This window comes from Roseovarius sp. THAF9 (assembly GCF_009363715.1).
Taxonomy (GTDB): domain Bacteria; phylum Pseudomonadota; class Alphaproteobacteria; order Rhodobacterales; family Rhodobacteraceae; genus Roseovarius.
Window position 1 is genome coordinate 1,793,075 of sequence record NZ_CP045404.1, and the last position, 111,069, is coordinate 1,904,143.

General features: G+C 63.8%; 112 protein-coding genes and 1 tRNA gene (2 of these 113 only partly in view). 49 read left to right on the top strand and 64 right to left on the bottom strand.

Annotated features, from left to right (window positions below):
- From FIU86_RS08865 to guaA, 3 genes are all read right to left on the bottom strand, one after another.
- On the bottom strand, positions 1–412 hold the beginning of the coding sequence (locus FIU86_RS08865) for an outer membrane protein transport protein (protein ID WP_152474752.1). The gene continues 713 nt to the left of window position 1, outside the view; the window shows 412 of its 1,125 coding nt (coding positions 1–412); it begins with the start codon at positions 410–412; its stop codon lies off the left edge, out of view.
- 141 nt (positions 413–553) lie between these two features.
- A complete protein-coding gene (locus tag FIU86_RS08870; RefSeq protein ID WP_254703980.1) occupies positions 554–1,441 on the bottom strand; it encodes a DMT family transporter in 888 nt (295 codons plus the stop codon).
- Positions 1,432–3,003, bottom strand: coding sequence for a glutamine-hydrolyzing GMP synthase (gene guaA, locus FIU86_RS08875; protein ID WP_152474753.1), 1,572 nt, complete (start codon positions 3,001–3,003; stop codon positions 1,432–1,434). Before guaA ends, FIU86_RS08870 begins: the two co-directional genes overlap by 10 nt.
- Positions 3,004–3,268: 265 nt before the next feature.
- Between guaA and FIU86_RS08880 the strand changes: the two genes are divergently transcribed.
- Complete coding sequence (locus tag FIU86_RS08880) at positions 3,269–4,813, top strand: trimethylamine methyltransferase family protein (RefSeq protein ID WP_152474754.1); 1,545 nt, start codon at positions 3,269–3,271, stop codon at positions 4,811–4,813.
- 4 nt (positions 4,814–4,817) lie between these two features.
- Here FIU86_RS08880 and FIU86_RS08885 read toward each other — a convergent pair whose 3' ends face one another.
- Complete coding sequence (locus FIU86_RS08885; RefSeq protein WP_152474755.1) at positions 4,818–5,153, bottom strand: DUF6477 family protein; 336 nt, start codon at positions 5,151–5,153, stop codon at positions 4,818–4,820.
- A 249-nt stretch (positions 5,154–5,402) separates the two neighbouring features.
- Here FIU86_RS08885 and FIU86_RS08890 point away from each other — a divergent pair, with 249 nt between their 5' ends.
- Entirely contained in the window at positions 5,403–6,524 is a 1,122-nt protein-coding gene (locus tag FIU86_RS08890) for a DUF6456 domain-containing protein (RefSeq protein ID WP_254703981.1), read from the top strand.
- A 12-nt stretch (positions 6,525–6,536) separates the two neighbouring features.
- Here FIU86_RS08890 and FIU86_RS08895 read toward each other — a convergent pair whose 3' ends face one another.
- Positions 6,537–7,262 (bottom strand): VIT1/CCC1 transporter family protein, encoded by a 726-nt coding sequence (locus tag FIU86_RS08895; protein WP_152474756.1) that lies wholly within the window; start codon positions 7,260–7,262, stop codon positions 6,537–6,539.
- A 258-nt stretch (positions 7,263–7,520) separates the two neighbouring features.
- On the opposite strand from FIU86_RS08895, the gene lipA reads away from it, so the two are divergent.
- The gene (lipA, locus tag FIU86_RS08900; protein WP_152474757.1) at positions 7,521–8,468 is read left to right on the top strand and encodes a lipoyl synthase; all 948 of its coding nucleotides are present in this window, start codon (positions 7,521–7,523) and stop codon (positions 8,466–8,468) included.
- 191 nt (positions 8,469–8,659) lie between these two features.
- Here lipA and FIU86_RS08905 read toward each other — a convergent pair whose 3' ends face one another.
- Entirely contained in the window at positions 8,660–9,229 is a 570-nt protein-coding gene (locus tag FIU86_RS08905) for a DUF882 domain-containing protein (RefSeq protein WP_152474758.1), read from the bottom strand.
- 335 nt (positions 9,230–9,564) lie between these two features.
- Between FIU86_RS08905 and FIU86_RS08910 the strand changes: the two genes are divergently transcribed.
- Genes FIU86_RS08910 through FIU86_RS08925 form a run of 4 tightly spaced genes read left to right on the top strand, consistent with a single transcriptional unit; the run spans position 9,565 to position 13,813 of the window.
- Positions 9,565–11,196 carry a murein L,D-transpeptidase gene (locus FIU86_RS08910; RefSeq protein WP_152474759.1) on the top strand — a complete coding sequence of 544 codons (1,632 nt, stop codon included), beginning with the start codon at positions 9,565–9,567 and terminating at the stop codon, positions 11,194–11,196.
- A 27-nt stretch (positions 11,197–11,223) separates the two neighbouring features.
- Positions 11,224–12,315, top strand: coding sequence for a UDP-3-O-(3-hydroxymyristoyl)glucosamine N-acyltransferase (gene lpxD / locus FIU86_RS08915; protein WP_152474760.1), 1,092 nt, complete (start codon positions 11,224–11,226; stop codon positions 12,313–12,315).
- Between the two features lie 29 nt (positions 12,316–12,344).
- Positions 12,345–12,605, top strand: coding sequence for an acyl carrier protein (locus FIU86_RS08920; protein ID WP_057789250.1), 261 nt, complete (start codon positions 12,345–12,347; stop codon positions 12,603–12,605).
- Positions 12,602–13,813: a beta-ketoacyl synthase gene (locus FIU86_RS08925; protein ID WP_152474761.1), complete on the top strand. Its 1,212-nt coding sequence runs from the start codon at positions 12,602–12,604 to the stop codon at positions 13,811–13,813. The genes FIU86_RS08920 and FIU86_RS08925 overlap by 4 nt, the downstream gene beginning before the upstream one ends.
- A 372-nt stretch (positions 13,814–14,185) precedes the next feature.
- Here FIU86_RS08925 and FIU86_RS08930 read toward each other — a convergent pair whose 3' ends face one another.
- Positions 14,186–14,878: an invasion associated locus B family protein gene (locus FIU86_RS08930; RefSeq protein WP_254703982.1), complete on the bottom strand. Its 693-nt coding sequence runs from the start codon at positions 14,876–14,878 to the stop codon at positions 14,186–14,188.
- A 530-nt stretch (positions 14,879–15,408) separates the two neighbouring features.
- Between FIU86_RS08930 and FIU86_RS08935 the strand changes: the two genes are divergently transcribed.
- Positions 15,409–16,950: a helicase HerA-like domain-containing protein gene (locus tag FIU86_RS08935; protein ID WP_152474763.1), complete on the top strand. Its 1,542-nt coding sequence runs from the start codon at positions 15,409–15,411 to the stop codon at positions 16,948–16,950.
- Positions 16,951–17,044: 94 nt separating this feature from the next.
- Positions 17,045–18,376 carry a phage baseplate assembly protein V gene (locus FIU86_RS08940; RefSeq protein ID WP_152474764.1) on the top strand — a complete coding sequence of 444 codons (1,332 nt, stop codon included), beginning with the start codon at positions 17,045–17,047 and terminating at the stop codon, positions 18,374–18,376.
- Positions 18,377–18,547: 171 nt separating this feature from the next.
- Here the strand turns inward: FIU86_RS08940 and FIU86_RS08945 are convergent, their stop codons facing one another.
- The gene (locus FIU86_RS08945) at positions 18,548–19,519 is read right to left on the bottom strand and encodes a phosphotransferase (protein WP_152474765.1); all 972 of its coding nucleotides are present in this window, start codon (positions 19,517–19,519) and stop codon (positions 18,548–18,550) included.
- A gap of 103 nt (positions 19,520–19,622) precedes the next feature.
- On the opposite strand from FIU86_RS08945, the gene FIU86_RS08950 reads away from it, so the two are divergent.
- The 3 genes from FIU86_RS08950 to dxs are packed head-to-tail and all read left to right on the top strand — an operon-like array spanning position 19,623 to position 22,699.
- On the top strand, positions 19,623–19,865 hold the full coding sequence (locus FIU86_RS08950; protein WP_103761844.1) for an exodeoxyribonuclease VII small subunit: 243 nt from the start codon (positions 19,623–19,625) through the stop codon (positions 19,863–19,865).
- Positions 19,865–20,728, top strand: coding sequence for a polyprenyl synthetase family protein (locus FIU86_RS08955; protein ID WP_152474766.1), 864 nt, complete (start codon positions 19,865–19,867; stop codon positions 20,726–20,728). The genes FIU86_RS08950 and FIU86_RS08955 overlap by 1 nt, the downstream gene beginning before the upstream one ends.
- Positions 20,729–20,773: 45 nt before the next feature.
- Complete coding sequence (gene dxs / locus FIU86_RS08960) at positions 20,774–22,699, top strand: 1-deoxy-D-xylulose-5-phosphate synthase (protein ID WP_152474767.1); 1,926 nt, start codon at positions 20,774–20,776, stop codon at positions 22,697–22,699.
- A 54-nt stretch (positions 22,700–22,753) separates the two neighbouring features.
- Here dxs and FIU86_RS08965 read toward each other — a convergent pair whose 3' ends face one another.
- Both FIU86_RS08965 and FIU86_RS08970 read right to left on the bottom strand, forming a co-directional pair.
- Complete coding sequence (locus tag FIU86_RS08965) at positions 22,754–22,939, bottom strand: Flp family type IVb pilin (protein WP_152474768.1); 186 nt, start codon at positions 22,937–22,939, stop codon at positions 22,754–22,756.
- Positions 22,940–23,003: 64 nt separating this feature from the next.
- Positions 23,004–23,195: a hypothetical protein gene (locus FIU86_RS08970; RefSeq protein ID WP_152474769.1), complete on the bottom strand. Its 192-nt coding sequence runs from the start codon at positions 23,193–23,195 to the stop codon at positions 23,004–23,006.
- A gap of 569 nt (positions 23,196–23,764) precedes the next feature.
- On the opposite strand from FIU86_RS08970, the gene FIU86_RS08975 reads away from it, so the two are divergent.
- Entirely contained in the window at positions 23,765–24,193 is a 429-nt protein-coding gene (locus FIU86_RS08975; protein ID WP_152474770.1) for a hypothetical protein, read from the top strand.
- A gap of 35 nt (positions 24,194–24,228) precedes the next feature.
- Here the strand turns inward: FIU86_RS08975 and FIU86_RS08980 are convergent, their stop codons facing one another.
- A complete protein-coding gene (locus tag FIU86_RS08980) occupies positions 24,229–25,200 on the bottom strand; it encodes a GlxA family transcriptional regulator (protein ID WP_254703983.1) in 972 nt (323 codons plus the stop codon).
- 205 nt (positions 25,201–25,405) lie between these two features.
- Here FIU86_RS08980 and FIU86_RS08985 point away from each other — a divergent pair, with 205 nt between their 5' ends.
- The gene (locus FIU86_RS08985; protein ID WP_152474772.1) at positions 25,406–26,776 is read left to right on the top strand and encodes a class II 3-deoxy-7-phosphoheptulonate synthase; all 1,371 of its coding nucleotides are present in this window, start codon (positions 25,406–25,408) and stop codon (positions 26,774–26,776) included.
- A 140-nt stretch (positions 26,777–26,916) separates the two neighbouring features.
- Here the strand turns inward: FIU86_RS08985 and FIU86_RS08990 are convergent, their stop codons facing one another.
- Together FIU86_RS08990 and FIU86_RS08995 are read right to left on the bottom strand one after the other, a co-directional pair.
- Positions 26,917–27,033 carry a lipoprotein gene (locus FIU86_RS08990; RefSeq protein ID WP_057789274.1) on the bottom strand — a complete coding sequence of 39 codons (117 nt, stop codon included), beginning with the start codon at positions 27,031–27,033 and terminating at the stop codon, positions 26,917–26,919.
- A 28-nt stretch (positions 27,034–27,061) separates the two neighbouring features.
- Positions 27,062–28,792: an extracellular solute-binding protein gene (locus FIU86_RS08995; RefSeq protein WP_254704007.1), complete on the bottom strand. Its 1,731-nt coding sequence runs from the start codon at positions 28,790–28,792 to the stop codon at positions 27,062–27,064.
- A gap of 425 nt (positions 28,793–29,217) precedes the next feature.
- On the opposite strand from FIU86_RS08995, the gene FIU86_RS09000 reads away from it, so the two are divergent.
- Together FIU86_RS09000 and FIU86_RS09005 are read left to right on the top strand one after the other, a co-directional pair.
- Positions 29,218–29,991, top strand: coding sequence for a 3-hydroxybutyrate dehydrogenase (locus FIU86_RS09000; RefSeq protein ID WP_152474774.1), 774 nt, complete (start codon positions 29,218–29,220; stop codon positions 29,989–29,991).
- Between the two features lie 45 nt (positions 29,992–30,036).
- Complete coding sequence (locus FIU86_RS09005) at positions 30,037–31,080, top strand: patatin-like phospholipase family protein (protein WP_152474775.1); 1,044 nt, start codon at positions 30,037–30,039, stop codon at positions 31,078–31,080.
- Between the two features lie 147 nt (positions 31,081–31,227).
- On the opposite strand, the gene FIU86_RS09010 is transcribed toward FIU86_RS09005, so the two are convergent.
- The 3 genes from FIU86_RS09010 to FIU86_RS09020 all read right to left on the bottom strand — a co-directional run bounded on the left by FIU86_RS09010 (position 31,228) and on the right by FIU86_RS09020 (position 33,859).
- Positions 31,228–31,971, bottom strand: a complete 744-nt coding sequence (locus FIU86_RS09010) for a DUF502 domain-containing protein (protein WP_152474776.1) — start codon at positions 31,969–31,971, stop codon at positions 31,228–31,230.
- A 62-nt stretch (positions 31,972–32,033) separates the two neighbouring features.
- Positions 32,034–32,969, bottom strand: a complete 936-nt coding sequence (locus FIU86_RS09015) for a pseudouridine-5'-phosphate glycosidase (protein ID WP_152474777.1) — start codon at positions 32,967–32,969, stop codon at positions 32,034–32,036.
- Complete coding sequence (locus FIU86_RS09020) at positions 32,966–33,859, bottom strand: PfkB family carbohydrate kinase (RefSeq protein ID WP_152474778.1); 894 nt, start codon at positions 33,857–33,859, stop codon at positions 32,966–32,968. The genes FIU86_RS09015 and FIU86_RS09020 overlap by 4 nt, the downstream gene beginning before the upstream one ends.
- 75 nt (positions 33,860–33,934) lie before the next feature.
- Between FIU86_RS09020 and FIU86_RS09025 the strand changes: the two genes are divergently transcribed.
- From FIU86_RS09025 to FIU86_RS09055, 7 genes are all read left to right on the top strand, one after another.
- Positions 33,935–34,543, top strand: a complete 609-nt coding sequence (locus FIU86_RS09025) for a hypothetical protein (protein ID WP_152474779.1) — start codon at positions 33,935–33,937, stop codon at positions 34,541–34,543.
- Positions 34,544–34,755: 212 nt separating this feature from the next.
- Positions 34,756–35,829 (top strand): hypothetical protein, encoded by a 1,074-nt coding sequence (locus tag FIU86_RS09030; protein ID WP_152474780.1) that lies wholly within the window; start codon positions 34,756–34,758, stop codon positions 35,827–35,829.
- An 11-nt stretch (positions 35,830–35,840) separates the two neighbouring features.
- Positions 35,841–36,512: a hypothetical protein gene (locus tag FIU86_RS09035; RefSeq protein WP_152474781.1), complete on the top strand. Its 672-nt coding sequence runs from the start codon at positions 35,841–35,843 to the stop codon at positions 36,510–36,512.
- A 10-nt stretch (positions 36,513–36,522) separates the two neighbouring features.
- Complete coding sequence (locus FIU86_RS09040; RefSeq protein WP_172977475.1) at positions 36,523–36,987, top strand: HEAT repeat domain-containing protein; 465 nt, start codon at positions 36,523–36,525, stop codon at positions 36,985–36,987.
- 200 nt (positions 36,988–37,187) lie between these two features.
- The gene (gene rpsB, locus FIU86_RS09045; protein WP_152474783.1) at positions 37,188–38,069 is read left to right on the top strand and encodes a 30S ribosomal protein S2; all 882 of its coding nucleotides are present in this window, start codon (positions 37,188–37,190) and stop codon (positions 38,067–38,069) included.
- A gap of 74 nt (positions 38,070–38,143) precedes the next feature.
- The gene (tsf, locus tag FIU86_RS09050; protein WP_152474784.1) at positions 38,144–39,019 is read left to right on the top strand and encodes a translation elongation factor Ts; all 876 of its coding nucleotides are present in this window, start codon (positions 38,144–38,146) and stop codon (positions 39,017–39,019) included.
- Positions 39,020–39,426: 407 nt separating this feature from the next.
- Positions 39,427–40,545, top strand: coding sequence for a serine/threonine protein kinase (locus FIU86_RS09055; protein WP_152474785.1), 1,119 nt, complete (start codon positions 39,427–39,429; stop codon positions 40,543–40,545).
- A 345-nt stretch (positions 40,546–40,890) separates the two neighbouring features.
- Here the strand turns inward: FIU86_RS09055 and FIU86_RS09060 are convergent, their stop codons facing one another.
- Positions 40,891–41,646 (bottom strand): LuxR family transcriptional regulator, encoded by a 756-nt coding sequence (locus FIU86_RS09060; RefSeq protein WP_152474786.1) that lies wholly within the window; start codon positions 41,644–41,646, stop codon positions 40,891–40,893.
- Positions 41,643–42,086 carry a type II 3-dehydroquinate dehydratase gene (gene aroQ / locus FIU86_RS09065; protein ID WP_152474787.1) on the bottom strand — a complete coding sequence of 148 codons (444 nt, stop codon included), beginning with the start codon at positions 42,084–42,086 and terminating at the stop codon, positions 41,643–41,645. Before aroQ ends, FIU86_RS09060 begins: the two co-directional genes overlap by 4 nt.
- 332 nt (positions 42,087–42,418) lie before the next feature.
- Between aroQ and FIU86_RS09070 the strand changes: the two genes are divergently transcribed.
- A complete protein-coding gene (locus FIU86_RS09070) occupies positions 42,419–42,793 on the top strand; it encodes a DoxX family protein (RefSeq protein ID WP_152474788.1) in 375 nt (124 codons plus the stop codon).
- On the opposite strand, the gene FIU86_RS09075 is transcribed toward FIU86_RS09070, so the two are convergent.
- Both FIU86_RS09075 and FIU86_RS09080 read right to left on the bottom strand, forming a co-directional pair.
- A complete protein-coding gene (locus tag FIU86_RS09075) occupies positions 42,790–44,190 on the bottom strand; it encodes an MATE family efflux transporter (RefSeq protein ID WP_152474789.1) in 1,401 nt (466 codons plus the stop codon). The genes FIU86_RS09070 and FIU86_RS09075 overlap by 4 nt on opposite strands.
- 133 nt (positions 44,191–44,323) lie before the next feature.
- Positions 44,324–45,547 (bottom strand): acyl-CoA dehydrogenase, encoded by a 1,224-nt coding sequence (locus tag FIU86_RS09080; protein ID WP_152474790.1) that lies wholly within the window; start codon positions 45,545–45,547, stop codon positions 44,324–44,326.
- A gap of 105 nt (positions 45,548–45,652) precedes the next feature.
- Here FIU86_RS09080 and FIU86_RS09085 point away from each other — a divergent pair, with 105 nt between their 5' ends.
- A complete protein-coding gene (locus FIU86_RS09085) occupies positions 45,653–46,561 on the top strand; it encodes a LysR substrate-binding domain-containing protein (protein WP_152474791.1) in 909 nt (302 codons plus the stop codon).
- A gap of 142 nt (positions 46,562–46,703) precedes the next feature.
- On the opposite strand, the gene phoB is transcribed toward FIU86_RS09085, so the two are convergent.
- The 10 genes from phoB to FIU86_RS09135 form a co-directional block, all read right to left on the bottom strand.
- Positions 46,704–47,393, bottom strand: coding sequence for a phosphate regulon transcriptional regulator PhoB (gene phoB, locus FIU86_RS09090; protein ID WP_152474792.1), 690 nt, complete (start codon positions 47,391–47,393; stop codon positions 46,704–46,706).
- 18 nt (positions 47,394–47,411) lie between these two features.
- The gene (phoU, locus tag FIU86_RS09095; RefSeq protein WP_152474793.1) at positions 47,412–48,137 is read right to left on the bottom strand and encodes a phosphate signaling complex protein PhoU; all 726 of its coding nucleotides are present in this window, start codon (positions 48,135–48,137) and stop codon (positions 47,412–47,414) included.
- A 13-nt stretch (positions 48,138–48,150) separates the two neighbouring features.
- The gene (gene pstB / locus FIU86_RS09100) at positions 48,151–48,948 is read right to left on the bottom strand and encodes a phosphate ABC transporter ATP-binding protein PstB (RefSeq protein WP_152474794.1); all 798 of its coding nucleotides are present in this window, start codon (positions 48,946–48,948) and stop codon (positions 48,151–48,153) included.
- A 14-nt stretch (positions 48,949–48,962) separates the two neighbouring features.
- The gene (gene pstA, locus FIU86_RS09105) at positions 48,963–50,297 is read right to left on the bottom strand and encodes a phosphate ABC transporter permease PstA (RefSeq protein WP_152474795.1); all 1,335 of its coding nucleotides are present in this window, start codon (positions 50,295–50,297) and stop codon (positions 48,963–48,965) included.
- The gene (gene pstC, locus FIU86_RS09110; protein ID WP_152474796.1) at positions 50,294–51,766 is read right to left on the bottom strand and encodes a phosphate ABC transporter permease subunit PstC; all 1,473 of its coding nucleotides are present in this window, start codon (positions 51,764–51,766) and stop codon (positions 50,294–50,296) included. Before pstC ends, pstA begins: the two co-directional genes overlap by 4 nt.
- An 82-nt stretch (positions 51,767–51,848) precedes the next feature.
- Complete coding sequence (locus FIU86_RS09115) at positions 51,849–52,889, bottom strand: substrate-binding domain-containing protein (RefSeq protein WP_152474797.1); 1,041 nt, start codon at positions 52,887–52,889, stop codon at positions 51,849–51,851.
- 182 nt (positions 52,890–53,071) lie between these two features.
- Positions 53,072–54,130, bottom strand: coding sequence for an ATP-binding protein (locus tag FIU86_RS09120; protein ID WP_152474798.1), 1,059 nt, complete (start codon positions 54,128–54,130; stop codon positions 53,072–53,074).
- Positions 54,127–54,657: a gamma carbonic anhydrase family protein gene (locus FIU86_RS09125; RefSeq protein WP_152474799.1), complete on the bottom strand. Its 531-nt coding sequence runs from the start codon at positions 54,655–54,657 to the stop codon at positions 54,127–54,129. Before FIU86_RS09125 ends, FIU86_RS09120 begins: the two co-directional genes overlap by 4 nt.
- Positions 54,658–55,296, bottom strand: coding sequence for a guanylate kinase (gmk, locus tag FIU86_RS09130; protein WP_152474800.1), 639 nt, complete (start codon positions 55,294–55,296; stop codon positions 54,658–54,660).
- Positions 55,297–55,473: 177 nt separating this feature from the next.
- A complete protein-coding gene (locus FIU86_RS09135; protein WP_368373160.1) occupies positions 55,474–56,382 on the bottom strand; it encodes a YicC/YloC family endoribonuclease in 909 nt (302 codons plus the stop codon).
- Between the two features lie 330 nt (positions 56,383–56,712).
- Between FIU86_RS09135 and FIU86_RS09140 the strand changes: the two genes are divergently transcribed.
- Positions 56,713–57,414, top strand: a complete 702-nt coding sequence (locus tag FIU86_RS09140; protein WP_152474801.1) for a PAS domain-containing protein — start codon at positions 56,713–56,715, stop codon at positions 57,412–57,414.
- Here FIU86_RS09140 and FIU86_RS09145 read toward each other — a convergent pair.
- The 5 genes from FIU86_RS09145 to trkA form a co-directional block, all read right to left on the bottom strand.
- On the bottom strand, positions 57,402–58,028 hold the full coding sequence (locus FIU86_RS09145; RefSeq protein ID WP_152474802.1) for a pyridoxamine 5'-phosphate oxidase family protein: 627 nt from the start codon (positions 58,026–58,028) through the stop codon (positions 57,402–57,404). The genes FIU86_RS09140 and FIU86_RS09145 overlap by 13 nt on opposite strands.
- A gap of 87 nt (positions 58,029–58,115) precedes the next feature.
- Positions 58,116–59,393 (bottom strand): GTPase HflX, encoded by a 1,278-nt coding sequence (hflX, locus tag FIU86_RS09150; protein ID WP_152474803.1) that lies wholly within the window; start codon positions 59,391–59,393, stop codon positions 58,116–58,118.
- Entirely contained in the window at positions 59,390–59,629 is a 240-nt protein-coding gene (gene hfq, locus FIU86_RS09155) for an RNA chaperone Hfq (RefSeq protein ID WP_057789335.1), read from the bottom strand. Before hfq ends, hflX begins: the two co-directional genes overlap by 4 nt.
- 178 nt (positions 59,630–59,807) lie before the next feature.
- Complete coding sequence (locus FIU86_RS09160; RefSeq protein ID WP_152477051.1) at positions 59,808–61,328, bottom strand: TrkH family potassium uptake protein; 1,521 nt, start codon at positions 61,326–61,328, stop codon at positions 59,808–59,810.
- A gap of 16 nt (positions 61,329–61,344) precedes the next feature.
- The gene (gene trkA, locus FIU86_RS09165) at positions 61,345–62,736 is read right to left on the bottom strand and encodes a Trk system potassium transporter TrkA (protein ID WP_368373163.1); all 1,392 of its coding nucleotides are present in this window, start codon (positions 62,734–62,736) and stop codon (positions 61,345–61,347) included.
- Positions 62,737–62,823: 87 nt separating this feature from the next.
- Between trkA and FIU86_RS09170 the strand changes: the two genes are divergently transcribed.
- Positions 62,824–63,297 carry a hypothetical protein gene (locus FIU86_RS09170; RefSeq protein ID WP_172977476.1) on the top strand — a complete coding sequence of 158 codons (474 nt, stop codon included), beginning with the start codon at positions 62,824–62,826 and terminating at the stop codon, positions 63,295–63,297.
- Between the two features lie 128 nt (positions 63,298–63,425).
- Here FIU86_RS09170 and FIU86_RS09175 read toward each other — a convergent pair whose 3' ends face one another.
- The 5 genes from FIU86_RS09175 to dusB form a co-directional block, all read right to left on the bottom strand.
- The gene (locus FIU86_RS09175; RefSeq protein WP_152474806.1) at positions 63,426–64,841 is read right to left on the bottom strand and encodes a sigma-54 dependent transcriptional regulator; all 1,416 of its coding nucleotides are present in this window, start codon (positions 64,839–64,841) and stop codon (positions 63,426–63,428) included.
- Positions 64,842–64,849: 8 nt separating this feature from the next.
- The gene (locus FIU86_RS09180) at positions 64,850–67,084 is read right to left on the bottom strand and encodes a PAS domain-containing sensor histidine kinase (protein ID WP_152474807.1); all 2,235 of its coding nucleotides are present in this window, start codon (positions 67,082–67,084) and stop codon (positions 64,850–64,852) included.
- Positions 67,085–67,237: 153 nt separating this feature from the next.
- Positions 67,238–68,602 (bottom strand): response regulator, encoded by a 1,365-nt coding sequence (locus tag FIU86_RS09185; RefSeq protein WP_152474808.1) that lies wholly within the window; start codon positions 68,600–68,602, stop codon positions 67,238–67,240.
- Entirely contained in the window at positions 68,603–69,682 is a 1,080-nt protein-coding gene (locus tag FIU86_RS09190; protein ID WP_152474809.1) for a nitrogen regulation protein NR(II), read from the bottom strand.
- The gene (gene dusB / locus FIU86_RS09195; protein ID WP_152474810.1) at positions 69,679–70,671 is read right to left on the bottom strand and encodes a tRNA dihydrouridine synthase DusB; all 993 of its coding nucleotides are present in this window, start codon (positions 70,669–70,671) and stop codon (positions 69,679–69,681) included. Before dusB ends, FIU86_RS09190 begins: the two co-directional genes overlap by 4 nt.
- Before the next feature lie 167 nt (positions 70,672–70,838).
- Between dusB and FIU86_RS09200 the strand changes: the two genes are divergently transcribed.
- Genes FIU86_RS09200 through FIU86_RS09215 form a run of 4 tightly spaced genes read left to right on the top strand, consistent with a single transcriptional unit; the run spans position 70,839 to position 73,418 of the window.
- Positions 70,839–71,972 carry a bifunctional 2-C-methyl-D-erythritol 4-phosphate cytidylyltransferase/2-C-methyl-D-erythritol 2,4-cyclodiphosphate synthase gene (locus tag FIU86_RS09200; protein WP_152474811.1) on the top strand — a complete coding sequence of 378 codons (1,134 nt, stop codon included), beginning with the start codon at positions 70,839–70,841 and terminating at the stop codon, positions 71,970–71,972.
- Positions 71,969–72,466, top strand: coding sequence for a phosphatidylglycerophosphatase A (locus FIU86_RS09205; protein WP_152474812.1), 498 nt, complete (start codon positions 71,969–71,971; stop codon positions 72,464–72,466). The genes FIU86_RS09200 and FIU86_RS09205 overlap by 4 nt, the downstream gene beginning before the upstream one ends.
- Entirely contained in the window at positions 72,463–72,930 is a 468-nt protein-coding gene (locus FIU86_RS09210) for a CinA family protein (protein WP_152474813.1), read from the top strand. The genes FIU86_RS09205 and FIU86_RS09210 overlap by 4 nt, the downstream gene beginning before the upstream one ends.
- 56 nt (positions 72,931–72,986) lie before the next feature.
- Positions 72,987–73,418 (top strand): GFA family protein, encoded by a 432-nt coding sequence (locus FIU86_RS09215; RefSeq protein WP_152474814.1) that lies wholly within the window; start codon positions 72,987–72,989, stop codon positions 73,416–73,418.
- Between the two features lie 10 nt (positions 73,419–73,428).
- On the opposite strand, the gene FIU86_RS09220 is transcribed toward FIU86_RS09215, so the two are convergent.
- On the bottom strand, positions 73,429–74,727 hold the full coding sequence (locus FIU86_RS09220) for an MmgE/PrpD family protein (protein WP_152474815.1): 1,299 nt from the start codon (positions 74,725–74,727) through the stop codon (positions 73,429–73,431).
- Positions 74,714–75,169, bottom strand: a complete 456-nt coding sequence (locus FIU86_RS09225; RefSeq protein WP_152474816.1) for a type II toxin-antitoxin system RatA family toxin — start codon at positions 75,167–75,169, stop codon at positions 74,714–74,716. Before FIU86_RS09225 ends, FIU86_RS09220 begins: the two co-directional genes overlap by 14 nt.
- Before the next feature lie 127 nt (positions 75,170–75,296).
- Between FIU86_RS09225 and FIU86_RS09230 the strand changes: the two genes are divergently transcribed.
- Positions 75,297–75,476, top strand: a complete 180-nt coding sequence (locus tag FIU86_RS09230) for a hypothetical protein (protein WP_152474817.1) — start codon at positions 75,297–75,299, stop codon at positions 75,474–75,476.
- A 72-nt stretch (positions 75,477–75,548) separates the two neighbouring features.
- Here the strand turns inward: FIU86_RS09230 and FIU86_RS09235 are convergent.
- The 14 genes from FIU86_RS09235 to FIU86_RS09300 all read right to left on the bottom strand — a co-directional run bounded on the left by FIU86_RS09235 (position 75,549) and on the right by FIU86_RS09300 (position 85,317).
- Positions 75,549–75,625 (bottom strand) — tRNA-Arg (locus FIU86_RS09235).
- A gap of 114 nt (positions 75,626–75,739) precedes the next feature.
- Positions 75,740–76,021 (bottom strand): hypothetical protein, encoded by a 282-nt coding sequence (locus FIU86_RS09240; protein WP_152474818.1) that lies wholly within the window; start codon positions 76,019–76,021, stop codon positions 75,740–75,742.
- Positions 76,022–76,088: 67 nt separating this feature from the next.
- Positions 76,089–77,309, bottom strand: coding sequence for a cysteine desulfurase (locus FIU86_RS09245; RefSeq protein ID WP_152474819.1), 1,221 nt, complete (start codon positions 77,307–77,309; stop codon positions 76,089–76,091).
- Between the two features lies 1 nt (position 77,310).
- Positions 77,311–77,922: a Yip1 family protein gene (locus FIU86_RS09250; protein ID WP_172977477.1), complete on the bottom strand. Its 612-nt coding sequence runs from the start codon at positions 77,920–77,922 to the stop codon at positions 77,311–77,313.
- Positions 77,919–78,404, bottom strand: coding sequence for a YIP1 family protein (locus tag FIU86_RS09255; protein ID WP_152474821.1), 486 nt, complete (start codon positions 78,402–78,404; stop codon positions 77,919–77,921). Before FIU86_RS09255 ends, FIU86_RS09250 begins: the two co-directional genes overlap by 4 nt.
- Positions 78,404–79,690: a Fe-S cluster assembly protein SufD gene (sufD, locus tag FIU86_RS09260; protein WP_152474822.1), complete on the bottom strand. Its 1,287-nt coding sequence runs from the start codon at positions 79,688–79,690 to the stop codon at positions 78,404–78,406. The genes FIU86_RS09255 and sufD overlap by 1 nt, the downstream gene beginning before the upstream one ends.
- Positions 79,690–80,445 carry a Fe-S cluster assembly ATPase SufC gene (gene sufC, locus FIU86_RS09265; RefSeq protein WP_152474823.1) on the bottom strand — a complete coding sequence of 252 codons (756 nt, stop codon included), beginning with the start codon at positions 80,443–80,445 and terminating at the stop codon, positions 79,690–79,692. The genes sufD and sufC overlap by 1 nt, the downstream gene beginning before the upstream one ends.
- A 30-nt stretch (positions 80,446–80,475) precedes the next feature.
- Positions 80,476–81,078 carry a hypothetical protein gene (locus FIU86_RS09270; protein ID WP_152474824.1) on the bottom strand — a complete coding sequence of 201 codons (603 nt, stop codon included), beginning with the start codon at positions 81,076–81,078 and terminating at the stop codon, positions 80,476–80,478.
- A 1-nt stretch (position 81,079) separates the two neighbouring features.
- Positions 81,080–81,394: a heavy metal-binding domain-containing protein gene (locus tag FIU86_RS09275; RefSeq protein ID WP_152474825.1), complete on the bottom strand. Its 315-nt coding sequence runs from the start codon at positions 81,392–81,394 to the stop codon at positions 81,080–81,082.
- Positions 81,391–81,741 carry a hypothetical protein gene (locus tag FIU86_RS09280; RefSeq protein ID WP_152474826.1) on the bottom strand — a complete coding sequence of 117 codons (351 nt, stop codon included), beginning with the start codon at positions 81,739–81,741 and terminating at the stop codon, positions 81,391–81,393. The genes FIU86_RS09275 and FIU86_RS09280 overlap by 4 nt, the downstream gene beginning before the upstream one ends.
- 1 nt (position 81,742) lies before the next feature.
- The gene (gene sufB / locus FIU86_RS09285) at positions 81,743–83,263 is read right to left on the bottom strand and encodes a Fe-S cluster assembly protein SufB (RefSeq protein WP_152474827.1); all 1,521 of its coding nucleotides are present in this window, start codon (positions 83,261–83,263) and stop codon (positions 81,743–81,745) included.
- 23 nt (positions 83,264–83,286) lie between these two features.
- The gene (locus FIU86_RS09290) at positions 83,287–84,312 is read right to left on the bottom strand and encodes a cysteine desulfurase family protein (protein ID WP_152474828.1); all 1,026 of its coding nucleotides are present in this window, start codon (positions 84,310–84,312) and stop codon (positions 83,287–83,289) included.
- Positions 84,309–84,728: a hypothetical protein gene (locus FIU86_RS09295; protein WP_152474829.1), complete on the bottom strand. Its 420-nt coding sequence runs from the start codon at positions 84,726–84,728 to the stop codon at positions 84,309–84,311. The genes FIU86_RS09290 and FIU86_RS09295 overlap by 4 nt, the downstream gene beginning before the upstream one ends.
- A gap of 127 nt (positions 84,729–84,855) precedes the next feature.
- Complete coding sequence (locus FIU86_RS09300; protein WP_152474830.1) at positions 84,856–85,317, bottom strand: Rrf2 family transcriptional regulator; 462 nt, start codon at positions 85,315–85,317, stop codon at positions 84,856–84,858.
- A gap of 182 nt (positions 85,318–85,499) precedes the next feature.
- Here FIU86_RS09300 and FIU86_RS09305 point away from each other — a divergent pair, with 182 nt between their 5' ends.
- From FIU86_RS09305 to FIU86_RS09320, 4 genes are all read left to right on the top strand, one after another.
- Entirely contained in the window at positions 85,500–86,153 is a 654-nt protein-coding gene (locus tag FIU86_RS09305) for an alpha/beta hydrolase (RefSeq protein WP_152474831.1), read from the top strand.
- A 4-nt stretch (positions 86,154–86,157) separates the two neighbouring features.
- Positions 86,158–86,421 carry a hypothetical protein gene (locus FIU86_RS09310; RefSeq protein WP_152474832.1) on the top strand — a complete coding sequence of 88 codons (264 nt, stop codon included), beginning with the start codon at positions 86,158–86,160 and terminating at the stop codon, positions 86,419–86,421.
- Between the two features lie 110 nt (positions 86,422–86,531).
- Positions 86,532–87,506: a quinone oxidoreductase gene (locus FIU86_RS09315; protein ID WP_152474833.1), complete on the top strand. Its 975-nt coding sequence runs from the start codon at positions 86,532–86,534 to the stop codon at positions 87,504–87,506.
- A gap of 214 nt (positions 87,507–87,720) precedes the next feature.
- Positions 87,721–88,896, top strand: a complete 1,176-nt coding sequence (locus FIU86_RS09320; protein WP_152474834.1) for a DUF2254 domain-containing protein — start codon at positions 87,721–87,723, stop codon at positions 88,894–88,896.
- A gap of 225 nt (positions 88,897–89,121) precedes the next feature.
- On the opposite strand, the gene mfd is transcribed toward FIU86_RS09320, so the two are convergent.
- Positions 89,122–92,568, bottom strand: a complete 3,447-nt coding sequence (gene mfd, locus FIU86_RS09325; protein ID WP_152474835.1) for a transcription-repair coupling factor — start codon at positions 92,566–92,568, stop codon at positions 89,122–89,124.
- Positions 92,569–92,578: 10 nt separating this feature from the next.
- On the bottom strand, positions 92,579–93,106 hold the full coding sequence (locus FIU86_RS09330; protein WP_152474836.1) for a component of SufBCD complex: 528 nt from the start codon (positions 93,104–93,106) through the stop codon (positions 92,579–92,581).
- 140 nt (positions 93,107–93,246) lie between these two features.
- Here FIU86_RS09330 and hemB point away from each other — a divergent pair, with 140 nt between their 5' ends.
- From hemB to FIU86_RS09345, 3 genes are all read left to right on the top strand, one after another.
- Positions 93,247–94,245, top strand: a complete 999-nt coding sequence (hemB, locus tag FIU86_RS09335) for a porphobilinogen synthase (RefSeq protein WP_152474837.1) — start codon at positions 93,247–93,249, stop codon at positions 94,243–94,245.
- A gap of 137 nt (positions 94,246–94,382) precedes the next feature.
- The gene (locus FIU86_RS09340) at positions 94,383–94,943 is read left to right on the top strand and encodes a YSC84-related protein (RefSeq protein WP_152474838.1); all 561 of its coding nucleotides are present in this window, start codon (positions 94,383–94,385) and stop codon (positions 94,941–94,943) included.
- Between the two features lie 91 nt (positions 94,944–95,034).
- Positions 95,035–95,490 carry a hypothetical protein gene (locus FIU86_RS09345; RefSeq protein ID WP_152474839.1) on the top strand — a complete coding sequence of 152 codons (456 nt, stop codon included), beginning with the start codon at positions 95,035–95,037 and terminating at the stop codon, positions 95,488–95,490.
- A gap of 21 nt (positions 95,491–95,511) precedes the next feature.
- On the opposite strand, the gene FIU86_RS09350 is transcribed toward FIU86_RS09345, so the two are convergent.
- Both FIU86_RS09350 and FIU86_RS09355 read right to left on the bottom strand, forming a co-directional pair.
- On the bottom strand, positions 95,512–95,958 hold the full coding sequence (locus tag FIU86_RS09350; protein WP_152474840.1) for a BrnA antitoxin family protein: 447 nt from the start codon (positions 95,956–95,958) through the stop codon (positions 95,512–95,514).
- A gap of 167 nt (positions 95,959–96,125) precedes the next feature.
- Positions 96,126–96,395 (bottom strand): usg protein, encoded by a 270-nt coding sequence (locus FIU86_RS09355; protein ID WP_152474841.1) that lies wholly within the window; start codon positions 96,393–96,395, stop codon positions 96,126–96,128.
- Between the two features lie 243 nt (positions 96,396–96,638).
- Between FIU86_RS09355 and gyrA the strand changes: the two genes are divergently transcribed.
- The 3 genes from gyrA to FIU86_RS09370 all read left to right on the top strand — a co-directional run bounded on the left by gyrA (position 96,639) and on the right by FIU86_RS09370 (position 100,560).
- Positions 96,639–99,368, top strand: coding sequence for a DNA gyrase subunit A (gyrA, locus tag FIU86_RS09360; RefSeq protein WP_152477053.1), 2,730 nt, complete (start codon positions 96,639–96,641; stop codon positions 99,366–99,368).
- A gap of 116 nt (positions 99,369–99,484) precedes the next feature.
- Entirely contained in the window at positions 99,485–100,126 is a 642-nt protein-coding gene (locus FIU86_RS09365; RefSeq protein ID WP_152474842.1) for a hypothetical protein, read from the top strand.
- Positions 100,127–100,209: 83 nt separating this feature from the next.
- Positions 100,210–100,560 (top strand): DUF6614 family protein, encoded by a 351-nt coding sequence (locus tag FIU86_RS09370; protein WP_152474843.1) that lies wholly within the window; start codon positions 100,210–100,212, stop codon positions 100,558–100,560.
- A 15-nt stretch (positions 100,561–100,575) separates the two neighbouring features.
- Here FIU86_RS09370 and FIU86_RS09375 read toward each other — a convergent pair whose 3' ends face one another.
- Positions 100,576–101,694 carry a polysaccharide biosynthesis/export family protein gene (locus tag FIU86_RS09375; protein WP_254703984.1) on the bottom strand — a complete coding sequence of 373 codons (1,119 nt, stop codon included), beginning with the start codon at positions 101,692–101,694 and terminating at the stop codon, positions 100,576–100,578.
- A gap of 119 nt (positions 101,695–101,813) precedes the next feature.
- Here FIU86_RS09375 and FIU86_RS09380 point away from each other — a divergent pair, with 119 nt between their 5' ends.
- From FIU86_RS09380 to FIU86_RS09390, 3 genes are all read left to right on the top strand, one after another.
- The gene (locus tag FIU86_RS09380; protein WP_152474844.1) at positions 101,814–102,629 is read left to right on the top strand and encodes an NAD(P)-dependent oxidoreductase; all 816 of its coding nucleotides are present in this window, start codon (positions 101,814–101,816) and stop codon (positions 102,627–102,629) included.
- Positions 102,626–103,240 (top strand): sugar transferase, encoded by a 615-nt coding sequence (locus FIU86_RS09385; protein WP_152474845.1) that lies wholly within the window; start codon positions 102,626–102,628, stop codon positions 103,238–103,240. The genes FIU86_RS09380 and FIU86_RS09385 overlap by 4 nt, the downstream gene beginning before the upstream one ends.
- Before the next feature lie 198 nt (positions 103,241–103,438).
- Complete coding sequence (locus FIU86_RS09390) at positions 103,439–105,319, top strand: nucleoside-diphosphate sugar epimerase/dehydratase (protein ID WP_152474846.1); 1,881 nt, start codon at positions 103,439–103,441, stop codon at positions 105,317–105,319.
- Positions 105,320–105,326: 7 nt separating this feature from the next.
- On the opposite strand, the gene FIU86_RS09395 is transcribed toward FIU86_RS09390, so the two are convergent.
- The 3 genes from FIU86_RS09395 to FIU86_RS09405 form a co-directional block, all read right to left on the bottom strand.
- Positions 105,327–107,159, bottom strand: coding sequence for an ABC-F family ATP-binding cassette domain-containing protein (locus tag FIU86_RS09395; RefSeq protein ID WP_152474847.1), 1,833 nt, complete (start codon positions 107,157–107,159; stop codon positions 105,327–105,329).
- Between the two features lie 46 nt (positions 107,160–107,205).
- Complete coding sequence (locus tag FIU86_RS09400) at positions 107,206–107,943, bottom strand: GNAT family N-acetyltransferase (protein WP_152474848.1); 738 nt, start codon at positions 107,941–107,943, stop codon at positions 107,206–107,208.
- Between the two features lie 88 nt (positions 107,944–108,031).
- The gene (locus tag FIU86_RS09405; RefSeq protein WP_152474849.1) at positions 108,032–108,478 is read right to left on the bottom strand and encodes an outer membrane protein assembly factor BamE; all 447 of its coding nucleotides are present in this window, start codon (positions 108,476–108,478) and stop codon (positions 108,032–108,034) included.
- Positions 108,479–108,575: 97 nt separating this feature from the next.
- Between FIU86_RS09405 and FIU86_RS09410 the strand changes: the two genes are divergently transcribed.
- From FIU86_RS09410 to FIU86_RS09425, 4 genes are all read left to right on the top strand, one after another.
- Positions 108,576–109,130, top strand: a complete 555-nt coding sequence (locus tag FIU86_RS09410; RefSeq protein ID WP_254703985.1) for a DUF177 domain-containing protein — start codon at positions 108,576–108,578, stop codon at positions 109,128–109,130.
- Positions 109,131–109,281: 151 nt separating this feature from the next.
- Positions 109,282–109,488 carry a 50S ribosomal protein L32 gene (rpmF, locus tag FIU86_RS09415; RefSeq protein ID WP_057789461.1) on the top strand — a complete coding sequence of 69 codons (207 nt, stop codon included), beginning with the start codon at positions 109,282–109,284 and terminating at the stop codon, positions 109,486–109,488.
- A 25-nt stretch (positions 109,489–109,513) separates the two neighbouring features.
- Positions 109,514–110,614: a phosphate acyltransferase PlsX gene (plsX, locus tag FIU86_RS09420; protein WP_152474850.1), complete on the top strand. Its 1,101-nt coding sequence runs from the start codon at positions 109,514–109,516 to the stop codon at positions 110,612–110,614.
- Positions 110,611–111,069: the beginning of a beta-ketoacyl-ACP synthase III gene (locus tag FIU86_RS09425; protein WP_152474851.1), read on the top strand. It continues 516 nt past the right edge of the window; the window shows 459 of its 975 coding nt (coding positions 1–459); it begins with the start codon at positions 110,611–110,613; its stop codon lies beyond the right edge, outside the window. The genes plsX and FIU86_RS09425 overlap by 4 nt, the downstream gene beginning before the upstream one ends.

Here is a 111,069-nt window from a genome sequence, read left to right on the forward strand (position 1 = left end):
ACTTGGCCATGGCCGTGAACTGGATCGAAGAGACTTCGGCGTTGGAGGCACCAAAGAAGGCACCGGTGCCCGGTCCGGTGTAAGGCGGCGTCCGATAGTTGACGGATGCACCAACCGGTTCGTCGATGACAAACGCAAGGGCCAGCCTGTCATTGTACTGATGCTTGAAGCCCAAAGCATAGTTTTGATAGCTGTTTTGGATGTTGCCCGTCGGCGTCGCGCCGATGGCCGCAGCTGTTCCGATCGGCGGACCAGACACGTTCGGATGCACGGTCGCCGCCGAGAACTGCAGGTAGTTCCTGCTCTCTTCGAACAGGATTTGCGATGGGTCACCGCGGCGTTCGATTCCGCCTGCTGAGGCGGCAGAGGCAGTTGCGGTGAGCGCGCACGCTGCCAAAGCTAGTTTTTTCATAAGTTCCTCTCCTCCAGAACATTGCGTCACACTACTGTTACGCGTGAAAATCGGTCAATTTTTACGCGACGTCATGAAACGAGGAGCACCGGTCGGGCGTGCAAGAATGTCACAGCCCGAGGCCATTCCGAACCGAACCGTTCACCTCTTGCGGGTCTCCGCCCAGAGGTTGAGGTAATTGGCCCCGAAAATCAGGACCGCGCCGACAAAGACGAAGACGCTCACCGCCTCGTCATAGACCAGCAGGCCCACGATCGCGATCACCGGCAACCGCATGAAATCGATCGGGCTGACCAGCGTGGCCGGCGCCAGCGCCAGCGCCGAGGTGATGCAGAAATGCGCCGTCAGACCGCAGATGCCGATGGCCACCAGCCACGGCAGGCTTTGAGACGAGGGCAGGGCGATATCCCCGTCAAAGCCTGCGCAGATCAGCCCGAACACCGCCTGCATCACGGTCATGTAGAACAGGATGCAGGTCAGCGATTCCGTCCGCGTCAGCCGCTTGGCAAAGATATACGTCCCGGCAAAGCCGATGGCACAGGCCGCCGCCGCCGCCGTTCCGATGTTCAGCGTGTCGGGCGTGGGCCGCGCCACGATCAGGATGCCGATGAACCCAAGCACCGCGGCAGACAACCGGATGCGCGTCATCCGCTCGCCCAGCATCAGCGGCGACAGGATCAGCACCCATAGGGGCGTGGTGAACTCCAGCGCGAAGACCTGCGCCAGCGGGATCATGGTGATCGCGAAGAACCACAGGTTCTGCCCTGTGAAATGAAAAACATTGCGCAACATATGCGTGCCGGTCTTTTGCGTCGGCAATTCATCCAGACGCCCCTGCGCCAGCACGAACGCCATCACCACGACCAGACCCACGATGCTGCGAAACATCATGATTTCAAAGGTATCGAGCTCAAAGCTCACCTGGCGCCCGGCCACCGCCATCAGGGTGAAGGACGCCACCGCCCCCAGCATGAACAGACCCGCTCGCAGGACCTGCGGTGCAGGCTCCGCCGTCTCGGTCACTCCCATTCGATGGTGCCCGGAGGCTTCGAGGTAATGTCGTAGGTGACCCGGTTGATACCCTCAACCTCGTTGATGATCCGCGTCGCGGTCTCGCCCAGGAAATCATGGCTGAACGGGTAGTAATCGGCGGTCATCCCGTCGACACTCGTCACCGCGCGCAGCGCGCAGGCATAATCATAGGTCCGCCCGTCGCCCATCACACCCACGGTGCGCACCGGCATGATCGCAACGAAAGCCTGCCAGATCTCGTCGTAAAGCCCATGCTTGCGGATCTGGTCGATATAGACCGCATCCGCCTTGCGCAGGATCTCCAGCTTGTCGCGGGTGATCTCGCCCGGGCAGCGGATGGCAAGGCCCGGTCCGGGGAAGGGGTGACGCCCGATGAAGCTGTCGGGCAGGCCCAATTCGCGGCCCAGTGCGCGCACTTCGTCCTTGAACAATTCACGCAGCGGTTCGACCAGCTTCAGCCCCATCTTCTCGGGCAGGCCACCGACATTGTGGTGGCTCTTGATCGTCACGCTCGGCCCGCCGGAAAAGCTGACGGATTCAATGACATCCGGGTAAAGCGTGCCTTGGGCGAGGAAGGCCGCACCCTCGATCTCGTCGGCATATTTCTGGAACACGTCGATAAAGAGCTTGCCAATGATCTTGCGCTTGGTCTCGGGGTCCGACACGCCCTCCAACTCGCCTAGGAACAGGTCCTGCTCCTGCGCGTGGATCACCCGAAGGTTCATGTGATCGCGGAACATGCCCACGACCTCCTCGCCCTCATTTAGGCGCAACAGGCCATGATCGACGAAGACGCAAGTGAGGTTCTCGCCGATCGCCTCGTGAATGAGCGCCGCGGCCACCGAACTGTCCACTCCGCCCGACAGGGCGCAGATCACCTTGGAGTCGCCCACCTGCTCGCGGATCGCCTCGACCATTTCCTCGCGGTAGGCGGCCATGGTCCAGTCGCCCTTGAACCCGGCCCGCTTGACAAAATTCTCGTAAAGCGTGCGGCCATTGGGCGTGTGATGCACTTCCGGATGGAACTGCACCGCGTAGAAATCCCGCTCCAGATCGGCGGTAATGGCAAAGGGCGCGTGCGGCGAGGTGCCGTAAACCGCGAACCCGGGCGCCAGTTCGGCCACGTGGTCGCCATGGCTCATCCACACCTGCTCGCGCTCGCCAAGGAACCAGCCCGCCAGAAGCTCGATGCGCTCTTCCGTGGGCGACACCCAGGCGCGGCCGAACTCCGCCGTGCCACCGCCGCCCGAAATCTTGCCGCCTTCCACGCGGCCGCCCAGATCCTGCATCATGACCTGCTGACCATAGCAGATGCCGAGGATCGGCACGCCGAGGTCATAGACCGATTGCGGCGGCCGGGGCGCGCCGTCGCGCGTCACCGTGTCGGGCCCGCCGGAAAAGATCACCGCCTTGGGCGCAAAGTCCTTCAGAAACGCGTCCGTCACGTTCTGGAACGGGTGAATTTCGCAGTAAACGCTCAGCTCGCGCAGGCGGCGCGCGATCAGCTGCGTCACCTGGCTGCCAAAGTCGATGATAAGAAGGCGATCATGCTGGGTCATGCAAAGCCCATATGAAAAGCCCGTGCGCGATGCAACAGGTTTGAGCGCGCCTGACCAGACCGCGCACGGACATGACGCGCCACCACCTCCCATAGGGTGGGCGAAAGCCCACGCGCACTTGCCCGCCGCATCCTAATCATGCCCCGGAATGTCGTTATAGACCGTGAAACGGCGCAAATCTCCCGCGACTCGCACGCATTAGCGGATATTTAAGGCGACAGTCGCACTCTCATCAGGGTGCAAGTCCACGTTGGGGAACCAGAATATGGCCGAAGCAACAGCCCGCAGACGGGCCCGGGGCGGAGGCGGCGCAGCCCGCCGCGCAGAACGCACCGCCGTCAGCGTCGAAACCGCCAAGTATATCGAGCGTAACATCCCGAATTTCGAGATCCTCAACGAAGAGGCGCTCGAGATGATCGAGCATAACGCCGAAACCGTTTTGGAAGAGATCGGCGTCAACTTCGTCGAGAACCCCAAGGCGCTCCAGATGTGGAAAGACGCCGGCGCCGACGTGCAGGGCGAGCGGGTGCACATCCCCCGCGGCCTCGCGCGCGAGCTGATCAAGACCGCGCCGTCGCAATATACCCAGCACGCTCGCAACCCCGAGCGCAGCGTCGTCGTGGGCGGCAATAACCTGGTCTACGCACCGGTCTACGGCCCGCCTTTCGTGCGCGACAGCGCCGGCGGCCGGCGTTACGCGACGATGGCCGACTTCGAGAAATTCGTAAAACTCGGCTACATGTCCAAGTGGCTGCACCACTCGGGCGGCACCGTGTGCGAACCCACCGACATCCCTGTCAACAAGCGTCACCTCGACATGCTGCGCGCGCACATGGTGCTGTCGGACAAGCCCTTCATGGGCTCCGTGACCGAGCCCAGCCGCGCGCAGGACAGCGTCGACATGTGCGGCATCCTCTTCGGCGAGGACTTCGTGCAGCAGAACACGGTGATGACCTCGCTGATCAACATCAACTCGCCACTGACCTTCGACGAGGTGATGATGGGCGCGATGGAAGTCTACGCGAAAAACAACCAGGCCTGCATCGTCTCGCCTTTCATCGTCGGCGGCGCCATGGCGCCGGTGACCGTCGCGGGCACCCTGACACAGGTCATGGCCGAGGCGCTGGCAGGCGTGGCCTTCAACCAGCTCTGCAACCCCGGCGCGCCTGTCATCATGGGTGCCTTCGTGACCTCGATCGACATGAACTCCGGCGCGCCCACTTTCGGCACGCCAGAGGCCGCGCACATCACCTATGGCGCTGGGCAACTGGCGCGCCGCCTTGGCCTTCCGTACCGTTCGGCCGGGTCGTTCAACGGCTCCAAGCTGCCCGATGCGCAGGCCGCTTACGAGACCGCCAACAGCCTCAACATGGGGCTTCTTGCGGGCGTCAACTTCATGCTGCACTCCTGCGGCTGGCTCGAAGGTGGGCTGGTGTCCTCGTTCGAGAAATTCGTCATGGATGCCGACCAGCTGGGCGTCTACCACCACCTCGCCAAGGGCATCTACACCGACGAGAACGGCCAGGCGATGGATGCCATCCGCGAGGTCGGCCCCGGCGGGCACTACCTTGGCTGCGCCCACACCCAGGCCAATTTCAAGACCGCCTTCTGGCGCTCTGAGATGCTCGACTACAAGCCGTTCGAGCAATGGGCCGACGAGGGCGAGCAGGACACGATGGCGCTGGCCGCCGCCCGTGTCGAAAAGCAACTGGCCAATTACCAGCAGCCCGCGCTCGACCCAGGCGTGCTCGAAGCGCTCGACGCCTATGTTGCCGAGAAGAAGGCCTCGATGCCCGACGCCTTCGGCTGATCTGTCACATCACCGGCGCGGGCTCACATGCTTGCGCCGGTGCCTCCGGTCTGGGCGCCATCGCGGCTCGGATCAGCCGCGCCTCTCCCATGATCGCAATCATCACGTCAACGTGCCGCGCCACCGCGCAATCCGCGCGGCGTCCGCACCGGGCCGCGTCAAGCTCCGCCTCGACCGCGATCAATTCCGCCAGCGCCGCGCCGCTGTCGGGCAAGGCGCTCGTGTCCAGGTGCCGCGGCAAATGCAACTCGCGGCGGTACTGCGCGGCGCCCAGCCGGGCCGCACGGATCAGAAGCCGCGGGCGTTTGAGCGTGTCGAGAACACAAAGCAGATCGGTCATGTCAGGTCTCCTTCCTTCGGGAGCCTGATCAGTGCCATACCCGCCCGGGGTGTTGCGTGAGGTACCGTTCCACCGAACGGAACTGTTTCCAATTGTTCACACAATCGAAACCATTGTTTCCAGACTGGCTGTAAATTAACGAACTGGTAACCAAGTCGCCTCTAGGTTGCATTCCGCTTGTGGATAAATCTGTGGGCAAATTGGGGCAACTGATCCTCTTGCAAGAGATCAGGCCAAGGAGGGAAACGGATGAGCAAAGCTGGCTTGGCGGGGACACCCGCCACGAAAGATCTGTCCTGGGTGCCGATGGCAGCCATCACCTATCTGGCCCATACCGAGGGTGGCACGTCGATCAGGGCGCTGGCCCGACGACTTGGCTGTCACGCCTCCACCGTTTCGCGACAGGTCCGTGCGCTCGAAGCCTTGCGCGACGATCACCTCGTCGACGAAGCCCTGCGCCGCCTTGGCCCGCGGGTGATGTCCCATCAGGACGCCGGTTCGTGCATCAAGGAGAAACGCATGACCGCGCTGCCCGAAGACCAGAATGTCCCACAGACACTGACCGAAACCCGCCTCAACCGCGAAGCCCTGCGCGTGCTGCGCCGCTTGTGTGAAAAAGGGGCCGTGCTGGCCGTGGCAACCGAGATGGACAAGGCCGTCGTGGTGCGCGAAACCGAGGCCGGGCAGAACCGCACTGCGGTCGTCGATCGCGATATCGCCGAGGCGATGGCGCTGAAATGCTGGATCAGCTGCGACGCGCCGGGCCGGGTGTCGCGCTATGCGATCACGTCGGCGGGACGCACTGCACTCGGACAGTTGATGGCCCAGGCTGAAAACAGCGTGCAAGGATTTGCCGAGTCGCAGGCCGCATTCCTTGGCCGGGATGCCGTCCTCGACACTGACGACGACGAAGAGGCACAGGCCCGACGCCGCATCCGTTATGGCATCGCCGAGTCGCCTCTGATACTGCTCTCGCGCCGCCGCGACCGCGACGGCAGCCGGTTTCTTGCGGCCGATCTCGTCCGCGCCGGCGAACGCCTACGCGAAGATTTCGAGATGGCGCGTCTGGGCGACACACCGCGCGACGACTGGACCGGCATACTGACCGGCGCGACCCAGCCCAAGCCGGTCGAGCGGCAGAACGTCACAGCCCGGGCCGCTCAGGCTCGCGTGCTCGGCGCCTTGCACGATCTCGGACCCGGGCTCGCGGACGTGGCGCTGCGTTGCTGCTGCTTCCTCGAAGGGTTGGAAACCACCGAGAAAAAGCTCGGCTGGTCCGCGCGCTCGGGCAAGATCGTGCTGCGCATCGCGCTGCAACGGCTCAAACGCCATTACGCCGAATTGGGCGACAGCGCCGGGCTCATGGGGTAGGGGCCGCGCCCCTCAGCCGCCCACCAGCCAGCCTACGCCAAACGCCGCCACGGCGCAGATCGTGCCCACCAGCAGGGTCTCGCCCACGCAGCGGCCCATCCGCTCGCCTGTCGCGTTCCAGCGCAAAAGGCCGAGCGCGATAAGCGCCGCCGCCGTCGCCGCGACCGACAGGACGAACGTTGTCTGCGTGGCCTCGAGGATGAAGTAGGGAAAAAGCGGGATCGCCCCGAAAACGATGAAGGACAGGAAGGTGAACAGCCCGCTTAGAACGGGGCTGTCCTCGTCGGGGTCCTGCATGCCAAACTCGTAGGTCATCATCAGGTCGGCCATGATCTCGGGATGGCGCGACATAATCGTCGCGGCCGTGTCGGCCTCGCCCGCGGGCAGGCCACGCTGGCGCAGGATCTCGAACAGCTCCATCCGCTCGTGTTCGGGGTCCGCCGCAATCTCGCGCAGTTCGCTCACGCGGCGCGCGCGGTAAAGATCGTGCTGCGACCGCAGCGACAGGAATTCGCCCAGCCCCATGCTGATCGCGTCAGCGAAAAGGTTGGCCAGCCCGAAAACCAGGACGGCGACACCGCCGATCTGCGCCACCCCCTCGGCCTGCGCACCCGCAAAGCCCGCCACGATAGCGAAGGTTGTCACGATCCCGTCATTGCCGCCATAGACGATCTGTTTCAGGTATTCCTGCGTCTGGCTCAGTCGATGCGCCTCGCGCCGGTGCCGCTGCCAATCCATCCTGCCCCCCGGAATCCATGCGTGCGGGCACCATAGCCTTGCCGGGACGCGCCGCAACACAGGATCGCACATGGCATCGTGATCAAAAAGCGCCCGCACTGAAAAGCACGGGCGCACACTCGTTACCCTTCCAACAACGGCGGGAGACTCGTAACGGGCGCATCCGCCACATGCATGACGGGTTTGCATCACTGGAACTTCCCACCGCAGTGACTTATAAATAGGATGTCTTACCAAAGGATTTGCGGGGAAAAATTCGTGCGCGATCTCAAGATCCCGGACCAGCGCCACCCTGAAAAGGCGCACCGGCCCAACAATGCCCAACCGAAAAAGCCGGACTGGATCCGCGTCAAGGCGCCCGTCGGCAAGGGCTATCTGGAAACCCACCGGATCATGCGCGAGCACAAGCTGGTCACGGTCTGCGAGGAAGCGGGCTGTCCCAATGCCGGCGAATGCTGGAACCAGGGCCACGCCACCATGATGATCATGGGTGAGGTCTGCACCCGCGCCTGCTCGTTCTGCAACATCGCCACCGGCAAGCCGCCCGAGGAGCTCGACCCGTTCGAGCCGGGCCGCGTGGCCGACGCCGTGCAGAAGCTGGGGCTGAATCACGTGGTCATCACTTCGGTGGACCGCGACGATGTCACCGATGGCGGGGCGGAGCATTTCGCCCAGACCATTCGCGCCATCCGCCACCGTTCCCCCGCCACCACGGTCGAGATCCTGACGCCGGATTTCCTGCATTGCGACCCTGCGGTGCTTGAAGTCGTGGTGGCGGCGCAACCGGACGTCTTCAACCACAACCTCGAAACCGTTCCGGGCCTTTACCCCGAGGTGCGCCCCGGTGCGCGCTATTTCCACAGCTTGCGCCTGCTGCAAAGGGTCAAGGAAATGGATCCGGGCATTTTCACCAAGTCTGGCATCATGGTGGGCCTGGGTGAAGACCGGCAAGCCGTGCACCAGGTTATGGACGACATGCGCGCCGCCGATATCGATTTTCTGACCATCGGCCAGTACCTTCAACCCACGCCCAAACACCACGCCGTGGACCGCTTCGTACATCCCGACGAATTCGCGGCTTACGAAAAGGCCGCCTATGGCAAGGGTTTCCTGATGGTCTCGGCCACGCCGCTGACGCGCTCGTCCTATCATGCGGGTGACGATTTCGCCCGGCTTCGCGATGCGCGGATGGCCAAGCTGGGGTAGGGTCTCGGCCCTTCGAGAACAGTCGGAGATCCCGGATCAAGCCCGGGGTGACGTCTGTGTCAGGTTTGTGCCGGACAACGGCTGCGCCTGACCGTCCCGGACTTGATCCGGAATCTCACCTGCGCAAACAAAAACACCGACCTCGCGGGGCCGGTGCTCAACAGAATAGTCGCGTTTCGCCGCGCGGGGTCTTAGCGACCCCAGCTGCGGACCGGGCCGCAATCCATGTGCACGAAGTTGGAGCCGGAATAACGGCCCACGCCACCACCGCGACAAGCCGAGGCCGCGCGGTACATCTGGTTCACCGAGCGCGAGTGCATCCGCAGGTCTGCGGCTTGGCCGCGCAGGTGGCGCGAATTCTTCGCCACGCCGCTGGAGCGCGAACGCAGCATCGCGTTGGTCTTGGGGCTGCGGTAACCGGAAAGCAACAGGTAGGGCTCGTTCACATCCATCAGGTTGTGGGCCGCTGCCATGATGTCCATCGTGCGCATGTCGATGTTGTGGACGTCGTTGGTGCGCCAGTCGCGCATGAAAAGGTTGATCTCGCGGACCGCGTCTTTGATGTATTCGCCTTCGATCCAGTAGATCGTGTCGATCTTTTCACCGGTGCGGGGCGAGGCCATGGTCAGGCGGCGAATGTCGCCTGCGCCTCGAAGGAACCCTGCTGCGTTGGAAAACGTTGGTGCCGCGACCACTGTCGTAGCTGCAAATGCACCCAGTAACGCACGCCGCGTTACGCTCGTCGAGCTTTGATCGGTCATATAATTAGCGCCTGTCCCGTCGCTTGCCTGTTTGCCGCGTTAAGTAGCGGCTCTGTTCATCTCATCCCCAGATGCGTGATTGTTATTGCATATCAGGATTCGGTTACCAAGGGCTGAAAGCCGAAGGTTCCATAACACAAGAGATTTCGGCAAGAATTTGCGCAAATTCCGTGCAGCCGTGCTTCCTGACCACTAATCGCTTTGCGACCTGGCGGCCACATGTGCCGTTTTTGCCTTTAAAACCAATTGTGATTGGACAGCCCATTCGCGATAGGAACTAATGATTGCGTGTGCTTGTTGCGCACACAGGGGAAATCGTTGATTTGGAGAACGGCATGAGCAGCGCGTTGCGCATCTTTGGGCATACAAGCATTTTCACTACCATCGTCAGTGGCCTGATGGCCGTTGTGTTCTGGATGTCCGCGTCACACCCCGCCGCCGCGCAGGTCACTGCTTTCAAGCAGGCCGTCGCCGAGGCCGCCTCGGACGACCGCGATCTCGCCGCCTTCTATCGCGGCACCGACTTTACCGGTATCTGGACCGATCAGGACGCGCACATGGCCCGCCGGCAGGCGCTGTTTCTCGCGCTGCAAACCGTGTCCGCACACGGCCTGCCCAAATCGCGCTACGACATCGACGCGCTTGAACAGACGCTGCGCGCCGCGCGCACGCCGCGAGACGTAGGCTTTGCCGAGGTCGCGCTCAGCAAGGCGTTCCTGAACCTGGCCGATGACATGCGCACTGGCGTGCTAGACCCGCGCCGCGTGGTGCCCGCGATCAAGCGCGAGCTGCGCGATTATGACCGCACCCGCACGCTCACCGCCTTTGCCGCCAGTAACGAGCCGCGCCAGTTCATCCGCCAGCTGGCGCCCTCGACCAACGAGTACAAACGCCTGATGAAGGAAAAGATGCGGCTCGAAACTCTCGTCGCCCAGGGCGGCTGGGGGCCGACAGTGCCGGGCCGCAAGCTCGAACCGGGCGCGTCCGGTGCGGCCGTGACGGCGCTGCGCAACCGGCTGATGGCCAAGGGCTACCTCGGGCGCACCGCCACGCAAAGCTATGACGCCAGGATTCAGAAGGCCGTGCGGGAGTTTCAGCGCGACCACGGTCTGGAGCCCGACGGCGTCGCCGGCGAAAGCACCCTGCGCGAGGTCAATGCCACCGCCGAGGACCGCCTGCAGTCGGTGATCGTCGCGATGGAGCGCGAGCGCTGGCTGAACCTGCCCGAAGGACGGGGCAAGCGCCATGTTCTGGTGAACCTCACCGATTTCTCTGCCCGCATCATGGATGAAGATATCGAGACCTTCCGCACCCGGGCCGTGATCGGCGCCAAGGCCGCCGATCGGCAAAGCCCCGAGTTCTCGGACGAAATGGAACACATGATCATCAATCCGACGTGGCACGTGCCACGCTCAATCGCCGTCAAGGAATACCTGCCGAAGATGAAGCGCAACCGCAACGCCGCCGGCCACCTGCGCCTCGTCGACAGTCGCGGCCGCACGGTCAGCCGCTCCCGCATCAATTTCGGCGCCTACAACGCCCGCAATTTTCCGTTTGCCATCAAACAGCCGCCCTCCAGCCGCAATGCGCTTGGCCTGGTGAAGTTCATGTTCCCCAACAAGTACAACATCTACCTGCACGATACCCCGCAGAAGCATTTGTTCGACCATGAAACCCGCGCCTACAGCCACGGCTGCATCCGCTTGCACCAACCGTTCGATTTCGCCTACGCCCTGCTGGCCGCGCAAGAGGCCGACCCCAAGGGCAAGTTCCACGGAATCCTGAACACGGGGCGTGAAACCAAGGTCGATTTGGAAAATCACGTTCCGGTGCACATAATCTATCGTACCGCCGTGACCTCTCCCAAGGGGCATGTGAACTATCGCCCCGACGTTTATGGCCGCGATGCGCGGATTTGGTCGGCGCTGGAGCGGGCAGGGGTTTCGCTGCCCGGCGTTCGGGGATAAACCGGCCCCGAACGAAGGGGTTGTCACATGTCATATACCATAGACCAGATCGCGCGCGCGCTCGGGGCGAATGCCATGGGCGCGACCGACATTGCCATTGATGGCGTGTCCGAACCCGCCGACGCCGGGCGGACCCACCTCGCGCTGGCCATGAAACCGGAATATGCCGAAACCCTCGCGCAGGGCCGTGCGCGCGCCGCGCTGGTCTGGGACGGGGCCGACTGGCAGGCGCTGGGGCTGGAGGCGGCGATCGTCGCACCGCGCCCGCGCTACGTCATGTCCGGGCTGAGCACGCTGTTCGACCCCGGGCAGGGCTGGGACGACGGCATTCACCCCTCGGCCGTCATTCATGAAAGCGCCACGCTGGGGGACAACGTCACGGTCGGCCCGCTGGCAGTGATCTGTGCCGGTGCCCGGATCGGCGCGAACAGCGTGATCGGCCCCCAAAGCTTTGTCGGCACGGACGCGGTTCTGGGCGAACAGGCCTTCCTGCGCGAAGGCGCACGCATCGGCGCGCGGGTGGTGATCGGCGACCGTTTCATCGCGCAGCCCAACGCGGTGGTGGGCTCGGACGGGTTTTCCTATGTCACCCCGGACGTCTCGGGCGTCGAACGCGCCCGCCAGACCCTGGGCGATCAGGGCGAGATCGCGGCACAATCCTATGTCCGCATCAACAGCCTCGGCGCGGTCCGCATCGGCGACGATGTCGAGGTCGGCGCACATGCATCGCTCGACCGGGGCACTATCCGGGACACCGTGATCGGCGACCGCACGAAAATCGACAATCTCGTGCAAGTGGGCCACAACTGCGTTATCGGCACCGACTGCCTGCTTTGCGGCTTGGTCGGGCTGGCCGGGTCGGTCAAGGTCGGCAACAATGTCGTGCTGGCCGGACAGGTGGGTGTGGCCGACAATATCTTCATCGGCGACAACGTCATCGCCGGCGGCGGCACCAAGCTTTTGTCGAACGTGCCAGCGGGTCGTGTCATGCTGGGCTACCCGGCGATGAAAATGGACACCCAGATGGAGGTCTATAAATACCTGCGCCGGATCAAGCGGCTCTTTGCCGACGTGGCTGACCTCAAGAAAGCTGTTTCAAAACCGGATCAGAGTGACTAAAGCGGTTCGCGGAAAGAACGGGGTGCTGCATGGATACCAAGGACAAGGTCATCGAAATAATCGCCGAACAGGCCGTGCTTGAACCATCCGACGTCACGATGGACAGCACGCTGGAGGAACTGGGCATCGACAGCCTCGGCCTCGTGGAAAGCATTTTCGCCATCGAGGAAGCCTTCGACATCTCGGTGCCTTTCAACGCCAATGCCCCCGAGGAAAGCGATTTCGACATCTCGTCCGTCGCTTCCATCGTGGCGGGAATCGAGAAGCTGGTGGCGGAACAGAAAGCGTGAAGCGGGTCGTCATAACAGGCGCGGGCACGATCAACGCGCTCGGGGCCAACGTGCCCGAAACGCTACAGGCGATGCGCGAGGGCTGCTCCGGCATTTCCGAACTGGATATCCGCGACGTCGATCGGCTGGCCATCAAGATCGGCGGCCAGGTCAAGGGCTACGAGCCCGAGGAACGTTTCAATCGTCAGCAACTAGCACTTTACGACAGGTTCACGCAGTTCACCCTAGTGGCCGCCCGCGAGGCCATCGCGCAGGCCGGCCTGAAATTCGAGGGCGAACTGGCCGCCCGCGCCGGCGTGGTGCTGGGCAATTCGGGCGGCGGGATGACCACGCTCGATGAGAATTACCGCTCGGTTTATGAGGAGGGCAAGAACCGCGTCCATCCCTTCGTGGTGCCCAAGCTGATGAACAACGCCGCGGCCAGCCACGTGTCGATGGAATTCAATCTCAAGGGCCCGTCCTTTACCGTTTCTACCGCCTGCGCGTCCTCGAACCACGCCATGGCGCAGGCGTTCCAGATGGTGCACGGGGGTCTCACGCCGGTGATGATCGCGGGTGGCTCGGAATCCATGCTCTGCTTCGGCGGCGTGAAGGCGTGGGAAGGCCTGCGCGTCATGTCCAAGGACGGCTGCCGCCCGTTCTCGGCCAACCGCAACGGCATGGTCCAGGGCGAGGGCGCAGGTATATTTGTATTCGAGGAACTGGAACACGCCAAGGCCCGTGGCGCCGAAATCCATGCCGAGGTCGCGGGCTTCGCCATGTCCTCGGATGCCGCCGACATTGTCATGCCGTCCAAGAATGGCGCCTCGCGCGCCATTTCCGGCGCCATGCTGGACGCCAAGATCAATCCCACCGACGTGGGCTACATCAACGCCCACGGCACCGGCACCGCCGCCAATGACAAGACCGAAAGCGCCGCGGTCGCGGATGTTTTCGGCGCCCATGCCGACCGGCTGATGATCTCGTCTACCAAGTCGATGCACGGCCACCTGATCGGCGGCACCGGCGCGGTCGAGCTCTTGGCCTGTATCATGGCCCTGCGCGACGGCGTCATCGCGCCCACCATCAACTATGACGAGCCAGACCCCGAATGTGCGCTCGACGTGGTCCCGAACGAGGCGCGCGAGGCAAAGGTCGACGTGGCGCTGTCGAACGCTTTCGCCTTTGGCGGTCTCAACGCGGTGCTGGCGCTCAAGCGCTTCGCCTGACGGTCACGGTTGGCGTGCAGGGTCAGTTTGCGGACTTTGCTGCCGTTCAGAACGGAGGCAAGCGTCAGCCCCTGGGATGGCGACCCAACGGCAATTCGGAAGGCCTTTATGCCTGCCAGATACATTCTAGGAATGATCGGTGCGCCCAGCCTCAGCCAAATCACCAGCCCAAGGGAGGGGCTGACGATGGCCGGGCCGCTTCGCGGCTGTTAACCGGCTAAGTGCTATGCACCGATGTCCCGCAGGGGCACTAAGCGGATACTTCGCCCCGCGCTTGCCCAACGTCATCGTCTAGCTGTCACAAGCAGAAATAAAAAAGCGCCGCCCCTAGTCAGGAGCGGCGCATCGCAATCTCGTTTGTGACCCGGGCGCTTACTGCTCCAGCACCGACACCTCGTTATAGGCCGCGGTAAAGCCCGCCAGCGAGGCCTCGATTTCGACCACTTGGTCGGGGGCCTGTGCCGGCACCAGCGTCAGCCGCGCAGCGGCACCTGCCTGAAACGCGTTGATGTCGGCCTGGGTGAACCCGATACGGGCAAAACAGCCGCCCATCGAGCAGAACGAGTAGTTGTAGCTCTTGGCCTTGCCGCCATCGACCGAGATCTTCAGGCCCTGCGGCAACAGCGTGCCCAGCGGCACCGCGATCGTGGCACCCGCCACGGCCTGGCCTTCGCTGGGCAGCTTGAACAGGCTGAACTCGGCAACGGGGTTCCCGCCTTCCTCGCGCAGCAGCTGATACATCTGGCAGGGGTCCTCGCCCGCCTCGCTGCGGAAACACTGAAGCTGCCAGTCGTCGAAGGTCTCCTTGATATAGGAAGGATCTTCCTGCTCCTCGCGGCCCAGGTCCAGGCCGCTGGCCGCATCGGTCTGTCCGGCGGTATCCGCCGCATCGTCCGTTTCCGCCTGCGCTTCGGTTTCCGCTTCAGTCTCCGATCCGGTGGCGTCCGTCTCGGTCGCTTCGGCACCGTCCGCGGTGCCTTCGGTCTCTTCCGTTTCCTGTGCGCTCAACGCCGAGCCGAGGCCCAGCAGAACGAGAAAGGGAAGGGTGTGCAAAAGTCTGGTCATGTGGATCCCGTTATCTTGTCTGAAATCAAGCTGCGTGCGCTCTAACATGGGTGTTTGCAGGTGTCAGGATAAAACCGTAACGCCCGTGCCAGTGCAAGGCGGTTTTTCGCTGCCTTTGCACCGGGGCCGGGCGCGGCTATCCATTTGAAATAACAGCGGAACCTACCCCACGAAAAAGGAAAAGAGACCCAAAAGGTCTCTTTCCCAATTCTCCCTGCCGGACTGGCCGACTTATCTATTGCGCCGACGCTAGGACAGTTCCGACGAGCCGTCAACAGGCAATCATCAAAAAAACTTATCGAGCCATTTCAAGAACATGCCCGCTAAGGTTGTGCCTGCGCCAACAGCCGAAACCGTGCCGTACCAAGCGCAGAAAAAAAGGGCCGCACCCGAGGGCGCGGCCAGTCTGACAGGGAGGAAGTCACCCCGGACCAAGAGGACATGAGGCCCGGGGTGAGATAAACACTGGCAGACAATCCTTAATTTTGTATGTTCACATCGTGAAAAAACTTGGACGAGGGGGCAGGGGCTTGGAAAACAGGGTGTTCGTGGGAGGCGGCGGCGTCGATTACGCCGAGAAACAGGGGCTCAGCCTCAAATACGCGAACCGCCACGGGCTTATCGCCGGGGCCACGGGCACCGGTAAGACCGTCACGCTCCAAATCCTGGCCGAAGGCTTCTCCGCCGCCGGTGTCCCGGTCTTCCTGTCGGACGTCAAGGGCGACCTTTCCGGCCTCGCCGCCGCAGGATCGGCGGATTTCAAGCTGCACGAGGCCTTCATGAGCCGCGCCGAAACCATCGGCTTTGACGGTTACACCTATGACAGTTTCCCGGTCACCTTCTGGGATCTTTTCGGCGAACAGGGTCACCCCGTCCGCGCCACCGTGGCCGAGATGGGCCCGCTTCTGCTCAGCCGCCTGATGCAACTGACCGAGGCACAGGAAGGGGTGATGAACATCGCCTTCCGCGTCGCCGACGAACAGGGCCTGCCACTTCTGGATCTCAAGGACCTTCAGGCCCTTCTGGTCTGGGTCGGCGAGAACAGCAGCGAGCTTTCCCTGCGCTACGGCAACGTCTCGCGCCAATCCGTCGGCGCGATCCAGCGCTCGCTGCTTGTGCTGGAAAACCAGGGCGGCGCCCGGTTCTTTGCCGAGCCCGCGCTGGAGCTTTCCGACCTGATGACCACCTCCCCGGACGGGCGCGGCCAGGTCAACATCCTCGCCGCCGACAAGCTGATGGGCGCCCCGCGCCTCTACGCCACTTTCCTTCTGTGGCTTCTCAGCGAGTTGTTCGAGACGCTCCCCGAGGTCGGTGACCCCGACAAGCCCAAGCTGGTCTTCTTCTTCGACGAGGCGCACCTTCTGTTCGAGGACGCGCCCAAGGCGCTCATCGACAAGGTCGAGCAGGTCGCCCGCCTGATCCGCTCCAAGGGGGTGGGCGTCTATTTCATCACTCAGAACCCCGATGACGTGCCCGAGGATATCCTGGGCCAGCTCGGCAACCGGGTGCAGCACGCCCTGCGCGCCTTCACCGCCCGCGACCGCAAGGCGCTGGAACGCGCCGCCGAGACCTATCGCCCCAATGACCGCTTCGACACCGCCGACGCCATCCGCGACGTGGGCACCGGCGAGGCGGTGACCTCGATGCTGCAGGACAAGGGCGTGCCCGGCATCGTCGAACGCACGCTCATCCGCCCGCCATCCTCGCGCCTGGGACCGATTGATGCCGCTGCCCGCGCGGGTGTCATCGCCGCCTCGCCCGTGGCGGGCAAGTACGAAACTCTCCTGGACCGCGACTCCGCCTACGAGATCCTTGCAAAACGCGCCAAGACGGCCGCGCAAGAGGCCGAAGAGGCCGAGACCGCCGCCGAGGAGAAGTCCGCCGCCGAACGCGAGTTCAATGCTGGCCGCCGCTATTCCGGCTCCCGCGTCGATCGCTCGTCGTCACGCAGTCGCAGGAAAAGCGACAGTATCGGCGGTGCCGTGATGAACGCGGTCGTCAAGGAACTGGGCGGCACCACCGGCCGCCGGATCGTGCGCGGCATTCTCGGCGGGCTCTTCAAGGGTCGCTGACGACAGCTGGGCGAAAGTCCACGCGCGGCGCAGCGAAATCCCTTGATGTAATCTGGCCGCCACCTGTTAACCTAGCGTCAACAGGAGAGCCGCCATGCCCCAGTCCGTTTGGTCCCCCAACGCTGATCTTGTCACTTTCGAGGTTCTCGTCGACGGCGCCGCGATCCCCGACCGCTTGCTGGTTCGCACCCTGCGGACCGACCATGCGGTCGAGGCGATCCCCACGGCCACCCTTGTGATTGCCGATGGGGACCCGGCCGAAGAGACGTTCGAGGTCAGCGAAAGCGCCACCTTCGCGCCGGGCAGGCGGATCGAGCTGAAGGCGGGCTATCACGACACGAACAAGACGATCTTCACCGGCGTCATCCTGCGCCACGCGATCAGCGTCGATGAAAGCGGCGAAAACGCCCTCACGCTGACCTGCCATGACCCGGCGTTCAAGCTTACCCGCACCCGCAGCGCCTCCATGTCCTTTGAGAAGACGGACGCTGACGTGATGCAGGACTTGGCCGCCGCGGCAGGCCATTCCGCCGATGTCACCCATACCGGGACCGTCAAAGAGCATCACGCACAAGGGTCTGCCTCCGACTGGGACTACCTGCTGCGTCTGGCGCGCAACAACGGACATATCCTGACAGTAAAAGATGGCACCCTGCGCAGCGCCCCGCCCACGCTTGATGGCGCGGATCTGGAAATCCTATTCGGCGACACCCTCATGGAGGCAGATCTGAATCTGGACGCCACCGCGCAATGGGCGGGCGTCACACTCTCTGCCTGGGACGCGGTCAGCGGCACGGTTCTTACCGCCACCGCCGATGAACCGCAGGCCAGCAAACAGGGCAATATCACCGGCACGAAACTCGCCGACGCGGCCGGGCTGCGTGATTGGACATCCACAGTGACAGAGACGCAGGATCTGGCCCCTCGCGCCACAGCGCTGCTGCAACGGATCCGGCTGTCACGCATCACCGGCACGGTCAAATGCACGGGAAATGCCGGCCTTGGTCCCGACACGGTGATCGCGCTAGCGGGTCTCGGGGCCCGGTTCAACGGCGACGCGTACGTGTCGCGCGTGGTTCACGATCTTTCCGGTGGTGGATGGACCAGCACGGTCACGATCGGCCTGCCGTCCCTGACAGACGCGCCCCGGGCGCACACCGCTTTGTGGCACGGGTTGCAAATCGGCAAGTTGGTCCAAACCCATAGCGACCCGACCGGTTCGTTCCATGTGAAGGTGACCCTGCCGCTGGTCCCCGATAGCGCCGACGGCCTCTGGGTTCGCATTGCCCGACCTTCCGCCACACTTTCCGAGAGCGACGGCCTGTTGCCAGAGGAAGGCGACGAGGTGGTGCTGGGTTTCCTGCACGGTGATGTAAGCGCGGCCATAGTGCTCGGCGTTATGCAACCCGGTGGCGCCACCCCCTGAAGCTGCCACGGCCTGCGGCCCGTTTAGAGCGGTGGACAGTCGGTCTGAACCAAGACCGCGCGGTGAAATAATCTGGGCTTCCGACCCACGGCACCGTCGCGATACCGTAGGAATACCGACGCTTTACCGACGCGGTTTTCGCGCTTTCGCCGCCGTTAACCTTCGAGTCGCCTAGCGCCCGATCCGCTCTAGGTCGGCAAGTAGCGCTTCCGACATTTGCCGCGCCCGCCGCACCCGGCTTTGCGACAGGTTCCGGGTCTCGGCCCGCAACAAAGCCTCCACCGCGATGAAGAAAGGCAGGGTCACTTCCCGCTCTTCCGCCGACAGCCGGAACGCGTCGCAAAAGGCGATAAAGCCCTGCCGGTCCACACCGAGGCAGGTCTCGCCCGACGGGATCATCGCGCGACGGCCCATATGCATCAGGAACCGCGCCATATCCTTGTATATGGGCGCCGGACGCGATCCGCCGCAGTCAATCCCGGTCACCATATTTTCGTTCACGATCAGGTTGTTGGGGTGAAAATCCCCATGCGACACGGCAAACCGCCACTGGCTGTCGTCCATTAGCGGCACCAGGCGCTGTATCTCCTTCAGGATCGGCTTTTCCACCCGTTTCAGCCGGTTGAACGCCTGTGTCTGTGCCGCCCGCTCGGCCCGCTTGGCCCATCCCGCGGGCTGGGCCGCAGCCTCGGTTTCGGTGCATTCCGTATAAGCCCGCAACCACCGCGCCGCAGGCTCCAGATACCGCGCCCGCTCAGCCTCCGGCGCGCCGTAGATCCATTGCAGCAAGGGCGTTCCCTCGATCTCCGACACCGCCAGAAGTCCGGCTTCGGGTGCAAATCCCAGCGGCGCGCAGACCCGCAACTCGCCTTCACGCATCTTTGGCCATATCCGGCACAGCTCGTTCCAGTCCCGTGTGCAGTCCTCGACCCGGTCGAGATAGAGCCGGAACACCGCCCTGTGCCCCCCGATCCGGCCACGCAGCACGACCCGCTTGCCTGCGACCTCGCGGATGAGCTCCGTCACCTGAGCCGTTGAAAACGCGGCATCTTCCGCCGTCGCAGCATCCAGTCGCCGGGCCACGCGGCCGGACAAGTCGGGGTCGGCCACAGGCGCGGCATCGGACGTGGAAAAAGGCTTCATGGCCGGTATCCTTTCCCATGCCTCACAGCGCGTCAACCGAATTGAAGCCCGCGCCGCGCACCGCTATGGTGGCTGTCGAAAACCCATGCAAGAGGCCGCTGAAATGGACGACGACGCGATCAACACCATGTCTTTCGAACAGGCGATGAAGGCGCTTGAGGACGTCGTCACCCGGCTAGAACGCGGCGACGTTCCGCTGGACGAATCCATCGCCCTGTACGAGCAGGGGGCCAAGCTGAAAAAACGCTGCGAAACCAAGCTGAAAGAAGCCGAAGAGAAAGTTGCGGCGATCACGCTCGACGGCGAGGGCACCCCCAAGGGCACCACCCCGGTCGAGGGGCTCTGATGCTTCAGTCCGCGCTCGCGGCGGACGCGACGGCCATCCGAAGCTGCCTCGAGGCGCAAATCACCGGCGATCTGCCTCTGCACGCCGCCATGCGCCACGCGCTCTTCGGTGGCAAGGCCCTGCGCGGCTTTCTGGTGATGGAAACGGCCCGTTTGCATGATGTTAACCCTTCGCGGGCAGTCTTTCCCGCGGCAGGGATCGAGGCGATGCACGCCTACAGCCTGGTGCATGACGATCTGCCCTGCATGGATGATGACGATCTGCGTCGGGGTCAGCCCACGGTGCACGTGAAATGGGACGAAGGCACCGCCGTTCTTGTGGGCGATGCGTTGCAATCGCTGGCGTTCGAGCTTGCGGCTCATCCCGACGGCGCCGCCACGGCGGAGGCCCGCGCCGAGCTTGCGCTGACGCTGGCGCGCGCTGCGGGGCAGGACGGCATGGTCTTGGGGCAGGCCCTTGATATCGCTGCGGAAACAGCGGCGGACCCATTGACGCTGGACCAAATCATCGCGCTGCAGGATGGCAAGACCGGCGCGCTTTTCGGCTGGGCCGCCAGCGCAGGCGCGGTCATGGCCCGCGCCGACATCGCGCCACTCGCCGCTTATGCAAAGGCGCTTGGCCTGGCGTTCCAAATCCAAGACGACGTCATTGACGAGACAGGTGATGCCGCCGCCGTGGGCAAGGCTGTGGGCAAGGACGCCGCCGCCGGCAAGGCCACGTTCGTGTCGCTTCTCGGGCTCGAAGGCGCGCGACGGCGCGCCGCTGCCCTTGTTGACACCGCCTGTGACAGCTTATCTGCTTACGGAGAAGGGGCCGACCGCTTGCGCGACCTGGCCCGCTTCGTTATCTCGCGGCAGAGCTAGTCGCCCGGGTATGGGCCGGCAGCCAAATTCAAGGAGCGGCGACGCGTGACACGCCCCCAGACCCCCTTGCTGGACACGGTATCCAGCCCCGCCGAGCTCAAGCGTTTCTCCGATCAGGAGCTGCGTCAGCTGGCCGACGAACTGCGCACCGAGACCATTTCGGCCGTGTCGGAAACCGGTGGGCATCTGGGCGCGGGCCTCGGTGTGATCGAATTGACCGTCGCGCTGCACCACGTTTTCGACGCGCCGCGGGACAAGATCATCTGGGACGTGAGCCACCAGTGCTATCCGCACAAGATCCTGACCGGTCGCCGTGACCGTATCCGCACCATACGGCAGGAGGGGGGCCTCAGCGGCTTTACCAAGCGCTCTGAAAGCCCCTATGACCCGTTCGGCGCCGCCCACAGCTCTACCTCGATCTCCGCCGCCCTCGGCTTTGCCGCGGCGCGCGACCTTGGCGGCGCAAGTGATACCGGCCATGGCGATGCCATCGCGGTGATCGGCGACGGGGCGATGTCTGCGGGCATGGCCTTTGAGGCGATGAACCACGCGGGCCACCTCAACAAGCGCCTGATCGTGATTCTGAACGACAATGAGATGTCCATCGCACCCCCCGTGGGAGCGCTGTCATCCTATCTGTCGCGCCTCTATGCGGGCGAGCCGTTCCAGGAGTTCAAGGCCGCCGCAAAAGGCGCGGTATCGCTGCTGCCCGAGCCGTTCCAGATGGGCGCGAAGCGGGCCAAGGAGGTGCTCAAGGGCATGGCCGTGGGCGGGACGCTGTTCGAACAACTGGGGTTCAGCTATCTCGGTCCGATCGACGGGCATGACATGGACCAGTTGCTGCCGGTGTTGCGCACGGTCAAGGCGCGGGCGCACGGTCCGATCCTGATCCACATGATCACCAAGAAGGGCAAGGGCTATGCCCCCGCCGAAGGCCGGCGCGACGGGGGACACGCGACCGCGAAATTCGACGTGGTCACGGGCGAGCAGAAGAAATCGCCCTCGAACGCGCCCAGCTATACCAAGGTCTTTGCCGAGGCGCTGCTGAAGCACGCCGCCGAGGATGACCGAATTTGCGGCGTTACCGCCGCCATGCCGGACGGTACCGGGCTGGACCTGCTTGAAAAACGCTACCCGTCGCGCTGCTTCGACGTCGGCATCGCCGAGCAGCACGCCGTCACCTTCTCTGCCGGGCTTGCAGCGGGTGGCATGCGGCCCTTCTGCGCGATCTATTCCACTTTCCTGCAACGCGGGTTCGACCAGGTCGTGCACGATGTCGCCATCCAACGCCTTCCGGTGCGCTTCGCGATTGACCGCGCGGGGCTGGTAGGGGCCGACGGCGCCACCCATGCGGGCAGCTTCGACGTGGCCTATCTTTCGAACCTGCCGGGCTTTACTGTCATGGCCGCCGCCGACGAGGCCGAGCTGGTGCACATGGTTGCGACCGCCGCCGCGCATGATAGCGGGCCTATCGCGTTCCGTTATCCCCGTGGTGAGGGCGAGGGCATCACGATGCCTGAACGTGGCGAGGTGCTGGAGATCGGCAAGGGCCGCATGATCCGCGAAGGCTCTCGCGTGGCGATCCTGTCCTTCGGCACCCGCCTTGGCGAGGTGATGAAGGCCTGCGAGGGGCTGGGCGCGCGGGGTATCACGCCGACCGTGGCCGATGCACGATTCTCAAAGCCTCTGGACACCGACCTGATCGACCGGCTGGCCGCCGAGCACGAAGCGCTGATCACCATCGAGGAGGGCGCCATCGGTGGGTTTGGCAGCCACGTGGCGCACCACCTGGCCGAGCAGGGTGCTTTCGACGAAGGCTTGCGCTTTCGCTCTATGGTCTTGCCGGATGTCTTTATCGACCAGGCAAGCCCCGCGGCCATGTATGCGGTGGCCGGGCTGGATGCGGCGCAGATCGAGGCGAAGGTGCTGGATGTGCTGGGGGTCGGGCAGATCGCGGGGAAACGGGCCTGAACGGCCTGACCGCAATCGACATGTCCGTTTGAGGCCCGCCAAAGCGGGCGCCAGTCATTTGTCTTCTTTGTACTTGAGGGAAATGCCTTGCTCTAGCCCCGACGCCAGATTGTCGACGCCACTCTGGGCGGATTGCAGCGCGCCCAGGCAAAGCCAGGTGATGGCCGCGGCCATCACGACCCAGTCCACGGTCACGGCGCCGTCTTCTTCGGCAATGAATTTCTGAAATGCGGAAAACATGGCAGTGTCTTTCCTAGTTGGTTGCGGGGCCGGCGCCCTTGGCGTTGCCGGCGGAAATTAAGCTTCAGGGGTCAACACCCTCGACCGTCTTGGATTCGACCGATGTCTTGATCGAGTCGGCCAGACCAAAGGTTCCATCCCGGGCCGTGCCGACCGTCAGGCATCCAAGGCAGATCAGGCTGAATCCCAGAACGATCCAGTCAACGCTCACCACGCCGGTGTCGTCGGTCAGAAAGTTTCTCAGGTGGTCCAGCATTCGTCTTCGGGCCCTTGGTCTTGTCTCGGTCTTTCGGTGTTGCCGCGTTTCGAAAGCAGCTTCGGCACGCATTAACGAGGGTGAAGGTGGGTCTGAAATAGGGCGGAAATGTGGCAAATGGGGCAAAAGCGGGACGTTAACCTTTTTCGAGGCCGGATTTATGCCTCGATCTGCAATGTAAAGAATTCAATGAAGGCGTATTTCTAAAACCGTTGAATGGAACGAAACAGTCAGACCGGGTCGGACAACGAAAATGCCCTTTGATTGCCGCATTGCACGAATCAATTTTAACAAATTTTGCGTTGTCCGCGGATATGCTCTATCGGCACGACCAGGCTTACCGCCTTTTTAAAAAAGCCCTTGCGCCGAACGACGCTGTGAAGCACCGCGACGCAAACGCCGAAAATGAGCAGAAATCTGACCACCCGCGCCTCATTTTGACCCAGTTTCGAAGCGCAGCATTCACCGAAGACCTCAAGGGAGGGCGCCAGCCGGCAGGAACTGCGCCCTCTAGGCATTGCAGGTCGATCATGGCAACTTGAACGCGATATCATTTTGGGATTTGAAGCATGTCCAGATATTTCGTCGCCCTTCTTGCCATTGTGACCATGACCTTGGCGGCTCCCTCTGCCGCACAAGAGACACCCGAGTCGATCTTTCGAGACTATGACCACATGCGCAGCATCATGGATGACGGCATGATGAACCAGAAGATCGTCATGGTGATGCGCGCCTTCGGTGCGTCGGACGAAATGACCGCCGAAGAATTACAAAGCTTGGAGGCACGGGTGAAAGCGCTCTTTCCCAAGCCGCTGGATTCGGTCGAAGTCATGAAATCCGAAAAGCTGGGCGATCATTGGACGCGCGAGATGTACGTCTACTATAGCGGGATCGATTATATCTACGCGTTCGTACTGTTTCACACGCGGCCAGAAGCCTTGGTCGCCGTCAACTTCAAGTTTAACACAGATCCCATTGTTTTGCTGAAGGAATTCTGAGGCGCCGCGGTAGAGCGGTACACTCAAGACGCGTGCTAGACCGACAGCCGTGCCGCCTGACTGCCACGCTCACGGTAGGGCGTTGTATTGTAATGCGAGCGGTAGCATTTCGAGAAATGCGATGGCGAGGCAAAGCCACAGGCCAGTGCCACGTTGATCACGGTCATGTCGGTCTGCATCAGGAGGTTGCGGGCCTTTTGCAGGCGCAATTCCATGTAATAGCGCTTGGGGGACCGGTTCAGATAACGGCGGAACAGCCGCTCAAGCTGCCGCGTGGACATGGCCACCTGCTTGGCCAATATCGCGGGGCTTATCGGCTCCTCGATATTGCTCTCCATCATCTGGATGACCTGGCTGAGCTTGGGATGGCGCACGCCAATCCGTGTGGGCACCGACAGGCGCTGCGTGTCCTGGTCGGTGCGGATCGAGGAATAGATCATCTGGTCGGCCACCGCGTTGGCCAACTGCTCGCCATGGTCATCGGCGATGAGTTTCAGCATCAGGTCGATGGACGAGGTGCCACCGGCCGTCGACATGCGGTTTCCGTCGACCACGAAGACGGACTTCGTCAGTTCCACCTCGTCGAATTCCTCGGTAAAGCTGTCGTGATTTTCCCAGTGGATCGTCGCCCGCTTGCCATCCAGCAGCCCGGCCTTGGCCATGATATAGGACGCCGTGCAAAGCCCGCCGATCCGCGGTCCCCGGCGCGCTTCGCGACGCAGCCAGTTCAGCAGTTTCTTCGTTCCCGCGTTCTGGATGTCGGCACCGCCACACAAAAGGACGACGTCCTCGCGGCGCAACTCCTCGAGCCCCATGTCGACCTTGAACCGCGACCCGGCCGAGCAGGAGACGGTTTCCTCGTCGTCGGAGTCGCCCGACATGACCCATTCGTACAGGGTCTCGCCGGCCATACGATTGGCGATACGCAAACAATCAAGCGCCGAGGCAAAGCTCAGCAGCGAGAAGTTCTCCAGCAATACGAAAACGAAACGTTTTGGCCCTGACATGGGGCCAGCGCTTGTTTTGTTCGCTTCCGTGCGCATGTTCTCTACTCCCTGCGCAATGGCCTATCGGATAGCTGTTCCACGAAAACCGGGAGGTTGGCAAGGGCACCAGCGGTCAATTTCCGACATATTCTGTCGAACTCGTATGGCGTCGCCGGGCCTGCTTTAGTATAGACGGGTCTCGACATTCGATGAGCGGAGAAGAACGATGAGCGATTGGCAGAAATCTGACTGGCGCAGCAAGCCGCGGATCCAAATGCCCGATTACACCGATGCAGAGGCGCTGCAAGCGGTGGAGTCGAAGCTGTCCAAATATCCGCCTCTGGTGTTTGCCGGCGAGGCACGGCGCCTGAAGAAAGAGCTCGGCGCAGCATCGCGGGGCGAAGCCTTCCTGTTGCAGGGCGGTGATTGTGCAGAAGCGTTCGATCAGTTCTCGGCCGACGCGATCCGCGACACGTTCAAGGTGATGCTGCAGATGGCGATGGTCCTGACCTATGGTGCCAAGGTGCCGGTGATCAAGGTCGGGCGCATGGCCGGTCAGTTCGCCAAGCCGCGTTCGGCTCCGACCGAGGTGGTCGATGGCATGGAATTGCCCAGCTACCGCGGCGACATCATCAACGAACTGGCCTTTACGCCTGAGGCGCGGATCCCAGACCCCAACAAGATGCTGCAAGCCTATACGCAGGCGGCCGCCACGCTGAATCTGTTGCGGGCGTTCTCGACCGGGGGCTATGCCGACGTGAACCAGGTGCATGCCTGGACGCTGGGCTTTACCGATGGGGAAAAGGCCGAACGCTACCGTGAGATGGCGTCTCGCATTTCCGACACGCTGGATTTCATGCGCGCCGCGGGCGTCGACAGCTCGAGCGCGCACACGCTGCACACCGTGGAGTTCTACACGTCGCACGAAAGCCTGCTTCTGGAATACGAAGAGGCGCTGGCGCGCGTCGACTCGACCTCGGGCAACTGGCTGGCGGGGTCCGGGCACATGCTGTGGATCGGCGACCGCACGCGGCAGCCAGACGGCGCGCATGTTGAATTCCTGCGCGGCGTGCTGAACCCGATCGGCCTGAAATGCGGTCCTACGATGGAAGCGGACGACCTGAAAAAGCTGATGGCGACGCTGAACCCGGAAAACGAGGCCGGGCGTTTGACGCTGATCGCGCGCTTCGGTGCAGGCAAGGCGGGCGAACACCTGCCACGTCTTATCAAGACGGTTCGCGAAGAGGGGGCCAACGTGACCTGGGTCTGTGATCCGATGCATGGCAATACGATCAAGTCGGCCTCGGGCTACAAGACGCGGCCCTTCGACAGCGTGCTGCGCGAGGTACAGGAGTTCTTTGGCGTGCACAGGGCCGAGGGCACCATCCCCGGCGGCGTGCATTTCGAGATGACCGGTCAGGACGTGACCGAATGCACCGGTGGCGTACGGGCGGTGACCGAAGAGGACCTGTCGGACCGTTACCACACGGCCTGCGATCCGCGGCTGAACGCCTCGCAGGCGCTTGAGCTGGCCTTCCTCGTGGCGCAGGAACTGTCGGACCTGCGCGAAAGCCGGGCGGCCCAGAAAGTCGGCTGAAACGACTGAATAGACAGGGAAAAGGCCGACGCAATCGCGTCGGCCTTTTTCGTGGATCACCGTGAATGCGCGCGCAAGAACACGTTCGCCTTCGCGATCGAAGACGTCAAAAGGCTCTGCCTGGCAGCGTTAGCGCCGCGTCAGAACCAGCTTTGCACACCGCGCGATGCGCCGGAAATGTCCCGACCGACACCCTCTATCGTTGCGCAGCCCGACAGGGCCGCGGCGATCAGCGCGAAAACAGCGATTTTCCTCATGATACCTGCTCGATTGTTACTGTCGTTTTTATTGTTCACTTGCCTCGGACCACCAGACCTCGGGGAGGAACCAGACCCCGTCCCCGTAGACCGGCAATCGGTCGGAAGGGTATTTCAAGTGGCTGAGATGCGCAATCCTGCCAACGGCATACTCGTGAATCGGGATGACATAGCGACCTGAAATCAACACTCTGTCCAGCGCCCGCACCGCCGCGACGAAATCTTCGCGGCTGGTGGCGTTCAGCATCGTGTCGATCATCGCCTCGGCGGCGGGGGATTTCATGCCCATCACGTTCCGGCTGCCGGGAATGTCGGCATACTCGGCGCCCCAGTAATAAATCTGCTCGTTGCCGGGGCTGAGCGAGAAGGCGCGGCGAAAGAAGGTGAGATCGAAGTCGAAATTCTGCTCGCGCTCGTTGTACTGCGCGGGATCGGTGGTCTCAACGGTCAGGTCGATGCCGAGACGCTCCAGCGCCTGGGCGTAGATCTCCATGTAGGTCACGGCCTGCTGCAAAAGCCCGTCCTGCCGCAAGAGCACGGTCAGCTTTAATGGCTCGCCCTCGGCGTTGCGCAACTCGCCTTCTTCGACGGTCCACCCAGCTTCGTTCAGTAGGTTCATCGCCTTGCGGATATTGCCACGGTTGCGCTTGGTGCCGTCGCCCTCGGGCACGGTGTAGCCTTCCAAAGCGCCGGGCATAAGCGTATCCGAGTAAGGTTCCAGCAACTCGCGGACGCGTCCCTCGGCGGGGCCGTCGCGCATGCCCAGTTCGGAGCCCGAAAAGTAGGAGGTGATACGCGGCTGCCGCCCGCCGGTCAGCGTGTCGTTGATAAATTCGAAATTGAAGGCGAGGATCAGCGCCTCGCGCACGCGCCAGTCGTCCAGCGGCGCGCGGCGGGTGTTGAACACGAAGCCGGTCATGCCCGAGGGCTTGCCATGCGGGATTTTCGACAAGGTGACATCGCCGGACTGCACGGCGGGAAAGTCGTATTGTGTGGCCCATTTCTCGGCGTTCAACTCGCGCACGTAAGAGATCGCCTGCGCCTTGAACGCCTCTTTCAGAACGGCATCGTCGCCGTAGAATTCGATGCGTATCTCGTCGAAATTGTTGGTGCCGCGCCGGAAAGACAGGTCGTTGCCCCAGTAATCCGGGTTGCGCCGCAGGGTTACGTGACGTCCGACCTCGTAATTCTCGACCACGTAGGGCGCCGAGCCGATGGGCACATCGGCCAGCGCGGCCTCGGAAAAATCCTTGCCCTCCCATTGCGACTTTTTCAGGATCGGGCGCAGGCCGGCAATGAGGGCCAGCTCGCGGTCCTCGGTGTTGAAGGTCAGCCGGACGCTGCGCGGGCCAGTGGCCTCGATCTTTTCGATCTTCTGCCAGAAGCCGCGATAGCGACCGTGCCCTTCGGTGCCGATGGTCTGATACGACCAGATCACGTCGTCGACCGTGACGGGGGTGCCGTCGGAAAACGCGGCCTCTTCGCGCAGGGTGAATTCAACCCACTCACGGTCCGGACCCGTTTCGACCGATTCGGCCAGAAGGCCGTAAAGCGAGAACGGCTCGTCATAGGAGCGGCCCATCAGCGACTCGTGCGTGAGGTGACGCAACTGCCAGGGAGGCTCGCCTTTCTGGACGAATGGATTGAGGCTGTCGAAGCTGCCGACGTTGCCGCTGACCAGCCGGCCACCTTTGGGCGCATCTGGGTTGGCGTAGGGTAGGGACACGAAATCTGGGGGCAGGGCGGGATCGCCGTACATAGCTATGCCATGCGACGGCTCTGCCATGCCGGGCGCGGCCGCAAAGCCGACGCCAAGAATCGCGATTGCGCGCAGCGCGCGGTGGAAAAAATTTGATCCCATTTGGGCAACAATCCTGCTCGGGCCTTGTTTGTCTGAGCATGGAGGTTAAAGGCGGATTTACGTCTTTTCAAACTTTTAGCTTGGATCATCACGGTGAATTGCGTATAACAGTGTCACTGCTCGATAGGTTTCTTGCCTGTATGAAACCTGCCTCAATAACTTAACGCCGGCCTTGTGCCGGCGTTTTTTTTACGCAAACGGCAGTTCCCTGCAACATATCCGCCATGCGTCCCATATGCGCCAGAACCCGTGTATGGCATGTTTTCAACGGCCCACGAAACGCGCTAGGTCTGGCGCGAAAGTTAACGAAAGGGTGCTGCCTCATGTCTCTCGCAGGAAAAACCGCAATCGTCACCGGATCGACCTCGGGAATCGGTCTTGGAATCGCCACTTCGCTGGCCGAGGCCGGAGCGCGTGTCGTGTTAAATGGACGCGCCGCGCGGGACGAGAATTACGACATCGCGGAAAGAATTCGTAAAGACACCGGCGCGGAGGTGGAATTCATCGCCGCGGACATGAGCGACCCGGAGGCCTGCCGGAGGCTGATCGAGGAGGCCGGAGGCTGTGACATCCTGGTGAACAATGCGGGCGTGCAGCACGTGGCGGGCATCCCCGACTTCCCGCTCGAGAAGTGGGACCAAATCATCGCGGTGAACCTAAGCTCGGCCTTTCACACCACCGCCGCCGCGCTGCCGGTGATGCGCGAGCGGGGCTGGGGCCGGGTGATCAACATCGCCAGCGCCCATGGTCTGACCGCGAGCCCGTTCAAATCGGCCTATGTGGCGGCAAAGCACGGGATCGTGGGGTTGACCAAGGTGACGGCGCTTGAGACGGCGGAAGAACCGATCACCTGCAACGCGATCTGCCCCGGCTACGTGATGACGCCGCTTGTGGAAAAGCAGATCCCGGACACGATGGAAAAATACGGCATGGGCCGCGACGAGGTGATCCGCGAGGTGATCCTGGAACGCCAGCCGTCCAAGCAGATGGCTACGGTAGAGCAGATGGGCGGAACGACGGTTTTCCTGTGTTCCTCTTCCGCAGAGCAGATCACCGGCACCACGATCAGTGTCGATGGCGGCTGGACGGCGCTGTGACGGGACGGGCCGAGGGGCCAGCCCCTCGGGCTCCCCGGGATATTTATGGCCAGAAGAAGAGCGGGTGACGTGAGCGGCAAACGGATCAACCTGGCATTGCAGGGCGGGGGCGCTCACGGGGCGTTTACGTGGGGTGTTCTGGACCGGCTGCTGGAGGAGGAAGCGGTTGAAATCGCCGGCATTTCCGGCACATCGGCCGGGGCGCTGAACGGGGCGGCGCTGAAGGCCGGGCTGTTGGCCGGGGGCCGAGACGGCGCGCGCGAGAACCTTGATTGGCTTTGGGCGCAGATGGGCGCGGTGGAGGATTTTCGCCTGCCCGGGTGGATGGCGGGCCGGTTGCCGGGGATCGGCACGTTCAGCGACGTGCTGGAGCTGTCGCCGGTCTATACGCTGGCCGATGCGGCCAGCCGGGCGATCTCGCCCTATGCCTATGGTCCGTTCTACGTGAACCCGTTGCGGCGGGTGGTGGACAGGTTCGCCTATGACAAGGTCTGCAAGATCTGCGAGCCGCAATTCTTTGTCGGCGCCACCAACGTGCATACCGGCAAGATCCGGGTGTTCGAGGGCGATGCGATCACCTCGGACAGCCTGCTGGCCTCGGCCTGCCTGCCGACGCTGTTCCAGGCGGTCGAGATTGATGGCGCGCATTATTGGGACGGGGGATACAGCGGGAATCCTGCGCTTTTTCCGTTATACCGCAAGGAGTTGCCGGACGACATCGTGGTCGTCAACATCAATCCGCTGCTGCGGGAAGAGGTGCCGAAATCGCCGCAGGAGATTCAAAACCGGATCAACGAGATCAGCTTTAACGCCGCGCTTCTGCGGGAGTTGCGGGCGGTTCATTTCGTGCAGGGGCTGATTGATGCCGGTACCATCGCGGAAGGTGCGATGAAACGTGTCAGGGTGCACATGATCGCCGATGACGACCTGATGCGGGAATTGTCGGTGGCCACGAAACTGGTGCCGAGCCCGCTGGTGCTGGACCGGTTGAAACGCGCCGGTATGGCGGCGGCAGAGCGGTTCCTGGAGACGGATTTCGAGGCCGTCGGGACGCGCGATACTGTAGATCTGAAGGCGATGTTCGGCTGAGTCGCCGCCGCATGGTTGACGGTGCCGGACAGGCCAAAAGCGGATGTCGGTATCGCGTCGGTATTTCGGTGGTATCGCAACGGTGCGAAAATCGCGTTCGGCGCGGATCAAGAGACCGGTTGCCGCATTTACCCGCCGGTAACCCTTTCAGTGCTCACTGTCGTGCGGGATCGCCTTGCCGTTCTGCCCCGGATAAACCAGCCCGGCGGAGATCACCAGCTTGGCCGCGTCCTCGATCGACATGTCGAGCTCGATCACGTCGGAGCGCGGAAAGAACAATAGGAAGCCCGAGGTCGGGTTCGGCGTCGTGGGCACGAAGACGCTGAGCAGGTCGCCCGACATCTCGGCCTTTTCGACAACCTCGCCCTTGGCCTGGGTCGAGATGAAGCCGATGGCCCAGATGCCCTTGCGGGGGTACTGGATCAGGCAGGCTTTCTCGAAGCTGCGTTCGGTCTGAGCAAAGACAGTTTCGGCGATCTGCTTGACCCCGGAATAGATCGAGCGGACCACCGGCATCCGGTCGACAAGGCTTTCGCCATAGCGGATGAGCGAGCGGCCGATCAGGCCCTTGGCGATCCAGCCGACAATGAGCGTGAAGAGCAGGAAGACGATCACGCCCACGCCGCGGATGTTGAAGCTGACCCAATCGGCATCGTCGGGGCGGGTGTTGCCCAGAACGAAGCGGTTGATCAGGTATTCCGGCTGATAGGTGTCCGGGACGAAGGGCAGAACGAACCCGTCGACCCAGCCGACCAGCGTCCAAATCAGCCAGATGGTCAGAACGACCGGCGCAATCACCACGATGCCGGTCAGAAAGCTGGCGCGCAGCCCAGCGAACCGTCCGGGTTTCTTGGGCGGCGGCGGGGGGTCTTCGTCGAAAGGGGTGTTCATTGGCGCCTTCGGGGTTCTGTCTGGCGATATCTAGGCGCTAAAAGGGGGCGCTACAACGGATTTCAGCGCCGAGCGCCGCTTTGACGCTCATTGGTGAGGCAGATGGCGATTTTCGCGGCAAGCCGGGCATTGTTGACAACCAGCGCGATATTGGCGTCGAGCGAGCGGCCTTCGGTCAGGGTGTAGATTCGGTCGAGCAGGAATGGCGTGACGGCCTTGCCCGTGATGCCCTTTGCCGTGGCCTCGCGCGTGGCGTTCTCGATGATCGGGGTGATCTCGGTGGCGGGGATCTCGGCCGCGGTCGGGATCGGATTGGCGACAAGCTGTCCCCCTGGCAGGCCGAGCGCGGCACGGCTCAGGTGCGCGCGGGCGATAGCGTGCGCATCGTCGAGGCGCAGGGGGGCGGGCAGGTTCGAGGTAGCGGACCAGAAGGCGGGCAGGCTGTCCTGTCCATAGGCGATGACGGGCACGCCGAGGGTTTCCAGCACTTCCAGCGTCTTGGGCAGATCGAGGATGGCCTTGGCCCCGGCGCAGACCACGGTGACGGGGGTTTGCGCCAGCTCCTGAAGGTCGGCGGAGATGTCGAAGCTTGTTTCCGCGCCGCGATGCACGCCGCCGATGCCGCCCGTGGCGAAGGTTGCGATGCCGGCGGCGTGGGCGGCAATCATGGTGGCGGCGACGGTGGTGGCGCCGGTGCCGCCGGTGGCCAGGCAGACCGCGAGGTCGGCGCGGCTGAGCTTGGCGACGTTCTGCGCTTTGGCGAGGGTTTCAAGCTGGCCTTCGTCGAGGCCGATATGCAGCTGGCCATCCAGCACGGCGATGGTGGCGGGGGTCGCGCCGGCGTCGCGCACCGCATCCTCGACCTGCCACGCCGTTTCCAGGTTCTTTGGATAGGGCATGCCGTGGGTGATGATGGTGCTTTCGAGCGCCACAATGGGGCGCGCCTCGGCGCGGGCGGTGGCGACCTCGGGCGAGAATTGCAGGGGCAGGGTGGTCATGTGGCGATATCCCCGGAAATGTGGGTGGCGGCGGCCTGAAGCGCGTGGTCGAGGGCGGATTCGGGCGTCTCGCCACGGGTCTCGGCGGCGATATGGGCGGCCATGAAGGTGTCGCCGGCGCCGGTGACGCGCGTGACCAGCACAGGTGGTGGTTGGCCGGTCAGAAGGCCGCCCGGATGGGCGTCGGCGGCGGTGTCGGCCCCATTGGTGACGATGGCGCGGGCGGCGCCCCGGTCGCGCAAGGCCTGCGCTGCGCTGGATGCGGAGGCAAAAGCTTGGCCGCAGAGGATGCCGGCCTCCTCAACGTTCACATAAAGGATGCCGCGCCCGGTTTGCAGGAAGGGCAGCAGGCGTTCGGCCTTGCCGGGTGACGCCGGGGCGACGCGCAGGTCGGCGGCGGCAAAGGCGGGGTCGTGGGCGATCTGGCTTAGCAGCGTGGTGGTCAGGTTGCCATCCAGCGCGACGGGCCCGGTATGTGGATCGGCGGCGCTTCCCAATGTGCCGTCTTGCAGCGGTGCGAGAATGCGGTCTCCGGCTGCTTCGAGCGAATGGGCGTCGGCGATGGCTGCGATGAGGCCATTCGCACCTTCGACGGCCATGTATTGATCGGTCGGCAACTCGGACGAGCGCCAGACATGGGATGTGTCGATGCCGCGCGCGGTGCAGAGTGCCAGAAGCTCTTCGCCCGGGGCGTCGCGGCCCACCGCGCTGAGCAGGGCGGGGCGCAAGCCGAAGCGCAAGAGGGTCAGCGCAATGTTGAGCGCCACGCCGCCGGGGCCGCGGGTGATGCGGCCGGGCACGTCCGAGCCCTGGCGCATCGCGCTAGCGGAACGGCCGATGATGTCCCACAGGACCGAGCCGATACAGAGGATGTCGGGCGGAGGCGTCATGCGGTCATTTGCACCGCCGGGAACGGGGAGAGCAAGCGGTTTGCGAGGCACGGTGACGCGGCGTAGGGTGGCGGCATGAACGAGACCCGCCGCTTTCGCATTCCGCTCAAACCCGTACTGGCGTTGCTGGTGGCGGCGGCGGTGGCCGCGAACCTGCCGGCCTCGTGGTTCACCGAAGCGACAAAAGAGGACCGGCGGGCGGAGGTGTTTTCGGCCTTTGTGAACCTCAGCGCGGCGCCGGGGGAGGGGGGCTTTGCATTTCTCGACACGGTGGCGAACCTGTCGGGACAGGAGGCGCGGGTGCGCCGGGAGCGGCGGGACCATGTGCTGCCGGGGCTGCTGGAGGCCTATGCGGGCCGGATCGGGATGCCGGAGGATTGGATGCGAGGCGCGATACTGGATCCCGATTATGCGCATCCTTTCGATATCTCGGCCTTCGAGGTGACAGGGCCCGCATTCGACCGGCACGGGGCGCAGGGCGATTGGCAATGGGGACTGGCGGCTAGCGGGGCCGAGGATCTGTCGCCGGAGGACGCGGTCACGAGTTGGTGCGCAAGATGGCTGGTGGTTTGGGATGATGCGGAATGGTTCTATGCGCCGGTCGGGACCGAGGCGCTGGACGACATGCTGCGAAGCACCGCGCCGGAGCTGGCGGAGATCCGGTTGAGAGAAGAGTGCTTTTAGGCCAAGGGCTTGAAGGCGGCTCTTGCGGATTACCAGCGGGCTCTTGGCAATAATTGCGCGAAGCGGGCGGTTGTGGTACTCTTATGACGCGAGTGTCGGTCTTGGGCGTTGTTGCATCAGCGGGCCGCCGGCCCAGTGTAAATATTTTTAAGCATTCATTTTCCAAGCCACCCAGACTGGCGCCAAACCTCTGATATTACGGAGACATTTCTATGGCTATCTCGATCAATTCGAACACCGGAAACATCTCGGCAGGCGGTGACAACACCGATGGTGACCTGCTTTTGAACGCCAATGACGGCACGCGGCGCATCCATCTGGATGCGGGCAGCGGCAACGCGTATCTGGGCGGCAACGGCGCCGACGGGGACCTTGTGCTGATGCCCGCCGGGGCGACCAGCCAGTCAGGTTCGGCGGGAACGATCCACATGAGCGGCGACTCGGGCAACTATCGCGCCGGTGGCAATGGCGCGGACGGGGATATCACGCTGAATTCGAACAGTGGTGAGCGGCGTATTCATCTTGATGCCGGCGGCGGCAACCTGTGGCTGGGGGCGAATGGCGCCGACGGCGACCTGGTTCTGCTGCCCAGCGGCGCCAGCACCCAGTCGACTGCGGCGGCGACCATCCACATGAGCGGCGATTCCGGAAACTACCGCGCAGGCGGCAATGGCGCCGACGGCGATATCACGCTGCAGGCTGACAACGGCGACAACCGCATCCGGCTGGACGCGGGCGGCGGCAACATGTGGATCGGTGGGAATGGCGCCGACGGCGACATCGTGGTGTTCGCGTCAGACGGGGACAACACGACGCTGAACCAGGCCACGATCCATATCAATGGCGACGCCGGTGACATCATCATGCAGAACGCCGATTTCGCCGAGGATTTCGACGTGGCGGCCTGTGCCGTGGCCGAGGCGAGCCCCGGCACGGTCATGTCCCTGACTGATGACGGATCGCTGGTGCCGTGCGAGCGCGGCTATGATCCGAGGGTCGTCGGAGTGATCTCGGGCGCCGGGGACTTCAAGCCGGGGATCGTCATGGACAAGCGCCGCGACATCGAGGACCGGATGCCGATCGCTCTGGTCGGCAAGGTCTATTGCAAGGTGGATGCGCGCATGGCGCCGGTCGCGGTCGGAGACCTTCTGACCCCGGCGGACATGCCGGGCCACGCGATGAAGGCCGTCGACCGCGACCGTGCTTTCGGCGCCGTGCTGGGCAAGGCGCTGGCACCGCTGGAGCAGGGCACCGGCCTGATCCCGGTTCTGGTCAACCTGCAATAGGAGGCCAGGACATGAGTGCAAGCATCAGAAACGTGGCGGACTCGTGCCTGGACAAGACCGGGCGCCTGTCGCTGCGCGAGGATATCCTTGGCGTCTATGCCAACGATAATCCCCGTAACCGGTCGGTCCTGGCGCAGATGGACCGCATCCAGAACATGCCCTTCGTCAAGGTGGCGCTGGTCACGATCCAGGGCGCCACGCCCCAGATCCAGCGCGACCTCGACAACGGCAATGACGTTTACCAGAACGAATGCGATGTCTGGATCTATCCCACGGACAGCATCACCGTGAACAACCCCGGGCTGTTGGTCTTCGAGCAGGACGATTGCCGGGGCAGCGGGCACAGCGTGAGCGACGACGAGGACGAACTGTTCGACCTTGGCCGGAACCTGGGGGCGAATATCGTAGGGTATTACGTCAACAACCCCAGCCCGTTCGGCTGTGCCGCGCATCCGCCTGACCGGCGCGGGTTCTGGGTGGGTCCGGGTGCCTCGCCCTGGACCTGGGTGCATGAGCTGACCCATGTTGTCGGGGACAATCCTCATATCGACAGCGACGACAATTGCGACCTGACGAACCTGATGACCGGGTGCGGCACCAACAACATCAATGTCGCGCTGCCCAACCTGAACAACACGCAATGCGACAACATCAACGACGACGACGATGTCGAGGAATGCTGAGGAGGCGACAATGGCAGAGCTAGACAACATTGCCGAACGCATGCTGGCCACCGATTGTGGCCATTCGCTGGAAGAACTGGCCCGCAAGGCGACGGCCGAGGACCTGGCCGCGCTGGTCCGGATCATCGAAGAGGACAAGGCTCCCGATGCCCGCAAGACCCGCGCGATGTTCGTGCTGGGGCGGATGGGCAAGAAGGAGGCGGTTCAACCGATCCTGAAAGCGCTGCCCAAGCTGGACGAGGGCGGCCGGCTTGCTGCGGCGGATGCGCTTGGCCGGCTGGGCGGCGCCAAGGCGCGGGGCGAGCTGGTCAAGATGACGGCGGCAGATGATGCTCAGATCCGCAAGGTCGCCTCGCAGGCGCTGGCGCGGATCGGCGACAAGACGGCGATGGACCGGTTGCAGGAGATCGCCGCGAGCGATGCCGAAGCCTTTGTGCGCCGTGCGGCCCGCAAGAAGCTGGACCGCGCAAAATAGGCCGGGGCGCGCGTCCCCGATGCGCAGCGAGACGCCTGTTCAACAACGCTCTTGCAAAGCGATCGGCTTTGGTTTAAGTGCGCGGCATTGAAATCCGCAGGTATGGGCGGGCTTGTCGGGGGAGACATCCCCGGAGGTCCACCGGTTGAAGCATTCGCTTCTCATCCCGTACCGAGGCGCAAACCGGAAAGGAAACGACCATGGCTCTTCCAGAGTTCTCCATGCGTCAGCTGCTTGAAGCTGGCGTTCACTTCGGCCACCAGACGCAGCGTTGGAACCCCCGTATGGGCGAGTTCATCTATGGCGCGCGCAATGGCATCCACATCATGGACCTGACGCAGACCGTGCCGATGCTCGACGCGGCGCTGAACGTCATCCGCGAGACCGTGGCCAAGAACGGCCGCGTGCTGTTCGTCGGCACCAAGCGGCAGGCCAGCGCGCCGATAGCCGAGGCGGCTGAAAAATGCGCGCAGTATTACATGAACCACCGCTGGCTGGGCGGTACGCTGACAAACTGGCAGACCGTGAGCCAGTCGATCAAGCGCCTGAACGAGATCGACGAGATCATGGAAGGCGGCGCCGAGGGCCTGACGAAGAAAGAGCGCCTGGGCCTTGAGCGCGACCAGGAGAAGCTGAACGCGTCGCTGGGCGGCATCCGCCAGATGGGTGGCGTGCCCGATCTGCTGTTCGTGATCGACGTCAAGAAAGAGTCGCTGGCCGTGGCGGAAGCCAACAAGCTGGGCATTCCGGTCGTGGCCGTGGTCGACACCAACTGCTCGCCCGATGGCATCGATTACATCATCCCCGGCAATGACGACGCGGCACGCGCGATCTCGCTTTACTGTGACCTGGTGTCCCGCGCGGCGCTCGATGGCATGTCGGCGCAGATGGGTGCGGCCGGTATCGACGTGGGCGCGATGGAAGAAGCCCCGACCGAGGAAGCCGTGAGCGAAGCGCCGGACCCGGCAGCGGAAGCGTCCGCGCCGAGCGACGAAGCGATGCACGACGACTCCATGGCCAAAGAGGCGCCGCTGGACATCGAGTCCAGCGAAGAGGTCAAGAAAGAGGCCGCTGACAGCTGAGCCTGTCACAAAATCTATAAGGGGCGCGGTCTATGCCGCGCCCATGACAGCCCCAAGATTTGAGGAGAGCCAAGATGGCGATCACAGCTGCAAGTGTGAAAGAGCTGCGCGACAAGACCGGCGCGGGCATGATGGACGCGAAAAAAGCGCTGACCGAAACCGATGGCGACATGGACGCCGCCGTTGACTGGCTGCGCACCAAGGGCCTGGCGAAAGCCGCCAAGAAATCCGGCCGCACCGCCGCCGAGGGCCTGGTGGCCGTCAGCGTGACCGGGGGCACGGGGGTTGCCGTCGAGGTGAATGCCGAGACAGACTTCGTTGCCAAGAACGCCGAGTTCCAGAAGATGGTGGGTGACATTGCCGCCGCTGCCGTGGGCGTGGCCAATATCGACGCGCTGCAATCCGCCGAGATCGGTGGCAAGAGCGTGGCCGACACCATCACCGACAAGATCGCCACGATCGGCGAGAACATGGGCCTGCGCCGCATGGAGAAGATCGAGGGCGACACGGTGGTGAGCTACATCCACAACGCCGCCACCGACGGCATGGGCAAGATCGGCGTGCTGGTCGCCATGAAAGGTGGTGACGAGGCGTTCGGCCGTCAGGTCGCGATGCATATCGCCGCCACCAACCCCGCCGCTTTGAACGAGGCGGAGTTGGACCAGGCCGTGGTCGACAAGGAACGCCAGGTGCAGATCGACATCGCCCGCGAATCCGGCAAGCCGGAGCAGGTGATCGAGAAAATGATCGAGGGCCGCATGAAGAAATACATGTCCGAGATCACGCTGGTGAACCAGTCCTTCGTCATCAACCCCGACCTGACCGTCGGCGCCGCCGCCGCTGAAGCGGGCGCCGAGATTACCGGCTTCATCCGCATGGAAGTGGGTGAGGGGATCGAGAAGAAGGAAGAGAACTTCGCCGAGGAAGTCGCCAAGGCGGCTCAGGGCTGAGTTTGCTTTGACCGTGGGACCGAGGGGCCAACCCCTCGGGCTACCGGTTCAAAGCGAGGGGCCAGCCCCCCGCACCCCCCGGGATATTTCCGGCCAGAGGAAAATGGGCGCGTTCCGAGGGATCGGGGCGCGTTTTTTGCTTGGTTCGACGCAAGAGTTGTTGCTAAAGCGTTCCGCCTTTGACCTGAGGCATCTGCCAAAGGCGGAACGCGTGCAACGATTTAGCGAAGCACTGCGTTTCGCGAAAATCTGTTGTTCAGGTTTTTAGCGAAACGCTTTAGATCGAAGCCGGGCAGAGGCGATGGCGTCGCCGGGCCGGGTGGCCTTGTCCTTTCATTACATCCTGTACGCCGGGGCAGTCGGAAGATCGGCGGCCGCGCGGTCTTCGTTTCGTAAAGGAGGCCGGTATGGCGCAGAAGACGATTGTAAATTCGTGGAACGAATGGGACCCGCTGAAGCACGTGATCGTGGGGCGGGCGGATGATTGCCACATCCCGCCCGAGGAACCGGCGCTGGACGCCAAGGTGCCCGAGGACAGCGATATGCGCGGGCAGTGGGGGCGCCGCCCGCAGGAGACGATCGACCGGGCGAATGAATTGCTGGATCGGTTCGCCGGACAATTGGAGGCGCGCGGCATACGGGTGGACCGGCCCGTGCCGATCGACCACAGCCAGCCGGTGACGACGCCGGATTTCCACACGGCCAGCCAGTTCGGCTGCATGCCGCCGCGCGATGTTCTGTTGACCGTGGGGTCCGAGATCCTGGAGGCGACGATGTCTTATCGCTGTCGGTGGTTCGAGTATCTGAATTACCGGCCGTTGATGCAGAGATACTGGGAGGAGGACCCGAATTTCCGCCACGAGTCCGCGCCGAAGCCTCGGCTGACCGATGCGGATTATCATCCCGATTATCTGTCGGAGAAGATCGGCGATGAAAAGCGCCTGCAATGGGCCGCCGAGAAGTTTTTTGTCACAACCGAGGAAGAGCCGCTCTTCGACGCCGCCGATGTGCTGCGGTTCGGGCGTGACCTGGTGGTGCAGCACGGGTTCACCACGAACCTCAAGGGGATCGAGTGGCTGCGGCGGCATTTCCCGGAGCACCGCGTGCACGCGGTCAACTTTCCGGGCGATCCGTACCCGATCCATATCGACGCGACGTTCACACCTCTGCGGCCGGGGCTGATCCTGAACAACCCGCAGCGGCGCTTGCCTGAGGACCAGCGCAAGATGTTCGAGGCGAACGGTTGGGAGATCGTAGACGCCGCGCAGCCCGCGCATAACGCGCCGCCGCCGCTGTGCTATTCGTCGGTGTGGCTGAGCATGAACGTGCTGGTGCTGGACCCGGGGACAGTCTGCGTGGAGAAATCCGAGGTCTACCAAGCCGAACAGATGGACCGTCTTGGGATGGACGTGGTCGAGGTCGAGTTGCGCGACGCCTATGCTTTCGGCGGCGGGCTGCATTGCTGTACGGCGGATGTGTATCGCGAAGGCGGCTGCGAGGATTACTTTCCGTATCTGGACGGGTAGGGGCCCGCAAACAGGGGCCCCACGAAAAACGGTGCCGCCCGGGCGGACGACACCGTCATTCCTGGCACCTGAAACGGGATGAGACGGTGCAGGCAGTTCCGGCCGGCAAGCCGATCAATAGGCAAGCCGACCGGCCTCCGGTGAGACCGGCAGGCCGGTTTTTCCCTGATATCGCAGAGACGTCCGACCCATGTTCCCAGGCCTAAAAGCCACCACTCACGGAACATCCCCATAATGCGACGTAAGGTCAACTTGGGGAAGTAAGGGAATCCTTACCGGGCGGTAAAATCCGACAAGCAGCGGGGGTAAATTTGAAACAATCTGTCGCGCAGGGGCGTCGCGATGTCAGGTTTCGAGCACGAAGATCTGGTTCTGGAACGCGGCCTTGAGCACCGCCTGGGCGGTGGTTTCGACGCTCAGGGCCTCGCGCGCGAGGCGCAGGTGTTTCTCCACCGTGGCCGGTGTCAGTTCCATCAGAAGCGCAATGTCCTGGATCGTTTTGCCGTCGCCAACCCAGCCCAGCACCTCTTTCTGGCGCTTGGTCAGGGACCGGCCCGGCGCCTCATAGGGCAGGGTGAGGATGCGCAGATGCACGATGTTGTTGAGCAGTATGATGTCCTCGCCGTGTTTGTCCCACAGCTTGTCGCAGGCCGCCTGATCCTGATCGGCATGTGCGGTGAGCGCGACGGCGCCCTTGGTCCGCGGCGACATGGATTTGAAACTGATCGAGTAGCCGCAGGTCACGCCCATGGAGGCGTTGAAGTCGACCACCTTGCGTTCCTGTGCTGTCAACGTATCGGTTTCCAGCATCTCGGCCATGACCCGCCAGGAACAGGCCCCTTCGTTATCCAGCGCCCAGCGGACCATTGGCGCGTGGTGATAGAGGCCGTCGCCGATGAACGTGTCCATGTATTCGGGCGAATGGTTGCTGAGCAGGACGAAATCGTCCGGATCGCCCAGCGAGGTCGACGTACGGTACCGAGTGAAGCCGTAGATCACCCGGTCGAAGCCGTAATCGGCCATTTGCGCAACATGCATGTCCCAGAGCTCTTCGATGCTGGGCGCGTTCAGCAGCGTGTTGAGATGCGCGGTGGAGATCACGTCGCGACCTCCAGGTGGTTGGCCATGGCCTGAAGCGCCAGCGTGTAGCCATGCGCGCCGAAACCGCAGATCACCCCGAGGGCGACCTTTGCGATGTAGGAGGTGTGACGAAACTCTTCGCGGGCGTGGATATTGCTGAGATGCAGCTCGATCGTGGGGATTTCGGTGCTGGAGATCGCGTCCATGAGAGCGATGGAGGTGTGTGTGTAGGCGCCGGCGTTGAGGATAAGGCCGTCATGCGTGCCGCGGGCCTCGTGGATCATGTCGACCATCGCGCCCTCGGCATTGGATTGGGCGAAGGCGAGGGACAGGCCGAGCGATCGGGCCGCCTCGGTACATTGGGCCTCGATGTCATTCAGCGTCGTGGTGCCGTAGACTTCGGGCTGGCGTGTACCCAGCAGGTTGAGGTTTGGCCCGTTGAGGATCAGGATGGAAGTCATTCTGCGCGCGTCCTTTCCGCTACGTCATAGACCGTGACATACGGCGGTGTCGAGTGAGACTTACGGGGTGTGGCACTCTGTACGGGAGTGTGGCATCGAGGATAACTAGCGGGGCTCGCAGATGAAGGCCCTCGGCCAACCTCTGGACACGCAAGTGTTTTACGGCGCTCTGCATATCTTTTGGAGTATTTCATGTTTTAACATAATACTGATTATGCGCTTACTACGTGTCGAGATATGCAGGGTTGGAAACTTCTCGCTCCGGGTTTGCGTGATTGCCAGATGACCTGTATCCGCGCATGGACCGGGACACGACGCCAAGGAGACGCTTGATGGCCGCGACAGACCCCACCCCGACCGGAACGCCTGTGATCCTGCGCGTGGGCCGCACGTTGATCGCGGTGCTGTTTCTGGCCGGTGCGGTGCAGAAAGCGTTGGGCCCGGAGCAAGGTATGGCGCTGCTGGGCAATCTGGGCCTGCCCGGCTGGCTGATCTGGCCCGCGCTGCTGTTCAACGCGGTGGCCGGTCTGGCGCTTTTGCTGGGATACGCGACGCGTTGGGTCGCACTGGCGCTGAGCGTCTATTGCATGGTGACGAGCATTTTCCATTTCCAGCCCGAGGATGGCTGGCAGATGTCGATCTTCGTCAAGAACTGGGCGATTGCGGGCGGTCTGCTGGTGATGAGCGATTACGCGCGCCGGGTCTAGGCCGTGCGATTGTACATTTCGTGCATCCGGCGCTGCAACTGGAAGCGGCAGGTCAGTTGGCGCATCGGATGGGCCTGGTCGGTGATCATCCAGAGGCTGAGCCAGGTGGCAATTCCGGCAAACAGGACACCGCCCGCCGCTTGGCCGATCAGCACACCCGGCGCTCCGTAAAGCGCACCGCCAACCAGAATAAATGGTATCGTGCCAAGGGTTTGTCGGCCCCAGTTGATCCAAGTAGAATAGCTAGGGTGCCCAAGGTTGTTGTAGGATGCGTTGGCCACGAAGATGACCGCGTTGAAGAAGCTGGCCAGCGCGATGGGCCCGCAGAACAGCACGATCAGCTCGCGCGTCATGCCCTGGGCCCCGAAAAGATCGGCAATTTGCTGGCGGAAGACGAACAGCAGCCCCGAGATCAGCACGACGTAGAACCCGGCAAAGATCACGCCGTCGAAGAACGCCTGCCGCACCCGGTCTAGCCGCCCTGCCCCGAAATTCTGCCCCATGATCGGGCCGATGGCGCCCGAGAGCGCCAGCACTACCGAGAACACCACCGGGATCATGCGGCTGATGATCGCCATGCCCGCGACGGCATCGGTGCCGTACTTGGCCATTTCGCGGGTCACGATGGCCGCGCCGACCGGCGTTGCGATGGTGGCAAGCACTGCGGGCGCCGCGATCTGCATGCCTTCTCGGATGTCATAGGCGAAACATTGCGTGCGCGGTACGGCAAAGGCGTCGTGGACACGCCATGCGAACCAGAGCGCCAGTAGCATCGTGGCCATGCGAGCAGCCACGGTAGCCCAGGCCGCGCCTTCCAGCCCCATCGACAGGCCGAAGATCAGCAGCGGGTCGAGCGCGCCGTTGACGATGGCCCCGATCAGCGAGGGATACATGGCCCGGCGCGCGTCGCCATAGGCGCGCAGCGTGGCGACCACCGTCATGCCGATGCCGGACATGAAGGTGCTGGGCAGGATGATCCACAGGTAGCTCTTGGCACGCTCGGCCACGTCGCCGTCGGCGCCGATCAGCCCCAGGATCAGGTCGAGATTGGGCAGCATGATCAGCGGCACCAGAATGCCGAAGGCGATGGCGAACATGGCCGCGGAAAACGCGTGTTCGCGCGCCGGCAGATCCTTGCCCGCGCCCAGCGAGTTGGCGACCAGCGCACCCGCCGCGATGGAGAGGCCGATATTGATGGCGCTGGCAAAGAACATGACCGTGCTGGCATAGCCGGCGGCAGCGGCCAGCGCCTCTTGCCCCAGCATCGAGATGAACAGCACGTCGATCAGGTCGACCGCGAAAATGGCCATCAGCCCAAGGCTGGAGGTCAGCGACATGATGGACACATGCCGCATGAGGCTGCCTTCAGTGAAACGGGCGTCAATTACATGGGCCATGAACGTGCTCCGGCGATCCTTCGGAACACGGATTTAACACTCCGCTATCAAAGCACAACTGGCCGAAACTGCAACGCCTCTGTGCGCATGCGCGCAAAAGGCGGGCGGTGTGTCGCCCTGCCTCGTGGCCGGATCAGAAGAAGGCCTGAAGGCCGGTTTGCGCGCGCCCGAGGATCAGCGCGTGCACGTCGTGCGTGCCTTCGTAGGTGTTGACGGTTTCCAGGTTCATCATGTGACGGATGACGTGGAATTCCTCTGAAATGCCATTGCCGCCATGCATGTCGCGGGCCTGCCGCGCGATATCGAGCGCCTTGCCGCAATTGTTGCGCTTGATGAGGCTGATCATCTCGGGCGCGGCTTGCGCCTCGTCCATCAGGCGGCCGACGCGAAGTGCTGCCTGAAGGCCGAGGGTGATTTCGGTCTGCATGTCGGCGAGTTTCTTTTGAAAGAGCTGCGTCTGGGCCAGCGGGCGCTTGAACTGCTTGCGGTCGAGGCCGTATTGGCGCGCGGCGTGCCAGCAGAACTCGGCCGCACCCATGACGCCCCAGGCGATGCCGTAGCGCGCACGGTTGAGACATCCAAAAGGGCCTTTAAGTCCTTGAACATTCGGCAAAAGAGCGTCTTCACCTACCTCGACGCCGTCCATGACGATCTCGCCGGTGATCGAGGCGCGCAAGCTTTGCTTGCCGCCGATCTTGGGCGCGCTGAGGCCTTTCATGCCCTTGTCGAGCACGAAACCGCGGATCTTGCCGTCATGGGCGTCGGACTTGGCCCAGACGACGAAAACATCGGCGATGGGCGCGTTCGAGATCCACATCTTGGAGCCGGAGATCCTGTAGCCCGCGTCAGTCTTCTCGGCGCGGGTTTTCATGCCGGCGGGGTCCGAGCCCGCGTCGGGCTCGGTGAGGCCGAAACACCCGATCAGCTCGCCCGAGGCGAGGCCCGGCAGGTATTTCTGGCGCTGGTCCTCGCTGCCATAGGCGTAGATGGGATACATCACGAGGCTGGACTGCACCGACATCATCGAGCGATAGCCCGAATCCACGCGCTCGATCTCGCGCGCGACGAGGCCGTAGGTTGTGTAATTCGCGCCAAGCCCGCCGTATTCCTCGGGGATGGTGGTGCCCAGAAGGCCCATCTGCCCCATCTCGCGAAAGATTCCGGGATCGGAGGTCTCGGCGGCGTAGGCGTCCTTGACCTTGGGTTGCAGCGTCTCCTGCGCAAAGTTGCGGGCGCTGTCGGCGATCATGCGTTCGTCTTCTTCCAGCTGGGTGTTCAAGAGGAACGGATCGGCCCAGTCGAACCCGGCGAGGTCGGGCTTGTCCTTGTCACGAAGTTTGGGGGCGTCGAGGCTCATGGCGGTCTCCTTTGGCAAGGGGAAGTTTGTTTAGGTTGAATTTATCCTGAGATAAGCGCAATAAAAAGCGGCAATTCTTTATATGTTCATGAGGAAACCGCATAGATGTCCCTGCCCCGCCGCTTCCTGCCATCGCTCGGCGCGCTGCGCGCGCTGGAAGCGTTGGAGCGGCTGGGCAGCCTGACGGCGGTGGCCGAGGAGCTGAACCTGAGCCAGAGCGCGGTGAGCCGGCAGTTGCAGACGCTGGAAAGTCAGTTGGGCGTGCCGCTGTTCGTGCGCGAAGGGCGGCGCGTGCGACTGACGCCGCAGACGCGGGAATATGCGGGCGAGACGCGCGCGGCGCTGAACCGGATCAGCCAGGCGTCGCTGAAGCTGGCGCTGAACCCCGGGGGCGGCAGTTTGAACCTGGCGATTTTGCCGACCTTCGGGATGCGCTGGCTGGTGCCGCGCCTGCCGGAGTTTGCGGCCGCGCATCCGGAGGTGACGCTGAACCTGTCGACCCGGCTGAAGCCGTTCAACTTTGCCGTGGAACCCTTTGACGCGGCGATACTTTTCGGAGATGGTGGCTGGCCCGGCACGCAAAGCCTGCGGCTGAAAAGCGAGGCGGTGGTGGCGGTCGCGGCCCCCGCGCTGCTGGAACGGACGCAGGTATCGGGCCCGGACGATGTGCTGTCCCTGCCCCTGTTGCATATCGAAACCCGGCCCGAGGCGTGGCGCGCGTGGTTCGCCGCGCATGGCGTCGAGACGGGCTCGGTGGCGGGCACGATCTATGACCAGTTCTCGACCATCACGCAGGCGGCTTTGCACGGGCTGGGCGTGGCGCTGTTGCCGGACTATCTGGCCGAACAGGACCTGGCCACGGGCAAGCTGGTGCCGGTCTGGGGCGGGCGCACCGACAGCCCCGGCGCCTATCACCTTGTCTGGCCCGAGGAAAAGGCGCAGGACAGCGCGGTGACGAAGTTTCGCGACTGGCTGGCGCCGCAGGCGGAGGACGAAGACCCCCTGCCCCGGTAACATGTGGCGTGACCCGATTGTGTGGCTGCGCCACGCTTTATTTGTTTGATTTGAGTATTTGGCGCAAGAAAAAGCCGGGCGCACCCTGCTGCTTTTTCTTGCTGAAAATACTCATGTCTCGCCGCCGACCACGGGCGCACGGTCAGCCGAGCGAGTACCCGGCCCCGCGCACCGTGCGCAGCGGGTCGTCGCCGCCATGCTGGCAAAGCGCCTTGCGCAAACGGCCGATATGGACATCGACGGTGCGGGTGTCGACATAGATATCGCGGCCCCAGACGCGGTCGAGCAATTGCTCGCGGCTCCAGACCCGGCCCGGCTTTTCCATGAAGGTCGAGAGTAAGCGGAACTCGGTGGGCCCGAGCTTCAGCCCCTCGCCCTTGCGGGTGACGCGGTGGGTTTCGGAATCGAGGATGATATCCTCGTATTCCAGCCGCTCGCCCACGGTCGAGGGCCGGGTGCGGCGCAGCTGGGCGCGGACGCGGGCCATGAGTTCGATCACCGAATAGGGTTTTATCACGTAGTCGTCGGCGCCGGTCTCAAGCCCCCGCACGCGGTCCACCTCTTCGGAGCGGGCCGAGAGCATGATGATGGGCACGTTGCGCGTTTCCGAGCGGGTCTTGAGCTGGCGGCAGACCTCGATGCCGGACACGTTGGGCAGCATCCAGTCCAGCAGGATGAGGTCGGGCGCGCCTTCCTCGACCAGCATTAGGGCTTCTTCGCCGTTTTCCGCGCGGGTCACGGCAAAACCGTCGGCCTCGAGGTTGTAGGCCAGCACTTCGCGCTGTGCCGGTTCATCCTCGACCAGAAGAACGCTGGGCTGTTCGCTTGCCATGACGTCTGATGTCCTTCGTTATGCGCCGACCTGCGGCGAGACCTTGGGGTCGAGCGAGGTCTTGTCGCTTTTCGGGCGGCCGTCCTCGGGAATGGTGCCGGTGACGAGATAGACCACTTGCTCGGCGATGTTGGTGACGTGGTCGCCCATGCGCTCGGTGTTCTTGGCGATGAAATGCAGGTGCATGCAGGGGGTGATGTTGCGCGGGTCTTCCATCATGAAGGTCAGGAATTCGCGGAAGAGCGCGTTGTACATCTGGTCCACGTCGTGGTCGCGCTGGATCACCTCGCGGGCCAGGTCCGCGTCGCGCTGAATATACGCGTCCAGCACGTCGCGCAGCATGCGTTCGGTTTCGCGGGCCATGCGGCGCAGCGAGGCGGTGGCGCCGGTGATCGGGGTCATCTGGGCGAGCACCGTGGTGCGCTTGGCCATGTTCTTGGCGTAGTCGCCGATACGCTCGAGGTTCGAGGCGATTTTCATCACCGTCAGGATCACGCGCAGGTCGATGGCGGTGGGCGCGCGCAGGGCAATGGTACGCGCGGTTTCCTGGTCGATCTGCTCTTCGAGGTCGTCGATCACGCGGTCGCCGGCGCGGACCTTTTCGGCCAGTTCCTCGTCGCGGGTGTCGAGCGAGATGGCGGCGTTCATGATCGCCTCTTCCACCAGGCCGCCCATCTTCATGATCAGCGCCTGGACGGTTTCGAGGTCACGGTCGAAGGCCGATGAGATGTGTTCGTCGTTCATAGCACGGGGCTCCTTAGCCGATACGGCCGGTAATGTAGCTTTCGGTGCGCTCGTCTTCAGGGTTGGTGAAGATCTTGCCGGTTTCGCCGAATTCCACGAGGTTGCCCAAGTGAAAAAAGGCGGTTTTCTGGCTGACGCGCGCGGCCTGCTGCATCGAGTGGGTCACGATCACCACGGAATACTCTGCGCGCAGCTCGTCGATCAGCTCCTCGACCTGGGCGGTGGCGATGGGGTCGAGCGCCGAGCACGGTTCGTCCATCAGCAAGACCTCGGGTTCGGTCGCCACGGCGCGGGCGATGCAGAGGCGTTGCTGCTGTCCCCCCGAAAGGCCGGTACCGGAGGCTTGCAGGCGGTCCTTGACCTCGTCCCAGATGGCGCCGCGGCGCAGGGCGCGCTCGACGATCTCGTCAAGCTCGGCCTTGTTCTTGGCCATGCCGTGGATGCGGGGGCCGTACGCGATGTTGTCGTAGATCGACTTGGGAAACGGGTTGGGTTTCTGGAACACCATGCCGACCTTGGCGCGCAGTTGGACGGGATCGACCGATTTGTCGTAGATATCCTCGCCGTCGAGCAGGATATCGCCCTCGACCCGGCAGACGTCAATCGTATCGTTCATCCGGTTGAGACAGCGCAGGAAGGTGGACTTGCCGCAGCCCGACGGCCCGATGAAGGCGGTGACGGTCTTGTCTTCCAGCGCGACGTCCACGTCCTTGATGGCGTGGGTGTCGCCGTAATAGACCTGAACGCCCTTGGCCGAGAATTTGATGTCTTTCTGATCCACGGCTCTCTCCGTATTTGGCGTATCGTACATGGGGAGGTCCCTTTCTACCAGCGGCGCTCGAAGCGGCGGCGCAGGATGATGGCGATGATGTTCATGGTAAGCAGGAAGGCCAGCAGGATGATGATCCCGCCCCAGGCTTTTTCATAGAAGCTGGCGTCGGCGCGGGCGGCCCAGGTATAGATCTGGGCGGGCATGGCCGAGTTCGGTTCGGTGAAGCCGGCGACGAAGCCATCCGGGTAGCCACGGGCGACGAAGCCGACCATGCCGATGAGCAGCAGCGGTGCGGTTTCGCCCAGGGCCTGGGCGAGGCCGATTATGGTGCCGGTCAGGATGCCGGGCATTGCCAGCGGCAGAACATGGTGAAAGACCGCCTGCATCTTGGACGCCCCGACCCCGAGCGCCGCGTCGCGAATGGAGGGCGGCACGGATTTGAGCGAGGCGCGGGTCGAAATGATGATCGTGGGCAGGGTCATCAGCGTCAGCACCAGACCGCCCACCAGCGGGGCGGATTGCGGCAGGTGCATGAACTGGATGAACACCGCCAGCCCGAGGATGCCGAACACGATCGACGGCACGGCGGCGAGGTTCGAGATGTTCACCTCGATGAGGTCGGTGAACTTGTTCTGCGGCGCGAATTCCTCGAGGTAGATCGAGGCGGCGACGCCGATGGGCAGCGACAGGACCAGCACCACCAGCATCATGAAGAACGAGCCCACGACCGAGGCACCGATGCCCGCGCCGCCGGGGTTGTCCACGCCGGAATCCGCGCCGGTGATGAAGTTCCAGTTGAACTCGGACTTGATGATGCCCGCCTCGGCCATGGCATCCACCAGATCGAGGTCGGAGGCCATGAGGAACCGGCTGTCCTGTATGCTTTCGCGGGTGACGCGACCGTTGAAATAGCCGTCGACGCGCGACGAGGCCGAGAGCGAGAATTCCACCGGCTCGCCGATGCGGTTCTGGTTGCCGGCATAGTATTCGCGCAGGTTGCCGCCGACCTTGCCCAGCAGGCGTTCGATGGCGGCTTCGTCGAATTCCAGTTCCAGCCCGCGTTCCTGGAGCTGTTCCTGAAGCTGGGCGATGAACAGGTTGGAGTAGGCCTTGGTCTTGAATAGCTGGCCTTCGGCCTCCTCGTACTGTTCCTGCGTCATGGTGAACTCCATCTCCACCACGGTCTGGGTGAAGGCCGGAAGGCCCGAGCGGATGATCGAGAAGAACAGCACCACGAGGAAGAAGAGCCCGATGCCGATGGCCGCCATGCCGTAGGCGCGAAAGCGTTTCTCGGCGGCGTTGCGCCGCTTGGTGTTGGCGTCGATGGTCTTGAGCGAGGAGCGGCCGTGGCCGCCGCCGCTGGCGCCGTTGAGCGTTGCGTCGGTCATTCGTACTGCTCCCGGTATTTGCGCACGATGTAGAGGGCGAAGACGTTGAGCCCCAGCGTGATGACGAAGAGCGTCATGCCCAAGGCGAAGGCGACCAGCGCCTCGGGCGAGGCGAAGTCGGCGTCGCCCGTCAGCTGGCTGACGATCTTGGCGGTGACGGTGGTCATGGCCTCGAACGGGTTGAGGCTGAGCCTTGCCGCGGCCCCTGCCCCAAGCACCACGATCATCGTCTCGCCAATTGCGCGGGAGGCGGCCAGCAGGATCGCGCCAACGATGCCCGGCAGGGCGGCAGGCAGCACGACCTGGCGGATGGTTTCCGACTGCGTGGCGCCAAGGCCGTAGGAGCCGTCGCGCATCGCCTGCGGCACGGCGTTGATGATGTCGTCGGAAAGCGAGCTGACGAAGGGGATCAGCATGATGCCCATGACCAGACCTGCGGTCATCACGGCCGTGCCGGCCTGCATGATCCCGAGGCCCTCATCGCCGAAGACTGACAGCAAGAGCGGGCCGACCGTCAGCAGGGCGAAGAGACCGTAGACGATGGTGGGGATGCCGGCCAGCACCTCGAGCATCGGCTTGGCGAAAGAGCGGACCTTGGGCGAGGCGTATTCCGACAGGTAGATGGCGGCGAAGAGGCCGATGGGCACGGCCACGGCCAACGCCACGATGGAGATATAGAACGTGCCCCACAGAAGCGGCAGCACGCCGAGATCGGAACTGCCGCCCCGGCCCGAGAAGCTGGGCGCCCAGTTGGTGCCGAAGAAAAAGTCTGAAGCCGGGTAGAGGCGGAAGAACTCGATCGTGTTGAACACGAGCGACAGGATGATGCCGACCGTGGTGAGGATCGCGATTGAGGCCGCACCGATCAAGAGCGCGCGGATGCTTTGCTCGACCGTGTTGCGGGCGCGGAAATCGCCGTGGGATTCGCGCAGGCCCCAGAGCGCGCCGAGCACGGCCAGAACGAGCACCGCGATGGTCATCATCAGGTTGCCGGTGGCGTTCATGACCCGGTAGCGCTGCGCGGCGTTCAGGATGGGCTGCGTCACCTCGGAGGTGACGATCTGGCCCGCATCCTTGAGCCGCTGGGTGACATCGGCGAGGTCGGCACGGGCGTTGTTGACGAAGTCTTCGTCCATCAGGCCTTGGGCCACGGCATTGTCGAGGCCTTCGGCGGTGCGGCGGACCTCGGCCATCACCAGCCCCAGCGAGCCGGTGTTGTCGACCGAGCGGTCGGGGATCATGCCTGAAATCGTGCTGCTGACCACCAGCGGCTGAATGAGCAGCCATGCGATCATCAGCAGGAAGGCCGGAACGACCACTTTGATCAGGACGTTCGAGCCATAATAGGACGGCAGGGAGTGGAGCTTGCGGTTGTCGCCCTCCACGCTTTGAAGCGCCCGACCGCGGCCAAGCACGTAGCCCACCGCCGCGATGCCGAGCACGATCAGGAATAGCCAGAATGTCGGCATGAGCCCCCCACCGTCTGTTTGGAAAAATTACCTAAAAGGGGATTGGGGGCGGCGAAATATGCCGCCCCCGAAGGTCAGAGGCTCAGGAGCCGCTGCCCATGGTCTCTTCGGCTTCGACCTTTGCTTGGGTCTCGGCCAGTTCCGGGTCCGCGACCAGGCCGTAGTTCGACAGCGGGCCGCCGGGGCCTGCGATCTCGTCGGCGACGAAGAACTGTGCGTACTCTTTCAGGCCGGGGATCACGCCGATATGCGCTTTCTTGACGTAGAAGAACAGCGGGCGCGACACCGGGTATTCGCCCGAGGCGATGGTTTCGGTCGACGGTGCGACATCGCCCATCGTGGCCACTTTCAGCTTGTCGGTGTTGTTCTCGTAGAACGCCAGGCCGAACACGCCGATGCCGTTGGTGTTGGCGTCAATCCGCGCCAGGGTCTCGGTGTAGTCGCCGTCGATGTCGACCGACTTGCCGTCCTGGCGCACGTCGAGGCACGCATCCTCTGCGTCGTCCTCATTCATGCCGCCTTTCATCATGGCTTCCATGGCGCCGGTGGCTTCGCAGCCTTCCAGCAGCACCTTGTCTTCAAAGACTTCGCGCGTGCCGTGCTTGGTGCCGGGGATGAACATCGCGATTTCCGCATCGGGCAGGTCGCTGTTGAAGTCCGCCCAGCTGTTGTGCGGGTTGTCGACAACTTCGCCGTCGACCATGACCTTGGCGCCGATGGCGTTGAAGATGTCCGAAGGCTGGAACGCGGTGAATTCGGGACCGGACTGCTGGCTGGCGAAGACGATGCCGTCATAGCCGATGCGCACTTCGATGATGTCGGTCACGCCGTTGTCGGCGCAGGCCTTGATCTCTTTCTCGCGGATGGCGCGCGAGGCGTTCGCTACGTCGATGGTATTTTCGCCAACGCCTTCGCAGAAGCGTTTCAGGCCAGCCGACGAGCCGCCCGATTCCACGACCGGGGTCGGGAAGTCGGTGTTTTCGCCGAAGAGCTCGGCCACGATCGACGCGTAGGGCAGAACGGTGGAAGAACCGGCAACCTGAACGTTGTCACGTGCAGCGGCAGCGGTGGCCGAAACGGCCGCGATCGCCAGGGTAGAGGCGGTCAGTTTCATGAAGGACATATATAGCTCCTGATATCCATGTATCCCGGTCACCTTGCAGCGGGCGACCTTGGCGCTCTGCTACGCCTCGGGCACGACGCTTTTGTTAAAGTTTTGTAACGATTTTATGACAGCCCGCGTTTTGCAAAGGTTAATGCCGAATTAAATTCGGTTGACGTCGCGGCGCAAAGCTGGGGGGTAGGTCAGGCCTGCGGCGTCGCGGGGCGCGACGGCAGAATCACGTCGAATCGGGTGCCCTGCCCCAGTTCCGATTCGACTTTCAGACGGCCACGGTGACGGTTGACGATGTGCTTGACGATGGCCAGCCCCAGCCCGGTGCCGCCCATCTCGCGCGAGCGGTGGCTGTCGATGCGATAGAAGCGTTCGGTCAGGCGCGGGATGTGCACCTCCTCGATGCCGGGGCCCTGGTCGGTCACGGAAATCACCGCCGAAGGGCCGCGCAGCGCGGGGTGATCGGAGTGCGCCGCAAGCGCCACGGTGACGGTCTTGCCGGGGCCGCCATACTTGATGGCGTTCTCGATCAGGTTGGTGAGGATCTGATGCAGCTGGTCGGCGTCGCCGGGCACGTGGATCTCTTCGACATCGGTCCGGAACGCGATCTTGACGTCCGCCTCGTCCGCTATGGGGCGCGTCGCGTGGATCACAGCGTTGATCAGCCGGATCAGGTCGACCCGGTCGGTGGGGCGCACGCGCTCCTGCGCCTCGACCCGGCTGAGCGACAGCAGGTCTTTCACAAGGCGCTCCATCCGGCTGGCCTCGATCTGCATGGTGCCCAGAAACCGCTCGGTCGCCACAGGGTCATTGCGGGCGGGACCGCGCAGGGTTTCGATGAAGCCCAAGAGCGCGGTCAGCGGCGTGCGCAATTCGTGGCTGACATTGGCGACGAAATCGCGCCGCATCTGGCCCACCTGTTCAAGATGCGTGACATCCTCGAAACACAGCAGCACGCCGGAGCCCGCGTCGGTCTCGACCGGGCTGCAGGTGACGAGATAGGTCGTGTCCTGCGCGCCGGCACTGGACAGATACCGTGTCTGTCGCGTTTCGCGGTCGCGCAGGGACGCCTCGACCGCGTCGAGCACGGTGGGTTGGCGAATGGCGGTGATGAAATGACGCCCGGTCAGCCCCGGCCCCAGAAGGGCCAAGGCGCGGTCATTGGCGCCAAGGATGCGTTCGCCCCGCCCGACGAGTACCGAGGCCAGGGGAATCGCCTGCAAGAGCGTGGCGATATTGCCCTGGTTCATTCGATCTCGACGCGGCGCATCCCCGCCCTGTAGCGCGCGGCGTTCTTCTGATAGTGCAGCGCGGTGGCCTTGAACGCTTCGATGGCCTTGTCGTCCAGTTCACGCACGATCTTGCCCGGCGCGCCCATCACAAGGCTGCCATCGGGGATCTCCTTGCCCTCGGTGATCAGCGCACAGGCCCCGATCAGGCAGTTCTTGCCGATCTTCGCGCCGTTCAGCACGGTCGCTCCCATGCCGATCAGGGAATTCTCGCCAATGGTGCAGCCATGCAGCATCGCCTTGTGCCCGATGGTGCAGCCGCGCCCGATGGTCAGCGGAAAACCCGGGTCGGTGTGCATGACGGTGTTTTCCTGCACGTTGCTGCCCTGCCCCACGACGATGGGCTCGTTGTCGCCGCGCAGCGTGCAGCCAAACCAGACTGAGGATGCCTCCTCCAGCACCACCTTGCCGATGATGTTGGCGTCAGGCGCGACCCAGGCGCCCTCCTCCAGCTGCGGGATCACGTCGTCAAGCGCGTAAATGGGCATTCATCTCTCCTCGAATTCGGCCTGAAGGCGTTGCACATGGGCATTCAGGTCGGGCTGTTGCAGGCGGCGCAGGCGGGCGGCCGAGACGATGGTCTTGAGCGCTTTGTCCGTGGTCTCGAGGTCGTCATTGACCAGAACGTAGTCATATTCGGCCCAGTGGCTGATCTCGTCCCAGCTTTTCTGCATCCGCTTGGCGATGGTCTCGGGGCTGTCCTGGCCGCGCGTTTCCAGCCGGCGGTGCAGTTCGGTGATCGAGGGCGGCAGGATGAAGATCGACAGGGTATGAGGGCCGAGGACCGAATTCTGGATCTGCTGCGCGCCTTGCCAGTCGATATCGAACAGAACGTCGCGGCCCGCGTCGATGGCAGCTTGCACTGGACCGCGGGGAGAGCCGTAGAAATTGCCGAAGACATGGGCGTGTTCCAGCATCTCGCCCGCCGCCACCTGTTTGCGGAAGGTGCTGTCGTCGAGAAAATGATAATCCTGCCCGTCCACTTCGCCCGCACGCGGCGGGCGCGTCGTGGCCGAGACGGAAAACGAGATCGTCTCGTCCCAGTCGCGCAGGCGGCGCGACAGCGTGGATTTGCCGGCGCCCGAGGGCGAGGACAGGATGATCAGAAGGCCGCGGCGGTGTTTCATCTGGCCTCCGATCCGGGCATCCCGCCCGGCTTTTTCTTGCCCAAAATACTCATGCAAGCGCCGAAGGCGCGCTGCGGCGACGCCGAAGGCGGCGCAACTCCTCTGCCAGAGCGTGCGTGGATGGCAGCGAGATCCCGGATCAAGTCCGGGATGACCTGCAATACCGGGTTTTGCAGGTCACTCCACATTCTGCACCTGTTCGCGCATCTGTTCGATCACGCTTTTCAGCTCCAGCCCGACGCTCGTCAACTCGCTGCTTTGGGCCTTGGAACACAGCGTGTTGGCCTCGCGGTTGAACTCCTGCGCGAGGAAATCGAGCTTGCGGCCCGCGGGGCTGCCCCCGGCAATGAGGTCGCGGGCGGCGGCGACGTGGCTGCGCAGGCGGTCGATCTCCTCGGTGACGTCGGATTTGACCGCCAGCACGGCCAGTTCCTGGGCAATACGGCCCTCCTCGACGCCGTCGGTGTTGTCCATCACGCGCTGAAGCGCGGCGCGGAAATTAGCCTCGGTCTCGGGGCGGCGGGCCTCGGCGGCGGTGGCGGCGGCGTCTGTCAACTCGGCGATCCGATCCAGCTGGCCGGTCAGCACCTCGGCCAACGCGGCCCCTTCGCGGCGGCGCATCGACTGGAAACTGTCCAGGACGGCTTCGAAATCGGCCACCAGCGCCTTGCCCAGGGCGGCGGTATCTTCATCCTGCGCGCCCGGTTCGAACACGCCGCGCAGCGCCAGCACGTCGGCGGCGTTGGCGGGTGCGAGCGACAGGCCAAGCGCCATGGCGCGGGATTCGATCTCGGTCATCGCCGCCAGCACGTTGTCCAGCTGGGCTGTGTCCAGTTGCGCGGCTGCGCCGCCATCCTGGGCCTGCAATTTCAGCGACAGGGTGACATTGCCACGCCCCAGCGCCTTGGTCAGGCGCGCGCGCAAGGTGGGCTCCAGCCCTTCGATCCAGTCGGGCACCCGCAGCCGCAGGTCGAGCCCGCGCCCGTTGACCGCGCGCAAGTCCCATGTCCAGCCGAAGCGGCCATGCATACCCTGCCCCGAGGCATAGCCGGTCATGGAATTGAGCTGTGCGGGGGAATGGGTCACGGGCATTTGATCCTTTGCGGGCGGGCCGCGAAAGGCCCGTTCTTGCAATGGTTTCCTAGTGCGTCGGCGTGCCGTTCGCAAGCGCCACGCGACGCCGGGCGTTAACCACTCGGCAAGAAAGTTGAACAAAATCGGGCGGAAATATGGCAAGCTTGTTTCAAGTCGAACTGCATCTGATTCAAGTTGAACCTTTCAGGTTGATCGGGCGGCAGGGACACGCCCGGGCGGCTTGCCTCGTTCGCGGAAGCGGAGGATCAGGGCGGATGGCCCTGGAACGGGATTGAAAATTGAGTGGTGAGACCGGCCCTTGCGCCGGATGGGGAAAGACCGATGAAGGATGATTCTGGTAGCTCGTTTCTGGACAAGATCGCTGATCTGCGGCCGACCGGCAGCGGGACGCGTCACGATCGCCGCGAGGCCGATCTGCAAAAGTTCGTCAGCTACTGGTCGGGGATGCGCCGAGGCGGCGACGTGCCGCTGCGCACCGAAATCGACCCGCGCGGCATCGAGAGCCTGCTGAGCAACGCCTTCATCGCCGAAAAGGTTGCCCCCGGACTCGCCCGGCTGCGGATCGCCGGCACGCATCTGTCGGACGTGATGGGCATGGAAGTGCGTGGCATGCCCCTGTCGGCGCTGATCGCGCCCGAGGACCGCGGAGAGCTGGCCGACGCGATGGTCGAGTTGTTCGAGCGGCCCGCGACACTGCGGCTGGACCTGACAGCGCCCGGCGGCTTGCGCCGCGCGGCGATGGCCGCGACGCTGATCGTGCTACCGCTGCGCAGTGACCTGGGCGATATCTCGCGTGCGCTGGGCTGTTTCGTGTCCTCGGGGCCGATCGGCACCACGCCGCGCCGGTTCAAGATCGTGGAGTGCAAGGTGACGCCACTGGATTTGACCGATGCGAAGGCCACCGGATTTAGTGAAGAGCAGGCGGCACTGGCCGCCCCTGCCCCGAAGGCCCGCGACGAGCAGCCTGCGGAGCTGTCACATCCCAGCGAGCGACCCTACCTGCGGCTGGTTCACAGCGACTGAGCTGTGTCCAACCGGGCCTTGAGTTCCGCGTTCTCGGCCCGCAGATCGGCCAGTTCTTGCTGGAACGGCGCGAGGATGGGGTCGAGTTCTTCCATGGTCAGTCGGACCGGGATGTGCTGCGGGCAGTTCCAGTCGAAGCCTTCGACGGTGATGACCACGGCTCGTTCGGGGCGCGCCTTGTAACCGTCATCCATCAGCCGCGATATGAGATCGGGATCGTCGCTGATCCGCACGCGGCCCAGGATCTTGAGCCGGGCGCTGTTGGGATAATCCATCAGAATGAGCGAGATTCGGTCGTTTTCGGTCAGGTTGCCGGTGGAGATATACTGGCGGTTGCCGCGATAATCCGCATAGCCCAGCGTCCGGTCATCCAGCATCTTCAGAAAGCCGCGCGGACCGCCGCGAAACTGCACATAGGGCCAGCCCGTGGCGCTGACCGTGGCCTGGTAAAAGCCGTCGCGAAGGGCGATAAACTGTGCCTCTTTGGGCCCAAGCCGGTCGTCGGCGGGGGCATCGGGCGCAAGGCTGCGGGCGTACATCGCCGCCGAGCCTTGTTTTTCCTGCATGGCGCGGACCGCGTCGGTGAAGGCGAGTTCGTGGAAGGTCTTGGCCATGTCTTGCGTCCTTTCAGGTGCCTGAGACCGCTAGATCGGTATGCGCGTCGGTTTTCGCAAATCACGAGGCCGCGAGGGGCGGCGCAGTCAAAGCCCGTCGAACTGCGATTTCTGCGTCTCGTTCCAGCGCACGGTCAGGGTATAGCCGTCCTCGTCCTGCACTTCGTCCTCGACAAGGCCGTTCTCGAAGAGCCAGGCGCGTTTGCGACCTGCGTCAAAGCCCAAGGTGAACGTCTCGACATGGGTGGTGCCCGCCAGCCGGGTGATGATGGTCTCGCTGAGCGCGTCCATGCCCTCGCCGGTGATGGCCGACAGAAGCTGCACGTTTTCCATCCGGCTGGCGCGGTTTTCGACCAGGGTGCGGTCCTCTGGCGTCAGACGGTCGATCTTGTTCCAGACCTCGATCTGGGGCGTGGTTTCCAGCACGCCAAGGCTGGTGAGGATGTCGTGCACGTCGCCGGCCTGATCCTCGGTCTCGGGGTGTGAGATGTCGCGGACATGGACGATCAGGTCGGCGGCCAGCACCTCTTCCAGCGTGGCGCGGAAGGCGGCGACAAGTTCGGTGGGCAGGTCGGAGATGAACCCCACCGTGTCGGACAGGATCACCTCGGGGCCACCACCGGGAAGCGCGATCTTGCGCATGGTGGGGTCGAGCGTGGCGAAAAGCATGTCCTTGGCCATGACCTCGGCCCCCGTGAGGTGGTTGAAGAGCGTGGACTTGCCGGCGTTGGTATAGCCCACAAGCGCCACGATCGGAAAAGGCACCTTGGCGCGGGCGGCGCGGTGTAGGGTGCGGGTTTTCACGACCTTTTCCAGCTGGCGGCGCAGGCGCACGAGCTGTTCGTCGATGGCGCGGCGGTCGGCCTCGATCTGCGTCTCGCCGGGGCCGCCGACAAAGCCCAATCCCCCGCGCTGGCGTTCAAGGTGAGTCCAGGCGCGCACCAGTCGCGTGCGCTGGTAGGACAGCGCGGCCATCTCGACCTGCAGCACACCTTCGCGCGTGGCGGCGCGGTCCGAGAAGATTTCCAGGATAAGCCCGGTTCGGTCGAGCAGTTTGACGCCCAGCTTCTTTTCGAGATTGCGCTGCTGCACGGGAGATACCGGCCCGTCGATCAGGACCAGCTCGACCTTGTTGTCTTCGACAAGCTGCTGCAGTTCGGCCATCTTGCCCTTGCCGAAGAGCATGCCGGGATGCGGCTCGCGCAGGCGCACGACCGAGCCGCCCAGCACCTCCAGCCCCGGCAGGGCGTGGGCCAGCGATACGGCTTCTTCGAGCGCGAGCGCGGGGTCACGCTCGCGGTCTGAACTGGGGATATCCGGGTGCAGGACCCAGGCGCGGGTGTCCGAAACGTCGGTCTGGGTCAAGACCCGTCATCGCCCTCGTACAGGCTGACCGGCTGGGACGGCATGATCGTGGACACGGCATGCTTGTAGACAAGCTGTGACTGCCCGTCGCGGCGCAGCAGGATGCAGAAATTGTCGAACCAGGTGATGACACCTTGAAGTTTGACGCCGTTGATAAGGAAAACGGTGACCGGGATCTTGGTCTTGCGTACCTGATTCAGAAATGCGTCTTGCAGATTTTGTCGGTCTGTCGCCATTGTTTTTATAGCCTTTGTTCTTGCATGAGGCCTCTTGCGGCCCCTTCTCCCTCGGATGGGAGTATGGAGTGCGCGTTTCGGAGTTTCCAGCCCAAAAATCAAATCGTTGCGGTGTCTTGCCGGGGTGGTGTTTCAGGAGTGTGACAACATTGCCGCGCGGGGAGGATATTTCCGGGGGTCATCTGCGCCACAGGCTGGGGTTGAAAAGCGCGATTAGGGCCAGCGTCTCCATCCGGCCCAGCACCATGGCGGCGGAAAAGACCAGCTTGGCCGCCGGGTGCATTTCCAGCAGGGCGATGGGGGCGTCGGCCCCGACTTGCGTGAGCGGCCCGGCGGTGGCCAGCGCCGCGGTCGACAGCACGATGGCGTTTTGCAGGTCCTCGCCGAAGGCCGCCATCAGGACGGTCACCAGCGCCAGCGACAGCGCGAAAAGCATGAAGAAGATCCACGCCACGAACGCGCCCTCGCGCCGCATGCGGCGGGTGTGAACGCCGGCGCGGCCCACTGACGAGGGGTGGATCAGCCGCTCCATCTCGCGCTGGCCATTGAGGTAGAGCGCGTAGATCCGCAGCAGTTTCACGCCGCCCGCGGTGGTGGCCACGCCGCCGCCGAACATCGCCAGCCCCATCAGCAACAGCCCCGGCGTGCCGAGACCCGACCAGGATTGCGCGGCCTCCCACGCCGCACTTTGAAAGCCGGTGGTGGACAGAAAGGACATGACGGTGAAGGTGCCGCCCCAGAGCGCCTGCAGCGCCCGGCCGAAATCCTCGACCTGGTCGACATCGAAGGCGCCGAGCCAGTGGCGCGAGAACAGGATCAGTGGCACGCCCAGCACCAACGCGCAGCCGATCCGGAATTCGGGGTCGTCCAGCACGCTGGTGGACTTGCTGGTCAGCGTGTCCGAAGAGAAGGTCAGCCGCGATAGGGCGAAGAACATGAACAGGAAGATCACGATCTCGCCGCCAAAGCCGCTGCCGGCATTCTCGACCCCGCCGACGACGGAGATGCCGCTGGTGGCCATGGTGGACATGGCATGGACCGCCGCTACCAAAGGGCGGTCGCCGCCGATCACCAGCAGGAACCACACGACTCCGGTGAGGCCGACGTAGACCGGCGCCAGCGCCTGTGTGCTTTGCGCGATGCGGCGGGCAGAGCTGGCGCGGCGGAACCGGCTGAGCGCATCCTCGCCCTGCCCCGGTTCGGCGGAAACGGTGATCTCGAAACCGCCAAGGTTCATGGGTGCTAGCACGGCCGAGGCGGCAATCCAGATCAGAAGCCCGCCGAACCAGCCGACGATCCCGCGCCACAGATGCAGGCTGTCGACCAGCCGCGCGGGATTGTCGAAAAGCGTGGCGCCCGTCGTCGTCAGGCACGACACCATCTCGACATAGGCGTTGAGGAACCGCGTCGTCTCCAGCCCCTCGTAGAAGGGCAGTGCCAGAAAGACCGGCAGCGCGGCATAGGCCAGCGCCAGTGAGGCGAGGTTCTGAATGTCGGTGTTGTCCTGTTGGCGGCGCCCGGAGATGGCAAGGCCGATGAGCAGGATGAAGGTGATCCCCAGAACGCTGGAATAAAGAAAGGCGCGCGCAACGGAATGATCGTCCTGCACGAAGGCGTGCAGCGCGGGGCCGAGCATGGCAATGCTGGCGATCCCGGTCAGCACGAGAATGAGCGGGAACCGCAGGAGACGGCCGGTCAGGCCCGGAGACGATGTTTCAGAAGAAATCAATCGAGACCTGCAGGAGCTGTTCCACCCGGCCCACATCCGAGGCCAGTGCGAAGATCACCACCACGTCGCCCGCCTCGATCCGCATGGACCCGGCGGGTTTCAGCACCTTGCCGTCCCGCAGCACGCCCCCCACAAGCACGCCTTCGGGAAAGTCGATCTCGCGGATGGCGGCGCCGGCGATGTTGGAGGTGGACATGACTTCGGCCTCGATCACCTCGGCCTCGGCGTCGCCGATGGAATAGACCGAGCGCACGCGGCCATGGCGGACGTGGCGCAGGATCGAGCTGACGGTGGTGGAGCGCGGGTTGATATAGGCGTCGATGCCCAGGGGCTCCATCATCGGCAGAAGCGTGGGGTCGTTGATCAGCGCGATGGCGAAGGGGCAGCCTTCGGCCTTGGCGCGCACGGCGGCCAGCATGTTGGTCTTGTCGTCGTCGGTGACGGCCAGAACAGCATCGGTGCGCGAGATGTTGGCCTCGGCCAGCAGTTGCGCATCCAGACCGTCGCCATTGAGGACGATGGTGCGTTCCAGCGCATCGGCGGCGCGCTCGGCCACCTTGCGGTCGCGCTCGATCACCTTGACGCGGGTGCGCTTGCCGCGCTTCTCGATCCGCTTGGCGACGCTGAGGCCGATATTGCCGCCACCGATGATGACCAGCCGTTCCTGCGATTGCGAGGTCTTGCCGAACACCTCCATCGTGCGCGGCACGTCCTCGGCGGGGGCAAAGACGTAGGCGTCGTCGCCGACGAAAAGCTGGTCGCCGGCCTCTGGCGCGAATAGCTTGCCGTCGCGGCGAATGGCCAGCACCACGACTTCGAGCGTCGAGAAGAGATCGGTCAGCTGCCGCAGGGGCGTGTTGACGATGGGGCAGTCATCCTCGATCCGCAGGCCCAGAAGCTGTGCCTTGCCTTCCATGAAGGTTTCGGTGTCGAAGGCGGCGGGCGCGGCAAGCCGTTGCAGCGCGGCCTCGGCCACCTCGCGCTCGGGCGAGATCACCACGTCGATGGGCATGTGGTCGCGGCGGTAAAGGTCGGAATAGATCGCGTCGAGGTAGGATTGGCTGCGCAGCCGGGCGATCTTGCGGTTGATGGAAAAGACCGAATGCGCCACCTGGCAGGTGACCATGTTGACCTCGTCCGAGTAGGTGGCGGCGATGATCATGTCGGCATCGCGCGCCCCGGCCTGGTCCAGCACGTTGGGATAGCTGGCAAAGCCGTTGATGCCCTGCACGTCCAGCGTCTCGGTCGCGCGGCGCACAAGGTCGGGGTTGCTGTCGACCACGGTGACGTCGTTGCGTTCACCCGAAAGGTGGCGCGCGATCTGCCAGCCGACCTGCCCTGCCCCGCAGATGATGACCTTCATGGGCTCTGCCCTTATTGACCCAATCGAGGGTTTTGCATGACAGATGGGGCTGTCACGGTCAATTGCTTTGTCCCGCGCGGGAATGTGGATAAGCTGGGGTGTATGAGATGGTACCTTGCCCCGCTTTTCGCCTGTGTCGCGCCGCTGTTGGCGGGCTGCCTGCCGACCACTGTCTATTACAAGGAAGGCGCGCCTGTGAGCGGGGTCGCGCGGGACCGCACGCAATGTAATGTGGCGGCGCTGCGCGAGGTGCCGGTGCGCACGCTGACGCGCTACATCCCGCCGACCTACAGCTATCGCCCGGTCTGCAACGCCGCGGGCGCGTGCAAGACGGTCCGGGTGTTGCTGTCGCCCGGGCGATGGGAACGCTATGACGCCAACGAGGGGCTGCGGGCACGGGTGGCCAGGCAATGCATGGCCGACCAGGGGTACCAGAAGGTCAGTCTGAAGCCCTGCCCGCCCGAGGTGGTGGAGGCGACGGTGATTACCGCAACGCGGGTGCAGCCGCCGCTGACGGAGAATTCCTGCGCGATCCGCATCCGGGGCGGAAAGTACCAGATCGTGAACCCCGGCTAGGGTTGTGTAGCCTGAAGGAGCGCCTGCGGCGCGCTCGATGTCTCGGCGGCGGGGCCGCCTCGGGTGTGCCTCCGGCGGGGATATTTATGGCCAGAGGAAGCGAGGCGTTTGCGTGATACCCTGCCCTGTCAGCCGGTGACGGCCTGCTGGCTTTCCTCTTCCTCGTCGGACACGCGGGCGCCCTTGGCGCCGGTGACCACGCCGAGGGATTTCAGCTTGCGGTGCAGGGCGCTGCGTTCCATGCCGACGAATTCCGCCGTGCGGCTGATATTGCCGCCGAAGCGGTTGATCTGGGTCATCAGGTACTCGCGCTCGAACGCCTCGCGGGCCTCGCGCAGGGGCATGGTGGCCACCGTGCCCGACAGGACAACACGATCCCCGTCGCTGGGCGTGGCGCTGTCGCCGGGGATTTCGCGGGCGGTGATGTCGCCGTTGGACTCGCCCAGGATCAGCACGCGTTCGATCACGTTGCGCAGTTGGCGCACATTGCCGGGCCAGCGCATGGTCTGCAGGAGCGCCGCTGCCTCGTCGCTCAGGGCGCGGATGGGCAGGCCCTGTTCGCTGTTGAGCTTTTCGATGAAATAGGCCGCCAGAACAGGAATATCCTCGCGCCGGTCCTCAAGGCTGGGCACGGCGATCGGCACCACGTTCAGGCGGTGGTAAAGCTCGCGGCGGAACCGGTCGGCCTGGATCTCGGCCTCGAGGTCGCGGCTGGTCGAGGAGATGACGCGCAGGTCGACCTGCACCTTGTCGCTGCCGCCCACCCGCAGGAAGGTCTGATCCACCAGGACGCGCAGGATCTTGCCTTGCGTGACAAGGGGCATGTCGGCGACCTCGTCGAAATAGATCACGCCGGTGTTGGCCTCTTCCAGCAGACCGGGGGTGACGGTGCCGTCCTCGGCCTCGCGCCCGAAGAGGACCTCTTCCATCCGGTCGGGCTCGATCGAGGCGCAGCCGGCGCAGACGAATGGGCCACCCGCGCGGTCAGAATTGGCGTGGATATAGCGCGCGGCCAGCTCCTTGCCCGACCCGGCGGGGCCCGACAGCATTACCCGGCCATTCGACCGCGTAACCTTGTCCAGCTGGCCCACCAGCGTGCGGAAGACCGGGCTTTCGCCCAGCATGTCAGCGGGGCCGCTGCCCTGCCGCTTGAGCGCGAGGTTCTCGCGGCGCAGGCGGCTGGTTTCCATGCCGCGGCGGATCACCACCATCAGTTGGTCGATGTTGAAGGGTTTCTCGATGAAGTCGTAGGCGCCCTGCTTGATCGCCGCCACCGCGATCTCGATATTGCCGTGGCCCGAGATGATCACCACCGGCACCTCGGGGAAGTCGCGCTTGACCGCCTTGAGGATGTCGATCCCGTCCATGTTGCTGTCTTTCAGCCAGATGTCGAGGATCAGCAGGCCCGGTGGCTGGTTCCGGATTTCGCTCATGGCGTCATCCGAATTGCCCGCGAGGCGGGTCGTGAAGCCTTCGTCCTGAAGGATGTCGGAAATCAGTTCGCGGATATCGCGCTCGTCATCGACAATAAGAATGTCACTCATGGTTTACCTCATACGGCCTGTCGTTGGTCATATTCGTTCAAATCGGGATCGGGGTCGGTGTCTGGCGCGGCCTCGGCCCGGGTCAGGGGAAGGCGGATCACGGCCATGGCGCCGGGGCGCGCGCCCTCGGCGGAGGGTTCGGCGTCTTCCAGGCTCAGGCTGCCGCCATGTTCCTCGATGATCTTCTTGACGATGGGCAGGCCAAGGCCGGTGCCCTTTTCGCGGGTCGTCACGTAAGGCTCGAAGAGGCGCGAGCGATCCTCGGGCAGGCCGATGCCGTTGTCGGAGATGCGGATCACGGCCGCGTCGTCCTCGCGCGTGCTGGCGACGCGGATCTGCGGCTGGTGCCCATCGGAGCCCTCCTTTTCATGAAGGCTTTCAATGGCTTCGCCGGCGTTCTTGATCAGGTTGGTCAGCGCCTGGTGCAACATGGTGCCATCGACCTCGGCCATCAGCGCATCGTCGGTCAGCGTGGCCTCAAAAGTGACACTGGGCTGCCCGGCCTCCTGCAGCAGCACTGCCTCGCGCAGCAGGTGCGTGAGGCTTTCGACCTTGGTCTGCGGCTCGGGCATGCGGGCGAATTTGGAAAACTCGTCGACGATGCGGCGCAGGTCGTTGGTCTGGCGGACGACCACGTCTGTCAGCTGTTCCAGGCTGGCGGCCTGCTCGTCGTCCAGCACGCGGGTGAACTTGCGCTTGATGCGTTCCGCCGACAGCTGGATCGGGGTCAGCGGGTTCTTGATTTCATGGGCGATGCGGCGGGCGACATCGCCCCACGCGGCCATGCGCTGAGCCGTGACCAGGTCGGTCACGTCGTCGAACGCCACCACGTAACCTTCGCGCCGGCCGCCGTCATTGCTCCGGGTCGACATGCGCACCAGCAGGTTTTCCATCCGGCCCGTGCGGCTGACTTTGATCTCCTCTTGAACGAAGCCGGTGTTGCTGTCTTTCAACCGGTCGAAGAGCGCGCCGAATTCCGGTATGGCGACAGCGAGCGCCAGCGATTGCTGATCCTCCTGCCAGTCGAGCAGGCGTTCGGCGGCGCGGTTGACGAAGGTGACCCGGCCCTTGGCATCCAGCCCCACGACGCCCGACGACACCGAGCCCAGCACGGAATCGAACAGCCGCCGACGGCGTTCGATCTGCTCGGTGTTGGTCAGCAGCGTGTCGCGCTGTTGTTTCAATTGCCGCGTCATCTGGTTGAAGTAGGTCGAAAGCATGCCGATCTCGTCATCGGCATCCTCTTCGCGCACCTGCGTGTCCAGATCGCCCTCGCCCACGCGCTGCGCGGCGCTGGTCAGGCGGCCCACGGGACGGCTGAGGCGTTCGGCGAACCACATGCCCAGCCACACGGCGGCCAAGATCAGGATCAGCGCGAAACCAAGGTAAAGCACGCCGAACTCGAAGAGCACGCGGTCGCGTTCATCCTCGCGCTGCTGATAGAAGCGCGCGGTTTCCTGGGTGTCGTCCAGAAGGCTGAGGATGTCGCCGTCGACATTGCGGCTGACGTAAAGATAGCGGTCAGGGATCTCCTCCAGCGGCAGAAGCGCGCGGAATTCGTTGTTGTCCCAGTCGCGGATGATGACGACGCCCTCTTCGTTGGCCTCGTCGAACATCTCGCGCGATGGCTCCTCGTAGTCGAAAAGGTAGGAGCGTTCGCCGCGCGAGCGGATGTCGCCGGTGCCATCGATGACGAACGCCTCGCGCAGGCCGCGCTGGATCTCGCGCTGCCCGCGCGACAGGATCTGGCGGATGTCGCCATCGTCGAGGAAGACCGCGGCGCGCTTGGTGGCGTTGATCAGAGAGGCCAGCGCACGGGCGTCGACCAGCAGGTCGCGGCGGTGTTCATCCTCGTAGGCCTGCGCCGCGGCGACCGAGTTGTCGACCACGCGCCCCACCCTGTCGGAGAACCACGCCTCAAGTCCCATGTTCACCGACAGCGTGGCGAAGACGGCGACGGTGATCGTGGGCAAAAGCGCCATGAGGGCGAAGACACCCGTGAGGCGCAGGTGCAGGCGCGAGCCGGCGGATTTGCGGCGGCGGGCGGCGACCATCTGGACAACGCGCTGAAGCACCAGCGCCGCGACCATGATGATGTAAACCATATCCGCCAGCAGGATGATGCGCAGGACGTTGGACGAACTGCCCTGATCGAGCGGGCCCATCACCAGATAGGTCAGAAGCGCCAGAACGGGGCCGAGCACGACAAGGCTGAAGGCGGCGGCATTGCGCACGCGTTTCATGCGCCGAAGGCGCCCGAGCCTGTCCCACGTCAGTCTGCGTGCTTTTACAGCCACGCAATCCCCCCATCAGGTTGTGGCGCGGGATGCGCCATACCTCCAGATGTGGCTTGGAGCTTGGCAAAGCCTCCAAAGCGCCACAGTGATGTTGCAGTTTTACATCAACTTGCGGCGCCGTGTCACGCGAATATCAAGGTCGGTGATTTTCTTGCGTAATGTATTGCGGTTAATGCCCAGAAGGTCGGCACATTTGGCCTGATTCCCGCCCGTCGCATCGAGCGCGATCTCGATCAGGGGCATCTCCATCTCCTTGAGGATTCGCGTGTAAAGGCCCGGCGGCGGTAGGGTGTTGCCGTGCAGGTCGAAGTAGCGCCGCAGGTGACGCGAGATCGAGGTCGAGAGCGTCTCGCCTCCGCCACCACCGACCACGGGCGCGGCCTCGGGCTGGTTGCCCAGCACCGCCTCGACCTCGGAGCGGCTGATCTCGGACGACCGCGCGGTCAGCCCCAGGCGCTGGACCGCGTTTTCAAGCTGTCTCACATTGCCCGGCCAGCTATAGGCGCGCATCAGTTCCATCGCCTCGTCCGACAGGGTGCGGGGCGGCTGGCCTTCGCGTTCGGCCTTCAGCAGGAAATGCTGGGCCAGAAGCGGGATGTCGTCGACACGGGCGCGCAAGCTAGGCACCTCGACCACGGCACCCGACAGGCGGTAATAGAGATCCTCGCGCAGCTTGCCCTCTTCCAGCCGGTCGGCCAGGCGCCCAAGGGACGTGGCCATGAAGCGCGGCACGTGATCGCCCGGCGCGTCCATCATCCGCACCACGCGCGCCTGCGCATCGGTGCTGAGGTCGCCCACCCCGTCCAGCACGATTGTGCCGCCCTTGGCGCGGGCCATGACCCGTGCTGGGCCTTCCAGATCGGCGAGGTCGCTGGGCGTGACGGTGACGAAGGGCAGCGTGCGCCGGTCGGAAAAATCGTGAATGGCACGGGCGATGAGCGTCTTTCCGGTCCCGGATTCGCCGGTAATCAGCACTGGCAGGTCGGTGTTCATCAGCCGCGCGACGACGCGGTACAGCCCCTGCATCGCCGCCGTACGCCCGACCAGCGGCAACTCGTCTGGCCGGTCCTCGGACTTCGCCTCGGCCGGGGTGCGCGTGGTCCGGGCGTCGAGCGCGCGGGCGGTGCGCTTCATCAGGTCGGGCAGATCAAAGGGCTTGGGCAGGTAGTCGAAGGCCGCGGCCTCTTCGGCCTGGATGGCGGTCATGATGGTGTTCTGGGCCGAGATCACGATGACCGGCATGCCGGGACGGTCCTGGTTGATCTTGGGCAGCATCTCCAGCCCGTTGCCGTCGGGCATCATCACGTCCGTGATCACCGCGTCGCCCTTGCCCTCGCCCACCCACCGCATCAGCGTGGTCAGCGACGAGGTCGCGTGCACCCGGCACCCCGCCCGCGTCAGGGCCTGCGTCAGAACCGTGCGGATCGTGCGGTCGTCATCGGCGACCAGTACCGTGCCATCCATCTAGCTTTCCTCCATGTCCTTGCCGGCGCGCGGCAGCGATATCCTGAAATTCGTGCGTCCCGGCACCGAGCTGACCGAGAGCCAGCCATCGAGGTCCGAGACGATCTTGGCCGCGAGCGCGAGGCCGAGGCCGGTGCCATTTTCGCGGCCCGACACGAACGGCTCGAACACGTTGCCGGCGATTTCGGGCGGCAGGCCGGGGCCGTCGTCGATCACCTCGATCTGCAGCGGCAGCGACTTGCCCGGGCCGCCACCGTCGCGGCGGACGCGCAGGGATTGTTCGTAATAGCTGTGCAGCGTGATGGTGCCGCCCTTGTCGCCCGCGGCCTGAGCCGCGTTCTTCAGAAGGTTCTGGATCACCTGCAACAACTGGTCGGGGTCGGCCACGGCAAGCGGCAGCGAGGGGTCGTAATCCTCGACGATGGTCATGTGCGCGGCGAACCCCACCAGCGCCGAACGGCGGGCGCGGTCCAGCACGTCATGCAGGTTGACTGCGCGCAGCTTGGGCAGGCTCACGTTGCCGAACTGCTCGACCTGCTCCAGAAGGCCCACGATGCGGCGGCTTTCCGAGACGATTAGGTCGGTGAGCTCAAGGTCGTCCTGATCGAGGTTCATCGACAAAAGCTGCGCCGCGCCGGTGATGCCCGCCAGCGGGTTCTTGATTTCATGCGCCAGCATCTCGGCCATGCCGATGGCGGATTTGGCGGCGGATTTGACCGACTGGCTTTGCGTCACGCGGCCCGCCAGTTCGCGGGGCGAGATCAGAAGGATCATGTGATCGTCCCAGCCCGAGACCGGCGCGATTTGCAGGTTGCACTGCATCGGCGCGCGATCACCTGTGCCCACGTCCACGTCATTCACGAAAAGCGGCGCGGATTTCTCGCGCGCGCGGTCCAGCGCATCTTCGATGGGGGCGTCGACGGCCAGCTTGTCCCACACCGGCTGGCCGACGATCGAGCGGGCCGAGGTCATCAGGAAGCCCTCGGCGGCGGGGTTGATCTGTGCGATGCGGTCCTGCCCGTCGAGGATCAGCCCCGGTACCGGCAGCGAGGTCCAGACCATTTCATCCATCCCGGTCATGCGGCGGTCCTTTCCGGGGCGCTCATGGCGTCTTCTAGCAGGCGATTGACGTTGGCGGGGTCCCGCTCGGTCAGGATGCGCTTGCGCAAGGGCTGGGGCGTGTCGCGTCCGTCCATGTACCAGCCCAGATGCTTGCGGGCGACGCGGATGCCAAGGTCGCGGCCATAGAAGGACAGCATCGCGTCGTAGTGATCCTGCACCAGTCGCGTCAGGCCCCCGCCCTCGGGGATCTCCGGCGCGGGTGTGCCGTGCAGCTCGTGCGCCACTTGGGCCAAAAGCCACGGCCGCCCCTGTGCGCCGCGGCCTATCATGACGCCGTCCGCGCCGGATTTCATCAGCGCGTCGCGGGCGGTGGCGGTGCCGGTGATGTCGCCATTGGCGATGACGGGGATGCTGACCTCATCCTTGACGGCGCGGATCGCGGCCCAGTCGGCATAGCCCTTGTAGAACTGACAGCGGGTGCGGCCATGAATTGTGATCATGCGCACCCCTGCCCCTTCCGCGCGTTTCGCAAGCTCGGGCGCGTTCAGGTTGGTATCGTCCCAGCCAAGCCGGGTTTTCAGCGTCACGGGGATGGAGACTGCGCCCACCACCGCCTCGATCAGCGACAGCGCGTGGTCGAGATCCTTCATCAGGGCGGATCCGCTGGCACCCGAGCCGCTGGCGCTGGTGACCTTCTTGGCGGGGCAGCCCATGTTGATGTCGATCACCTTGGCGCCGTTGCCCTCGACCTGGCGGGCGGCCTCGGCCATCCAATGCGCTTCGCGCCCCGCCAGTTGGACGGAGGTGTCGGCGGCGTCAAAGCCCAGTTCCGCCTTTTCGCGCACGCCGGGCTTGGACTGCACCATTTCCTGGCTGGCGACCATCTCGCTGACCACGAGCCCCGCGCCGAAACGGCTGACAAGCGAACGGAATGGCAGGTCCGTAATGCCCGCAAGCGGGGCCAGAAGGACCGGAGGATGTAGGTTTCGGGGGCCGATGTTGAGCATGGGTGCCTAACGATTGAGCATGTGGACGTTCTATGGCCGGGCGCGGCCAAGCACAATTTATGCCTGCCCAAATTAAAATCAAAAAGATGCGATTGATTAAAAAATAGGCAAACAGCCGGTGTGACGCGCCCATTGCATGCCCCTGCCCGCTTGCGTAAGCAAAGCATATGAGCATCGCAGCCATCATCGTCGCCGCAGGGCGCGGCATCCGCGCCGGGGGCGAGCGGCCCAAGCAGTGGCAGCGCGTGGCTGGCAAACGGGTGATCGACTGGACGTTGGCGGCGTTCCGCGCGGTGCCGGCGGTCGAACGGATCGTGGTGGTGGTGCATCCCGACGAAATGGACGAGTTAAGCGGCGAGACCGGCATCACCGTGACCGAAGGCGCGAACACACGCGCGGGCTCGGTCTGCAACGGGCTGGCGGCGCTGGAGAGCGTGGGCGCGTCTTATGTGCTGATCCATGACGCGGCGCGGTGCTGCGTGTCCCCTACCCAGATCGCCGAGATCATCGCGGCACTTGGCCCCGATTGCCCGGCGGCGGCCCCGGCCCTGCCCGTCAGCGATGCGCTGTGGCTTGGCGAAGACGGGCTGGTGAGCGGCACGCAGGACCGCACCGGGCTCTACAGGGCTCAGACACCGCAAGGATTTATCCGCGAGGCCATCACCGCTGCCCATGCCACAGCCCCCGAAGGCGCCGCTGACGATGTCGAGGTCGCCCGCGCCGCGGGCATTCCCGTGCGGATCCTGCCGGGGCGCGAAAGCAACCTGAAGATCACCACGCCCGAGGATTTCGCCCGGGCCGAGACCATCCTGAGAGGGCCCATGGACATACGCACCGGAACCGGTTTTGACGTGCACCGTTTCGGCCCCGGCGACCACGTGATGCTGTGCGGCGTGGCGGTCCCGCATGACCGCGGCCTGCAAGGGCATTCGGACGCCGATGTGGGGCTGCACACGCTGGCCGATGCAATCTACGGCGCGATGGCCGAGGGCGACATAGGTCGGCACTTCCCGCCCAGCGATCCGCAATGGAAAGGCGCCGAAAGCCATGTCTTTCTGTCCCACGCGGCGGGTCTGGCCGCCGAAAAGGGGTTTCGCATCACCAATGTGGACCTGACCCTCATCTGCGAGACACCCAAGATCGGGCCACATGCCGCGGCGATGCAGGCGCGGGTGTCCCAGATTATGGGGCTGGAGGCGGAGCGCGTGTCGGTCAAGGCCACAACATCCGAGCGGCTGGGCTTTACCGGCCGCGGCGAAGGCATCGCGGCGCAGGCCGTGGCCACGTTGGTGCGGCCATGAGGGTGGCGCAGCTGATTGCGACCTTCGGCGGCGTGGGCTATTTGCGCCCGGCGCCCGGGACCTGGGGCTCGCTGGCCGCATTGCCTGTGGCGACGCTGTTGCATGTGCTTGGCGGGCCGGTGTTGCTGGGGTTGGGCGTGGTCGCCTCATTTGCATTAGGATGGTGGGCCACAGCTCTGGAAACAAAGGGAAAAGACGATCACGACCCGAGCGAGATCGTGATCGACGAAGTGGCCGGGCAATGGCTGGCCTTCCTGCCCGTCTCGATCGGGGCTACCCATGCGGGCGCGGCGCTGACCGCATTGTGGCCGGGTTTCGTGACGGCCTTCCTGCTGTTCCGCCTCTTCGACATCTGGAAACCCGGGCCGGTGGGCTGGGCCGACCGCCAGGGCGGGCCGTTGGGCGTGATGCTGGACGACGTGATCGCGGGGCTTTTCGCCGCGCTGGGGGTCATGCTCTTCGCCTGGCTGTCGCACGGGGTGCTGGGGCTATGAGCGCCGAGGACGTGCTGAACGCCGCCAAGGCGGCGGGGCTGATGGTCGCCACGGCAGAGTCCTGCACCGGCGGCATGGTGGCTGCTGCGCTGACCGATATCGCGGGTTCTTCGGCCGTGGTCGAACGCGGCTTCGTCACCTACTCCAACACGGCCAAGCAGCAAATGCTGGGCGTGCGCGGCGACACGCTGGAGGCGCATGGCGCGGTCTCGGAAGAGGTCGCGCGGGAGATGGCCGAAGGCGCGCTGGATCATTCCGAGGCGGATCTGGCGGTGTCGATCACCGGCATCGCCGGCCCCGGCGGGTCCGAGCACAAGCCCGAGGGGCGGGTCTGTTTTGGCCTCGCGCGCGTGGGCCAAGTGACGCAGGTTGAAACGGTGGAGTTCGGTGCGCTGGGCCGCGCCGAGGTGCGCGCACAGGCGCGGGATCATGCGCTGGACCTGCTCTTGAAGGGGATCGGCTAGACACCCTGTCCTGCGGACATGCATGGTACGGCGCGGTCAGCCAAGGACGATACGACATGACGACACGCGGCCATTGCCACTGCGGCGCGACGCGCTGGGAATTCGAGGGACCGCCCAACTGGGCGTGCTACTGCCACTGCGACGACTGCCGCCGCAACTGCGGCGCGCCGCTGGTGGCGTGGCTGGGCGTGCCGATGGCGGCGTTCCGCTGGACCGGCGCGGCGCCCGCGACCCGCGAAAGCTCTCCCGGCGCCTACCGGCATTTCTGCGCCGCCTGTGGCACGCCGATGGCCTTCGAGGCGGATCACTATCCGGGCGACATGCATGTTTATGCGGCCGCGCTGGAGGACCCGACCGCGATGCAGCCCGCCTTTCACGTGCATTTCAGCAGCCGCCTGCCGTGGCTGACGCTGAATGACGACCTGCCCAAGTATGACGGCAGCGTGGTCGACCTACCGAAGGACGCTGTCATTTTCCCCAAGGGGTGACCGGCGGCGGTCAGCGGACCAACAGCGCCGCGAACTCCTCCGGCGGGGCGTCGGCCTCGATCGCCTGCCAGATCGCCTCGGCCCGGCCTTCGCCCAGCAGCGTGGCCGCCTTGGCCCGCACGCGGGTCTGGCGCGCGGCAAGGCCCGGATCGGCGTCGAGGTCGTGAAACAGGTCCTGCACGCTGCCGTCCATGAGCGTCACGCGCAGACGGGCCTGCATCTCGGTCAGGCTGTCGTCGCTCTCCACGCGGACCCGTTCGCGCAGCGCGGCAAGACCGGCGTCGGCGCACAGCGCGTCGTCGAACGTGTCCAGCCGCGCGGTGTCGTGCCCGGTCAGCGCCATGGCGGTCACCATCCGGTAGCTGAATTTCGACTGAAGCCCGCTTTCGGGCGTCGCGATATTGCACACGCTCAGCCAACGGGGATGGGTGGTGATTTCAACGCTCTCAACCGCGTCGGCGCCTGCGTCGAGGTCGCGCAGCGCCTCCAGCGTGGCGTGCAGGCCGTGGCAGCAGGCGTGGAACTTGTGTTGAACGCTCTCGAACAGCCACTCGTGGCCCAGCGTGTCGAAGGCACTCCCCTGCCCTTCGCCATGATGCGTGGGCCCAAACCCGTTCTGCCCGTCCATTGCCCCCGGCGCGCTGACAAAACCGCGCGCGGCCAGCTGCGCGGCCTCAACGCCGTTGGAGGCGGCAAGGCCCGCGTTCATCGGTTTGCCCATGGTGCCGAACTGCGCCTTGATGCCAGAGGCGCGGGTGGTGACGAGGCCAATGGCGTGCTGCATCTGGCCCGCGCTCAGCCCCATCAGGCGCCCGGCGGCCAGCGTCGCGCCAAAGGCTCCGGCGGTGGCGGTCTGGTGATAGCCGACCTGGTAATGCGCCCGGCCCAGCCAGACACCCACGCGGATCGACGCCTCGACGCCAATGAGCGCGGCCTCCTGCATCGCGGGGCCCGAGGCGCCCACCGCCTCGCCCACGGCCAGAGCGGCGGGGATCACGGCCACGGAGGGGTGACCAATATGGGCAAAATGCGTGTCGTCATAATCGAGCGCGTGCGAGATGGTGCCGTTGACCAGCGCCGCCATGCGGGCCGGACCGCGCAGCTCGCTTCCTATGAGCGTGGCCAGAGGGTTGCCCCCTTCGTCCTCAGCCTGCCCATGCAGGACCGTCGCCACGGGTTCCTCCCGCCCGGCCACGCCCACCGCAGCCCAGTCGAGCAGCGACAGGCGCAGGATCTCCATGGCGTTCTGCGCCTTGACCGTGCCGCGCGCGAAGCCGGCCAGCCGTTCGCCGATCTCAACCCCGTCCATAAAGCTTTTCCGCCCGCGTCTCGAAGGCGCGCACGATACGCTTCATCGCCTCAAAGAAGAACAGTTCAGCCGCGCCCTGCAACAGCCTGTTCTTGAACTTGAAATCCACGTCGAACCCGACCTCGCACTGACCCTCGCCAATATCACGGAACTCCCAGTTGGAGCGCATGTGGTGGAACGGGCCGTCAAGATACTCGGTCTCGATCCGCTTCTGTTCCGGCCACAGGACGACCCGGCTGCTGAACCGTTCACGGAAGACGCGAAAACTGATGACCAGGTCGGCCTCCATCACTTCGCTGCCGTCGTCCTGCGGCGTGACACTGTTCACGCGGGCCGCGGCGGTCCAAGGCAGGAAGTCCGGGTAGGAGCCGACATCGGCGACAAGATCGTACATCTGCTGCGCGGTATACGGCAGCGTCCGGGTTTCGGCGTGAGAAGGCATGCGGGCAGATCGGTCCGTTGGGTTGTAGCAGTATGGGACTGTGTCGTAAACTGCTTCGCGAAATGCAAGGGGGGCCGGGTATGCCGCGCGAAAAAGTCATGGGCGTCGGGATGGGAGTGGCCCACCGATGAATCCAAGATGGCTGTTTCGCATGTCCCGCTGGGCGCAGAACCCGCCAAGCGCGGGGCGGGTCAAGTTCGTCTTCGCGATCATTGGGATCTGCCTGCTGATCTTCGGGATCGAGTATTTCTTCGGCCTGCCCGACTGGATGGCCGTCGATCCCAAAAGCGGCCGCTATCGCCCGTGATCTCGCACGGGACCGCTCACGAAAATTCGTACGAATTCTCATGGCGTCGCGCGGGAAAGTATCCGGGGGGGATGGCGCACCTGAAAGGATTCGAACCTTTGGCCTCTGCCTTCGGAGGGCAGCGCTCTATCCAGCTGAGCTACAGGTGCCTGCGCGACGCTATAACCGGTTCGGACCCGTGCCGCAACGGCGAAAACGCCCGCGATGTAGTGCGGGCCGCTGGGGGTGTCGTGGCCCGGGCGGATGCGCCCGGGCCGGACGGTTCAGGTACGCCCGCCGGCTGTGTTGCCGCCACCGGGGTTGCCACCGCCGCCCGTCCGGGGCTGACCGGGCGTTTGCGGATAGGTGTCCGGCAGGCACTCTTCAGAGCCGCCGGCGGTGCCTTGCTGGCCCCCGCCAGGACAGCCGCCACCGCCCCCGTCGCTGTCATACTTGGTCATGACGGGATCAATGGTGATCTGTGTGGGTTCCGGGCTGGTTTGTGTACAGGCGGAAAGGATCAAAGCTGAAACTGTGAAAACTGCGCTACTGCGAAATGTGATCATGATATTCTCCTTGGTGGCTAATATTATGTCGTCACATTTTGGAGCACGGTTCAAAATCCGTCAAATATCAAGCGAACAGCTCGTGCGCCAGTTCCAGCGCATCGACCAGCGCATCGACTTCGGCCTCGGTGTTGTAGAGGCCAAAGGACGCCCGGCAGGTCGCCGTCAGCCCGATATGATCCATAAGCGGCCCGGCACAGTGATGCCCCGCACGCACCGCGACGCCCTTCTTGTCGAGGATGGTCGAGATGTCATGCGCATGCGCCGCCCCGTCCAGCGTGAAGGAAAAGATCGCCGCCTTGTCCGGCGTCTGCCCCTGCACCTGCAACCAATTGAGCCCGCCAAGCTTGCCCACGGCATAGTCGCGCAGCCGGTCCTCGTGGGCGGCGATGTTATCCATCCCCAGCCCCATCATGTATTCCAGCGCGGCACCCAGCCCGATGGTCTGCACGATCCCGGGCGTACCGGCCTCGAACTTCATCGGCGGGTCCGCATAACTCACCTCGTCCTTGGAAACCTCGCGGATCATGTCGCCGCCGCCCATGAAGGGCCGCATCTCGGCCAGCCGCTCTTTCTTGACGAAAATCGCGCCCGAGCCCGAGGGACCATATAGCTTGTGCCCGGTGATGGCGTAGAAATCCACGCCCAGCTCGTCGAGGTTCACCGGCATGTGCACCGCCGCCTGGCTGCCATCGACCAGCACGGGCACGCCTTTTGCATGGGCGGCGTCGGTGATCGCCTTGATATCCACCTTGGTGCCCAGCACGTTCGACAGGTGCGTGAGCGCCACCAGTTTCGTTTTCGGCCCGATTGCGTCGATCACCTTTTGCGGGTCCAGCGCGCCGGTGCTGTCGGTATCCACCCATTTCAGCGCCACCCCCTGACGTTCGCGCAGGAAATGCCAGGGCACGATGTTGGCGTGATGCTCCATCACCGACAGGACGATCTCGTCGCCCGCCTCCATCCGGGGCATGGCCCAGCCATAGGCGACCATGTTGATCCCCTCGGTGGTGCCGGAATTCAGCACGATCTGCTCTTCGTCCGCCACACCAAGAAACCGCGCGATGATGCCGCGCACGCCCTCGTATTTCTCGGTCGCCAGGTTGCTCAGGTAATGCAGGCCGCGATGCACGTTGGCATATTCATGCGAATAGGCCGTGCTGATCGCGTCGATCACGACCTGCGGTTTCTGCGCGCTGGCCCCATTGTCCAGGTAGACCAGCGGCTTGCCGTTCACCTCGCGCGACAAGATCGGAAAGTCGCGGCGGATCGCGTCGATATCGTACATCTCAAACTGCTCCTGTCGTTGCGGCGAAAAGGCCGCCGATGACGCCCATGATGATGGACAGCCCCACCAGGACGCCGAAGATTGCAATCACCATCACGCCGAAGGCCTTGAGCGGGCTGTCGAAACCATGCGCCACGTCCAGCATGTTGGACACCGCCCACATCCACCAGACGATGAAGACCAAAAGGCCCAGCGACGACAGAAACGGGATGAACATCCCGACGATGGTAAAGCCGGCCACCATCAGGAAGCTGACCGCCTGCAACAAGGTCACCACGGCCAGCACGTCGGGCACCGTGCCCCGTCCGCCAAGCGCACGGCCGATCCAGAACAGCATGAAGATCGAGAACACCGCCCGCGCCCATTGCATGACGGCAAAGATCAGCGGCGAGCTGTAGACCGGCGACGCCTCCAGCAGCGTGCCCAGGTCCCCCTGCGGCAACGGCGCGGCCTGGACCAGTGCCGCGACCACGGCAGAGGTCACGACCGAGATCAGCGTCAGCGCGATCCAAAGCGCCTGCGGGGGCCAGTTCAGGGCGATCACCTGTTCTGCGGCGCCGCGCGGGTTCCGGATGGTCGTCATGAAAAGGGGTTTCAGCACGGTCGTGTTCATCTCCGCCCCCATCCGGCTTCGCGCAGGTCCGACGCCCACACCCACAGAAACACCAGCAGCCATATCGCACCCACCGCCGTCAAGCCGGGGCCGGGGCCGATGAACCCGGCCACAAGACCGTGCAACAGCTTGATGGGGCTCGCCACCAGCCAAGCCCAGAACAGCGCCAGCCGTGCCGCATAGCCAGAGGCGGTGCCGCCGAAGATACGTAGGACAAATTGGCTAAGCGTGCCGATAGCATAGAACACCAGCGGCGCGATGAAGATCCAGGCCATCAGCGACCCGCCCAGCAGCGGGTTCAGTTCCTGGTCGGTCAGATGCGCCTCGCGCGCCAGCCGGGGCCACTCGGAAATGAAGAAGATCGCGCAGCCAGCCATCACGATGGCCAGCGCACGCCCTTCGTTCGCGCCCATTGCCAGCAGGCGACGGAACACCGTTCGCGGGCCGCGATAGGCGGCCACGATATCGGTGGTGACCGGCATCAGCCGCGCCGCCGCACCAGCCAGCCTTCAAGGCGCTCGACGATCCCTTCGCGCAGGCTCTCGTCCTCGATCTCCTCCACCGCCTCGGCCAGGAAGGCCAGCGTCAGAAGGTCGGTCGCGATGGGTTTGGGCACGCCGCGCGCGCGCAGGTAGAACAGCGCCTCTTCGTCGATCGCGCCCGAGGTGCTGCCGTGCGAGCAGGCCACGTCGTCGGCATAGATCTCCAGCTCCGGCTTGGCGAGGAACTCGCTGTCGCCGTCCAGAAGCAGCGACTGGCTGATCTGGTAACCGTCGGTCTTCTGCGCGCCTTCCTTCACCAGGATCTTGCCTTGGAAGACGCCCGTGGCGCCGTTGCGCAGGACCTTCTTGAACACCTGCCGGCTTTCGCAATTCTCGGCATCGTGCGTGATGAAGACAGTATCATCGTGGTGAAAATCACCGTCTCCCACGCAGGCACCCGCGACGTGCGCGATGGCATCGTCGCCGGTCAGCTCGATCACGCATTCGTTGCGCGTGAGCACGCCATTGGCCGTCATGGTAAAGGACTTGAAAGCGCTTTCCCGCGCCAGCCGCGCGAAGATATGCGTGACGGCGCGGCGCTCGTGGTCGCGCCCTTGGGTGCGCACGTGGTTGAACGCGGCGGTGTCGGCCACGTCGACCTCCATCACCTTGTTGAACCGCGCGGCGGCGGGGCCGTTTTCCAGCACGGTCAGCTCGGCGCCCGCATCCAGCTTGATGACGTGGTGCAGGATCGCGTCAGACGTCTCGGATTCGTGGTGATAAACCAGGTTGATCGGCTTGTTGGCCTTGCCCGTGACATGGATCAGCACGCCATCACTCGCGGCGGCGGTGTTGAGCGTCGCCAAGGGCCGGGCCACGGGGGTCTGGCCATTGGTTTCCAGCGCGCCGTACAGGTCCTTGGCCCAGTGGATATCGGCCTTCCCGGCCTCGGCCAGTCGGTCGATCTTCACGCCTTCAAGGCTCAGGTCGTCGCTGGCCTCGGCGTCGAACACACCGTCGCGGAACACGATCTTCAGACGCTCGACATCGTCGAACATCCCGGTCTCGTCGCTCTCGAACACGGCGGCGTTGGGCACCTCCGCATCGACCAGCGTGTCGGGACGGGTGAATTTCCAATATTCGTCACGCCGATGCGGCAGGCCCGCGGCCCGCAGACGTGCCAGCGCGTCCTCGCGCGCCGCCTTGGACCAGCCCGAACCGTCGGGCAGGCTCAGCGCGGCAAGGCGCGCCTCGGTGGCGTCCTGTTTCGCTTGGGGCAAGGCCATTACGCCACCTCCGCCTTGATATCGGCATACCCGTTCTTCTCGACCTCGAGCGCCAGTTCCGGCCCGCCGGTTTTCACGATGCGGCCTTCGGACATGATATGCACCACGTCGGGTTTGATGTGGTCCAGCAGGCGCTGATAGTGCGTGATCACCAGGAAGCCGCGGCCCGCGTCGCGCAGCGCGTTCACGCCCTGCGACACCAGCTTCATCGCGTCCACGTCGAGGCCCGAGTCCGTCTCGTCCAGAATGCACATTTTCGGCTCCAGAACAGCCATTTGCAGGATCTCGTTACGCTTCTTCTCACCGCCCGAGAAGCCCACGTTCACGGGCCGCTTCAGCATGTCGTTGCTCATTTCCAGCGTGGCGGCCTTTTCACGGACCAGCTTCAGGAAATCCGCCGCGCTCATCTCGTCTTCGCCCCGCGCCTTGCGCTGCGCATTGAGGGCTGTGCGCATGAAGGTCATGTTGCCCACGCCGGGGATCTCGACCGGGTACTGAAACGCCAGGAAAAGCCCCGCCGCGGCGCGCTCTTCGGGTTCCATGTCCAGAATGTCCTCGCCTTCCAGCGTGGCACTGCCGCCCGTCACTTCGTACCCGTCACGGCCCGACAGAACATAGCTCAGCGTCGACTTGCCAGAGCCGTTCGGCCCCATGATCGCATGCACCTTGCCCGCCTCGACGGTCAGGTCCACACCTTTCAGGATGGTCTTGTCCTCGTCTTCAAGATCGACCTTCAGGCCTTTGATCTCCAACATCTTTCTCTCCTTTTTCCTGTCGCTGCCACCTCAGGGGCGCAGCATCATCTCGATCACGTTCAACAGCTCGTTCTGCGGCAGGGTCAGCGGTTCCACCTCGAACCCCGCCATGCGTCCCGTCATCTGCGGGGCGCCAATGAAATTCTCGACCACATGGTACTGCTTGCGCCGCTTGTAGTCGTCGACGAACACCTGCACCGACCGCTGGGTGCGCAGCGCCGTGGCGAGGACGCATCCCGTCCGAAACCGGCCATCCACCAGCACCACGTCGGGCTGGCGGAACTCGGGCAGATCCCAGACCTCCAGCGGGTAGCGCGGATAGCGCATGTAGTGCTCCGCGTCGGTCGGATAGCCCCATTCCTTGGTCGGCCCTATGTCGGACCAGATCACGTCCACCTCGGTGCCTTTGGCGGGCGCGTTCTCCTCGAACCAACCGCGCATCATCAGCGCCCAATCCTTGTCACTCTCCACCGAGAAGACCCGCTTGCCCGGCATTTCGCCCGCCATCACGGTCGACCCGCCGGACCCGTATTCCAAGATCACGTCGGCACCCGCATAGGCCGCGCGCAGCACCTCCGCTTCGGCCTCCGGCAGGGTCAGCTCGGGCCGCGATATGGTGGCGGTCGGGCTCATGTCAGTCCAGCACCACCGCCGTCCCGCTGGCCGACACCATCAGCATGGAATCCGCGACGACCTCGTAGTCCAGATCGACGCCGACAACCGCCGTTGCCCCGAGGGCCTGGGCCCGCTCTTCCAGCTCACGCATGGCGGTGTCGCGGGCATCCTGCAGCTTGGTCTCGTAGGCTCCCGAGCGCCCGCCGACGATATCCGTCACCTGGGCAAAGAAATCGCGGAAGACATTGGCGCCCATGATCGCCTCGCCCACCACGATACCGCGGTAGTCGATGATCTTACGCCCTTCGATGTTTTGCGTGGTCGTGATGATCATTTTTTCACCTTCGGAACCTTCGATTCTGCGCGCAGCATCCGGTCAATGCCCTTTTGCGTTTCAGCTTCGCGCATCGCGCGATAGTCGTCCTGCGCCTTCCGCCTTGTAGAGGTTTGCAGGCCACGTATCCCGACGCCAACCGCGATCCCGCTGATGGCTGCCACAAAGAGCGTCAGGAAGATCTTCCAAAAGAGTGGCAACCAACCGATTTCGAGAGCGGAGAACAACACCATCCCGGACAGGCACAGGATCGCGAAGGTCCAGAACCCCTCGCGAACTCCGCCGACATGTCCGTGGTGCTTGATGTCGCGCAGCAGCGCATCGTCGCGATCAAACCCGCTGAACATACTAACCCACCGAGCCCTCAAGCGAGATCGCCACAAGCTGCTGCGCCTCCATGGCGAACTCCATCGGCAACGCCTGAAGCACGTCCTTGCAGAAGCCGTTCACCACCAGCGCCACGGCCTCTTCCTCGTCCATGCCGCGCTGGCGGCAGTAGAACAGCTGGTCATCATCCACCTTCGACGTGGTCGCCTCGTGCTCCACCCGGCTCGAGTTGTTCTTGACCTCGATATAGGGCACCGTGTGCGCCCCGCATTCCGAGCCGATCAGCAGGCTGTCGCACTGGGTATAGTTCCGGCTGTCCTTGGCCTTGGGGTGCATCGATACAAGCCCGCGATAGGTGTTCTGCGCGTGGCCCGCGCTGATCCCTTTCGACACGATCCTGGACTTGGTGTTCTTGCCCAGATGCACCATCTTGGTGCCGGTATCGGCCTGCTGCCAGTTGTTGGTGATGGCGATGGAATAGAACTCGCCCTGGCTTTCATTGCCGCGCAGGATGCAGCTGGGGTACTTCCACGTCACAGCAGAGCCGGTTTCCACCTGCGTCCACATCACCTTGGCCCGGTCGCCGCGGCAATCGGCGCGCTTGGTGACGAAGTTGTAGATGCCGCCCTTGCCTTCTTCGTCGCCCGGGAACCAGTTCTGAACGGTCGAATACTTCACCTCGGCGTCTTCCTCGACGACGATCTCCACCACGGCCGCGTGTAGCTGCGAGGTGTCACGCTGCGGCGCGGTGCAGCCTTCGAGATAGCTGACGTAAGAGCCCTTGTCGGCGATGATCAGCGTCCGCTCGAACTGGCCCGTATTCTCGGCGTTGATGCGGAAATACGTGCTCAGCTCCATCGGGCAGCGCACGCCCGGCGGGACATAGACGAACGACCCGTCCGAGAAGACGGCAGAGTTGAGCGTCGCATAGAAGTTGTCGCTCACCGGCACGACGCTGCCGAGGTACTTCTTCACCAGCTCGGGATGCTCGCGGATGGCCTCGGAAATCGAGCAGAAGATCACGCCGGCCTTCTTGAGTTCCTCTTGAAAGGTCGTGCCGACGGATACGGAGTCGAACACCGCGTCCACGGCCACCTTGCGGCCCTCGGCAGGCGCTTCCTCGGCACCCTCGACCCCGGCCAAGATCATCTGCTCCTTCAGCGGGATACCCAGCTTTTCATAGGTCTCCAGCAGCTTGGGATCGACCTCGTCCAGCGACTTGGGCTTTTGCTCCATGCTCTTGGGCCGGGCATAGTAATACTGGTTCTGAAAGTCGATCTGCGGATAGTCGACCATGGCCCAGTCCGGCTCTTCCTTCTGCAGCCAGCGTTCATAGGCCTGCAGGCGCCACTCGGTCATCCACTCGGGCTCGCCGTTCTTCTCCGAGATCAGCTTCACGATCTCCGGCGTCAGCCCCTTGGGCGCGTACTCCATCTCGATGTCGGTTTCCCAGCCGTACTTGTACGTGCTGATGTCGCGCACCGCATCGACCGTTTCCTTGTCGACGCCTTCCTTGACTTGGGTTTCGTCCAGTGCCGCCATTGGGCCACCTCCTCGGTTATCTCTCACGCCGCACGGGCGCGAAACTTTTCATGTTGCCTGGCCCAGGCTTGCGCAAAGGCCACAACGTCGTCTTCGCTCGTGTCGGGGCCCAGCGAGACCCGGACGGCGCTGGCCGCCTCAACCTCGTCGAACCCCATCGCCGCCAGCACGCGGCTCGCCTTGACCTTGCCGCTGGAACAGGCCGAACCGGCCGATATCGCGAACCCCGCAAGGTCCATCGCCATCACCTGCGTCTCGCCCTTCCAGCCGGGCGTGATGAAACAGGACGTGTTCGGCAACCGGTCTTCGGATTTCCCGACAAAAGTAGTCACTTGAGAGGATTCCTCAATAGCGTTTTCTAGAATCCTTCTAAGTTTTTCCACCCGCGCCCATACGCCCGCCTCCAGATCGCGCTGCGCCCCCTCCGCCGCGGCGCCGAAGCCCGCGATGCCGATGATGTTCTCCGTGCCCGAGCGGCGGCCCATCTCCTGCCCCCCGCCAAGGCTCAGCGCGGGGATGTCCAGCCCCTGCCGGACGATCAGCGCACCGACCCCCTTGGGCCCGCCTAGCTTGTGCGCCGACATCACCGCGAGGTCCGCCCCGGACCAGGCAAAGGAAAACGGCAGGCGCCCAACAGCTTGCGTGATGTCCAGAAGCAGCAGATCCTCGCCGGTCTCGGGCGGCGTCACGATCCCGGTCTCGGAATTGGCCAGCCCCATCGCGCGCACCACAGGCCCACTCTCGCCCGGCGCGTGATGCGCCCACAGCGCGTCATGCGCGGTCGGCTGCACCTCCACGCAATCGAAGCCCGCCAGCACCCGCGCCGCCTCGGTCGCGCCCGAGGTAAACACCACCTCCTGCGGCTTGCACCCCACGGCGGCGGCCACTTGCCCACGCGCCCGCTCCACCAGCGCCTTGGCCGCGCGACCTTCGCCATGCACCGACGACGGGTTGCCGACGATATCCATCGCCGCGATCATCGCCTCCCGCGCCTCGGCCCGCAAAGGCGCCGTCGCGTTGTAGTCGAGGTAGACGCGCGCGCGGCTCATACCGTCGCCCCCGCATCGGCGGCGCGCATATCGCTCAGGAACTCCTGCGCCATGTCCAGTCGCAAAAGATACGTCTGCCCGTCCTCGATCTCGTCCCGCGTGTCGATCTCGCGCGCGCCGCAGATCTGCCGCAGGATGCGCCCCGGCACCTGCACGTATCCCGGCCTGCCGGACCCGAAGACGTTTCGTAGCCGACCCAGTGCCGATTGCTGCGCGCGCCACGTGCCCAGGCCCAGTCGTATGGCATTGTGCAGAAACACGTCCAACTCTCCACGCGCCATCGCTCTATACGCCACACGCTCCACCCGGTTGCGCGCCGCGGCGACTGGTCCGGCCTGAACACCCCCGTGCATCGTCCGGATCACCGGCATGGCGCGCAAATCATCCAGTGCAGGAATTTCCGCCCCGGACGCCATCAAGCCCCCCTCTTCTTCTGGCCATAAATATCCCGGGGGTCGTCGAAACACCGTTTCGACGTCGGGGGCAGAGCCCCCGCCCACCGCGACGCCAAAGGCGGCGCAAAACCTGTCGCCGCAGGCGTCCTCATTCTTCGTCCACCACGGCGAAGAGCGACGGCACGGCGGGGCACGGCGCCAGCGAGTTGCCGACGATGTCGCTCAGCCGGGTCTGGTGCAGGAACACGTAGACCTGTGCGCTCAACCCCTCCCACAGACGGTTGGTCATGCTTTGCGCCCGCGACCCGCTGGTGGCTCCCGACGCCCCCGCGCCCTTGTGCATCGCATCAATTGTCTCGTCCACCGCGGCCAGGATGTCCACCGCCCGGATCTCAGCCGCCGGCCGCGCCAGCTTGTAACCGCCGCCCGGCCCCCGTACGGAATTGACCAGCTCGGCCCGGCGCAGCTTGACGAACAGCTGTTCGAGGTAAGGCAGCGAGATGCTCTGCCGGTTCGAGATGTCGCTGAGCGTCACCAGCCCGTCCTTCTGCTGCAGCGCGATATCGACAAGCGCCACCATCGCGTAGCGTCCCTTGGTGCTGAGTTTCATCGTTCCCCCCCAAATACCGGGCGCTTCAGGGCCGTGACAGGCGGGGAAGTGATTGACCTTGCGCCATCAACCCCCTATCCCGCGTGAAGCCGCAGAATCCATTCGGTTGTTTAGAATAGTTCTAAGGTGCTTGATCAATTCCGTCAAGAATTGACCGGCGCCCGAAATGCAAGGGGACACGCATGCCCGAGGTCATATTTCCCGGCCCCGAGGGCCGCCTGGAAGGCCGCTACCACCCGCAACGCGAGCGCGATGCGCCGATTGCCATCATCCTGCACCCGCACCCGCAATTCGGGGGCACGATGAACAACAAGGTGGTCTACAACCTGCATTACGCGTTCCACAAGCTGGGCTTCACCGTCCTGCGCTTCAACTTCCGTGGCGTCGGCCGAAGCCAGGGCGAGTATGACCAGGGCGTGGGCGAGCTTTCCGATGCCGCCTCGGCGCTCGACTACCTCCAATCGATGAACGCCAATTCGAAACATTGCTGGGTCGCGGGCTTTTCCTTCGGTGCATGGATCGGGATGCAACTGCTGATGCGCCGCCCCGAGATCACCGGCTTCGTCTCGGTCTCACCGCCCGCCAACATGTACGACTTCTCGTTCCTGGCCCCCTGCCCGTCCTCGGGCCTCATCATCAACGGCAGCGCCGACCGCGTGGCGCCCCCCGCCGACACCCAGTCTCTCGTGGGCAAACTGCATGAACAGCAGGGCATCACCATCACCCACGAACAGATCGAGGGCTCGGGGCACTTCTTCGAGGAGCCGCACATGGAGACGATGATCGACACCGTCAGCGATTACGTCAAACGCCGCCTGACCGAGACCACGAGGTAAGCCCATGGGCGTGACCGAGGATCTGGCAGACGAACTGGCGCTCAAGGTCATCAAGTATGTGGATGCCTCGGGCGACGATGGTGTGATCTCCGAAATCGTCGGCATCCTCGGCGCCACGTCCCAATCCGCCGAAGAGGCGTTCCTGACCTCGATGCGGGTGCGCCGCGCCAACATGGCCGCACGCGCGCACCTGCTGAACCGGGTCAAGAAATTCCAGGAAAAGCAGGCGGACGGCGGCGACGCGGCCAAGGACGCGCCCGAAACCTGACCGCGATTGCAATTCGCACGGGCGATCCCCGTCAAGCGGGCTAGATGCCCGTCCAGACGCGTGCGGCGTATTCCATGACGGCCGCGCATGACAAGCAAGGAGACACCACAATGGCACGCACAATCATCATCGAAGAGTTCGGCGGCCCGGACACACTCAAGCTCGTTGACCGCGAGGTGGGCCAGCCCGGCCCCGGCGAGGTGCGCATCGCCCATGTGGCCTGCGGGCTGAACTTCATCGACGTCTACCAGCGCACCGGGCTTTATCCGCTGGAGCTGCCCCATGCCCTGGGGATGGAGGCCGCGGGCATCATCGAGGCCGTGGGCGACGGTGTCACACACCTGCAAGTGGGTCAGCACGCGGCCTATGCCGCCACGCCACCCGGCGCCTATTCCGAGGCCCGCGTCATGCCCGCCGCACAGGTCTGCCCCCTGCCCGACGACATCGCGTTCGAGGATGCCGCCTCGATCATGCTGCAGGGCATGACCGTGGAATACCTCTTTCACCGCGTCTCGCCGCTGAAAAAAGGCGACACGGTGCTGTTTCACGCCGCTGCCGGCGGTGTGGGCCTGCTGGCCTGCCAATGGGCCCGCTCAGAGGGCATCACCCTGATCGGCACTGCCGGCACCGACGAGAAATGCAAACTGGCAGTCGACAACGGCGCGTCGGCCTGCATCAACTACCGCACCGAGGATTTCGTGGCCGAGGTCAAGAAACTGACCGACGACGCGGGCGTCGACGTGGTGATGGACGGTGTCGGCAAGGACACGTTCGATCGCTCGCTCGACTGCCTGAAGCCCTTGGGCATGATGATGTCCTTCGGCAACGCCTCGGGCCCGGTCGAGCCGGTCAGCCTGCTGACCCTCGCGCAGAAAGGCTCGCTGAAACTGACGCGCACCACGCTCTTCACCTTCCTGGCCGATCACGAACGCTGTCAGGACATGGCCAAGCACCTCTTTTCCAAGGTGCAGTCGGGCGACGTGAAGGTGAATATCGGCCAGACATGGAAGCTTGAGGATATCGCCGAAGCGCATCGCGCGCTCGAGGCGCGGGAAACCACCGGGTCGACCATCCTCACGCTTTGATCACGCCGTCGGGAACTTTCCCGCTCCGGGTGCAGTTACCCCCCTGCACGCCATAGCGGGCACGCCAATTGTGCCCGCCCGGCAAACCGGAGTAGAAGACCCATGAACAATATCATCTATATCGTCGGCCTTGTTGTCATCGTCGTTGCCATCCTTTCGTTTATCGGTATCGGCTGAAGCAGGTCCCGGGGTCCGACCTCCAGGGAAGAATTGAATGAACAAACGGGCGCTCTTGCTCAAACTGGCGCAGGACGTACGCGCCAGCTACTGGTTCATTCCGGCCAACATGGTGTTGTTCGCGATCCTTCTGGCCTACGGGTCGGAATGGCTCGACCACAATGCCGACATTTTACCTTACCAGCTTCCCGAAACCCTGATCGACACACAGGTCGACGGCGCGCGCAGCACGCTGTCGACCATTGCCACCTCGGTGATCGGCGTCACCGGCGTGATGTTTTCCATGACGATGGTCGCGGTGTCCTTTGCCGCCGGCAATTACGGCCCGCGCCTCATTGGGAACTTCATGCGCAACCGGGGCAACCAGATCAGCCTCGGAATCCTGATTTCCACCTTCGTCTATGCCCTGCTGATCCTGCGCGCCGTGCAGGACCCGTCCGAGACGGACCAGATCGAGGCGTTCGTGCCGCAATATTCCATGCTGATCGCGATGCTGGGCTGCATCATCGCGGTCTTTACCATGATCTATTTCGTGCACCACGTGCCTGAGACGATCAACGTCGGCAACATCACCGCCGGCCTCGGTCAACGGCTGGAAACCGAGATCAAGGCCATCATCGACGCCGAGGACGCCCGCGACAAGCGCCGCGAGGTGACCTATCCCGACCGCGCACCGGACCACGAGATCACGATGAATGCCGCGGGCTATATCCGCACGCTGAACTACGGAAAGGTCGAGCAGCTGACCGACCGCGGTGACTGGACCCTGCGGATCGAACAGCAGCCGGGCGATTTCGTCAGTTCCTTCACGCCGGTGATGTCCGTCTGGTCACGCGACGCGCTGTCGGACGAGGATATCGCGGAGTTGCGCGACTGCTACGCGCTTGGCACCAGCAAGACCGAGCATCAGAACGTGCTCTTTCTCGTCGATGAACTGGTCGAGGTGCTGGCCCGCGCGCTGTCGCCCGGTGTCAACGATCCTTTCACCGCGATCAACTGCCTCAACTGGATGCAGAACGCCCTGTCGGTCGCGCGGCACCATGGCGAGGGTCTGGGCGAGGACGGCGCCGGCAAGCACGCGCTGGGGCCACGCTTGACCTATGACACCCTGTTCGAGCGCAGCTTTCTGGCCTCCAAGCCCTATACCGACACGGACGAGCTGACCAAGGCGCAGTATGAAAAGCTGGTGGCGGAGTTGAAACGGTCGCAGTGAGCGCCGCGCGATTGCCAGACCGCGGGGTGGCGACCCGTCGGCTGTTCAGCGCACTTTATCGCAGCCACGTCCGTAAAGCCTCAGAACGACGCGCCAACGTGCCCCAATCGCCAGCCCGGGGGGCGGCCCCCCTTTCGGCGATTGCAGGCAATCGCCTTTCGGTCAACGGACGATCGCGCGGCGGCGCGGCGGTGCCGCGCCTTGATTCCGCGCGAAGGCGGCTCCTCACCCCTTCTTGCCTTCCTTCACCTTCTCCGCCAGATCACGTGCTATTGCGAACGCGCCCTTGATCTTGTCGGCGTCGGATTTCCAGCTGCGCTTGACCACGATCTTGTTGTCCTTGACCTTGGCCAGCCCCTTCTGATCCTTGATGAACTCCACCAGCCCCTGCGGATTGGAAAACTTGTCGTTGTGGAACTGGATCGTCGCCCCGCGCGGCCCGCCATCCAGCTTGGCGATCCCGGCGCGCTTGCACATCGCCTTAATCCGCACCACCAGCATCAGCGTGTTCACTTCGCGCGGCAGTTTGCCGAACCGGTCGATCAGCTCGGCGGCAAAGCCTTCCAGTTCAACTTTGGTCGCCAAGCCACTGAGACGGCGGTACAATCCCAATCTGACGTCCAGATCCGGGACGTAGTCCTCGGGGATCAGCACCGGCACCCCAAGATTAATCTGCGGCGCCCACTGCTCATCGGCCTCGCTCAGCCCCTCAAGCTGCCCCGACTTGATCTTGGCAATCGCCTCTTCCAGCATCGACTGGTAAAGCTCGTACCCCACGTCGCGCATCTGCCCCGACTGTTCCTCGCCCAGCAGGTTGCCGGCCCCGCGAATGTCCAGATCCTGAGACGCCAGCGTGAACCCCGCGCCCAGCTGATCCAGACTGCCCAGCACCCGCAACCGCTTTTCGGCGCCGGGCGTCAGGCGCATCCGGGGCTTGGTCGTCAGATACGCATAGGCCCGCGTCTTGGCACGCCCCACGCGCCCCCGGATCTGGTAAAGCTGCGACAGGCCAAACATATCGGCGCGGTGCACCACCATCGTGTTCGCCGTCGGAATGTCCAGACCCGACTCCACGATCGTCGTGGCCAGCAGCACGTCATACTTGCCGTCGTAGAACGCGTTCATGCGCTCATCCAGCTCCTTCGCCGCCATCTGGCCATGCGCCACCACGAAACTGACCTCGGGCACTTGTTCGCGCAGAAACGCCTCGATCTCGGCGATGTCGCTGATCCGCGGCACCACGTAGAAACTCTGCCCGCCCCGGTAATGCTCGCGCAAAAGCGCCTCGCGGATCGTCACCGTGTCGAACTCGCTGACATAGGTGCGGATCGACAGCCGGTCGATGGGCGGCGTGCCGATGATGCTCAGGTCGCGCACGCCCGACAGGCTCAGTTGCAGGGTGCGGGGGATCGGCGTCGCCGTCAGGGTCAGCACATGCACTTCCGAGCGCAGCGATTTCAGCCGCTCCTTGTGCGTCACACCGAAGCGCTGCTCCTCGTCAATCACCAGCAGACCAAGATTCTTGAACCGGATGTTCTTGGCCAGAAGCGCGTGCGTGCCCACCACGATATCAACCGTCCCATCGGCCAGTCCCGCGCGTGTCTTGGTGGCCTGCCCCGACGACACGAAGCGCGAGAGGGGCGCCACCGTCACCGGGAAGCCCCGGAACCGCTCGGCAAAGCTCTGGTAGTGCTGCCGCGCCAGCAGGGTCGTCGGCGCGATCACCGCTACCTGCATGCCCGACATGGCCGCGATAAACGCGGCTCGCATCGCCACCTCGGTCTTGCCAAAGCCGACGTCGCCGCAGATCAGCCGGTCCATCGGCGTGCCGCTGTCGAGGTCCGCCACCACGTCCTCGATCGCCCGCAACTGGTCATCCGTCTCCTGATACGGGAACCGGGCCGAAAACGCCTCCCACGCGTGGTGCTCGGGCTCCAGCACCGGGGCCTTGCGCAGCGCGCGTTCGGCGGCGATCCGGATCAGGCGGTCGGCCATCTCGCGGATGCGTTCCTTCAGCTTGGCCTTCTTGGCCTGCCACGCGCCGCCGCCCAGACGGTCCAGCAGACCCTCCTCGTGGCCATAGCGGCTCAGCAGTTCGATATTCTCGACCGGCAGGTACAGCTTTGATTGTTCCGCATATTCCAGCAGCAGGCATTCATGCGCCGCGCCCGCCGCCGTGACCACTTCCAGCCCTTTGTAACGCCCGATCCCGTGATCGACATGCACCACGAGGTCACCAGGTGACAGGCTTTGGGCCTCGGTCAGGAAATTCTCGGCCCGCCGCCGCTTCTTGGGGGACCGGATCAGGCGGTCGCCCAGAATATCCTGCTCGGCGATCACCGTCAGGTCCGGCGCGGTAAAGCCATGCTCCAGCCCCCAGACCGCCAGATGCAGGCCACGCTTGCCAATGGCCCCGGCGTTCTTGACCGTGACCGCGCCCAAGAGGCCCTCATCCTCCAGCAGACCTTCCAGCCGCTCCCGCGCGCCGTCCGAATAGGACGCGACCAGCACCGGCCCCTCGGCCATGCGCGCGTCAATATGGTCTTTCAGGACACTGAAAAGGTTGATCTTTTCCTGCTGACGTTCGGGCGCGAAATTGCGGCCAATGCGCCCGCCCGCGTCGATCACGCTAGGCCCCGGTGCCTGCGGCAGTGGCGACAGGGCCAGCACGCGGCGGTCCCCCAACGCAGCGCTCCAGGCGTCGTCATCCAGATACAGCAGATCGGGCGCGATGGGCTTGTAAACGCTGTCCTCACGGCCCTTCTGGGTCATGGCGTGCTTGCGGGCTTCATACTGGTCGGCGATGGAGACCCACCGCGCCTCCCGCGCCGCCTCGACCTGGTTATCCAGGCTGACCGGCGCGCCGGGGATATAGTCGAACAGCGTCTCCAGCCGCTCGTGAAAGAGCGGCAGCCAATGCTCCATCCCGGCCTGCTTGCGCCCCGCGCTCACCGCCTCGTAAAGCGGGTCGTCACTGCCCGCCGCGCCGAATTCGATCCGGTAGTTCTGCCTAAAGCGCGTGATCGCGGCCTCGTCCAGAATGACCTCGCTGACCGGTGCCAGCTCGACCCGGTCCAGCTTTTCCGTGGTGCGCTGCGTCGCCGGATCGAACCGCCGCACGCCGTCCAGCACGTCGCCGAACAAATCCAGCCGCACAGGGCCGCTCTCCCCCGGCGGATAGATGTCGATGATCCCGCCGCGCACGGCATAATCGCCCGGCTCCATGACCGTGGGCGCCTGGGTGAAGCCCATCCGCACGAGGAAGGATTTCAGCGCGTCCTCGTCGATCTGGTAATCCACCTGCGCCGAAAACGCCGCCTCACGCAACACGTCCCGCGCGGGCACGCGCTGTGTCGCCGCATTGAGCGTGGTCAGCAGGATGAACCGCGACGGTCCGCCATGCACCAGCCCGGCCAGCGTGGCCATCCGCGTGGCCGAGATGTCGGCATTGGGCGACACCCGGTCATAGGGCAGACAATCCCAGCCGGGAAAGCGGATCACCGGCATCTCCGGCGCGAAAAAGCGCAGCGCCTCCTCCATCGCCGCCATCCGCTTGTCGTCACGCGCGACATGGATCACAGGGCCCTCCGCGCGGGCCGCCTCGTCCAGGATCAGCTTCGCGTCGAACCCTTCGGGCGCGCCGCCGACGGCGATACGGTTGCTGCCTGCCATGCCCGGCCCCTCAGCCGCCCAGCACGCCGGTCGACATGTTGACCAGCATGCCCCACATCGCCGTCACCAGGATCGACAGGACCCCCACGAACTGCGTACTGATGCGGTGGTAATGCATCCGCTTGTAAAGCGCCTCGCCCACCAGCTCGTCCCGGGTGATGCGGTTCGCGGTGTAGACCGACAACAGCGCCACCAGTGTCATCGGAAAGCCGATCAGAAACAGCGCCTGGCTGAATTCGTTGCCGTAGACGAACCCCAGCAGGCACAGCGTGGTCAGCACGAAACAGACGAACCCGGCCAGCAGCAGGCCCGTCTCCCGGCCGATGTAAAGGATCCGGTTGCAGTTGATGCGCACCATGTCGTGCAGATCCACGATCCCCTGCTCATCGCCGTTCTTGGCGCGCTGCACCATGTCCCACGGCACGCCCAGCACCCAGTGACTGGTCGACGACCACAGCACCGCCAGCACAATCCAGAACCACAGGTTGCTGAAACTGCGCATGTCGATCAGCTCGAAAATGGTCTCGATCAGGTCCAATGCCGGTGCCTCTTTGCGTATTTGCGCTGTGCCGCGCTCTATCCGGGCACCTCTTAGCGCCGCTCTGCGCCAATTCCTACCCTTGAGATGGGGGAATTTCCATGCCACTCAGAAGGCGCACCAGAAAAAGGATGGCAACAATGCGTCCCACCCAAGGGCCCTTCCCCGTCACGCGCCTGCGCCGGACCCGCGCCACGCCGGCGATCCGGTCGCTGGTGGCGCAGAATACGCTGACCCCGGCCGACCTGATCTGGCCGGTCTTCGTGCGCGACGGGGAAGGCCAGGAAGAGCCCGTACCCTCCATGCCCGGCGTCATGCGCCGCAGCGTCGACCGGGTGGTCGAGGCCGCCCGCGAGGCGCAAACCCTCGGCATTCCCGCGATCTGCCTCTTTCCCTATACTTCGGCCCAGAACCGAACCTCGGATTGCGCCGAGGCGTGGAATCCCGACAACCTTTCTAACCGCGCCACCCGCGCCATCAAGGACGCAGTGCCCGACATTGCCATCATGACCGACGTGGCGCTCGACCCCTATTCCGACACCGGCCATGACGGGTTTGTCGTGGATGGCGAGATCCTGAACGACGAAACCATCGAGGCGCTGGTCAAGCAGGCCCTCAGCCAGGCCGCGGCGGGCGTCGACATCATCGGCCCCTCGGACATGATGGACGGCCGCATCGGCGCCCTGCGCGCCGCACTTGAGGCCGAAGGCCACAAGAACACCCTGCTTCTCAGCTATGCCGCCAAGTACGCCTCCGCCTTCTACGGCCCGTTCCGCGACGCGGTGGGCGCATCCGGCGCGCTCAAGGGCGACAAGAAGACCTACCAGATGGACCCCGCCAATTCCGACGAAGCGCTGCGCTGCGTCGCCCGCGACCTGACCGAGGGCGCCGACATGGTCATGGTCAAGCCCGGCATGCCCTACCTGGATATCTGCCGCCGGGTGAAAGACGAATTCGGCGCGCCCACCTACGCCTACCAGGTGTCGGGCGAATACGCCATGATCCAGGCCGCCGCGCAGAATGGCTGGATCGACCATGACCGCGCCATGGTCGAAAGCCTGATGGCCTTCAAACGGGCCGGTTGCGACGGCATCCTGACCTATTTCGCCCCCGCCGTGGCGCGGATGTTGAACGGCTGATACCCACGCGGGTTCTTGCTTATCGGCTCCGACACCACAAACTGTGGTGACACCGCCTGTCTTCCCCTCTATAGTGTGGGTATAGACCGGCATTTACAAAAGACCGGCCACGGATCAGGCAACGAACAGGCAGTATCATGAAAAACCTTTCCCGGCGAAGCTTCACGCTCGGCGCATTGGCCGCGTCCCCCCTTCTGGCCGCTTGCGGCAACGGGGTCGGCAGCGTCGGCTCGCAGAAGATCGACGCCCGCGTCGACTCGACGCTCAATTACCTTTACCAACGCTATCCCCAGACCCGCGACATCGCGGCCAAGTCTGTGGGCCAGCTTGTCATGCCCCTGATCACTGAGGGCGGCTTCATCGTCGGCGGTGGCTATGGCCGTGGCGCCCTGCGCGTGGGCGGTGCGACGGTCGATTATTACTCTGCCACCAAAGGCAGTGTCGGGCTTCAGATCGGGGCGCAGCAATTCGCCCACGTGCTGTTCTTCATGACCGAGGATGCGCTGGCCGGCTTCCGCCGCGCCTCCGGCTGGGTCGCGGGCGCGGACATTGAATACGTCTTCTCGGACCAAGGCGAGAACTTGCGGGCCGACACCACGACTGCCAGCACGCCGGTCCTCGCGGTGATCTTCGGCCAGGCGGGCGCACTGGTGGGCGCGTCGCTCGAAGGCACCAAGTATACGCGCATCATCCCTTGACCCGCCCCGGGGTTTGAACCCGGGATGGACATCAGACGACTTACAGGGGCGTGTGAACATTTCACACGCCCTTTTTCAGTGAGGTCACCCCATGTCCCGCACCGCAATCCTTGCCGTCCTTGTCAGCCTCTGCTTCGCAGCCCAAGCTTACGCCTGCGCCCTGCCTCCACCGGTCTGCGAGGTCTCGAACGGGCAGCGTGCCACGCTCGAACACGCCAACGGCAGCACCGTGCTTTTTTCGCAGTTCGATCCCGACGCCGCGGGATACCGGCCCACCTATGTTCTGGTCGATTGTACCAAGCGACAGGCCGTTGCCCTGGGGCACCTGACGGAAGGTGCCGATGACATGGAAAGCCAGACCCATTTCGATGGCCGCATGGTGATGGATCGCGAACTTTCGACCGGTGCGCCCGCCCGACTGGGCCGCGTGCATCGCCAGCTTCAGCGGATGGGGCTGCGCAGCAAACGCTTCACCCTGCTGAAATCCCATTGCGGCTGCGCCCTGCCCGACATGCCCCCGGCGCCCTCAAGCTGTCCGCCCTACTGATCCCGGCGCCGATGGCACGCCTCACTTCGCGTCGTCGCCAAAGTCGATCTTGATCCCGGCGAAGGGGTTGTCGTCGTCCGCCGCGGTCTCGTTCAGGCGGCTGGCGCGCTGTTCCTTCAGGATCTCCATCTGCCGGTCCAGGTACTCGGCAAACTGCGGCCCCTCGCCGTTCTCGTCCCAATGCGCATAGACCCGCCCCTCGATCAGCGCCAGCCAGTACAACCGCAGCACCCGGTTGATGCGCGCGCCATAGCCGGGGCCAAGGCGGCGGAACCATTTCACCATGTCGCTGTCCAGCCGGATCGTGACCCGCGTCTTCGGGCGCGCGATCGGCTCGCGGCTTTCCAACCCCTGCCACTCTTCGGGCAGGGATCGGTCCAGCCAGTGTTCCGTCAGCGATTCCTGCAATTGCCGCAATTCGTCAATCAACGCGGCGCGGTTGTTTTGCGGTGGCGGTGTGCGGCGCATCAGGGGTTCCTTTCAACGGGATGACATGGAGGAACGCCCGTCATCCTGACGCCGATACGTTAACGCCGCATGGCGGCACCGCCCGGTGTACGGGGGGTGTACGCGGGGTGCACGCCTATCACCCCCGTGATTTCGGCCCGTTGCACCGATCAGTTAACCGACCGCGCTCAGTTCATGTAGAACTCGCCTGTGACCTGCCGCCATTCGCCGGGGCTGATCATCTTGCGATGGATGAACTGCACCGAGTGCAGCGGCCCCTCGATCTCGTCCTGCCAGAACTCGATGAACTTGAAAAGCTTGGGATGATCCGGCGCAAGGTCATAGTCCTGCCAGACGAAGGTATTGATAACATGCGCATAATCCGGCATGTGGTAAAAAAATTCTGCTGTCGTCAGGCCATAGCCCTTCAGCATAAGTTCGGTTTCTGAAAGCTCCATTTCTGTTCCCATATTGGCACCACTCTTGTTGTTATGTCTTTCAGTGTGCCACGAAATTATTAGTTTTCAATAAAAACAGTATGTTATCACCCGGCCGCGCTGGCTGCCAAAGTGCTGCAACGCAGGCCATTGCACCCCATATCCTGCCTCTGATATAGTTTTCGCAACAAGATATAGAACAGTTGCGACAGGACGGGACAGCACGTGAACGACACGCCGGAAACCCCTGAAAACGAAGACGAAATGCCGCCAGAGCGCCCCGCGCATGACGGCCCGACGGTGTCGATCATCGACGAGATGAAGACGTCCTACTTGGACTATGCCATGTCGGTGATCGTCAGCCGGGCCATTCCCGACCTGCGCGACGGGCTGAAACCCGTGCACCGGCGCATCCTTTACGCCATGCACGAAACCGGCAACACCCACGACAAGGCCTACCGCAAATCCGCCCGCCCCGTGGGCGACGTCATGGGTAAATATCACCCCCACGGCGACAGCGCGATCTACGACGCGCTGGTGCGCATGGCGCAGGATTTTTCCATGTCTTTACCGCTACTTGACGGTCAAGGCAACTTCGGCTCCATGGACGGCGACAACCCCGCTGCCATGCGCTATACCGAGGTCCGCATGGACAAACCCGCCGGCGCGTTGTTGGCGGATATCGAGAAGGAAACCGTCGACTTTCAGGACAACTACGACGGCAAGGACCGCGAGCCGACTGTCCTGCCGGCGCGGTTTCCCAACATGCTGGTCAACGGCGCAGGCGGCATCGCGGTGGGCATGGCCACCAACATCCCCCCCCACAATCTGGGCGAGGTCATCGACGCCACGCTGGCCCTGATCGAGAACCCTGACCTGAGTTCCGAACAGCTGATCGAATATATACCAGGCCCGGACTTTCCCACGGGCGGCATCATGCTGGGCCGCTCAGGCGCGCGGAAGGCTTACATCGAGGGGCGCGGCAGCGTGATCGTTCGGGCGAAGACCCGGATCGAGGAGGTCAGGAAAGACCGCTATGCGATTGTTATCGAAGAGATTCCCTATCAGGTGAACAAGTCGGCAATGATCGAGAAAATCGCCGAGACCGTGCGCGAGAAACGCATCGAGGGCATCACCCACGTGCAGGACGAATCCGACCGGCACGGCGTGCGCGTGGTGGTCGAGCTCAAACGCGACGCCACCGCCGAAGTGGTGCTGAACCAACTGTTCCGCTTTACCCCGATGCAGACGCATTTCGGCTGCAACATGCTGGCGCTGAACGGCGGACGGCCCGAGCAACTGACGCTTTACGGCTTCCTGAGCGCCTTCATTTCGTTCCGCGAGGACGTGGTGGCGCGGCGCACCGCCTATGACCTGCGCAAGGCGCGCGAGCGCAGCCACGTCCTGTGCGGCCTGGCCGTCGCGGTCAGCAATGTCGACGAGGTCGTGGCGACCATCCGCGCCTCCGCCGACGCCGCCGAGGCGCGTGAAAAGCTGATGACCCGGCGCTGGCCGGCTGGCGATATCCTCGAATATATCGCGTTGATAGACGACCCGACGCACAAGGCCAACGAAGACGGCACCTACAACCTGTCCGAAACGCAGGCCCGGGCGATCCTGGAGCTGCGCCTGCAAAGGCTGACGCAACTGGGCGTCAAGGAAGTCACGGACGAGCTGCAGGACCTGGCCGGCAAGATCAAGGAATACCTCGCCATCCTCGCCAGCCGCGAGAGAATCATGCAGATCATTTCGGACGAACTGACCGAGGTGAGAGAGCAGTTCGCCGTCCCCCGCCGAACCGAGATCGTCGACTGGTCCGGCGACATGGAAGACGAGGATCTGATCGAGCGCGAAGACATGGTCGTGACGGTCACGTCCGGCGGCTATATCAAGCGCACGGCGCTTGCCGATTTCCGCGCGCAGAAACGCGGCGGCAAGGGCCTTTCGGGGATGCAGACGAAGGAAGAGGACGTGGTGACCACGCTTTTCGTGGCCAACACGCATACGCAGCTTTTGTTCTTCACCACCGACGGGATGGTCTACAAGCTGAAAACCTGGCGCCTGCCGCTGGGCGGACGCACGTCGAAAGGCAAGGCGATCGTCAACATCCTGCCGATTCCCACCGGCGTCAGCATCGCGGCGATCATGCCGGTGGATGTGCCGGAGCAAGAGTGGGAGAACCTTCAGATCTTCTTTGCCACCTCGGCCGGGGACGTGCGGCGCAACGCGCTGAGCGACTTCACCAACGTCAAGTCGAACGGCAAGATAGCGATGAAGCTGCCGGACGAAAACACGCGGCTGGTCAACGTGCGCATCTGCTCCGAGGACGATGACGTGATGCTGGTCACCGACTCGGGCCGGGCGATCCGGTTCCGGACAACCGATGTACGCGTCTTCAAGGGGCGCGATTCCACCGGCGTGCGGGGCATCAGGCTGCAGAACGGAGACACGCTCGTCTCGATGTCGATCATCCGCCATTTCGAGGCCAGCCCCGACGAGCGGGCCGCCTATCTGAAGATGCGCCGCCAGATGGCCGGGGCGGATGACGAGGGCACGGGCGAGGATGAAGGCAATGCCGACGCCCCCCTGCCCCCCGAACGGTTCGAGGAGATGAAGGCGGCGGAGAACCTGATCCTGACGATCACCGAGCAGGGCGCTGGCAAGCTGAGTTCGAGCCACGATTACCCGGTGCGCGGACGCGGCGGCATGGGCGTGCAGGCGATGGACAAGGCGATGCGCGGCGGCCCGCTGGTGGCGTCCTTTCCGGTGGACCTCGAGGACCAGATCATGCTGGCCACCTCACGCGGGCAGTCGATCCGGGTGCCGGTCGAAGGCATTTCGTTCCGGTCGCGCAGCGCGGGCGGTGTAAAGGTGTTCAACACCGGCAAAGGCGAGAAGGTCGTCAGCGTCGCGTGGATCGCCGAGACCGGAGAAGAGGACCTGCTGGAGGGCGAGGCGACGGAAAACAAGGCGGAGGACCAGGACGCAACCTGATTTTCAGAGTGCGCCGCGCAAAGCGCGCCATTTTGAACAAATTTCGCCGCAATTCGTCGGCAAACAAGGTTAAGGAAGCCCCGGATTTCTGCTGCCCCGGGGCGGGTATCGCCTTGATGCACAGACAACAACGTTGGATCGACTATCCGGGTCTGAACATGATCCGCATTGTCATCGGTTCTTATTTCATGGCCATCGCGCTTGGCTTGATTTCAGGCGTGTCACCGCCTGCGTTATTCGTGTCAGTGACGGACCCGCGCACTGCCGATCTTGTCGGAACGGTTCTTCTTTTCGCGATTACGGCGGCGTTCATGTTGGGGCTGTACCTGCGGCTGACATCCCTGATGCTGGCCATTTTCGTGTTTGCCAGCAGCGCCACGCAAAACCTGGTTCTGACCGAAACTGCGCTGGTCGAGCCGTTCTGGCGCGACCTGACAATGGTTTGCGCGGTGCTGTTGAGCTACACCTGCCTGAAGCGGTCCGAGATCAGTCGTGCAGCGCTTGTGATGCGGCGGGGGGGCACGCCCCGAATGAAGATCGACCAAACCGTTGTGCCACGCCGCGTCACCGCAGGGGCCTCGGCGTCGGAACGCGTACAGCCGCAATCGCGTCTGACCCATTCGATGAAGCCTCTCATGCAGTCCCGCGCGGCCGTTGCGGAGAAAGTGTTGGTCGAGGCACGGACTCCAAAGGCGGCCCCGCGGCGGCATGAGGCGGAAGCGGATATCGACGTCGACAACATCTTCGTCGCGATGTGATCTTTGCCATCGTGTCTGGCGGAAACCAATTGGCAAGGTTTTCGTGCCACGATACGCGCAAGCCCATAGGGAAACCGCGTGTCATGAACGTCTATACGTGCCAGATCGACCTCAAGAAGGACGCCCAAGCGATGCTGTTTGCTGCGGCGCTGGAAAACTGGATGACCCATTTGCAGGCTGCCGGCGTGGTGGGCGAGTGGTCACTGCTGCGCCGCAAGCTGAACCTGGCGTCGGACGCCTATCGCGATTTCCTGCTTCAGATCGAAGTGTCGGACATGGCGCAACTGGACCAGGCGTTTCGCTGGGTGGGCCAGCAGGGCGACGCGGCCGAGACGCTTTATGCCCGGATGCATGACATGATCGACCGCGCCGATTTCGCCCTTTATCGCCCTTTCCCCGACCCGGAGCGTGCCGAACGGTTGGCCATCATCTGAACGGTGCGTGCCCGATCAGTTCGTCACGTTGTTGACCGAACTGGTGACGCCGATGATCGTACCGAACAGGCCGATTATGGTGCGGGCCGAGTTTATCGGCGACTCAGTGGCGTATAGAGTGTCGTCGGGCTGCATGTAGAACTGACGCGCGGCGAAAAGACCGTCGGCAGAGGTTAGATCAAAACTGAACACGACCTGCTGCTTGTTCGGTCCGACAAGGCCGGGCTTGAGATCCCGGGGCTGGTAGTCGCGCAGGATCAAGACACCTTTTGGGTTCGCGGTGCCGGCATTGAGACCGCTGGTCGACGACAGCGCCTCCATCACGGTCATGCGTTCCTTTTCGAAATATATGATCTTCTGGCTGCCCGTTGCCCCGAGGGAGGTGAAGCTGCGGTCGTCTTCGACCACGACGATCTGATCGCCGCCGACTACGCGGATGTTGCGGTTCGCGTTCTCAAGCACCGACGAGACGCGTGTCTCATAGGTACGACCACCGCGTTGCAAGCGGACCAAGGGGTTGCGCAGCGAGGAATTGACGCCGCCCGCCTGGGCGATGACGCTCAGCAGCCGCGTATTCCGGCTTTCCAGCGGCAGGCGGCCCGGCGCCCCGACACCGCCGACCATATCGACCGAGTTGTTGCGCCCCGGCACAACCGAAAGCTGGACCTGTGCCGATGGCTGGATCTGCTCGAACTGCGCTTGCAGGCGGACCCGTGCGGAGGACGGCGTGAGCCCGCGCACCGAGACCTCGCCGACATAGGGCAGAAACACGCGGCCGGTGGCCGAGACCATCTGCGGCGGAATCTCTGCGGCGTTGCCGTCGAGGCCGGTCAGAAGCGAATTCTCCTCGCTGTCCCACACGACGATATTAACGGTGTCGCCGGTCTGGATTGTCGAAGAATCCGGCCCGTGATCGGCTCCGAACCAGTGATAATGTCCGTGCGTTCCGCTGTGCGGCCACTTGGCTAGCAGGGGGGTCAGTTCACGCGTGACTTCGACCAACTGGAACGAGGGATTCTCGGATTTCTGTTCCTTAAGAACCTCGGATTGCACGGCGGCCCCGCGCGGCAGGGCACAGCCGGACAACGCCACGACGCATACGGCCATGAGAATGAACCGAAGATTCTTTTTCACTGTACCTGTCCCCCCCAAGGGATTGCTTCGGTTTCCTATCGCATGGACGTGATGATAGACAATGGGGTAATGGAAAAAGTCGGCGAAGTCGCAGAATTTCCCCCAAATGGACGGCCATCATGCGGATACTGATCACGGGCTCGGGCGAGCGGCTTGGCCGATTGCTCTACGCAGCGAGAGAGCGGGATGACGCGCCCGGTGCCGAGATCCAGTCCCGCAACGCGGGCCGAGACGTGCAATGGCAGCCCGGCGCCACCGCAGCGCGGCTGCCGGACTGCGATGCGCTGGTGGCGCTGTGGGGCGCCACCAGCGGCAGTGCCGAAGAACTCGCGGTAAACGCCAGACTGGTCGCGCTGTCGCGGCAGGTGGCGCAGGGATGCGGGGCGCGGGTGGTTTTTCACCTGTCTTCGGCCGCGGTTTATGGTCCCGGCGCGCGCCTGGCCGAAACCGCGAGAATTGCGCCGCGCACTCGCTATGGCGCGGCGAAAGTGGAAATGGAGCGACGGGTGCGAGAGGGACGCGCCAGCGCGCGGGAATGCGTGCTGCGACTGGCAAACGTGGTGGGGGCGGACAGCCTGGCCGGGGCGCTGACCTCGGACGGGACTGTCACGCTGGACAGGTTTGATGGCGGTCGCGGGCCGGTGCGCAGCTATATCGGGGCGACGGATCTGTTGCGGGTGCTGAGAGCGCTCGCCGAGGCGGAGGCCGACAACCTGCACTTTGCTTTGAATATCGCGGCACCGGCACCGGTGGCGATGGACGATCTGGCCCGCGCTGCGGGAAAGCGCGTGGCGTGGCGGACGGCGCCGGCGGAGGCCGTGCAGGAGGTGTCGCTGGACACGGGCCTTTTGCAGTCCGTGCTACCCACCCTGCGGCTTACGTCGGATGCCGATGAACTGATTGCCGGTTTGACCGCGCTGGAGCGCGTCGCATGACCCCTGGCAAGCGATTGATGGATATCGTTCTGGCGTTGGTCCTTGCCGGCGTGCTCTTCATTCCCACCGCAATCGTGGCTCTGATCGTGCTGCTGAGGGACGGCCGACCGATCCTGTATCCGTCGAAACGGATGAAGGCGCCGGGCCAGAGCTTTACCTTGTGGAAGTTTCGCACGATGGCGACTGCGGATCGGGACGCCTCGGTTTCGGGCGCGTACAAGCAGAGCCGGATCACGGCCACGGGACGTGTCCTGCGGCGCACGCGCCTGGACGAACTTCCGCAGCTTTGGAACATCCTGCGCGGCGATATGAGCTTTGTCGGCCCGCGCCCGCCCCTGCCCCGCTTTGTGCGGCTGTGTCCCGAGACTTACGCCGAAGTGCTGAAAAACCGGCCCGGCGTCACCGGTCTGGCCACGCTGGTCTTTCACAAGCGGGAAGAACGGTTGCTGGCGCAGTGTCATAGCCAGAGCGAGACTGACGCAGTCTATCTAAGACGCTGCGTGCCGGCCAAGGCCAAGATCGACCTCATTTGGGCGCGCAACCGAACAGTGTGCTTTGATCTAATCCTTATCCTCGCCACGGTTCGGCGGGTTTTCGCCTTTCGGGGATAAGGCGACAAAACCTTTACTTTCAGGGTTTAGCGTGTCGCAAAGGAGCGTATGCTTTGCATACGCAGCAGAATATTGCTTGAGGGTTCTGGACCAATCGACCTATCAGTGTAGAAGTGGTTCTGCTCAAGGTTAATGTGTGTTGGATGAGGTTTGTAATTTGAAGTGTTTACATCCAACGATTATGAGAGGCGGGGCTTGATGCTTTACAAGTTGGCGATTTCGCTTTCCCGTCATCAAAAACAAAAAATCCTTCTGGCTATTGACAGCATACTGATCGTCCTGTCGCACGTCGTTGCCGGCGTCCTGCTTCTGGGAACTGACGCGATTGGCGCGAACATTCACGCTTTCCTGCTGAGCATTGCCTTGGTGACGTGCACCGGTGTGGCGCTGATCCTTCTGAAAGGGCTGCACAAGATCAAGCTGAACGCCTATCAGATGCAGGGCGTAGTGGAATCGGCGCTGGTGGCTTGCGTCGTGATCGGCACGGGCGTGTTCGCATCTTACGTCTTTCTGAACATGGTCTTCCCGGCGCCGCTTTATGTGGTCATGGGAATGTTGTTCCTCATCCTGTCGATCTCTTCCAGGTTGGTCCTGCGGCAGGTGCTTCTGTCGGTCTACCGGCGCGGCAACGCGCGGCTGCCGATCATCATATACGGGGCGGGCCAGACCGGTCAGCAACTGGCGACCGCGCTGACGGTCGACGATGCGGTGGCGCCCGTGGCCTTCGTGGATGACGATCTGCGTCTTCAGGGAATCACGATTGCGGGACTGCGCACATATTCGCCCGGCGATCTGGAGAACCTGATCCAGCGTTACCAGGTCAAGCGTGTGGTGCTGGCCATGCCAAGTGCCAACCGCGCGGTGCAGTCGAGCATTATCAAGCGCCTGGCCAACACCTCTTGCGAGGTCCATGCGATGCCGTCCTTCGCGGACCTTGTCGCCACCTCGGGATCCAGTCTTGCGGAAACGAAACCGGTGGATGTGAACACCCTTCTGGGGCGTGCGGGGTTCGACGATGACCTGCCGGGCGTATACGACACCTATCGCAACCGCAATGTCCTGGTCACCGGCGCCGGTGGCTCCATCGGGTCGGAACTGTCGCGCCAGCTTCTGACGTGCCAGCCCACCAAGCTGGTGCTGCTGGACCATAGTGAACTGGCACTGTTCGACACGCACCGCGAGCTTTGCGCGATCATGCCCGAGGCAACGGTGATTCCGATCTTGGGCAGCGTGACCGAGGAAAACCACATGGCCGATGTCATGCGGTCCCACAAAATCGACATCGTGTTGCATGCAGCAGCCTACAAGCATGTGCCGATGGTAGAACAGAACGCGCTGGAAGGCATCCGCAACAACGTCTTCGGGACGCGAATCGTCGCCAACGTGGCAATGCGCCTTGGCGTGGAACGGTTCATCCTTGTGTCGACGGACAAGGCGGTACGCCCGTCTTCGATCATGGGGGCGTCCAAACGCTTCGCCGAACTGGCGGTCCAGGATCTGGCGACACGTTCGACCAAGACGCGGTTTTCCATGGTGCGGTTCGGCAACGTGCTGGGCTCTTCCGGGTCGGTCATCCCGCTGTTCCAAGAGCAGATCGCACGCGGCGGCCCGGTGACACTGACCCACCAGGACGTGACGCGGTATTTCATGACCATCCCAGAGGCAGTGCGGCTGGTCCTGCTGACAGGATCCTTTGCACGGGGCGGTGACGTCTTCGTGCTGGACATGGGCAAGCCGGTGCCGATTTACGAGCTGGCCCGGCGGATGATCGAGAACGCCGGCCACACGGTGCGCGATGCGGAAAACCCCGGCGGCGATATCGAGATCGAGGTGACCGGCCTGCGCCCGGGCGAGAAGCTGCACGAGGAATTGCTGATCGGTTCCGACATGCTGACCACGCCGCACCCTAAAATCCTACGGGCCCAGGAAAAGCACTTGTCCGAGATCGAGATGGCCAATGCGCTGCAATCGCTGCGGCAGGCCATCGACAGCCGCAATGCGGAACAGATGGAAGCCACGTTGCAGCAATGGATGGAAAAGAGCGACATGAAGGTTGGCGGGAAATCCGTCAACGAGTGAGCCACGCTCAGCCTGCGTCCTCGGCCTTTTCTGCCAGTATGAGCCATTCTTCCTCCGCTTCTTCCAGCGCGGTCTGGCGCGAGCTGAGTCCCTCGGTTGCCTTGGCGAATTTGACCGGCTCGCGGGTGAAAAGATCAGGATCGGACAACAGTTCTTCCAACTTGGCGATCTCGGCTTCGAGTCGCGCGATCTCATTCGGCAGCGTGTCGAGCCGGTGCTGATCCTTGAAGCTGAGTTTGGGTTTGCGGGACTTGGCAGGTTCCGCCGTTTTTGACGGTGCGGGCGCGGCCGGCGCCGGTTTGGCGGGCTTTCTCTCCGTTGGGGCGTCAGGCGGAACGCGCTGCGCCATGTAATCGGTCCAGCCGCCGGCGTAGACGGTCTGCCGGCCGCGCCCTTCCATGGCGACCGTGGTGGTGGCCACGCGGTCGAGGAAATCCCGGTCGTGGCTAACCAGAAGGACGGTGCCATCGTAGTCATCGAGCAGTTCCTGAAGCAGGTCCAGCGTTTCGATGTCCAGATCGTTGGTCGGCTCGTCCAGCACCAGAAGGTTGCTGTCCCGAGCCATCAGCTTGGCCAGCAGGAGGCGGGCTTTCTCGCCTCCAGACAGCGAGCGGACCGGGGCACGAACCTGGCGTTCATCAAAGAGAAAATCCTTGAGATATCCCACCACATGGCGCGGTGTGCCGCGCACCATGACCTGGTCGGCCTGCCCCGAGACGCGCATGTCGGGATCGCCGGTCAGGTTGTCCCAGAGGGTCATGTCCGGGTCGAGCTGGGCGCGGGCCTGGTCAAAGACGACAGGCACGAGATTGGTGCCGTGGCGCACCTCGCCCATGTCGGGCTCGAGCGATTTCATCAGGAGGTTCAGCAGCGTCGTCTTGCCGACGCCGTTGGGACCTATGAAGGCAACACGGTCCTTGCGCTGGATGGTAAGGGAGAAGTCGCGCACGATTGGCGCGCCCTCGAAGCTCTTAGAGACGTCAAGCGCCTCGATCACCTTGCGGCCCGATTGCGGGCCGCTGGACAGCGCCATGGCGGCCGTGCCCTGCCGCTTGATCTGCGAGGCGCGCTCGGCCCGGAGGGCCTGGAGGTTGCGCACGCGGCCCTGGTTGCGCTTGCGCCGGGCCGAGATGCCCTCGACCGCCCAACGGGCCTCTTCGGCGATCTTGCGGTTGAGCTTGTGTCGGGCCTGGTCTTCTTCCTCCCAGACCTTGTCGCGCCAGGATTCGAAATCTTCGAATCCCTTCTCCTGGCGCCGCGTGGCGCCGCGGTCGATCCAGAGCGTTGCGCGGGTGAGCGCGCGCAGGAAGGCGCGGTCGTGGGAGATGAGGATATAGCCTGCGCGGGTTTCGCGCAGTTGTTGTTCGAGCCAAGCTATAGCTTCGATGTCGAGGTGGTTGGTCGGCTCGTCCAGAAGCATGAGATCAGGCGCCTGTGCCATCAGCTTGGCCAGCGCAGCGCGGCGCCGCTCGCCACCCGAGGCGGTGGCGACGGGGCGGTCTGGATCGAACTTGAGGCCCTCGGCGGCCATTTCGATCCGGAAGTGTTCGGCCACGTCCAGCCCGTCGGCGGCGAAGGCCCCGAGCGTGTCGAAGCCGGTCATGTCCGGCTCCTGCTCCATGTAGCCTACGGAGGTGTCGGGATGCAGCACACGGGTGCCGCGATCAGGTTCAACGAGGCCGGCGATAACTTTCATCAAGGTCGACTTGCCTGAGCCGTTGCGGCCCACCAGTGCCACGCGGTCGCCGGGTTGGACGACCAGCGACAGGTCGTCAAAGATCGGCGCTCCGCCGAAGGTCAGGGAGATGTCGGAGAGTTGAAGAAGGGGTGCACGCGCCATGGCGCAGCGCTATCCCGCGCAAGGTATGGCGTCAAGCGACGACGGGCTAGCCCGCAACGGCCCGCAGCAGGCGCTTGCGTGCGGCTGGGATGGCGTTGATCTCGAGCCCGGTGAAAACGTGCAAAGTATTCATCTGCCGGTCCACAACCGCGTGATCGCTGACCCAGCCCCCCATCACCAGGTAAGTGCGCAAGAGCGGCGGCATCCGCAGCATCGCCTGTTTGGTGTCGGGCTTGCGCAAGCGCAGGGCCTGGGCGAAGCGAAAGACCGAAGGCGCCTTGACCCGCGGCAGCCAGCGTCGCGGCGCAAGGTGGTGGTCTTTGAGCATGGCGAACGCGTCTAGATAAGTGTCGGCGTCGGTGCCCTTGAAAGAAGAGCAGCCGAAGAGCAGCTCGACCTCGTTTTCATCGACATAACGGGTCATTGCGGCCCAGGCCACGCGCAGGATATCGGGGTCGCGCGCCTCGGGATGGATGCAGAATCGGCCCATCTCGACCATGCGTCCAGGGAAGGCGCGCAGCGCGGACAGCTCGTAGAACTGGGCGGAATAGCTGCGCTCGATCTCGTCACCGCCATTGAGGGGCAGCATCCTGAAACTGCAGATCAGGCGATTGTCCGTCGTGTCCTCGACGAGGATATGCGTGCAGATGTCGTCAAAGCTATCCTGGTCGAGCGCCCCGGTCGCCTCGGTGCCCTTGAAGGCCAGTTGCCGCAGGCGTTGCGCCGCTTCGATATCGGCCGCGCTTTCGGCCGTTCGCGTCCGGTAGCGTCCCTTGCTCAACATGTCAGCCTCATCTGTGACGGTCGCCTAGACGATATATATGTGCGAACCGCTTAGCATGAAGCATGTGACAGGCGAATGACGCCGGGTATCAGAAAAACTCGCCCGGATCGACATTGCCGAAGTTGCCCAGAAGCTGACGCAGGAAGCCGTTGCTGACCACCGAGGAATCGGTCACGCGGCGGGTCAGCGGCACGATATTGCCGTCGGCCAGCGAGAAGGTCTCGATATTGGCGATGGTGTCGTTCGGGGCGAAGCTGATAGCCAGGACCTGACGCTCGATCACCTCGGGGCGGTACATGCCGACCTCTTTTACCCGGCTGCGAACATAGTAGTAATCGCCGCCGCTGAGCATGCCGGCCGAGGACGGCGGGCCGACCACGTCGTCAACGGTTTCGCGGGTGTCCACACCCACCTGAAGGTTGTTCAAATCTTCCTGAAGCGGAATATACCCGTGGTTGCGATAGGTCGGCGTACAGGCCGCGAGCGCCACGGACAGGCACATCATGACCCCCATCTTGGCAAACCAGATTCTCATGCCACCCCTCTTCGCCTCTTGAACGGGTCCCCATTGCCCTTTTATTCCGATACAACAAGGTAGCGGTAAGGTTCAAGAAAGGATAGGTCATACGCCCATGACCGGAAAGACAGAAAATACGACCGTGCTGCATCTGACACAGATGTCGATGAACCGACCGCATCCGTTTCGGATCGAGCCCGATCCCGCCACAATGGCGCGGATGGCCGAAGGTCTTGGGATATTGTCGCTGAAAAAGGCCGTGTTCGAGGGCGCGATGCATCCCGACGACGGCGAGAACTGGCGGCTGGAAGCGCGGTTGGGCGCAACGGTGGTGCAGTCTTGCGTCGTGACATTGGACCCGGTCACCAGTCGCATCGAAGAACCGGTCACCCGCAAGTTCCGCAAGGACTGGCCCGGGGTCGACACGGATCAGGAAGAGGTCGAAATGCCCGAGGACGAGACAATCGACCCTCTGACCGATCATATCGACCTGTCGGCCTTAATGCAGGAGGCCATCGCGCTGGCCCTGCCCGCATACCCGCGCAGCACCGGGCAGGAGCTGGGAACCGCTCGGTATGCGCCCCCTGGCGTGACCCCGCTGACGGACGCGGATGCCAAGCCGTTCGCAGCGTTGGCAAAGCTCAAGGAACAGTTGAAAGACAACGACTGAGAGCCCGAAAGAATCGCTGGACAGCAAGCGATTTCCTTGTATTTTCGCGCTCTCACCGGATTTAGGGTTGCACGCTTGGCTCTTCAGGGATTAAGAGCCGCGTCAACGTATGAAACCGGGCCGAAAGGCCCACAAGATTTGAGGTTGTGACATGGCCGTCCAACAGAACAAAGTATCGAAATCGCGCCGCAACAATCGCCGGGCGCATGACTCGCTGGAGGGTGCGAACCCGAACGAGTGTCCGAACTGCGGTGAACTGAAGCGCCCGCATCACGTGTGCGTCGCCTGTGGTCACTACGCGGATCGCGAAGTCATCGCTTTGGATGACGAGGTCGACCTGGACGAAGACGCAGCCTGAACGGCGGCATCAAGGGACGCGTCCAATGACGGCATCGGCCGACAGCAAGACAAGCGGGCGCATCCTTATTTCCGTAGACGCCATGGGTGGCGATCTTGGCCCGGCAACCGTCGTTGCCGGGATTTCCTTGTCCGCAAAGAAAAACGACCGGATCGGGTTCATCCTGCACGGACCCGAGGATGTGCTGAAACCGCTGGTGGCCAAGCGCAAGCACCTGGCCGGGCGCTGCGAGATTCGCAACGCGGGCGACGTGGTCGAGATGGAGGACAAGCCGAGCCAGGCGCTGCGCCAGGGCAAGGACACCTCGATGTGGTCGGCGCTGGAATCCGTGCGCAACGGCGAGGCGAGCGTTTGCGTGTCGTGCGGCAATACCGGCGCGCTGATGCTGATGTCGGTCATTCGCCTGCGCAAGCTTCCGGGGATCTACCGCCCTGCCATCGCGGTGCTGTGGCCGTCGCAGAACCCGCAGCGGCACAACATCATGCTGGACGGCGGCGCCGATATCCGGGCCGATGCCAAGGACCTGATGCAATACGCGCTGATGGGCACGTCCTATGCCCGCAACGGCTTTGGCCTTGAGCGGCCGCGCGTCGGGCTCTTGAATGTGGGCACCGAAGAGCACAAGGGCCGCGCGGAACTGCGCGAGGCCTATGACCTGATCGAAGGCAACGCGCGGAACGGCGATTTCGAGTTCGTTGGCTTCGTCGAGGGGCGCGATCTGCCCGGCACTGTCTGCGACGTGATCGTGACCGACGGGTTCACGGGCAACGTGGCGCTGAAGACCGGCGAAGGCACGGCAAAGCTTATTCGCGAGTTGCTCAAGGAAGCCTTTGCGCACACGCCGCTGTCGCGGCTCGCCTCGATCCTTGCGCTGACCTCGCTTCGGCGGATGGGCAAGCGGATCGACCCCAGCCGGGCCAATGGCGGCGTCTTTCTGGGCCTCAACGGAACTGTCGTAAAGTCGCACGGATCCGCCGATGCGACGGGGATTTCCGCCGCCGTCAAGCTGGCATTCGAGCTGGCCGATACCGGCTTCACCGAAAAACTGGCGGCACGGGTTGCATCTGCAACGATGCTTGAACAGGATGCCGATAACGAACCCGACATTAGCGGTGAACAGGCATGACGATTCGCGCCGTTGTAGACGGTGTCGGTCACTACCTTCCTGAGCGAGTGGTGCCGAATTCGCATTTCGAGACGTTTCTCGAAACGTCCGATGAATGGATCCGGAGTCGGTCGGGAATAGAACGCCGCCATTTCGCCGCCGAGGACCAGACCACATCTGACCTTGGCGCTCGCGCCGCGCTTGCTGCGATGGCGGACGCAGGGGTTGGGCCGGACGATATCGACGGCATTCTCGTTGCCACCTCGACCCCGGACCTGACCTTTCCCTCGGTTGCCACCATGATCCAAAAAGAATTGGGTATGACACGCGGCTTCGGCTTTGACGTTCAGGCTGTCTGTGCCGGGTTCATCTATGCGCTGGCAAATGCCAACGCGCTGATCGTGTCGGGCCAGGCCAAGCGCTTGCTGGTCATCGGGGCCGAAACGTTCAGCCGGATCATGGACTGGACCGACCGC

Bases quoted from the DNA above. Each gene is read 5' to 3' on its own strand.
- FIU86_RS09390 (WP_152474846.1), top strand. From the start codon at position 103,439: ATGCTTTACAAGTTGGCGATTTCGCTTTCCCGTCATCAAAAACAAAAA.
- FIU86_RS09025 (WP_152474779.1), top strand. From the start codon at position 33,935: ATGAACGAGACCCGCCGCTTTCGCATTCCGCTCAAACCCGTACTGGCG.
- FIU86_RS08995 (WP_254704007.1), bottom strand. From the start codon at position 28,792: ATGTACGGCGATCCCGCCCTGCCCCCAGATTTCGTGTCCCTACCCTAC.
- mfd (WP_152474835.1), bottom strand. From the start codon at position 92,568: ATGGCAGGCAGCAACCGTATCGCCGTCGGCGGCGCGCCCGAAGGGTTC.
- FIU86_RS09385 (WP_152474845.1), top strand. From the start codon at position 102,626: ATGACCCCTGGCAAGCGATTGATGGATATCGTTCTGGCGTTGGTCCTT.
- FIU86_RS09030 (WP_152474780.1), top strand. From the start codon at position 34,756: ATGGCTATCTCGATCAATTCGAACACCGGAAACATCTCGGCAGGCGGT.
- FIU86_RS09210 (WP_152474813.1), top strand. From the start codon at position 72,463: ATGAGCGCCGAGGACGTGCTGAACGCCGCCAAGGCGGCGGGGCTGATG.
- FIU86_RS09035 (WP_152474781.1), top strand. From the start codon at position 35,841: ATGAGTGCAAGCATCAGAAACGTGGCGGACTCGTGCCTGGACAAGACC.
- FIU86_RS09230 (WP_152474817.1), top strand. From the start codon at position 75,297: ATGAATCCAAGATGGCTGTTTCGCATGTCCCGCTGGGCGCAGAACCCG.
- FIU86_RS08920 (WP_057789250.1), top strand. From the start codon at position 12,345: ATGGATACCAAGGACAAGGTCATCGAAATAATCGCCGAACAGGCCGTG.
- FIU86_RS09350 (WP_152474840.1), bottom strand. From the start codon at position 95,958: ATGCGCCGCACACCGCCACCGCAAAACAACCGCGCCGCGTTGATTGAC.
- FIU86_RS08965 (WP_152474768.1), bottom strand. From the start codon at position 22,939: ATGTTTTCCGCATTTCAGAAATTCATTGCCGAAGAAGACGGCGCCGTG.
- FIU86_RS09180 (WP_152474807.1), bottom strand. From the start codon at position 67,084: ATGAAACGCGTGCGCAATGCCGCCGCCTTCAGCCTTGTCGTGCTCGGC.
- FIU86_RS09220 (WP_152474815.1), bottom strand. From the start codon at position 74,727: ATGGACGGGGTTGAGATCGGCGAACGGCTGGCCGGCTTCGCGCGCGGC.
- rpmF (WP_057789461.1), top strand. From the start codon at position 109,282: ATGGCCGTCCAACAGAACAAAGTATCGAAATCGCGCCGCAACAATCGC.
- FIU86_RS09015 (WP_152474777.1), bottom strand. From the start codon at position 32,969: ATGACCACCCTGCCCCTGCAATTCTCGCCCGAGGTCGCCACCGCCCGC.
- hfq (WP_057789335.1), bottom strand. From the start codon at position 59,629: ATGGCGACAGACCGACAAAATCTGCAAGACGCATTTCTGAATCAGGTA.
- FIU86_RS09010 (WP_152474776.1), bottom strand. From the start codon at position 31,971: ATGAACACCCCTTTCGACGAAGACCCCCCGCCGCCGCCCAAGAAACCC.
- FIU86_RS09405 (WP_152474849.1), bottom strand. From the start codon at position 108,478: ATGAGAATCTGGTTTGCCAAGATGGGGGTCATGATGTGCCTGTCCGTG.
- FIU86_RS08970 (WP_152474769.1), bottom strand. From the start codon at position 23,195: ATGCTGGACCACCTGAGAAACTTTCTGACCGACGACACCGGCGTGGTG.
- FIU86_RS08950 (WP_103761844.1), top strand. From the start codon at position 19,623: ATGGACGACGACGCGATCAACACCATGTCTTTCGAACAGGCGATGAAG.
- FIU86_RS08880 (WP_152474754.1), top strand. From the start codon at position 3,269: ATGGCCGAAGCAACAGCCCGCAGACGGGCCCGGGGCGGAGGCGGCGCA.
- pstB (WP_152474794.1), bottom strand. From the start codon at position 48,948: ATGTACGATACGCCAAATACGGAGAGAGCCGTGGATCAGAAAGACATC.
- FIU86_RS09240 (WP_152474818.1), bottom strand. From the start codon at position 76,021: ATGATCACATTTCGCAGTAGCGCAGTTTTCACAGTTTCAGCTTTGATC.
- FIU86_RS09310 (WP_152474832.1), top strand. From the start codon at position 86,158: ATGGGCGTGACCGAGGATCTGGCAGACGAACTGGCGCTCAAGGTCATC.
- FIU86_RS09315 (WP_152474833.1), top strand. From the start codon at position 86,532: ATGGCACGCACAATCATCATCGAAGAGTTCGGCGGCCCGGACACACTC.
- FIU86_RS09370 (WP_152474843.1), top strand. From the start codon at position 100,210: ATGAACGTCTATACGTGCCAGATCGACCTCAAGAAGGACGCCCAAGCG.
- FIU86_RS09345 (WP_152474839.1), top strand. From the start codon at position 95,035: ATGTCCCGCACCGCAATCCTTGCCGTCCTTGTCAGCCTCTGCTTCGCA.
- FIU86_RS09365 (WP_152474842.1), top strand. From the start codon at position 99,485: ATGCACAGACAACAACGTTGGATCGACTATCCGGGTCTGAACATGATC.
- FIU86_RS09115 (WP_152474797.1), bottom strand. From the start codon at position 52,889: ATGTCCTTCATGAAACTGACCGCCTCTACCCTGGCGATCGCGGCCGTT.
- FIU86_RS09125 (WP_152474799.1), bottom strand. From the start codon at position 54,657: ATGCCCATTTACGCGCTTGACGACGTGATCCCGCAGCTGGAGGAGGGC.
- FIU86_RS09075 (WP_152474789.1), bottom strand. From the start codon at position 44,190: ATGGCCCATGTAATTGACGCCCGTTTCACTGAAGGCAGCCTCATGCGG.
- FIU86_RS09140 (WP_152474801.1), top strand. From the start codon at position 56,713: ATGAAGGATGATTCTGGTAGCTCGTTTCTGGACAAGATCGCTGATCTG.
- sufD (WP_152474822.1), bottom strand. From the start codon at position 79,690: ATGGCCTTGCCCCAAGCGAAACAGGACGCCACCGAGGCGCGCCTTGCC.
- FIU86_RS09215 (WP_152474814.1), top strand. From the start codon at position 72,987: ATGACGACACGCGGCCATTGCCACTGCGGCGCGACGCGCTGGGAATTC.
- plsX (WP_152474850.1), top strand. From the start codon at position 109,514: ATGACGGCATCGGCCGACAGCAAGACAAGCGGGCGCATCCTTATTTCC.
- FIU86_RS09170 (WP_172977476.1), top strand. From the start codon at position 62,824: ATGAGATGGTACCTTGCCCCGCTTTTCGCCTGTGTCGCGCCGCTGTTG.
- FIU86_RS09410 (WP_254703985.1), top strand. From the start codon at position 108,576: ATGACCGGAAAGACAGAAAATACGACCGTGCTGCATCTGACACAGATG.
- lpxD (WP_152474760.1), top strand. From the start codon at position 11,224: ATGTCATATACCATAGACCAGATCGCGCGCGCGCTCGGGGCGAATGCC.
- FIU86_RS09395 (WP_152474847.1), bottom strand. From the start codon at position 107,159: ATGGCGCGTGCACCCCTTCTTCAACTCTCCGACATCTCCCTGACCTTC.
- FIU86_RS09245 (WP_152474819.1), bottom strand. From the start codon at position 77,309: ATGTACGATATCGACGCGATCCGCCGCGACTTTCCGATCTTGTCGCGC.
- tsf (WP_152474784.1), top strand. From the start codon at position 38,144: ATGGCGATCACAGCTGCAAGTGTGAAAGAGCTGCGCGACAAGACCGGC.
- hemB (WP_152474837.1), top strand. From the start codon at position 93,247: ATGCGTCCCACCCAAGGGCCCTTCCCCGTCACGCGCCTGCGCCGGACC.
- FIU86_RS09270 (WP_152474824.1), bottom strand. From the start codon at position 81,078: ATGAGCCCGACCGCCACCATATCGCGGCCCGAGCTGACCCTGCCGGAG.
- FIU86_RS09185 (WP_152474808.1), bottom strand. From the start codon at position 68,602: ATGGATGGCACGGTACTGGTCGCCGATGACGACCGCACGATCCGCACG.
- FIU86_RS08940 (WP_152474764.1), top strand. From the start codon at position 17,045: ATGCCCCAGTCCGTTTGGTCCCCCAACGCTGATCTTGTCACTTTCGAG.
- pstA (WP_152474795.1), bottom strand. From the start codon at position 50,297: ATGACCGACGCAACGCTCAACGGCGCCAGCGGCGGCGGCCACGGCCGC.
- FIU86_RS09305 (WP_152474831.1), top strand. From the start codon at position 85,500: ATGCCCGAGGTCATATTTCCCGGCCCCGAGGGCCGCCTGGAAGGCCGC.
- FIU86_RS09295 (WP_152474829.1), bottom strand. From the start codon at position 84,728: ATGGCGTCCGGGGCGGAAATTCCTGCACTGGATGATTTGCGCGCCATG.
- FIU86_RS09070 (WP_152474788.1), top strand. From the start codon at position 42,419: ATGGCCGCGACAGACCCCACCCCGACCGGAACGCCTGTGATCCTGCGC.
- guaA (WP_152474753.1), bottom strand. From the start codon at position 3,003: ATGACCCAGCATGATCGCCTTCTTATCATCGACTTTGGCAGCCAGGTG.
- gyrA (WP_152477053.1), top strand. From the start codon at position 96,639: ATGCCGCCAGAGCGCCCCGCGCATGACGGCCCGACGGTGTCGATCATC.
- FIU86_RS09040 (WP_172977475.1), top strand. From the start codon at position 36,523: ATGGCAGAGCTAGACAACATTGCCGAACGCATGCTGGCCACCGATTGT.
- FIU86_RS08910 (WP_152474759.1), top strand. From the start codon at position 9,565: ATGAGCAGCGCGTTGCGCATCTTTGGGCATACAAGCATTTTCACTACC.
- FIU86_RS08930 (WP_254703982.1), bottom strand. From the start codon at position 14,878: ATGACCAGACTTTTGCACACCCTTCCCTTTCTCGTTCTGCTGGGCCTC.
- FIU86_RS08895 (WP_152474756.1), bottom strand. From the start codon at position 7,262: ATGGATTGGCAGCGGCACCGGCGCGAGGCGCATCGACTGAGCCAGACG.
- FIU86_RS09280 (WP_152474826.1), bottom strand. From the start codon at position 81,741: ATGTTCAGCGGGTTTGATCGCGACGATGCGCTGCTGCGCGACATCAAG.
- FIU86_RS09225 (WP_152474816.1), bottom strand. From the start codon at position 75,169: ATGCCTTCTCACGCCGAAACCCGGACGCTGCCGTATACCGCGCAGCAG.
- FIU86_RS08955 (WP_152474766.1), top strand. From the start codon at position 19,865: ATGCTTCAGTCCGCGCTCGCGGCGGACGCGACGGCCATCCGAAGCTGC.
- FIU86_RS09120 (WP_152474798.1), bottom strand. From the start codon at position 54,130: ATGAACCAGGGCAATATCGCCACGCTCTTGCAGGCGATTCCCCTGGCC.
- FIU86_RS08885 (WP_152474755.1), bottom strand. From the start codon at position 5,153: ATGACCGATCTGCTTTGTGTTCTCGACACGCTCAAACGCCCGCGGCTT.
- FIU86_RS08990 (WP_057789274.1), bottom strand. From the start codon at position 27,033: ATGAGGAAAATCGCTGTTTTCGCGCTGATCGCCGCGGCCCTGTCGGGC.
- FIU86_RS09085 (WP_152474791.1), top strand. From the start codon at position 45,653: ATGTCCCTGCCCCGCCGCTTCCTGCCATCGCTCGGCGCGCTGCGCGCG.
- FIU86_RS09400 (WP_152474848.1), bottom strand. From the start codon at position 107,943: ATGTTGAGCAAGGGACGCTACCGGACGCGAACGGCCGAAAGCGCGGCC.
- FIU86_RS09320 (WP_152474834.1), top strand. From the start codon at position 87,721: ATGAACAAACGGGCGCTCTTGCTCAAACTGGCGCAGGACGTACGCGCC.
- FIU86_RS09380 (WP_152474844.1), top strand. From the start codon at position 101,814: ATGCGGATACTGATCACGGGCTCGGGCGAGCGGCTTGGCCGATTGCTC.
- FIU86_RS09055 (WP_152474785.1), top strand. From the start codon at position 39,427: ATGGCGCAGAAGACGATTGTAAATTCGTGGAACGAATGGGACCCGCTG.
- phoU (WP_152474793.1), bottom strand. From the start codon at position 48,137: ATGAACGACGAACACATCTCATCGGCCTTCGACCGTGACCTCGAAACC.
- FIU86_RS09080 (WP_152474790.1), bottom strand. From the start codon at position 45,547: ATGAGCCTCGACGCCCCCAAACTTCGTGACAAGGACAAGCCCGACCTC.
- phoB (WP_152474792.1), bottom strand. From the start codon at position 47,393: ATGGCAAGCGAACAGCCCAGCGTTCTTCTGGTCGAGGATGAACCGGCA.
- gmk (WP_152474800.1), bottom strand. From the start codon at position 55,296: ATGAAACACCGCCGCGGCCTTCTGATCATCCTGTCCTCGCCCTCGGGC.
- aroQ (WP_152474787.1), bottom strand. From the start codon at position 42,086: ATGACTTCCATCCTGATCCTCAACGGGCCAAACCTCAACCTGCTGGGT.
- FIU86_RS08945 (WP_152474765.1), bottom strand. From the start codon at position 19,519: ATGAAGCCTTTTTCCACGTCCGATGCCGCGCCTGTGGCCGACCCCGAC.
- FIU86_RS08980 (WP_254703983.1), bottom strand. From the start codon at position 25,200: ATGTCAGGGCCAAAACGTTTCGTTTTCGTATTGCTGGAGAACTTCTCG.
- FIU86_RS09300 (WP_152474830.1), bottom strand. From the start codon at position 85,317: ATGAAACTCAGCACCAAGGGACGCTACGCGATGGTGGCGCTTGTCGAT.
- FIU86_RS09250 (WP_172977477.1), bottom strand. From the start codon at position 77,922: ATGAACACGACCGTGCTGAAACCCCTTTTCATGACGACCATCCGGAAC.
- FIU86_RS09340 (WP_152474838.1), top strand. From the start codon at position 94,383: ATGAAAAACCTTTCCCGGCGAAGCTTCACGCTCGGCGCATTGGCCGCG.
- FIU86_RS09200 (WP_152474811.1), top strand. From the start codon at position 70,839: ATGAGCATCGCAGCCATCATCGTCGCCGCAGGGCGCGGCATCCGCGCC.
- FIU86_RS09175 (WP_152474806.1), bottom strand. From the start codon at position 64,841: ATGAGTGACATTCTTATTGTCGATGACGAGCGCGATATCCGCGAACTG.
- FIU86_RS09205 (WP_152474812.1), top strand. From the start codon at position 71,969: ATGAGGGTGGCGCAGCTGATTGCGACCTTCGGCGGCGTGGGCTATTTG.
- FIU86_RS09005 (WP_152474775.1), top strand. From the start codon at position 30,037: ATGGCCAGAAGAAGAGCGGGTGACGTGAGCGGCAAACGGATCAACCTG.
- FIU86_RS09145 (WP_152474802.1), bottom strand. From the start codon at position 58,028: ATGGCCAAGACCTTCCACGAACTCGCCTTCACCGACGCGGTCCGCGCC.
- sufB (WP_152474827.1), bottom strand. From the start codon at position 83,263: ATGGCGGCACTGGACGAAACCCAAGTCAAGGAAGGCGTCGACAAGGAA.
- FIU86_RS08890 (WP_254703981.1), top strand. From the start codon at position 5,403: ATGAGCAAAGCTGGCTTGGCGGGGACACCCGCCACGAAAGATCTGTCC.
- FIU86_RS08870 (WP_254703980.1), bottom strand. From the start codon at position 1,441: ATGGGAGTGACCGAGACGGCGGAGCCTGCACCGCAGGTCCTGCGAGCG.
- dusB (WP_152474810.1), bottom strand. From the start codon at position 70,671: ATGCTCAACATCGGCCCCCGAAACCTACATCCTCCGGTCCTTCTGGCC.
- FIU86_RS09275 (WP_152474825.1), bottom strand. From the start codon at position 81,394: ATGATCATCACGACCACGCAAAACATCGAAGGGCGTAAGATCATCGAC.
- FIU86_RS08975 (WP_152474770.1), top strand. From the start codon at position 23,765: ATGTCCAGATATTTCGTCGCCCTTCTTGCCATTGTGACCATGACCTTG.
- FIU86_RS08985 (WP_152474772.1), top strand. From the start codon at position 25,406: ATGAGCGATTGGCAGAAATCTGACTGGCGCAGCAAGCCGCGGATCCAA.
- sufC (WP_152474823.1), bottom strand. From the start codon at position 80,445: ATGTTGGAGATCAAAGGCCTGAAGGTCGATCTTGAAGACGAGGACAAG.
- rpsB (WP_152474783.1), top strand. From the start codon at position 37,188: ATGGCTCTTCCAGAGTTCTCCATGCGTCAGCTGCTTGAAGCTGGCGTT.
- FIU86_RS09190 (WP_152474809.1), bottom strand. From the start codon at position 69,682: ATGACCGGGATGGATGAAATGGTCTGGACCTCGCTGCCGGTACCGGGG.
- FIU86_RS09290 (WP_152474828.1), bottom strand. From the start codon at position 84,312: ATGAGCCGCGCGCGCGTCTACCTCGACTACAACGCGACGGCGCCTTTG.
- FIU86_RS08905 (WP_152474758.1), bottom strand. From the start codon at position 9,229: ATGACCGATCAAAGCTCGACGAGCGTAACGCGGCGTGCGTTACTGGGT.
- FIU86_RS09020 (WP_152474778.1), bottom strand. From the start codon at position 33,859: ATGACGCCTCCGCCCGACATCCTCTGTATCGGCTCGGTCCTGTGGGAC.
- pstC (WP_152474796.1), bottom strand. From the start codon at position 51,766: ATGCCGACATTCTGGCTATTCCTGATCGTGCTCGGCATCGCGGCGGTG.
- FIU86_RS09000 (WP_152474774.1), top strand. From the start codon at position 29,218: ATGTCTCTCGCAGGAAAAACCGCAATCGTCACCGGATCGACCTCGGGA.
- FIU86_RS09255 (WP_152474821.1), bottom strand. From the start codon at position 78,404: ATGCCGGTCACCACCGATATCGTGGCCGCCTATCGCGGCCCGCGAACG.
- FIU86_RS09355 (WP_152474841.1), bottom strand. From the start codon at position 96,395: ATGGAGCTTTCAGAAACCGAACTTATGCTGAAGGGCTATGGCCTGACG.